Source organism: Cryobacterium sp. GrIS_2_6 (assembly GCF_035984545.1).
Taxonomy (GTDB): domain Bacteria; phylum Actinomycetota; class Actinomycetes; order Actinomycetales; family Microbacteriaceae; genus Cryobacterium.
The window spans coordinates 679,893-793,417 of record NZ_JAXCHP010000001.1 but is presented as its reverse complement, the minus strand read 5'-3'; the positions used below and the strand labels follow the sequence as shown (position 1 = coordinate 793,417).

Here is a 113,525-nt window from a genome sequence, read left to right as displayed (position 1 = left end):
TTCACCCCGGCGAACTGGGCGCTCTCACCCGTGCTATCTGCCACGTTTGCACGATCCGCTGCGGCCCGTTTCGCACCCGGACGGCGATGGGCATTCCTCGGTGATTCGATCACGTACGGCAGCAACGCAGCAGCACTCTACAGCTATGTGGACGTGGCGCTCCGTGGTGCAGGGGCACGAGCTCGAGACATCGCGGACGGGTCGATCAATGCGGGCGTGCCCGGTGATACCAGCAATGGTGCTCTCGGCCGCTTCGATGCGCAGGTGGCCGCATTCGCCCCGCAGGCAGTCCACATTCAGCTTGGGACCAACGACGTAAGTCAGGACGTAACGCTGGCCGTCTACTCCGCCAACATGAAGGCGATCGTTGCGAAGTGCAAGGCCCTCGGCATCCCGGTAACGATCGGGACCGTGCCGCCGCAGGCCGCTGGGACGGCTGGCCTCACGGACGCGCACCGTCTTCTTCGCGACTCGTACAATCTCTGGCTTCGCCTCTGGGCACCGGGCGCAGGGGTGATCCTCGCGGACACTTCTACGGCGGTGACCGACCCCGCGACAGGCGACATGCTCGCCGCCTACAGCAGCGACGGCACCCACCCAACGACGGAAGGGCACCGACTCCTCGGCCTCGCGGTCGCTGCGGCAATGAAGCAGGTTACCGACGTGCAGCCCGCATGGTTCGTATCATCCCCGTCAAAGGGTTGCCTCGTCGCAAACCCGATCATGGCTGGGGCCGGAACCATCCCGACCGGCTGGTCGGACGCGACGTGGCTCGGCGGTTCCGGGACCGTGCCGACATTCAGCCTCGTTGCCGACACGAGCGGAACCCTCACCGCCGGGCAGTGGTCGCAGTTCGCATGGACCGCAGCCGCCGCCGCATCGCAGCGCGTGCTCAGCACGGGCAACTTCCCGGGCAGTCCGTTCGCCGCGGGCACTGTGCTTCTCGTCTGCGGTCGCCTCCAGATCGATGACGTGTCCGGATGGCTCACCGCCCACGTCGTGGGCGGCGGAAATGCCAAGGTGAGCGTGGCGATCATTGATGCCGATTCGGCCGTCAACGTGGCCGTTGCAATGGTGGACGTGGACGCGGCAGGAACGATCAGCTTCGCCAAGCTCGTCACGGTCGCGGCCGCGCACACTAACATGGCCCTGACCCTGCGGGCGAACGTGCCTGTCGGGGTCAGCGTGAACATCCGGATGGGTCAAGTAGGCGTCTACAACCTGACCGCGCTCGGAGTCGGCGCGAACAACTAGGGCGTAGCCGTCAGGCAGGCAACGACGGCGTCCGCCCAGATCGTGTTCCCCTGATCGTTCGGGTGCACGCCGTCGCGGAGCTGAGTGCTCGTATCCGAGAACGCGGCGAACACATCGCAGACAACGTTCGCAGAGGCGAGAGCTTCGCGATCTCCCGCGATGTAGTCGGAGTAGTGCAGGCCGAGGGAATTGCTGCCGAGGTCGGCAATTGGTGAAGGCACGATCCCAACAATGAAGGCGTCGGGAAGTTGTGCGCGGAGATCCGCGATCGTCTGGGCGGTCAGGCTCTTGGAGTCCTTGATGCTGAGCGCCTGACCCATGTTGTTCGGAGTGCCCGGCTCAACGAACACGATGTCAGGATGGTCGGCCTCGACCGCCGCAACGCCGCCGCTTGCGCGGATCGCCTTGATTGTTTGGCCTGGGTAGCCGTGGACGCCGATCGTGAATCGGTCGCCGAGCGTGGTCTTGAGCTTCCAACCCCAGGTCTCCGCGTAGGTGCTCGCGCCGTTACCCGCTGTCAGTGAGCTTCCGAGGCTGGCCATAGCGACCGGTCCGGGCTTCGCCGCAACGAAGGTCTGGAATGCCGTCCTCGCGGCCTCCACTGTGGGCGATGCAGTCTCGGCCGGTCGAGCGTACGAAGACTCGGTGGCGCGTGGACTGAGCGCGACGACGACCAGGGCAAGCGCTGCGACCACCGTCAGGCCGATACCGACCATCGTCAGCATGCGAGTCTGCCTCGACTGGTGGTGGTTCCTCCGGCTGCGTTTCTTCCCCCGTGACATAACTTTGAGCCTACGGGGCTGCTACCCGGCAGGATGCCGAACGAGACCCCCCGAACAAGGGCACACCGCCCTCGCGTAACCCCGTCAATTCGACCCAGTACGTGTGATTCGTCCGCACGCAAATAAGGCCCTCGGCCATCCACTTCGGTGGGTGAGCCGGGGGCCTTTTCGTCGTTAACGCGCGAGCACCGCCGTCAAGCACGACGGGCAGTGACGTCCCCCGCAACTCCCCCATTCCGGGTGACACGGCGTCACATGCCAGTCGCGGCCTCATGGGGTACTGTTTAAAACTCGTTAGGCTAAACGTTAGGCTTACAAACCGTTTCCCGGATGGGGGTCGAACACCCTTGCATCCCTTTGTTTCATTGGTGCCCCCGGTTGGAATCGAACCAACGACAAGCGGATTAGAAGGCCGCTGCTCTATCCACTGAGCTACGGGGGCGCGGAGCGCTTCAACGATACCGCAGACCAAGACCCCGCCGCCGCGGCCATCCGCCGGGGAGCCCCGGCCCCGGCTCGCTGGCAGGCCGGGGACCGCGTCGGACCCCGCCGCTAGACTCGGACCATGACAAAAAGCAGTGACCGGTTGGTCTGGATTGATTGCGAGATGACCGGGTTAGACCTGGAAAACGATGAATTGGTGGAGATTGCCGTGGTCATCACCGACTACGACCTCAACGTGATCGACCCGGGCCTCGACATCATCATCAAGCCGAACGCGTCCGCGCTCGCGAATATGAACGACTTCGTGCGCACCATGCACACGACCTCCGGCCTCATCGAGGAGATCCCGAACGGGGTCAGTGCCGCGGAAGCCGAATTCGAGGTCCTCGAGTACGTGCTCAAGTTCATTCCCGCGGAGCAGAAGGCGCCGCTCGCCGGAAACTCGATCGGAACGGACCGCTCCTTTCTCGCGAAGTACATGCCGCGCCTCGACAACCAGCTGCACTACCGCAACGTCGACGTCTCCTCCATCAAGGAACTCGCCCGTCGCTGGTACCCGCGGGTGTACTTCAACGCCCCGGTGAAGGACGGCGGGCACCGCGCACTCGCAGACATCCTCGAGTCGATTCGCGAACTCGCGTACTACCGCCAGACCGTATTCGTGGCAGACCCCGGACCCACGAGCGACGAGGCAAAAGCGAGCGCGGCCGAAGCCGTGTCAGCATTCACTCCAAACGTGTAATAGAATTCTTGAGTTGCCGCTGCTCCTTCGGGAAAAGCGCAGCACATGGTGGTTGTAGCTCAGTTGGTAGAGCGTCCGGTTGTGGTCCGGAAGGTCGCGGGTTCAAGCCCCGTCAGTCACCCCAAGTAGAGCAGGCAGTCCGTTCAGCACCTCACGATCAGTACTGTGAGATGCTGAACGGATGTCGCAGCTCAGCCCCGATGAATTCAGCCCCGATGAATTCAACTCCAAGGAATTCGGCCACGAGGAATTCGAGAAGGTCGTCGTCGACGAGCTGGATCTCCTGCCCGACGACATGGTCGACGGGCTCGAGAACGTCATCTTCGTGGTCGAGGATCGTCCGGAGGACGGCTCCCTCGACACGCTCGGCCTCTACGACGGGGTCGCCCTGACGCACCGCGACCAGTACGGTTTCGGCGAGATGCCGGACCGCATCATCCTGTACCGGGAGTCCCTGCTCGCGATCGTCGACTCCCTCGAGGAGCTCCGCGATCAGGTGCACATCACCCTCGTGCACGAAATCGGTCATTTCTACGGGATCGATGACGACAGGCTGCACGAGCTCGGCTGGGGATGACCCGCACTTGTTAGCCTCGACTCATGAGTAAATTCCGGCCCGGCCGCGCCCTGGGCATCACGGTCGGTGCCCTTGCGATCCTTCTCATCGGCGTCTACGGGCCCGCGACGCTCCTCGGACCGCTGCCGATGGTAAAGGCGACCGTGGTGTCGGCACCGGCCGCCGCGACAGCCGCCACTCCCCCGGTGCTCCCTGCCGCGGGCACGAGCGCCGTCGTGAGCCTCGTGCCGCCGGCCGCCGGCACGGCAATGACCGCGACAACGGTCGCGACCACCCCGATCGCCGCAGCGGGCAGCACAACCCCGCTGCCGATGGCCGCGGCGGCGAAGATCCTCGCCGCCCTCGTCGTGCTCTCGGCCAAGCCCCTGGACGCCGGCGCCGCAGGGCCCGGGGTGCCGATCACGCCGGCCGACTACCAGGACTACCTCGACTACGTAGCCAACGGTGCGCGCACGGTCATCGTCTTCCCCGGCGAAACCTGGACGCAGCAGGAACTCCTGCAGGCGATGATCCTCGGCTCGAGCAACAACCACGCGGACACCCTCGCCCGGTGGGCCTTCGGCTCCGTCGACGCCTACGTCACGGCCGCCAACGCCTGGCTTGCGAAGGAGGGCCTGGCCGGCATCCACGTCGCAGATGCCACGGGCCTCGCGGATGCGAGCGTCGGGACCGGAACGGACCTGGCGCGGCTCGCGGGCCTCGCCGCGACCAACCCGGTGATCAGCCAGATCCTGGCGAGCCCGGCATCCACCCTGGTCGGCCAGCGTGGCGTCGATAACACGACCGCCTACCTGCCAGAGGAGGGCATCACCGGCCTCTCCCGCAGCTACACGGACGCCGGCGGCGTGTGTTTCCTGTTCACCGCAAGCGTGGGAACCGCGCCGGCGGCCTTCACCTTCGCCGGCGCCCTGATCGGCGAGCCGGACTACGACACGCTGACGGCCGACCTGAAGGCGCTCATGGCAAGTGCGAAGGCCGGAGTCACAGACCTCCCGATCCTCGCGGAGGCCGCGGCGTACGTGCGTTTCGACGCGCCCTGGGACGCGACAGCCTCTGGCGTCGTGAAGACGGGCAAGACCCGCTTCGGCTGGCAGGCCGCTCCGGTAGGAGCAGCGACGCTTGACCTGGACGCGTTCGCGACCGGCCGCTCCGGTACGACGGTCGGCCGGGTCACCGTGGATGCGAGCGGGGAGGCCGTGACCTCACCCCTCGTGCTCGATGCGACAATCAGCGCCCCCGGACCCGGCTGGCGCCTGCTCAACCCGGTGCCGATGATCTCGGCACTCCTGGAGCAGTAAGGCGACTACTCCGGCTGGTCTTCCGGCACGTACGGGTCGCTGTCCGTCGCGTCGAAGCGGTAGCGCACATGGATCCGGCCCTGCACGTCGCGTTCGTCGACCTCGTCGTACCAGAACAGGGTCTCGATGCCCTCGACGAGCGAAACCATGCTGATCCGGCTGTCATGCGCGCCCTGCACGAGGACTCGGGAATCGACCTGTCCCTCGAGGGGGCCATCGATGAATTCGGCGGTGTAGAACACTTCTTCGGGAGCTGGACTAGTCATGTCTTAACGCTAGTCCGATTTCCCCGATCTCCCCGGAGGCCGGGGGTCCCGTCGAGTTCGATCGTCGCCCACCGTCCGGGTTCCTCGCGCACGAGGAATCCCTGCCATTCTGCCTGCCACTGGTCCCAGTGCGACCGGAATGCCTCACCGTCCCGCGCGAGGGCCCGCTGCTTGCGTTCCTCGTCGTCGGCAGTGAGCCAGATCCGTACGTCGCTCAGGCCGGTATTGGCCGCCGAGAGGGTGCCGCAGCCCTCGACGACGAGCGGAACGGCCTGGTCGACCGGGTGCCACTCCGCGGGCGCGTCCGCTCCCCAGTCGTAGCGTCGCCAGGCGCCGGGCAGCCCGGCCCGGAATGGGCGCAACACGTGTTCGGTCAGGTGTGCGCTCGCGGCGGCCAGTCCGTTCCAGCCGGGATAGATGTCGTCGAGACGGATGAGTGTGGGCCGCACTCTCGTCGGCCCGGCGGTCGACGGCCACGCGTCGAGGATGCGGTCGGCGACGGTGCTCTTGCCCGCACCGCTCGGCCCGTCGATCAGGATGACGATGGGCCCGGCATCCGCCCTCTGGAACGCCGCGATCGCCGCCAGCACCGGGGCGAGCAGCACCTGGTCAGGAGAGGACAAAGCGCCACGTCCCTGCCCAGACCGCGACCACGATCGCGATTCCGGCGATGCCCAGGCCGAGGCCGAGCATCACGGCGTCCCCGGCCCCGATCACCGATTCGCGGGCCCAGGTGCGCGGCGCCGTCCCGAAACCGCGGGCCTCCATGGCCGTTGCGAGCTTGCTTCCGCGGCGTACCGAGATGACGAGCAGGGCGAAGGCCGGCCCGAAGAAGCGGCGGAGGGCCCCGATCGGTCCGCCGCCGTCGCCGACACCCCGCGCGCGCCTGGCGAGGATGAGGAAGCGCCAGTCTTCGATGAACATGCCGACGAGGCGCAGGCCGGCGAGTCCACCGAGCACGAATCGGGCCGGCAGGCGCAGCACCTGCGCGAGCCCGTCGGCGAGGTCGGTGGGGTCCGTCGTGGACAGGAGGACGATTCCCGGCAGGCCGATCGCGAGTACGCGGAGCGCGATGGCCAGGCCGAGCTGGACCGAGCCGTCCGTCACCGTCACGAAACCGATCGTCAGAAGCACCGCTCCGGAGTCGCGGCCATACAGCACCGTCGTCAGGCCCGCGAAGGGCGCTGCGATCCACAGCGTCGAGGTGCGCAGCCAGAATTGCCGCGCGCTCAGCCCGCACCAGAACAGCAGCAGGCCCTCGAGGGCGAGGGCGACCAGTGCCGAGACCCAGTCGATCGAGAGCAGCAGCGCCAGGCTCACGACGATCGCAGCGCCGAGCTTTGAGATGGGGTTGAGCCGGGCGACCGCGCTCGGGCGGATGCTCGGCGTCAGGAGGCTCATCGGCGCGCCCCCGCCGCTGACCCGGCCGCCGACCCGGCCCGGCCACCCGCGAGCCGGAATTCGGAGTCGGCGATCGTGTCGACGAGGAGCTCGTCATGGGTGACGAAGACAAGGGCGGTGCCCGCGCTCTGCACCTCAACGAGGAGGGCGACGAGCTCCCGCCAGGTCCGGGAGTCCTGGCCGAATGTGGGCTCGTCGAGCACGAGCACCCGCGGGCGGCTCGCGAGCACCGTCGCTACCGAGAGCCGACGTTTCTCTCCGCCGGAAAGTGTGAAGGGGTTCGCCTCGGCGAGGTGGTCGAGGCGCAGCCTCTCGAGGAGCTCGTCGACCCGGCGGACCTGTTCCTCGGGGGCGAGGCCGAGGGCATGCGGGCCGACGGCGAGTTCACCGCGCACGGAGCCGGAGAGGAACTGGTGTTCCGGGTCCTGGAAGACCGTACCGATCCGGGTCAGCAGGGCGTGGGAACGCCAGCGGACCGGTTCGGAACCGAGGCCGTCCGCGAGGCCGGGACTCGCCGTGAGACGGCCGCCCGCCGGGACGAGCAGCCCGGCAAATGTGAGCGCGAGGGTCGATTTGCCCGCGCCGTTCGGTCCCGTGATCGCGGTCGCTGTGGCCGCCCTGATGGTGAGGTCGATCCCGTCGGCGACCACCTGGGCGCTGCGGCGGGCGAACGGCACCCGCCCGACGGCGAGCCCGCTCGCGGTCAACAGGAGCTCAGGAGCCCTGGCTTCCCCGGCCTGCCGTCCGAGGTCGCCGGGAGGCCGACCGGGGAGCTGCGGCGGGAGGTGCGGCACCCAGACTCCCGCCGCTGCAAGCCGTTCGCCCTCGGACTGCAGCACGGTGCCGGTCGGCCCGTCGGCAAGGATTCCACCGGCGGCATCGAGCACGATGACCCGATCGACGAGGTCCTGCCACACCGCAACCCGGTGTTCGATCACGATCAGGGTCGCCCCGGAGGCGTCGAGGGTGCGGCGCACGGCGTCGCGCACCTCGATGACACCCTCCGGGTCGAGGTTCGCAGTCGGCTCGTCGAGCAGGAGCAGGCCCGGCCGCATCGCGAGGACGCCTGCCAGTGCGAGGCGTTGTTTCTGGCCGCCGCTGAGCGCGGAGGTCGGGTGGTCGAGCGGGAGCCGCAGGCCGACCGCGTCGAGGGCGGCACCGACCCTGCGCCAGATCTCGTCCCGCGGCACGGCGAGATTCTCGCAGCCGAAGGCGACGTCGTCGCCCACCCTCGCGAGCACGACCTGGGAATCCGGGTCCTGCAGCACGAGACCGACCCGGCCGCGGGCATCCGCCGGCCGCCGCCCGTCGACGAGCAGTTCGCCGGTCTCATCGCCCTCGTCCTCAGATCCGAGTACTCCGGCGAGGGCGTGCACGAAAGTGCTCTTGCCCGCGCCGCTCGCGCCGAGCAAAAGCACCCGTTCACCGGGGCGGATGTCGAGATCGAGTCCAGAGACCGCAGGCGCGCTCCGTCCGGCGTGCCGCCAGCCCCAGTCGCGGGCGCGCACGTGCGCGCCCGCGACCGGGCGTACGGAATCGGGATCCAGGGGCATCCGCTACGCGGTGGCGCGTTGAGTCGACCGGCCCGCACTGTCCCGGCCGGCGGCGAAGCGGCTCAGGGCTCCCGAGCGCACGAGGCCACGCAGGACGAGCCAGGAGACAAGCCCGCCGAGGAGCACGCCGGAGATCACGGCAGAGACGAAGTAGGTCACCTTGATCGCGTTGTCGACGGCTGCGTAGCTGTTCAGCACGTCGAGGATTCCGACCGCGACGCCGGCGCCGGCGCCGGCGAGGAGTGCGGTACCCAGCTTCCAGCTCGAGTAGAGGAACAGGGCGAAGACGATCTCCGCGCCGAGGCCCTCGACGATGCCCCAGATCAGGGTCGAAAAACCCCATTGGGTGCCGATGAGCATCGAGACGACGGCTGCGACGACCTCGGTGTAGACGGCGGCGCCGGGCTTCCTCACGACAAGTCCGCCGAGCACGGCTGCGAAGAGCCAGCCGCCGGCGAGGAGTCCCTCGAGGCCGGGCGTGAAAGCCAGGACGGCGCTGAGCGGCGTCCAGGCCAGGCCCCACGCCCAGAAGATGACGCCGCTCGCGACGCCGATCACGCTGGCGACGACGATGTCGACGACCCGCCAGCGGTAGTTGCGAACCCGGGCTGCGGGTGTGGTGGTTGTTGAATGCATGATGTCGCGCCCTTTCAATGGCAATTGAGGGCACGGGTATGAGTGTTTCTGCCTCCCTGCGCTGGCATGATCCAGATCAGGTGTGACGGTCGAAGCTTAGGAAGCTTCCTCTCAGCCCGGTTGACCGGACTCCCGTGTTCGATTCCGAGTATAGACCGCACCGGGACCCTCGCGGCGGGCAGCGGCGCGGCGAGGGGGCCGTGTAGGGTGAAAGCAGGTGTGCCGGGAAGTCTGGTCGGCGTCCGCTCATCGAGCCCGAAACCAGAGGATCCACCCATGACTCCACCCACGAATCCGCCGATGACTCCACCGGGAAGCACCCCATCCCCTCGCAATCCTCGGGGAATCGGCGCGGTCTTCCGGCGCAGCAGCTATCCGGAATACGTGCGGATCAGTCAGATCCTCCGTCGTGAGACGGTCGGTGGGGCACTCCTTCTCGTTGCGGCCATCATCGCCCTGGTACTCGCGAACTCGCCGGCCTCCGGCCTCTACTTCGCCGTTCGCGACTTCCAGTTCGGCTACGAGCCCTGGCACCTCCAGCTCAGCGTCGGGGCCTGGGCGGCCGACGGGCTCCTCGCGATCTTCTTCTTCCTCGCCGGCCTGGAGCTCAAACGCGAATTCGTCGCCGGGGACCTGCGCACCCTGGACCGCGCGGTTGTTCCCGTTGCCGCGGCCGTCGGTGGCGTGCTGACCCCCGCGCTCTTCTTCACGCTCGTGAACCTCGGCGGTGGCGCGGAGGCGCTGCGGGGCTGGGCCGTACCGACCGCGACGGACATCGCCTTCGCCGTCGCCGTGCTCGCCGTGATCGGCTCACACCTGCCGAGCGCCCTCCGGGTGTTCCTGCTGACACTCGCCGTCGTCGACGACCTCCTGGCGATCACGATCATCGCGTTCTTCTACACGAGCGACCTCCAGCCAGTCCTTCTTGTGGCCGCCGCGGTGCCGCTCGCCGTTTTCGCATTCCTCGCGCACCGATACTCGTACCACTTCGGGACGCAACCCTGGCTCGCGTGGCTCGTACTCGTGCCGCTCGGCGTGCTGACCTGGGTTCTGGTTCATGCGTCCGGCATCCACGCTACCGTTGCCGGCGTGCTGCTCGGTTTCGCGGTGCCCGTCCTCCGCAGTCGCCGTGGCGGCGGATCCGACGCGGGAGCGGGGCTCGCCCAGACCCTCGAGCACCGGATCCGGCCGTTGTCTGCGGGATTCGCCGTCCCGGTTTTCGCCTTCTTCTCCGCGGGGGTTGCGATCGGCGGATCCGCCGGTCTCGCGGCGGCTCTGAGCGACCCCGTCGCGATCGGGATCATCGTCGCGCTCGTCCTCGGCAAGCCTGTCGGCATCCTCGGCGCCACCTGGCTGGTGACGCGCACGACGAAGGCATCGCTCGACCCGGACCTTGCCTGGGTCGACGTGATCGGCGTCGCGATGCTCGCGGGAGTGGGCTTCACGGTGTCTTTACTGATCAGCGAGCTCGGCTTCGGACACGGCACGGTCGAGGACGATCACGCCAAGGTAGCCATCCTCACGGCGTCTCTGCTCGCCGCTCTTCTCGCCGCCGTCGTCCTGCGCAGCCGCAACCGGCACTACCGGGAGCTCGACCTCAAGGAGAAGGCGGACGCGGACAACGACGGGGTCCCGGACGCCTTCGAGTAGGGGCTACTTTTTGAGTGCCCGGATCACGTGGCTGAGCGTCTTGCCGACAACCCAGACGAAGGGGATGCCGACGGCGAGCAGCGAGATGACGTTGGGTTCGAAACGAACGGTGCCCTCGGACTTCACATAGGCGCCCACCGGGATGGAGACTCCGCCGCCGCCACCGCCGGCGCCGTGCCCGGGACCGGCGAGTCCACCCGTGCCGGATCCCTCGGTGGACTCGCCTTCGCCCCCGCCGAAACCGTAGTACACGAGCGCGACGGGAACGATCGTGATCCCGTCGACGAGGACGGGGTCACCGTATGCCGACCGTACGCCGGCGGAGCGGGTGATTTCTGCGAGCTTTTCGGGGAGGCTAGTCATGTCCTCACGATACTCCGCCGCGCTCCGCAACGCCCGGCATCAGGGATTCGCGTCCCCGCGTTCTCCCGAACGGGGGTTCGGCTTGGTGGCGTCGAGGCCCACTGGGCGGGCCTGGCTCGGCCCGAGCAATGAGGCAGGCCGCACCGAACCGCGACCGAAGCGCGCGGTGACAGAGTCCACCGCGAGTTCGGCGCCGCGCCAGTCGTCGTCGGGGTCCCAGAGGCCGAGGCCCGCCCCATCGCCGTCGCCCAGCTGCTCCACCCGCACTCCGATCAGTCGCACCCGGATGCCGCGGGCCGCGAGCACGTCGAAGCTCGCCGCGGCTTCCTCGTAGATGCGGCGGCCCACGTTCGTCGCCTCGGCGAGGGTGCGCGAGCGGGTCACGGTGCTGAAATCGGTGTACCGGAGTTTCAGGACCACGCAGCGCCCGACGAGCCCGGCCCGCCGGAGGGAAACCGCCACCGCGTCGGACTGGCGGAGGAGCTCGCTGCGCAACCGGGCGACATCCGTCACGTCGTGTTCGAAGGTGATCTCGTGGCCGACGCTCTTCTCCTCGCGTTCGAGGGTCACTCCCCGCTGGTCTCTCCCCCATGCGAGCTCGTGCAGCTTGCGACCGGAGGCCTCGCCGATGGACTTCTGAAGCACGGGCAGCGGTGTGGCGGCGAGGTCACCGATAGTGCGGAGGCCGAGCCCGAGGAGCGACTTCTCGGTCATGGCGCCGACGCCCCAGAGTGAGCCGACAGGCAGCGGATGCAGGAACGCGAGGGTGTCCTCAGCCGGAACCACGAGCAGGCCATTGGGTTTCGCCCTGCTCGACGCCATCTTGGCGACGAACTTCGTCGACGCGGCACCGACGGAACAGGTGAGCCCGGTCTCGTTCTGGACCCGCTCGCGGATCAGCGCCGCGATCACGGCGGGCGAGCCGTGCAGGCGGCGGGCTCCGGAGACGTCGAGGAAGGCTTCGTCGATGCTGAGCGGCTCGACGAGCGGGGTCATGTCCGTGAAGATGCCCATCACCTGCTCGGAGAAATCCCGGTACCGGCTCATGTGCGGTTCGAGGACGACCGCCGCCGGGCAGCGTCGCAAGGCGAGCGCCATCGGCATGGCCGAGTTCACGCCGTAGCGCCGGGCGACGTAGTTGGCGGCGGTCACGACGGAGCGACCGGAGCGGTGGCCGACGATGACGGGTTTATCGACGAGTTCCGGGTGGTCGAGCAACTCGACGGAGGCGAAGAACGCATCCATGTCGATGTGGAGCAGGGTCGCGGAGGAGTCGTCGACGCTTGCCGCCGAGACCGTGCGGTCGCTTCCGTCCTGCCTGCTCACCCTGAGACCCTAACCCACACCGCCGACCATGCGGGCAGACCCGTTCCACGGGTAGCGTGCGAGGCGGAATGCACCGGCGACCGCAGGGGTTGCATCATGCAACGAAAGGAGCCTTCATGGAATCGAACTGGATCGCACTGCAGCAGCAGGCCCACCAGGAGTTCAGCCCCCGGCTCGCGCACGTCACCATCTGGGACGCGCCGACCCCCGATTCGGAGTGGACCGTCCGCGACCTCGTGCGCCACGTCGTCCGCGGCCAGCAGACCGTACCGCGGCTCCTCGCCGGACGCTCTGTCATCGAGGCTCGCCTCACCCGCGCCCCGCTCGGCTCCGACCTGCAGGCGGAATGGGACACCTACTCCGCCCTCGCGACCGCCGCCTGGTCGGACGCCCCCGCGGATGCTCCCGTCCGGCTGGCGTCCGAAACCGTCACCGCCGCGGAGTACCTGCGAGAACAGGTCGCGGAGGTCACCATCCACACCTGGGATCTCGCCAGGGCCGTCTCGGCCGACGAGTCCCTCGACGACGAGCTCGTCGCCGCGGTGTGGACGGTCTTCGAGCCCCAGCAGGACGCCCTCGAAGCAAGCGGCCTCTTCGCTCCCCCGGTTCCCCTCCCCGACGACGCGCCGCTGCAGTCCCGTCTCCTCGCACTCACCGGGCGCGACGCGCGCTGAACCGAGTGGGCATCAGGGGGTGACTTTCTCAGCCCCCGCGAGGCGCTGTGCCACGTAGATCGGCACGATCGAGACCAGCACGAGGACAACCGCGATGACGTTGACGATCGGGGCCTGATTCGGCCGGAACAGGTTGTCGAGGATCCAGATCGGCAGGGTCTTCACGATCGACCCCGCGGTGAACGTCGTCACGATGATTTCGTCGAAGCTCAGCGCGAAAGCGAGAAGTCCCCCCGCGAAGAGTGAAGACCGCAGCTGCGGGAAGGTCACGAGTCGGAAGGTGGTCCACAGTCCCGCTCCGAGATCGGCGGACGCCTCCTCGAAGTTCATGCCGACGCGGCGGAGACGGGCGATGACATTGTTGAACACCGTGACGATGCAGAAGGTCGCGTGCGCGATGATCACGGTCGCGATCGACAGCTGAATACCCATGATCGTGCGGAACGCATTGTTGAGGGCGATGCCCGTGATGATGCCGGGGAGCGCGATCGGCAGGATCACGAGGAGGCTCACGGCGTCGCGGCCGAAGAACGCGAACCGCTGCAGGGCTAGCGAGATCAGGGTACCGAGCACGAGGGAGACCAGGGTCGCCACGATCGCGATCTGCACGCTCGTCCCGATCGCATTGAGGGCGCCCTCATTGTGGAATGCCTTCACCCACCACTCGAAGGTCAGGCCGGGCGGCGGCCAGGTCAGGTTCGTGCTCGTGCTGAAGGAGTTGATCAGCACGACGATGAGCGGCAGGTAGATCACCGCGAGAATGATCCCGGTGAGGATGGCGAGGACGACCCGTGCCGGTCTGCTGAGGCGCATCTCTCCCCTTACAGGTTGTCCAGGGCGCCGGTGCGGCGCACGGCGGCGAGGTATCCGAAAATGATCACGATCGGGATGAGGGCGATCGCCGCAGCGAGGGGCAGGTTGTTCGCCGCGCCGACGTTCGTGTACACGAGATTCCCGAGCATCTGGTTGGCCCCGCCGACGATGTTGACCGTAATGTAGTCGCCGAGAGTGAGCGAGAAGCTGAGGATCGAACCGGCGATGATCGCCGGCCAGATCATCGGCAGCACGATGAGCCGAAGGGTGGACCCGGTCCGGCCGCCGAGGTCCCCTGAGGCCTCAAGCAGGGAGTCCGGCACGCGTTCCAGGCCGGCGTAGATCGGCAGGATCACGTACGGCAGTCAGAGGTAGGCGAGGGTGATGACCGTTGCCGGCAGCCCATAGCCCGGGGTCTGCCCGCCGAAGGGCGCGACCAGCCAGTCGACGATGCCGTCGCTCGACAGCACGGAGCGCCACGCATAGGCCTTGACCAGGTAACTCGCCCAGAGCGGCATCAGCACGGCGATCACGAGCACCCGCTGCCACCGGGTGCTCGCGACCTTGGCCATGTAGAACGCGATCGGCAGGGCGACCAGGACGTCGACGATGGTCACGACCACGGCGATGCCGAGCGTGCGCAGGGTCACCGTCTGGTACAGCAAGCCGGTCAGAACGGTCACGATGTTGTCGAGCGTCCACGTCTGCGTGATGGTTCCCGTGAACGTGTCAGCCCGCGTCCGGCATGGCCCCCGTTCGCCCCGGTAAGTCGGGCCGGTCAGTCGCGTCTGGGTGGTCCGGTGAGGACCTGGTGGGCGCGGTGTCGGTTTGGTGGCCGCCAGAGCCGGTGCGGGTCGATCAACCCGGGGGCCCGGACCTGCGGTGATCCTTTCACCATGCGGATCTCCCACCCCGAGGTGTCGATGGTGTGGTGGTGGAACCAACACAGGAGCACCCCGTTGTCCACGTTCGTCGGGCCGCCGGTGGCCCACGGCTTCACATGGTGCACCTCGGCCCAGTGCGCCGGGGCCTTGCACCCGGGGATGATGCAGCCGCCGTCCCGGGCGGTGATCGCCCGGCGTTGGGCCCGGTTGAAGTAGCGCCGTTCCGGACCGAGCTTGAGGACTTGGTTGTTCGCCCCGAACAGGACCCCTTGGAAGCCGCCGTCACAGATGCGCTGATGCACCGTCTTGAGCGACACCGGCGCTTCGACCCCGTCGATCCACCCGACCCCGATCCCGGAGGCGAGGTCGGCCGCGTTCACGTGCACCATCACCGTCGGCGCCGACCCGCCCATGCTGGGCGTGTCCGTGTCCCGGGCGGCGTGTTCGAACAACGCCTGCAGGATGTCAGCGCGTTTCTCCCCGCCCGTGCGGGTGTCCGCGCGCCGCTCCCGCAGCTCCGCCTCGATCACGTCAAGATCCGGGCCCGTGTCGGTCTCGCCGTCCGCTGCCTCGGCGCCGGGGACCAACTGCCCCGAATCCATCAGGGCCTGTTCCTCGGCGGTGGGGAACGCCGGGCGGGCGTGGAAGCTCAGGAAAGCGTCGAAGAGGGTGTTCATCACCCCGAACAATTCCGGTGTCACCCCACCCTTCACCGGATACAAGCCGTTCTTGAGTTGTCCGAAGCCGATGTTGGACTTCGCCTCGAACACGTCCTCCTGCGGGAGCACCCCGTCGGGGTCGAGGATGGCCTGCCACTGCGCGACCATGCCCCGGATCAGGTCCGTGGTCACCGGCACTCCTGCCCCGGCCAAATCCTCCGTCTCCGGGGTGATCAGCCCGGCCGCCGTGGCGACCAGGGCACGCTCCGCCGTCAACAAGTCATCCGGCGCCACCCGGTGACTGATCACCTGCAACCCCTCCACGATCAACTCCGCCGTCTCCACACCGATCTCCCCAGCGGTCAGCGCGGCCCCGACCGTCGGGAACAACGGCGGCAACCAGCTACTCCCGCCGCACGGCCGCGGCAACACCGCGTCGCCGAGCTTCGTGCGCCGCTTCACCTCCCGCCCCGAAACCCGCGTCACCCGGGTGAGCACATCCCACGGACCCTTGCAGCCCATCCGCCAGGCCAGACCCTCGCGGCCGAGCACCCGGGCCCGCCGGTCCACATCCGTCGCGGTGTTCACCCGGGCCGCATCCACGGTCCGCCCGATGGCCTCCACTTCCTTCAGAGCAGCGACCGCTTCCGCATCACTGAGCAGCCCGACCGGGATCGCCGCCAGGGCCTCTGTCAGAGCGGCCTGGGCTTCGGCGAGCCGGGCGACAGCATCCGCATGAACCGATGGCACCGACCCGGCCAGACCGTCAGCGCCCTCGAAACCCACGGCAACCGCCACGGGATGGGCCGACTCGACACCCACGGTGGGCTGATCCCCATCGGCCCCGGAACGGGGTGTCTGCGGGGTGTGTGACTGGGGATCCGAAGCTCCTGCCATACCCCGATTCTACCCCGAATCGGACAGAAATACGAGACTTACTCACATAATTTTAGGCTGTCCAGCCCAAGTTTCATACCTGAAAACGAGTGCGCCGGGCCTGTGGTGGCTAACTCAGGAGATCCGCCTGGGCGGGCAGCACCGGCCAGCGCACCAGTGCGGCCGATCCCACCCGACCCCAAGAATCTCCTGAATTCACCACCGAGTGCGGGCCCGAGGCAGCAGACACCAACACCGCGGACGAGCGGTGAGACTCCGTTCGTAGTGGATGGACTGTGCAACGTCCGGCGCCGCGCGGAGCCCGACCCCCGGCCACGGATCGATCTCGAAGGCGCTACCCGAGCGAGGTGCCGAAGAGCAGGCCGAGCACGTACGTGACCCCGGCGGCCGCGAAGCCGATCAGCAGTTGGCGGAGCGCACGCCGAAGCGGCGGCCCGCCGGAGAGCAGGCCGACGATCGCACCCGTCGCGAGGAGGGCGAGACCGACGAGCACGGACGCGACCAGGATCGCCGCAAGCCCCTCCAGGCCGAACAGGTACGGCAACACGGGGAGGATGGCACCAGAGGCGAAGAAGCAGAAGCTCGAGGACGCGGCGCCCCAGCCGGTTCCGATCGCCTCGTTCTCGTCTGTCGCGGGGTCGAGTCCCCCTTGCGCGGTGTCGGCGCCCTGGACCGGGGCGGCAACCGAAACCGGTCCGGTCGCCATGGTCAGGGTGCGCAGCACCTCGTGGGCCTGCGCCTCGGCCTCTTCCGCGGCCACGCCCTGCGCCCGGTATACGAGCGTGAGCTCGTTGGCGGCGAGGTCGAGGTGCGAGAGCACCGTGCGCGCAGTCGCTTGGGGGGTGGATGCCTCGAGCAACTCCCGCTGCGACCGCACCGAGACGTACTCGCCCGCGCCCATCGACAGTGCGCCGGCGAGCAGGCCGGCAATGCCCGTGAACAGGATGGTCGCAGCGGGAACGCCGGTCGCGCCGATACCGAGCACGAGGGCGAGGTTGGAGACGAGCCCGTCGTTGATGCCGAACACGGCTGCTCGGAACGACCCGGCGAGGCGCTGGCGTCCGCGGGCGGCGAGTCCGCGCACGACCTCCTCGTGGATGCGTTCGTCGGCAGCCATCGTCTTCGTCGCGTCGACGTCGGAATCGTATGGCGAGCGCGCTTCCGCCCGCTGGGCGAGCGCGAGCACGAAGACGGAACCGAATCGTCTCGCGAGGAACCCGAGGAACCGGGTGCGCACCGCTCCACGTTTCGGCGGGCCGGCCTGGTCGCCGAGCAGGTCCCGCCAATGCGCCTCGTGGCGGGCTTCCGCCTCGGCGAGGGCGAGCAGGATCTCCTTCTCCTCACCGGTCCGGCGGGAGGCGAGGTCGCGGTAGACCGCGGCCTCCGCGCGTTCATCGGCGAGGTACTGGCGCCAGCGACGAATGTCAGCGGGGGTCGCCGTGGACTCAGCACTCGCGGAATCGAAACGTTCCTGGGCTGCGCTCATCGCGATCACGCTTCCGGGGCCGGTTCGAGGGAGGTCTGGGCGACCCGGGCTGACTCGTGCGGGCCCGAGCCGTCGAGCCCGTAGAAGGGTTCGTCGAACTGCACGGTCCAGATCGCCTCCCGACCGGAGACCGGGGCGTAGAGGGCCGCGCCGTCGGTGTCCCCCGCGCCGACGATGACGCCGATGGGGTCTTCGACCATCGACTCCGGGTAGCGGCTCCGGTCGAGCCGCACCAGGACCTGCATCCCGACGCCGAAAACGGCGCGGCTCGCGGCCCCGTCCGGTGCGGGCTCACGTCGCTTCCAGAGGGCCATTACTCGGCCGTTCCTGCCCTCTCGAGGACGAGTTCCCGTACCCGCGCGGCATCCGCTTGCCCACGCATGGCCTTCATGACGGCACCGATCACGGCGCCGGCCGCCTGGACCTTGCCGTCGCGGATCTTCGCGAGCACGTCGGGCTGGGAGGCGAGAGCGAGATCGATGGCCTCGATGAGCGGGCCGTCGTCGGAAACGACGGCAAGACCGCGGATGTCCACGACCTCGAGCGGGGTGCCTTCGCCGGCGATGACACCCTCGAGCACCTGGCGGGCCAGGCGGTCGGTCAGCGTTCCCGCGGTGACGAGTTCGATCAGCGCGGCGAGCTGCACCGGCTCGACGAGGGAGTCCGCGGAGACGCCGGCGACGTTCGCGAGACGGGCGACCTCGCCGGTCCACCACTTGCGGGAGGACTGGGCGGATGCCCCGGCTGCGACGGTGGCCTCGACCGCGTCGAGCAGGTCGGAGTTGACGACGTCCTGGAACTCCAGGTTGGCGAAGCCCCAGTCGGCCTGGAGGCGCTTGCGGCGTGCCGCGGGCGGCTCCGGCAGGGTGGCGCGAAGTTCTTCGACCCAGGCGCGGGAGGGCGCGACGGGGACGAGGTCGGGCTCCGGGAAGTAGCGGTAGTCGTCGGCGTCGGACTTGGGCCGGCCTGCGGACGTGATGCCGGTGTCCTCGTGCCAGTGCCGGGTCTCCTGCGTGATCGTTCCGCCGGCGGCGAGGAGTGCGGCCTGGCGCTGGATCTCGTAACGGACGGCACGTTCGACGCTGCGGAGCGAGTTGACGTTCTTGGTCTCCGTGCGGGTGCCGAGCTTTCCGGAGCCGCGCGGGCGCAGGGACACGTTGGCGTCGCAGCGCACGTTGCCCTCTTCCATCCGCGCGTTGGACACCCCGAGCGCCTTGACGATCTCGCGGATCGCGGCAACGTAGGTGCGTCCGATCTCGGGAGAGTCGGCCTCGCCGCCCTCGATCATCTGCGTGACGATCTCGACGAGGGGCACGCCGCCGCGGTTGTAGTCGACGAGCGAGTAGTCGGCGCCCTGGATCCGGCCGGTCGCGCCGCCGACATGGGTGAGCTTGCCGGCGTCGTCTTCCATGTGGGCGCGTTCGATGTCGATCGTGACCTGGCGGCCGCTCTCGAGTTCGATCGTGAGCTGCCCGTTGAACGCGATCGGCTCGTCGTACTGCGAGGTCTGGAAGTTCTTCGCTGTGTCGGGGTAGAAGTAGTTCTTGCGGGCGAAGCGCGAGTATTCCGCGATTTCGCAGCCGAGGGCGAGCCCGAGGCGGATGCTCGACTCGATCGCCTTCGCGTTCACCTGTGGGAGCCCGCCGGGGAGACCGAGGCAGGTCGGGCAGGTGTTCGTGTTCGCGCCCTGGCCGAATTCGTTGGCGCAGCCGCAGAACATCTTGGTCTTGGTGTTGAGTTCGACGTGCACCTCGAAGCCGAGCACCGGCTCGAACAGTTCGAGGGCCTTGTCGTAATCCATCAGTTCAGCCTTTTTCATCAGACGGCTCCCCCTTCGCTCGCGAACATTTGTGTGGGTGCCAGTTTCGGCGCAAGGCTGAGCAGGGTGTGTCCCCAGTGCGCTTCGAGCAGCTGCTCGACGGCGGCACCGAAGGTGTACAGGCGGGCGTCCTGCTTGGCGGGCGCCATCACCTGCAGCCCGACGGGCAGGCCGTCCTCCGGCGCGAGGCCCATCGGCAGGCTCATTCCCGGGATGCCGGCGAGGTTCGCCGGGATCGTGGTGACATCGTTGAGGTACATCGCCATCGGGTCGTCCATCTTCTCGCCGAACTTGAACGCCGTCGTCGGCGCGCTCGGGGACAACAACACGTCGACCTTCTCGAATGCGGCGTCGAAGTCGCGCTGGATCAGGGTGCGCACCTTCTGGGCGCTGCCGTAGTACGCGTCGTAGTAGCCTGCGCTCAGGGCGTAGGTGCCGAGGATGATGCGGCGCTTGACCTCGGGTCCGAAACCGGCGTCGCGCGTCGCGGCCATGACCCGTTCGCTCGTGAGCGGTCCCTCTGCGGGGTCCACGCGGATGCCGAAACGCACCGAGTCGAAGCGGGCGAGGTTGCTCGAGGCCTCGGCGGGGAGGATCAGGTAATACGCGGCGACGGCATATTCGAAGCTCGGTGCGCTGACCTCTTCGATCTCGGCGCCGGCTGCGACGAGCATGGCGAGGGTTTCGTTGAAGCGCTGCAGGACTCCGGGCTGGAACCCGGGACCGGACAGCTCCTTGACGACACCGATCCGGACGCCGGTGAGGGCACCGTCGACCCGGCCCGCGATCGCGGCGGCGGCCATCGAGGGCCAGCGGTCGGTCAGCGAGGTGGAGTCGAGCGGGTCGTGGCCGCTGAGAACGTCGTGCAGAAGCGCGGCGTCGTAGACGGTGCGGCTGACCGGTCCGACCTGGTCGAGCGATGAGGCCAGCGCGATCGCACCGTAACGGGAGACGCCGCCGTATGTCGGCTTGACTCCGACAGATCCGGTGACGGCTGCGGGCTGGCGGATCGATCCGCCGGTGTCACTGCCGAGGGCCAGGGGCGCTTCGAACGCACTCACCGCTGCGGCGGATCCTCCGCCGGAGCCGCCGGGAATCCGGTCGAGGTCCCAGGGGTTGTGGGTCGGGCCGTACGCGGAGAACTCGGTGGACGAGCCCATCGCGAATTCGTCCATGTTGGTCTTGCCGAGCGGAATCAGCCCGGCTTCGCGGACGAGCCGCACGACCGTGGCGTCGTAGGGCGGGATCCAGCCCTCGAGGATCTTCGAGCCGGCGGTCGAGGGCATGTCGCGCGTCGCGAGCACGTCCTTGATGGCGATGGGCACGCCCGCGAGCGGACCCAGTACGGCACCGGCGGCGCGCTGGGCGTCCACGACGGCGGCCGCGGCGAGGGCGTTCGCCCCTGCCACGTGCAGGAACGCGTGTACGTCGGTGTCGACGGCCGCGATGTGGTCGAGATGGGCCTGCGTTGCCTCGACGGAGCTGACGGCCCCGCTCGTGAGGAGGATGGACAGGTCGGCGGCGGAGAGGCGGGTGAGATCGGTCATGGTTACTCCTCGTCCAGGATCGCGGGCACGCGGAATTTGTCGCCGTCGCGGTCGGTCGAGCCGGAAAGCGCTTCTTCGACGGACAGAGACGGCACGACGACGTCGGCGCGGAAAACGTTGGTCAACGGCATCGGGTGGCTCGTCGCGGGAACTTCGGGCGTTGCGACTTCGGCGACCTTCGCCACCGAGTCCACGATCTGGCCGAGTTCGGCGGTGAGGCGGGTGATCTCCTCCGGGCTGAGGTCGATCCGGGCGAGGTTTGCCAAGTGCGCAACCTGCTCGGCCGTGATTTCAGACATGTTGCTCCGATTGTGGTTGAGGTGAATACCCAATTCTATTCGGAGCCGTTGGTGACCAAATCCGCGTTGTCCGTTCCGATCAGCGCCATGTTGTGCAGCGACTCGCTCCCTGGCTCGAAATACGCGTTGTGGCCGAGCGAGGCCGTGAGGCTGGCCCCGGTGATCCGGTCGGTCGAACCGCCGACCCCGAGCGGATGCGCCCCGTACGATTCGGCCCCTGGGTCACTCCCGAAGAAGGCACTATTGACGGCCGGATCCCAGTCGGCCTTGCCGACCCAGACGTTCTCGCCGGTCACATGAAGGCTGGCGGCGGACTGGATCTGGCTGCCCGGCGATCCGACGAGCACGAGGGCGTCGACATCGAAGGAGCCGCGGGCGAGGGCGGTGAGCGCGACGGTCGAGCCGTAGGAGTGCGCATAGACGGAGATGAAGGGCTGGTGCGCCCCACGGTCCGAGCGGATGCCGAGCGAGGACTTCTCGAGGAAGTCGGCTCCGACGATGGCCTTGTCGAGGCCGCCGACGCTGAACAGGTCGGGGACCTCGTAGCCGATCCAGGCGACCGTCGCGATGCCGGCATGCACCTGGCCCGCGCCCTGGGCCGCCCCCTGGGCTGCGCGTTCGGCGAGCACCTTCTCCTGTTCCCTGTACAGGGCGTTCGCCGTGTCCGTCCAGTGCACGATCTCGGCCTCGACGGTGTAGTTCATTCCGGGAACGAGGAAGCCGACGTAGTCGGCGGTGTCGGGATTGCCGAGCGCGATGGCCGCGCGACCGCCGCCCGTGCTGTCGAGCAGGATCAGGGAGCGGCGCGGTCCCGCGTCGGCCTGCCTGAGGGCGGTGCGCACCTGGTCGAGGATGACGAGCTCGTGGGTGGCGCTCGTGCGGTCGTCGTCGCTCAGCGTGCCCGCGAGGCGCTGCTGGGTGTCGGTGATGCTCTCGTTGAGGTATCGGGCGTTCGCCCGGCCACGCTCCCGGAACGGGATGCCCTCGAGGTTGCCGACGAGGCGGGGTGCCGCGGCGATGAGCGAGGAGCGTTCGGTGCCGCCGAGTGACGTCCACCAGCCGGTGACCTCTGTCGCGGCCGGCGGAACAGCGAGGAGGGAGTCGAGCTGTTCGGGGAAGTCCAGCACGAAGCTCGAGATGTCTGCGACCGAGAGCCGGGCAAGCCCGGCGAGGAGGCTCGACCCGCGCAGGAAGCGGAGGGAGTTGACGTCTCCATCGATCGACACGACCGGTTCGAGTCCGACGGGTTGCAGTCCCAGGTCGGTGTCGCTCGATACGACCGCGTATTCGTGCACCTGAAAGGCCTCGCTGGCCCCATTGAATACCAGCGAGGATGCAAGAAGAATTGCCGCGCCTAACAGCAAACCTGGGTACGTCCCCTCACGAACACCGAGCGGTGGATCGGCACGGTATCAAGTGCACACCCTGCACTTTTAGAGTATCGAAGAATGCGCCCGTTGGGGATGAACTTTGTCCCCGGTCCGGGTGCAAATATTCGAGCAGTGAAACCGGGTATTGCGCAAGGGCATATATGCGTGATCTTATATAAGCATGTCGCTGACCATTGCTTTGCTCGGGATGCTCGAGCTCTCGCCCCTCTCCGGGTACGACCTCAATAAGAGGATCGAGGCATCCGTCCTTCATTTCTGGTCTGCGGATCAGTCCCAGATCTATCGCACGCTCAGCCGCCTGGTCGCTGACGGACTCGCCGAGGTCACGGTCATCGCCCAGGACGGCAAGCCCGACCGGCGCGAACACCGGATCACCCCGGCGGGTCACGCGGCCCTCGACGCCGCGCTCAGGGCGCCGCTGGAACCTGAGACCCCGCACGAGTCCTTCCTGATGCGCATCTTCTTCGCCGGCGCGCTCGGAATCGACGGCGTCCGCGAACTCCTTCGAGCGCGCAGGGAGGAAGCGGCCCGGCTGCTCGCGCGCCTGACCACGATCGAGGCCCGGGATCCCGGGCGACCGGAAACCATCGGCCAGGCCCTGCGACGGGCGACGCTCCGCAACGGAATCGTCCACGCCGAGGCGGAACTCGCCTGGCTGGACGAGACCGAATCCGTCCTGGTCACGGCCGCACGGTGACCGGGTATCCGCTCGAGCACGGCGCCGAGGCCCCTGGCTCGGAGACGATCGTGTTGCTGCACGGCGGCACCGTGGCCTCCTGGTCCTGGCAGCCGCAAGTCGAGGGCATGCCGGACCGGCACGTCCTCACACCGGACCTGCCGGGGTTCGGCTCCCGGTCGGGGGAAGAGTGGCATTCGCTGGATCGCACCGCTGACGACGTGGCCGAGATCATCCGCTCCCGGGCCAGGGGCGGGAGCGCCCACGTGATCGGGCTCTCACTCGGAGGGCTCGTGGCCGTGCACCTGATGGCCCGGCACCCGGCGCTGATCCGGTCCTGTCTGATCTCGGGCGCACCCGTGACCGGCATCCATGGAGCTGCCCGGTTCCTCAACACCCTCCAGCTGCGACTGTGGGACCGGGCCTGGTACTGGAAGGCGCAGGCGAAGGCGTTCGGGCTGCCTGCCGACGCCGTCGACCTGTTCGTCGACAACGGCCTGGGCATCCGGGCAGACAACGCGGCACGCGTGTTCGCGGACGTCAACCGGGGCGGCTGCCCGGATTCGCTCGGCGACTACCGGGGTCCGCTCCTCGCCGTCGCCGGGGGGAAGGAATCGCGCCTGGTGCGGCGCGGCTTTCCAGAACTGCGCAGCAGGCTCCCGCAGACACTCACCTGGATCGCTCCCGGCATGCACCACGTCTGGAGCATCGAGAACGTCGGACTCTTCAACCGGATGGTCCTCGGCTGGGTCGATCACCGGACGGTTCCCGAACCGGACTGACCGGCGACCGATCCGACCCCGTCAGTCGGTCGGTGACGTGGCCGTACCGTCTGTCCCGTCGGCGCCGGTCTCGTCGGCGACGGTCTCGTCGGCGACGGCGCCATCAGCCGCGTCGAGCGCGGCGGGGCCGCCGGTGACGAGGAGCCGGAATTGCGCTGCGTCGAGGATGCGCAGCCCGAGGGCCCCCGCCTTGGTGAGCTTGGAACCTGCGCCCGGTCCGGCGGCCACGAAGTCGGTATTCTTCGACACGCTCGACGCGCTCTTTCCGCCGGCGGAGATGATCGCCTCCTGGGCTTCTTCTCTGGTGTAGCCCTCGATCGACCCGGTCGCGACGACGGTGAGCCCGGCGAGCACTCCCCCGGCGGCCGCGGCAGCGCCGGGTCCCGGGTGGCCCGGCGTCCGGAACTGAACGCCGGCGGCGGTCCACTGGTCCACGATGTCGCGGTGCCAGTCCACCTCGAACCAGTCGATGATGGCGTCTGCGATGATGCCGCCGACGCCGTCTACCTCGGCGAGCTCGTCGCGCGTCGCGGCTCGGATCGCGTCGAGGCTGCCGAAGTGGCCGGCGACGGCGCGCGCCGCGACCGGGCCGACGTGGCGGATGTTGAGCGACACCAGAAGGCGCCAGAGCGGTTTCGTTTTGGCGAGTTCGATCTCGGCGAGCAGCTTGATCGCACTCGAGGACGGCTGCAGACCGGTGAGGCCTGCCCGCTTCTCTGCAGCCGTCGGGTTCCGCCGGAACGGGGTGCGCAGCCGGTTCGTGCCGTCCGCCTCCTCGCGGGGCAGCCCGGTCTCGGCATCGCGCACGACGACCTCGATCGGGGTCAGGTCGTCGAGGGTGAGGTCGAAGAGGCCGGCTTCCGTGCGCAGCGGCGGCTCGATCGGCACGGTCGGCTGGGTGAGGGCGGCCGCGGCCACCTCGCCGAGCACCTCGATGTCGAGCGCGCCGCGGGACCCGATGTGCTCGACACGCCCGCGCACCTGGGCCGGGCAACTGCGCGCGTTCGGGCAGCGCAGGTCGATGTCGCCCTCCTTGGCCGGCGCGAGCGGGGTACCGCACTCCGGGCAGTTCGCCGGCATCACGAACGCGCGTTCGCTGCCGTCGCGCAGTTCGACGACCGGCCCGAGGATCTCGGGGATCACGTCGCCGGCCTTCCGCAGCACGACGGTGTCGCCGATCAGCACCCCCTTGGCCTTCACGACGTCCTGGTTGTGCAGGGTGGCCTGCCGCACCTCGGAGCCCGCGACCCGCACTTTCTGCATCACGGCGAAGGGGGTGGCGCGCCCGGTGCGGCCGACGCTGACGACGATGTCGAGCAGCTTGGTGTTCACCTGTTCCGGCGGGTACTTGTAGGCGATCGCCCAGCGTGGCGCCCGGCTCGTTGCGCCCAGTTCGGCGTGCAGGGCGAGTTCGTCGACCTTGATCACGATGCCGTCGATCTCGTGGGACACACTCGCCCGGTGCTCGCCGTAGTACGCGATGAAGGCGGATGCCCCGCTCGCGTCCGGCTCGACGCGGAAGTAGCTGCTCGTCGGCAGTCCCCAGCCGGCCAGGAGTCCGTAGACCGCGGACTGGGCGTCGGCCTTCGGATCGGCCCAGGCTCCGACGCCGTGCACGAGCATCCGCAGCCGGCCGAGCCGCGCTCGCATCAGTCGCAGGGCCTCCGGGCTCTTGCCCTCCGCCTTCTGGCGCAGCGAGCCGGCCGCGGCGTTGCGCGGGTTGGCGAAGGGGCGTTCCCCGGCGGCGACCTGCTGGGCGTTGAGGTCCGCGAAGGCGACGACGGGGAAGAAGACCTCGCCGCGCACCTCCATCAGCGGCGGATGCCCGGTGCCTGACAGTCGCTCGGGGATGCCGGGCACCCAGTAGATGTTCTCGGTGACGTCCTCGCCGACGACGCCGTCGCCGCGGGTCGCCGCCGTGACGAGCACGCCGTCCTCGTAGCGGAGGTTGATCGCGAGGCCGTCGATCTTGAGTTCGCACAGGTAGTGAACGGGGCGGCCGGCGTCCCGCTCGACCTTGGCGGCCCAGGCCTCGAATTCCTCGACCGAGAAGACGTTGTCGAGGCTCAGCATCCGCTCGGCGTGCTGCACGGGCGCGAAGAGGCTCGTCTCGGCCCGGCCTCCGACGGTCTGGGTGGGGCTGTCCTGGCTCGCGAGCTCGGGAAACTCACCCTCGAGAACCGCGAGCCGGCGGACGAGCGCGTCATAGTCGGCGTCGGAGATGACGACCTCGTTGCGCTCGTAGTACGCGTCTCTGGCGTCGATGATGCGCGAGGTGAGGTCGGCGACCTCGGCGGCGGCCTGCTGGAGCTCCGGCGGCGTGGAGTCGTCTGGCGCGGCGCTCGCGGCGTCAGGCACGGGCGGCGGGAACGGCGACCGGGGCTGGTTCAACGGCAGCGGACGGCACGGGTACGGCGCTCACGGTGCGGTCGATCGTGCACTGGCCGAGCACCCGGGTGCCGACGTAGAGCACCGCGGTCTGGCCGGGGGCGACGCCTGTCAGGGGCTCGCGCGGCGTGATGACGAGTTCGGTCGCGACTGCGCCGGCCGAGTCTGCGTCGGTTGCTCCTGCACCGGCCGGTTCTGCGCCGGACGGGACCGGAACGCTCACGACCTGCGCGACGGCGGGCACCGGGTCGGCGTGCGCGCGGATCTGCACGTCGCAGTCGAAGGCGTTCCCGGGGTGCTCCGGCGCCAGGCCGGTCCACGTGAACTTCGAGCCGGCGATGAGGCCGATCGCGAGCGCCTCCTTCGGGCCGACGACGACGGTGTTGGTGATCGGGCGTACCTCGAGCACGAAGCGCGGCTTGCCGTCTGCGGCCGGTGTGCCGATCTGGAGGCCCTTGCGCTGGCCGACGGTGAACGCGGCGGCGCCCTCGTGCCTGCCGAGGGTGTTGCCTTCGCGGTCGAGGATGTCGCCTGCGGATGCCGGGACGCGCTCGGCGAGCCAGCCGCGGGTGTCGCCGTCAGGAATGAAGCAGATGTCGTAGGAGTCCGGCTTGGTCGCGACCGAGAAGCCGCGCTCGGCGGCCTCCGCACGCACCTCAGCCTTGGACGGCGTCTCGCCGAGCGGGAACATCGAGTGCGCGAGCTGCTCGGCGGTCAGCACGCCGAGCACGTAGGACTGGTCTTTCGCCCAGGCGCTCGCGCGGTGCAGTTCGCGGTTCCCCGCGGCATCCGTCTGGATACTCGCGTAATGGCCAGTGCAGACGGCGTCGAAGCCGAGGTCGATCGCCTTGTCGAGCAGGGCGGCGAACTTGATGCGCTCGTTGCAGCGCATGCAGGGGTTCGGGGTGCGGCCGGCCGCGTATTCGGCGATGAAGTCGTCGACGACGTCGAGCTTGAACCGCTCGGAGAAGTCCCAGACGTAATAGGGGATGCCGATGATGTTCGCGGCCCGCTGGGCGTCCATCGAGTCCTCGATGGTGCAGCAGCCGCGGCTGCCGGTGCGCAGGGTTCCGGGCATGCGGCTCAGGGCGAGGTGCACGCCGACGACCTCGTGCCCCGCCTCAACCGCGCGCGCCGCCGCCACCGCGGAGTCGACTCCGCCACTCATTGCTGCCAAAACCTTCACCGGGCAAGTGTAATCGGACGGACCGGTTTGGCCAACGCGCGGCCGGCGCGCTTCGTCACGGCCCTGGAGGGGAACTCCGCGATCCGGCGGAGAACCGCGCCCGTTTCCGCAGGCCGCTCCCGAAACGGCGGGCGCGGCCTGCCGAAATCCGCGCGGCCGCGACCCCGGGCGGGCACGGCCCGCGGAAACCCGCGCGGCCGCGACCCGGGGCGGGTCAGCGTTTTGGGTCAGCGGGCAGTCAGCGGGTGGGCACGCGGTCGTTCATGCCGGCGCGGCTGGCCTGGGCGTGCGCTGCAGGCAGCGCGGCGAGGAAGGCATCGACGTCCGCGTCCGTCGAATCGCGGCCGAGGGTGATCCGCAGGGCGCTGCGGGCCTCCGCCTCGCTGCGGCCCATGGCGCGCAGCACGTGGGAGGGCTCCGGGATGCCGGCCTGGCACGCCGATCCGGTCGATACGGAGATTCCGGCGGCGTCGAGCAGGAAGAGGAGCGACTCCCCCTCGCAGCCGGGGAAGGTGAAGTGGGCGTTGCCGGGCAAGCGCTGTTCATCCGGCCCGTCGGGTGCCGCACCATTGAGCACCGCGGTGGGCACGACGGCGAGCACCCCCGCGATCAGCCGGTCGCGGAGCGCCCTCAGGCGCACGTTGCGGGCGGGCAGGTCGCCGAGGGCGGATGCCGCGGCCGCGAACGCGATCGCCGCTGCGACGTCCTGGGTACCGCTCCGAACCTGGCGTTGCTGGCCGCCGCCGTGGATCAGCGGGACGATACTGGCCCGGCGCGACAGCACGAGTGCTCCGATGCCGACCGGCCCGCCGATCTTGTGGGCGGAGAGGCTGAGGGCGACGATGCCGCCCGCAGAGCCTCCGGCGCCGCCAGACCTGCCGGTGCGGCCCGCGCCGCTGAGCGCGCGGAAGTCGATCGGCACCTGGCCGTACGCGGACACGGCGTCGATATGCACCGGGATCCCCTGGATGGCGGCCAGCTCGCCGATCTCGGCGACGGGCTGCAGGGTACCGACTTCGTTGTTCGCGGCAAGCAGGCTGAGCAGTGCGACCTCCTCTGCGCCTGTCGCAAGGGCATCCGCCACCCGGGCCGGGTCAACCCGGCCTGCCCGGTCGAGCGGAAGCCACCCGGGTTCTGCGCCGTCGTGGTTTTCGAGCCACTCGACGGTGTCCATGGTCGCGTGGTGCTCGCCTCCGGGGACGACGATGCGCCTGCGCGGCGCACGCGCCCAGAACAGGCCCTTGAGGGCGAGGTTGATCGCCTCGGTGCCTCCCCCGGTGAATACGACCTCGATCGGGTCGCAGCCCACACTCCGTGCGACGGTCTCGCGGGCTTCCTCGAGCATCCGCTTGGCATTCTGGCCCTGGCTGTGGATGGAGGCGGGGTTTCCGACGACGCTCATAGCGTCGACGTAGGCCTCGATGGCCGTTGGCAGCATCGGCGTCGTCGCGGCGTGGTCGAGATAAATCGACAAAATACCCTCTTCCGCTCGGTTTTCGGCTGGCTGCGCGTGCGCCGGTGGTCACGGCCAGTCTGCGTACTCATTACTCTAGAACGCATGACTCACGCCGATCCCCTGCACAACCTCGGCGTGCGGCTTTCAGCCGGGGTCGGCGAACTCCGTGTCTATTCGCGGAACGCCGAGGCCATGGACCTCTGCATCTTCGACGCCACGGACCCGAACTGGATCGTCAAGACCGTGCCGATGACCCGCGACGCGGACAATGTCTGGTCCGGTCGCAGTCGCACCCTGTCCGCTGGCCGACACTACGGCATCCGTGTCTCGGGGCCTGCCGCGCCCACGAATTCGTTCCACCCCGAGAAGACCATGGTCGAGCCCTATTCGCGAGGCCTCGTCAGGGTCGGCCCTGAGCAGTGGCAGTCCTCCGTCGTCGACGACGCCTTCGATTGGGCCGGTTCGGTGAAGCCGAAGATCGCGCTCGACCACACCGTCGTCTATGAGGCGCACGTGCGGGGCATCAGCAAGCTCAACCCGGCCATTCCCGCCGACCTTCGCGGCACCTACGCAGGCCTGGCGCACGAGTCGACGATCGCCTATCTCAAGGAACTCGGCGTCACCTCGGTCGAGCTCCTCCCCGTGCAGGCGTTCGTTTCCGAACAGCGTCTGCTCAAGCAGGGTCTCACCAACTACTGGGGTTACAACACCTTCAACTTCTTCACCCCGCACGCCGACTATGCGACCATGGCGTCCCAGTCGGCAGGTCCGGAAGCCGTGCTGCGCGAGTTCAAGGGCATGGTCAAGCTCCTGCACGAAGCCGGCCTCGAGGTGATCCTCGACGTCGTCTACAACCACACCGCCGAGGAGGGTCCCGGCGGCCCCGCGAGCAGCCTCCGCGGCATCGACAACGCGACCTACTACCGCCAGAACGATGCGGGCGGCTACATCGACGTGACCGGCTGCGGCAACACCCTCAACGTCTCCAACGAGGTGCCGAGACGGATGGTGCTCGACTCACTCAAGTACTGGGCGAACGACGTGCAGATCGACGGCTTCCGTTTCGACCTCGCCGCGACGCTGAGCCGCGGAGACAACGTGGAGTTCCAGCGCGACCATCCCCTGATCAAGTCCATCCAGTCCGATCCGGAACTCGCCGGCGTCAAGCTCGTCGCCGAACCGTGGGACGTGGGCATGGGCGGCTGGCAGACCGGCAATTTCCCGGACGGCTGGACGGAGTGGAACGACCGTTACCGCGACCGGATGCGCTCCTTCTGGCTCACCGACATCGCGGCGGCCAGGGACGGCCACTCCGGGAGCGGCATCGGCCGCTTCGCGACCCGACTGGCCGGCTCCGCGAACACTTTCTCCCTCGAACGCGGCCCGCTCGCGTCGCTCAACTTCATCACGGCGCACGACGGTTTCACGATGGCCGACCTGACCGCGTACAACGTCAAGCACAACGTCGGAAACGGCGAATCCAATCGCGACGGCACCGACAGCAACAACTCGTTCAACCACGGGGCCGAGGGACCGACGCGCGACCGCGCCATCCTCGCGACCCGGCGCAAGGCGATGCGCAACCTCCTCGGCACGCTGCTGCTCTCCGCGGGCATCCCGATGCTGACGGCCGGCGACGAATTCGGTCGCAGCCAGCGCGGCAACAACAACGCGTACTGCCACGACAGCGAGCTGACCTGGCTGAACTGGGACCTCGACGACTGGCAGATCGACCTGCACCGTGTCACGAAGAAGCTGCTCCAGCTGCGTCGTGAGAACCCGGCCCTCCGCCCGGTGTGGTTCGGCCGCTCCGGCGAAACCACCCTGAGCGCGAGCGAGATGAACTGGTACAACATCGAGGGCAAGTCGATGTCTGAGGACAACTGGCACTCCCCGAAGGAGCGCACCCTGCAGTACCTCGCGGCGTCGACGCCCGAGTTCGAGGAGTTCAACCGTATCCTCCTCATCGTGCAGGGCCGCGAGCGCGACGTGACGGTGACGCTGCCAGAGCACGCCGGCGTCTCCTCGTATTCGATGCTCTGGGATTCGAGTCACGACGACCTGAGCGACGCCGTCATCGAGCACATCCCAGGCACCCGCCTGCTCGTGCCGGGTGCGTCGATGCAGTTGTTCCGGGCGAGCTAGTCCGGCCCGGTCGCAGAGGAGTCGGATCGGTGCGGAAACGTGGAGGCGTCGCTGTCGTGGAGAATCCGCAGTGTTGAAGAAATTGCAGTGGTGAAGAAGCACGACGGCGCCGGTGGGACTCCCGCGACGGTCGCGCTCACACACGCGGGCATCCGTTTCACGCCGCACGCCTATGACCACGACCCGTCGGCGACGGGGTACGGCCTCGAGGCCGCTGCCAAACTCGGGCTTGACCCGGCCAGGGTGTTCAAGACCCTGCTGGCGGATGCCGATGGCACGCTCGTCGTCGCCGTCGTGCCGGTCGCCGGCCAGCTCGACCTCAAGGCCCTGGCACACGCGGCCGGCGCCAAGAAGGCCGTGATGGCCGACCCGAAACTCGCCGAGCGGAAGACCGGCTACGTGCTCGGCGGCATCAGCCCGGTCGGGCAGAAGACCCGGCTCGCGACCGTAGTCGACGAGACCGCCCTGCTGTACGACACCGTGTTCGTGTCCGGCGGGCGTCGCGGGTTCGACATCGAGCTGGCGCCGGCGGACCTCCTCGCCGCCACCGACGCCCTCACCGCCCCCATCGCGCGCTAGCCGGCTACGGCGATCAGGCCCATCTCGGCCGAGCTCACCAGCAGGTCGTTCTTCGGGACGACGCGCACCGTGTACCCGAACGCGCCGCCTCGGTCGAGCGCGACCGTCCCCGTGAAGAGGGTCGCACCGCCCTGCTCGGGCGTGTCGGAGACGTCCGCGGTATCCGGGTCGACGACCGCCTCGAGCGCAAGGGTGTGCACGCCGCTCAGCTCATCGTTGGCCAGGCTCTTCCCGTAGACGACCTCGACGGTCACATCTGCGGGGTCGAGTCCGTTGAGCTGCACATGGGCACGCAGGTGCAGTTCGTCGCCGACCTTGGGAACGGCGGCGACCCCGCCGGATTCGACGTGGGCGACGGAGACGCCCGGCCACTTGGCGACGATGCGCCCCTTCCACACGGCGAGTTCGCGCGCAGCGCGGTAGTTGTTCGCGGACAGGCGCGCCTCGGCGGCCCCGGCAGGACGGTAGAGCTTCTGCACGTACTGGCGCACCATCCGGCCGGCGTTGAGTTCCGGGGAAAGGGTGGCGAGGGTGTGCCGGATGGAGGCGACCCAGCGTTCGGGAACACCGTCGCTGTTGCGGTCGTAGAAGCGGGGAGCGACATGGTGTTCGATGAGCTCGTAGAGCGCGTCGGCTTCGATCCGGTCCCTCTCGGCGGAGTCGCCAGCGGCATCAGCCGACGGGATAGCCCAGCCATTCTTGCCGTCGTAGTACTCAGGCCACCAGCCGTCGAGGATCGAGAGGTTCAGCGCTCCGTTGAGTGCCGCCTTCATTCCCGAGGTGCCACAGGCCTCCAGGGGACGCAGCGGATTGTTCAGCCAGACATCCGTGCCGGGGTACATCAGCTGGGCCATGCCGATGTTGTAATCGGGCAGGAACGCGATGCGGGTGCGCAGCTCCGGGTCGGCCGCGAACTGCACGACCTTCTGGATGAGGCGCTTGCCCTCTTCGTCGGCGGGGTGCGACTTGCCGGCGATCACGATCTGGATCGGGTGCTCCGGGTGCAGCAACAGGGCACGGAGCCGCTCGGGGTCGTGCAGCATCAGGGTCAGCCGCTTGTACGTCGGTACCCGGCGGGCGAACCCGATCGTGAGCACCTTCGGGTCGAAGACCTGGCCGATCCAGCCCGGCACAATGCCGCCCGGGTTCTGCACGAGCCAGGCCGCGGCGATGCGCCGGCGGGCGTCCTCTACGAACTGCAGGCGCATCGTGCCACGCACGGCCCAGAGGTCGTCGTCGGTGATCGCGGGCGACGCCCAGTCGGCCTCAGAGGTATCGCTCGTACCCAGGCGGTCCTCGGCGAGGTGAAGCAGCGAAGGGTCCGTCCAGGTCGGGGCATGCACACCGTTGGTGATCGAATCGATCGGAACGTCCTCGGCGTCGAAGCCCGGCCAGAGTCCCTTGAACATCCGTCGGCTGACCTCGCCGTGCAGCTTGGAGACGCCGTTGGCGCGCTGGCCGAGCCGCAGGCCCATCAGCGCCATGTTGAAGACGTCGGGAGACCCGCCCGGATAGTTCTCCGCGCCGAGAGCGAGGAGCTCGTCGACGCCGACACCGGGGAGGAGGTCGGTCTCGAAGTACCGCTGCACGAGGCTGCGCTCGAACCGGTCGATTCCCGCGGCCACGGGTGTGTGGGTAGTGAACACCGTTCCCGCCCGCGCGACCTGAAGGGCCTCGGCGAAACTCAGTCCGTCACCGATCAGGCTCGAGATGCGTTCGAGGCCGAGGAAGCCGGCATGGCCTTCGTTGGTGTGGAATACCTCGGGTTCCGGCCGGTTGTTGAGGGCACTCCAGACCTTGACGGCGCGGGCGCCGCCGATGCCGAGGAGCAGTTCCTGCAGCAGCCGGTGCTCGCCGCCGCCGCCGTAAAGTCGGTCCGTGACAAGGCGCAGGTCGTCCGCGTTCTCGGGGATGTCCGTATCGAGCATGAGCAGGCGGATGCGGCCGACGTTCGCCTGCCAGACCCGGGCGTGCAGGGTACGGTTGTCGGGGAGGGCGAGCGAGACCTGCACGGCGGAGCCGTCGGCACGGCGCAGCACAGACAGGGGCAGCCCGTCGGGATCGAGCAGGGGGTAGCTCTCGATCTGCCAGCCGTCCGGAGAGATCGCCTGGCTGAAGTAGCCTGCCCGGTAGAACAGGCCGACGCCGATAAGAGGGACGCCCAGGTCTGAGGCGCTCTTCAGGTGGTCACCCGCGAGGATCCCGAGGCCGCCGGAGTACTGCGGGAGCGCAGCGGCGATGCCGAACTCCGGGGAGAAGTAGGCGATCGACGCCGGCTTGTCGCCCTCGAGGCCCTGGTACCAGCGCGGTTCCTGCAGATAGGAACGCAGCCCGTCCCTGATCGAGTTGACCCAGGAGACGTATTCGTGGTCCGCGGCGAGCGCCACGAGCCGGGCCGGATCGACGGCGCCGAGCAGGGCAACGGGATCAGTGCCGATCTCGCGCCACAACTCGGGTGAGATGTGTTCGAAGAGTTGGCGGGTCGGCTCGTGCCAGGACCAGCGCAGGTTACCGGCAAGCTCATCGAGGGCTGCTAGAGCCTCGGGCACGACGGTGCGGACTGTAAATTTACGGATCGCCTTCACCGTCCCAGCCTAGAGGCGCTGGCAGGCCTCTGTCCCGTTCCTCCCCCGGAAACCGCACAATTCGCGCTACGGTCATCTTGTGGCAAAGACAGCTAAACGTGCAAATGTTGTTCCCGAATCCGTGGCAGACGCCGACGCCGACACGGACCTGGCTCCCCCTGCGGGTCAAGGCAGGCGAGGCAAAGAGGAACCGACGCGCATCACCCGTATTCCGATCCTGGACCTCGCACCCCAGCTGGCCGACAACCGGTGGCCGGCGCAGGCCTTCGTCGGGGAGGCCGTGCCCTTCGCGGCCACGGCATTCCGTGAGGGTCACGACCTGATCGGGGTCACCCTGCTCCTGACGGATCCCGAGGGGAACCGGTCCGAGCATCCGATGCACCCGGGGGCCCCGGGCACCGACAGGTGGACAGCCCTCGTCACACTCGGAAGGCAGGGCATCTGGCAGTACCGGGTGCGCGCCTGGGCCGATGGGTGGGCCACGTGGCGCCACACCGCCGAGATCAAGGTCCCCGCCGGGATCGACATCGAGCTGACTTTCCTCGAGGGTTCCGTACTCCTCGCCGCGGCCGGAACGGACAAACGCCGTCCGGCCGCCGAGCGTCGCGTTTTCGCCCACGCCGCAGCGGACCTCGTGAACCCGGGCATCTCGGTCGACGATCGCCTCGCCCTGCTGGACACCCCCTCGCTCAACGCCTTCATCACCGCACGCCCACTCGCCGGACTGTCGTCGACGTCGGCACAGCGCGCCGTACGGGTGGAGCGCACCCGGGCCGGCGTCGGCTCTTGGTACGAGTTCTTCCCCCGCTCAGAGGGCGCCGTGCAGCGCGCGGACCACTCCTGGCAGAGTGGAACCTTCCGCACCGCAGAGGACCGCCTCCCCGGTGTCGCCGCGATGGGCTTCGATGTGCTCTACTTGCCGCCGATCCACCCGATCGGCCGTTCATACCGCAAGGGCCCGAACAACACCCTCAACGCTGGGCCGAACGATCCCGGCTCGCCCTGGGCGATCGGATCGGAAGACGGCGGCCACGACGCCATCCACCCGGACCTCGGCACTGTCGACGACTTCCGGCACTTCCTCGCCGCTGCAGGGGAGAACAACCTCGAGGTCGCCCTCGACCTCGCACTGCAGGCCTCGCCGGACCACCCCTGGGTGACCGAGCACCCTGAATGGTTCACCACCCTCCCGGACGGCAGCATCGCCTACGCCGAGAACCCGCCCAAGAAGTACCAGGACATCTACCCGATCAATTTCGACAACGATCCGGCCGGCATCCGTGCCGAGGTGCTGCGGATCGTGCGGTACTGGATGAGCCTCGGCGTGCGGATCTTCCGCGTCGACAACCCGCACACCAAGCCCCTCGATTTCTGGGAGTGGCTGATCAACCGGGTCACCGAAGAGAACCCCGACGTGATCTTCCTCGCAGAGGCGTTCACCCGCCCTGCGCTCATGCAGGCGCTCGGCAAGGTCGGATTCCAGCAGTCGTACAGCTATTTCACCTGGCGCAACACGAAGACCGAGCTCGAGGAGTTCTTCCACGGCCTCGCTACGACGACGGCGGACTTCTACCGCCCGAACCTCTTCGTGAACACCCCGGACATCCTCTCCGAGTTCCTCCAGGTCGGCGGCCACGCCGCCTTCAAGATCCGGGCGGCCCTCGCAGCGACGGCCGCCCCGACCTGGGGTATGTACGCCGGTTTCGAGCTCTTCGAAAGCGTGCCGCGCCCGGGCGCCGAGGAGAACATCGACAATGAGAAGTACGAGTATCGCCCGCGCGATTTCGCGGCGGCGGAAGCGGCGGGCGAGTCCCTCGCTCCGTACGTGTCGTTGCTCAATGCCATCCGCCGCGCCCATCCCGCACTCGGCCAGCTGCGGAACCTCGACCTGCACACGAGTGACGACGGCGCCGTACTCGTGTACAGCAAATACCTCGACGCCGCACACACCGGCACCGGGACAAGCGACGCGATCATCGTCGTCGTGAATGTCGACCCGCATTCGGTGCGCGAGACCATGGTTCGCCTCGACGTGACCCGTTTCGGGCTCGAGCCCGGCACGGTCTTCGAGGTCGAGGAACTGATCACCGGTGCCATCTGGACCTGGACAGCAGACAACTTCGTGCGACTGGATGCCGCTACCGAACCGGTACACATCCTGCACGTCAGAGGAGCAGTACGATGACGCCGACGACCCCCCGCCCCGCCACCGTGCCCGTGGTTCCCCCGGGCATCCTGCAGGCGATCGCCGAGGCACGCCACTACAACCCCCACGAGATCCTCGGGCAGCACCTGATCGGCGGGACGACGATCGCGGACCCGCTCACCGTCATCCGTGCGCTGCGTCCGCTCGCGAGCGAGGTCTTCGCGATCCTCGAGTCCGGCGCCCACATCGAGCTCGTGCACATCGGCTACGGAGTCTGGCAGGGCGTGAGCACCGTCGGCCTCCAGGCATACGAGCTCGAGGCCCGGTATCCCGACGCCCCCACCTGGATCGTCGACGACCCGTACCGCTTCCTGCCGACACTCGGCGAACTCGACCTGCACCTCATCGGCGAGGGCAGGCACGAGCGACTCTGGGACGTGCTCGGAGCCCACTATCATTCCGGTGCAACCGTGGCTCCTCTCCCGACCGACGAAACGGCCGGTCTGGTCGCCGGCACGTCGTTCTCAGTGTGGGCTCCGCACGCGCAGGCCGTGCGAGTGATCGGTGATTTCAACTCCTGGAGCGGCATCCTGCACGCCATGCGCAACATGGGCAGCACGGGCGTCTGGGAGCTCTTCGTCCCCGGCTTGCACCCCGGATCGAACTACAAATTCGAACTTCTCGCCCAGTCCGGCGAGTGGGTGCGCAAGGCCGACCCGATGGCCAGGTACACCGAGGTGCCCCCCATGACCGCATCGGTCATCGGCGAGACGCACTACCAGTGGGCGGATGCGGAGTGGCTCGCCGAGCGGGCCAGGACCCAGGCCCACAAACGGCCGATGAGCATCTACGAGATGCACGTCGGATCCTGGCGCCCCGGGCTCGGCTACCGGGACCTCGCCGACCAGCTGATCGACTACCTGCACGAGCTCGCGTATACGCATGTCGAGTTCATGCCGCTCGCCGAGCATCCCTTCGGCGGGTCGTGGGGCTACCAGGTCACCGGCTACTACGCCCCGACCAGCAGGTTCGGCCACCCGGACGACCTGCGCTACCTGATCGACCGGCTGCACCAGTCCGGCATCGGCGTGATCATGGACTGGGTGCCCGGGCACTTCCCCAAAGACGACTTCGCCCTCGCCCGTTTCGACGGCCAGGCGCTCTACGAGCACGCGGATCCCCGCCGCGGCGAGCAGATGGACTGGGGAACCTACGTCTTCGACTTCGGCCAGACCCAGGTGCGGAACTTCCTCGTCGCGAACGCGCTCTACTGGCTCGAGGAGTTCCACATCGACGGTCTCCGCGTGGACGCGGTCGCGTCGATGCTGTACCTCGACTACTCCCGCGAGGACGGCCAGTGGGAGCCGAACATCTACGGCGGAAACGAGAACCTCGAGGCGATCAGTCTCCTGCAGGAGGTCACCGCGACGGCATACAAGCGCAACCCTGGCACGGTCATGATCGCCGAGGAATCCACCAACTGGGGCGGCGTCACGGCTCCGACCAGTCGCGGCGGACTGGGTTTCGGCTTCAAATGGAACATGGGCTGGATGCACGACTCTCTCGAGTACACGAGCATCGACCCGATGTACCGCTCGTACCACCACAACGAGATCACCTTCTCATTCGTCTACGCGTTCAGCGAGAATTTCCTCCTGCCGATCAGCCATGATGAGGTCGTGCACGGAAAGGGCTCCCTCGTCACCCGGATGCCGGGAGACGACTGGCAGAAGCTCGCGAACGTGCGGGTGTACCTGTCCTTCATGTGGGCTCACCCGGGCAAGCAGCTCCTGTTCATGGGCCAGGAATTCGGCCAGCTCCAGGAATGGAGCGAATCGCGTGGCCTCGACTGGTGGCTGCTCGACCAGTCCCCCCATCGCGGCCTGTTCACCCTCGTCGGCGAGCTGAACCGGGTCTACCGGGGCAACGCGGCGCTCTGGGAACGCGATACCGACCCTGCCGGGTTCGAGTTGCTCGATGGAGGGGCCGCTGCGCAGAACGTCGTCTCGTTCCTCCGCTGGGACGACTCGGGCACGCCGATCGCGTGCGTGTTCAACTTCGCCGGCCAGCCGCACACCGGTTACCGGGTGGGGCTGCCGTTCGCGGGCGTGTGGGACGAGATCCTGAACACGGACGGGCAGAATTTCGGCGGTTCCGGGATGGGGAACCTCGGCCAGGTCACGGCGACAGAGGAACCATGGACCGGACGACCGGCATCCGCCCTCGTCACGCTCCCTGCCCTCGCCGGCGTCTGGCTGCGCCTGCGCCGCTGACCGCGAAAGCGGGTGAATCGTCGGTCTGGTTGGGCCGGAACGACGATTCACCCGCTTTCGCGAACGGTATGAGCGCTAGTAGAGCAGCATGGTCAGGCGCTTGCGCGTGGGGGCGACCCTGGGGTCGTCCTGGCCGACGACCTCGAACAGGTCGAGGATGCGTTCGCGGATGCGGTTCTTGGCCGCGGCGTCCTGGGCGGGAAAGAGCGTGAGGAGCCGGTCGAAGGCATCCTCGACGTGCCCGCCGGAAAGATCGAGGTCGGCGACGAGGAGCTGCGCCTCGAGGTCATCCGGCGCGGCCGCGGCCGCTGCCCGGATCTCCGCGAGCGTCTTGCCCTGGAGCCGGGCGAGCAGCCCCACCTGGGCGAGGCCGGCGACGGAGAGGTTGTCCCGGGGATCCCTGGCGAGCGCCGTCTTGTAGATCGCGCTCGCGGCGGCGTAGTCGCCCCGTTCGATCGCCTCATAGGCCTCGACGTGGTGCGGCGGGAGTTCGGGTTCCGGAGGGGCGACCGGGGTCGCCGCATCCGCTCCCTCCGGAGCGACCGCCGTCCCGACGACGCCGTGCTCCGCCGCGAGCACGAGTACCCGCTCGAGGACCGCACGGACCTGATCCTCCGCGATCACGCCGTTGAAGAGCGCGACGGGCTGGCCGCCGATGACCGCGGCGACGGTCGGGATAGACTGGGCCTGGAAGGCCTGGACCAGCTGCGGGTTGGTGTCCACGTCGACCGTGGCGAGCACGAACCGGCCGCCGAACTCAAGGATCAGCCTGGTGAGGACGAGGGTCAGCTCGGCGCTCTGCTCGCTGCGCGCCGACCACAGATCGACGATGACCGGAACATTCGCCGACAGATTGAGGATCTCGCCGAAGTTCGCGTCCGTTCCCTGGAACACGAGACTCGGAACCGGAACGGCTCCGGCCTGACCTGCCTGCCCGGGAGCTCCGGTTGAGCCCGCTCCCCCGGCCGCCGGTGCCGGCGGCCGGTTCAGGAGGGAGGACAGATCGACGGCACCGCGCATGCTGGCGGCGGACGGGGGGACAATGCTCATGGAAGCTCCGTAGACGAGATCAGTCCTTGGGCAAAGCCAAGGAGGACAATTTTATCGCTCGAACCGGCGGCGGGAACGTGGAACAGAAGCTGGTCGGCATAGGTGTTCTTGAAGCCCTTCGCGGTGGCGGTGAGGCCGGAGAGCGCCTTGCTCGCGACCGCGCCCTCGCCGGGGCTGACCGTCGCAGCTGCGTCAACGGGTTTGACGGTTTCCGTCTCCTCGAGGCTCACCGCGACGATGCTACCCGAGTCGTTCGTCGCGAGGGCGATCGTGGGGCCTGTGCTCGCCTTGGCACCGAATTCGATCGACGCCGTCGTCGGCAGCTTGGCTTTCTTGTCCGCCTTGTTCGCGTCGATCTGCGTGCGGAAGCTGTCCCCGGTCGCATCGAACAGGGCGAACGACGGGCTCGCCTCGCCATTGCTGAGGATGTCCGCGTATGCGGCCGCAACCTGGTCGGGCGGCAGGAGCATCAGTTTCGAGTCAGGGGCGATGATAGGTGCGCCGATCGTGGCGGGGGCCAGGTCCGGGATCTTCGCTGAGGGCTCGAGCTGCACCGCGTATTCGACGAGGTAGCTCGCCCGTGCCGACTCCTGGCGGAGCACGACGACGGTCGGCGCGACATCCGGGGTGTCCTTGTTCTGCACGACGGTCATCACGACCCGGGGCCAGGTCGCAGACTGTTGCGGAAGCGAGAGCGTGAGCGGGCCGGCCGGGAGAGTGGCGAGTGCGGGGAAGTCGGGGGCGATGGCCCGCACCTTGTAGTTGGCGAGGCGCTGGTCGAAGGCGGGACCGGTGAATCGGGTCGCGAGAATATCTGCGCTCAGGTTCTTGTCGCCGTCCGCTGCGACCGCGGAGATCTTGGTCATGATCCGCTCGAGCTGCGGCACCGTCACGGCGGCCGGAGGCACGTCCTTGGTCACGACGGCCGCCCCGCTCGCGTCAGGCGTCGGGCTGACGGAGGCCGCATCGGTCGGGGTGCTGCCCGGCCAGAATTCCGCAGAGCATCCGGTGAGCACGAGTCCGGACACAAGAAGCATCGGAACGACGGCGATCAGGGACCGCCCGATCGACCGTCGACCGGTGATCTCGCTCGCCTTGATGGACTTGGGACGGGGCGCGCGCGGAAGTCGCGGCATCCGTGGACCTTTGGGCAGGTTGCGGCGCGGGCCGTGCGACCTGCGCAGGTGGAGGAGCGCCCACAGGTACAGGATGAGCCCGACCAGGGCGAGGATGGCCCCGCCCATGATCAGCGGACCGGCCCAGGGGGTCGAGTTGTCCACGGGCCAGGTGATGCTCGCCGACGACGGCGCGGGGTTGGTGCCGTCAGAGGCGACGATCATCGAAATGCCTTCAGGCAGGTTCACTGTCGCCGTGAGTTCCTTCGTGCCGGTGAATTCCTCCAGCCAGAGGTCTGAACCGGCCGGGTTCGTCACGGTCGCTGCGGCGACCGGCGCCGTGCCTGCGGGAACTTCGGTGTCTGCGACGACGGTGTCGCTTCCGAGGCCGGGCCCGTTCTCCTCGGTCGAGTGGATGCTGACGTAGTCGTGTCCGGCCAGCCACGCCTTCACATCCGCCGTGCGGCCATATGCCGCGAACACGGTGTCGGACCCGGAGAGGGTGACGGTCTGAGCACCCGGGTGCTCCGTCAGGGCACTGGAATCGATCACAGCATACGGAGCGTCGGCGGCAATGGTCGCGCTCAGGCTACTCGTCGCGGGTTCGAGGAAAACCGTCCTCTGGGCAATGCCGAGCACGATCATCACACCCGCTAGGACGAGCGCCACGATGGCAAAAAGGAAACGCACTGATACCCTCCTGTGTCGCCAGCCGCTCCGCACACACGGGTGCTTGAACCCGGAGCGGGTCCGGGAAGCAGCGGACAGGACATTCCACGATACTGTCTCGTCCTGAAAGCTGCCTAATAGACCCCTGTAGACGGGACACGCGGCCGCTGCGTCAACCCACTAAAATTGTCGTGGCCCCCTTGGCCGGACTAAATGCGGGGTCAGAGTTTCAATACAAGGAGATAGCGTGGCGATCGACGAAGCTGATTTCACCCAGGTTTTCCGTGGCTATGACAAAGAAGAGGTCGACAAGGCAATCCAGGGTCTGCGTCGTGACCTGATCCAGGCGAATAGCCAGGGTACGGAAGCCAACAAGGAAATCAAGCGCCTCACCGCGCACATCGACGACCTGAACGCCGAGATCGAAGAGGTCGGAAGTCCCACCTTCTCCGGACTCGGCACGAAGCTCGAGAACACCCTTCGGGTCGCTGAGGAACAGTCCACCAGGGTGATCGCCCAGGCCGACATCGACGCCGAGCGCCTCCGCGCCTCCGCTGCGAGTGAAGTCGACACACTGCGCCGCGAGGCGACAGAACGCGCAGAGCGAGCCCTCTCGGATGCGACGGTCAAGGCCAGCCGCCTCCTCGACGACGCCCGCGCCGAAGCCGATGACCTGCTCGCACGTGCTCATGACGACTACACGACGGTAACCGGCGACGCCGTGCAGGAAGCAGCCGCAATCCGCGGTGCCGTCGCTACAGAGGCCGCGGAGCTCCGGGCCACGGTCAAGCGCGAGGTCGCCGCCATCCGCTCAGAGGCGGAGCGTGAGGCAGCCGAGGTGCGCGTCGTCGCGCAACGCGAGGCGACGGACGCCCGTGAAATCGCCGCCGGTCTGACGCGCGAAACCGAACTCACCAGGGCCGAGGTCGCCCTTGAGCTCGACCAGCAGCGCGCGGATCTGGCCAGGGAGACCGAACAGGCCAGGATCGACCTCACCGCGGAGACCGGGCAGGCCCGCTTCAACAGCGCCAGGGAAGCAGAGCAGGCCGCCATCGACCTCGCCCACGAGACCGAGCAGACGCACACGGCTCTCGCTGCGGAGATCGAACAGGCCCGCACGGACCTCGCACGCGAGCTCGACCAGGCCCGCATCGACCTCGGCATCGAACGTGAGCAGGCCGAGACCGAACTCGCGCTCGACCTCGCCCGCCAACGCGCAGCCCTCGCCCAGGAGCTCGAGAAGGCTCGCGCCGCCCAGGCCGCGAGGGCCGAGCAGGTCGCCGCCGACCTCGCCAGGGAGAACGAGCAGGTACGCGCGGACTTCACCGCCGACGGTGAACAGCTCAGGATCGACCTGGACAACCAGCTCACGGCCGAGCGCAAGCGCGGAGAGCACGAACAGGCCCGCCTGCGCCGCGACATCGACCAGACTCGCGCGGACCTCGACGTCGAGCTCAAGGCCCGCCGCGACGAGGCGGAGCAGGGTCATCTGGCCCGGCACCAGGAGGCCGTCGCCCAAACCCAGAAGTTCCTCGACGACGCCTTGAAGCAGCTCGCGGAGACCAACCAGCGCACCCTCGAGTTGCGGGCCCTCAACGAGCAGCTGGACTCCGGCGCCCGCGCAAAGGCGAAGACGGCCCGCCTGGCCGCGGAAGCCCATGCCGAGCAGATCGTCCAGGACGCGGAGGCCCGCGCCACCGCGCTCATCGCCGAGGCCGAGAAGCGGACACGCGCACTCGTCGCTGACGCGGAGGAGCGCCTCTCCCAGATTAGGATTGAGCGCGACTCGGTCGCCGGCTACTTCGAGAGCCTGCGAGGCCTCCTCACGCAGGCGGAAAAGGTCACAGCACTGGACGATTGAACACCACCGCCATCCCGAGGAGATCCGAGTGAAAATCCAGAACGCGTTCCGCCTGGGCCTGGTCGGTACCCTCGGGGTCGGGGTGGGAATCCTGATCCTCAGCTCGATTGTCAGCCTGTCGACGATCATCACCTACATTGGTGCTGCCCTGTTCATCGCGCTCGGACTGGACCCTTCGGTGTCCTGGCTCGAGAAGAAGGGTTTTCCGCGGTGGGCGGCGATACTCGCCGTCCTGATCGCGGTCGTCGGCGTGCTGACGGGGGTCATCTTCGCGATCGTCCCGATTATCGTCGACCAGATCACGAAACTGTCGCAGGCTATTCCCGAGCTGGTCAGGTCCGTTAACTCGTCGACGTTCCTGTCGGACATCCAGAAACAGTTTCCGGCGCTCCCCGTTTCCGGGATCGTGAAGTCGATCACCGACTACGTGAGCACAAACGTAACGACGATCACCACCGCGATCATCCAGTCCGGGCTAGCCGTGGTCAGCGGATTGTTCGGTGCCCTGATCATCGTGATCCTGTCGCTCTACTTCACAGCGTCACTGCACAGCCTGAAGACCGCGACCTACCAGCTCGTACCTGCCTCGAAGCGTGAACGGTTCGCCGACCTCAGCGAGCAGATCACGACGTCCGTCGGTCGCTTCGTCGTTGGGCAGGCCGCCCTCGCCTCATGCAACGGCGTGCTGAGCTTCACGTTCCTGTCGATCATCGGCGCCCCCTTCCCCGCCCTGCTCGCCGTGATCGCCTTCCTGGGGTCCCTGATCCCGCTCGTCGGAACGATCAGCGGTTCGGTCATCATCGTGCTCGCGTGCCTGATCCCTGGGATCGGCAGTTCGACCCTCACGGCCCTGGTCGCGGCGATCTATTACATCGTGTACATGCAGGTCGAGGCCTATGTTCTCAGCCCCAACATCATGCGACGCGCCGTGTCGGTACCCGGCGCCGTCGTCGTCGTCGCGGCCCTCGCGGGCGGGTCACTGCTCGGTATCCTCGGCGCGCTCATCGCGATCCCGGTCGCCGCCGCCGTGCTCATGATCATCAAGCAGGTCGTGATTCCCCGCCAGAACGAGCTCTGACCCGTGCTCGCAGCTCGATCAGCCGAGCCACTCGGTCGGAAGCGGTGCGGCCGCCGGGTTCACGACGGCGACGATCTCGTTGAGGATGCGCTTGGTCTGGGTCTCCCCCACCCACAGGTGCTTGCCTCCGTCGATCGCGATGAACAGGGCCTCCGGGACGCTCCTGAACCGTTCCCTGGCGGCCTCTGGTCGCAGGTAGTCGTCGTGCTCGGGGATGATCGCCACGAGCCTGCGCGAGTTGCCCGCCCAGGCCGCCAGTTCCGCATCCGTCGCACGGTGCAGCGGCGGGGACAACAGGATCGCCCCCAGGATCGGATGCTCGAGGCCGTACTTGATCGCGAGTTCTGTGCCGAAGGACCAGCCGACAAGCCAGGGGTTGGGGAGCTTCCGCTGGGCGACGAACGCCATGGCCGCCGCGACGTCGAGCCGTTCGGCATTGCCGTGGTCGAAACTTCCGCCGCTCGTGCCCCGTGGTGAGGTCGTCCCCCGGGTGTTGAACCGCAGCACGGCGAGGTCGGCGAGGGCAGGCAGGCGCCCTGCCGCCTTGCGGAGGATGTGCGAGTCCATGAATCCGCCGTGAGTCGGCAGCGGATGCAGCGTCACGAGTGTCGCGACCGGCTCGCGGTCGAGCGGCACGGCCAGTTCCCCCACCAGGGTGAGGCCGTCACTCGTGTGCAGCTCGATGTGCTCGCGGCGGGCGGGCAGTTCGATGCCGCCCCGGATCTCGGCCACGGTGGAACTCACGGTGTCTCCCTCGTGCCGGTGTCGCCCGGCATCATCTGATTCTCCAGCAGTGGCCGTGCCAGTGCCGGCGCCCCGCCAGGTCGGCGGCCTCTCCCATGAGCCCGTCCGCGCGCCACGCGACGAGATGAGGAGTCTTCGGTGCGATCTCGAGATTGCATCCGGGACAGACGTAACTCTTCGTCGCCCTGCTCGCCGTCACTGGCTGAACGGTCCAGAGGCCATCGCGCCGTTCCTCGGTTCGACGCCAGCCGGCCCGCAAGCGGTCGAGGCTGTCATCCTCGCCGGCATCGTCCGGACCGGGCCTGCGACCCCTCGGATGATTGCTGCGTGGCATTGGGTCAGTCTACGTCGGGTCGGCGGGCGCGGCGAAGCGCGCCGTGCGGCAGCAGGGACCTCTAGTACCAGCCGGAGTCGACGGAGTGCGCCCAGGCGCCGCAGGGAGTGCCGTAGCGGCCGGTGATGTAGCCGAGGCCCCATTCGATCTGGGTGCCCGCGTTCGTGGCCCAGTCGGCGCCCGCAGACGCCATCTTGGAACCGGGCAGTGCCTGCGGAATGCCGTAGGCGCCGCTGCCGTTTTCCGCGTTGACGCGCCAGCCGGATTCCTTGTTCCAGAGTGCGACGAGGCAGCTGTACTGGTCCTCGCCCCAGCCGCGCGCGGCGACGGCCCCGGCAGCGTATGCCTGAGCAGAGCCGGGGTTCGCCACCGCGGCGGTCGGCGCCGAAGCGCTCGAACTCGACTTGCTCGACGACTTGGCCGCGACCACGACGGGAACCGGGGCCGGCTTGGGCTTCTCGGTGACGGCGTATGACTCGCGCACGATCGTGTTGGAATATGAGCCGTTCACCTGGACGACCTGCGTGGCCTGGCCTGCGAAGCGGCCGCCGGCCGACTGGTAGTACGGCGATGCCGTCGCGCCGGAGTACGGATCGACGACGGTCACGAGCACGAAGGCTGCGGCTGCCGTGAAGGCGAAGAGGAACAGGACACGGGCACGAGGTCGAGGTTTCTTGACCCTCCGAATTGTCGGAGTGGTGGTATTCCCGGACTCAATTACGCTTAGGTGTCTTCCCACGATTTCTCGAGCCTAACCCAGATTTCGGATAACAGCCAGATAACGGTGCGAGATTCACCGAACCGCGAGCATCACGTCGACGACGCTGTCGAGTACGACATCGACCTGGATTTCCCGATATCCGCCGCGCTGCGGGCGGAAAACGGCCGAACGCACATCGTCGGCCGTGATCGGAAAACCGTCTTCGAAGTACTTGGTGAGTTTGTTCGCGAACCGGTCGACATCCGCCCGGTTGTACCCGACACTCAGGAAGCTGACTCGGCCGAAACGGTGCCCCGCCGGGCGTCCGAGTCGGTTCACGAGCTCCTGCGCTCGGTCGCGGGCACTTTCGAGCCAGGCCTGCTTGCCGTGGGCTCCCGCCTCACGTTCGCGATCGCGCACGGCGAATGCGTCCTCGAGGCGTTCGAGGGCGGCATCGACGTGTGCGGACGAGTAGCCGCCCTTCTGCATCGAGAACGCAGTGTGGCGGATGCTTTCGGCCGTCAAGGGCTCGGCGTCGTCGCTTGCGTCGTACGCGCGACGCGCACTCGCCAGGAAATCGTCGACCTGGGTGACGTTATAGCCGAGCGTCTTCTTGCCGGCCCGGGGGAATGTGGTGCTCACTGGATCATTCTGCCCCACGGGGGACGCCGCTGTCGAAAGCGCGCCCCCACCGGGGGTGCTTCCCTGCGTCAGCGGAAGATGAGATACAGCGCGTAGGTTGCGGCCGCCGAGGGAAGAATCGAGTCCATCCGGTCGAGGAAACCGCCGTGGCCGGGAAGCCAGGAACTCATGTCCTTGATGCCGAGGTCGCGCTTGATCAGCGACTCGGCGAGGTCGCCGAAGGTGGCGCTCAGCAGGATGACGAGCCCGAAGACCAGGCCGAACCACCAGGGTTCCCCGATCATGAACAGGGACAGCACCACACCGACGACGAGGCAGGCCAGGCCAGCGCCCGCGAAGCCTTCCCAGGTCTTCTTCGGACTGATCGTCGGCACCATGCGGTGCTTGCCGAAGGACAGCCCGCTGGCATAGGCCGCGGTGTCATTGGATATCACCAGGAGCAGGAAGGCGAGAGTCCACCATTGCCCGTCCGGCTGCGCGACGAGGAGAACGGCGAAGCTACCGAGGAAGACGACGTAGGTCTGGATGAAGAAACCGGCACCGATGTCGCCGAGCACCGACCGCGCGGTCCCACGGCGCTCGGGGCTGAGTAGCAGGCACACCCGCCACAGGCCGATGAAGACGATTCCGGCGAGGGTGACGAGGAACTGGCCGCTCGCTCCCCAGTAGAAGGCCGCAGGGACGACGGAGACCGCGGCGATGACGACCGCGATGCGCGGCACGTTGCGTCCGGACTGTCTGAGGGCCTGCGCGAGCTCGAAGGCCGTGAAGCCGACAAACACGGCCGCGCAGACCATGAAGAGTTGCTTGATGAAGATCAGGCTCACCAGCATGAAGAGACCGAGAGCGAGGCCGATCAGGGTCGCAAGGATCAGGTTGCGACCTGTTCGAGCGGCGATCCGCTCGTTGGTCGCGTCCAGCTGCGCTCGCGTCGCCTGCATCTGGCGTTCGATGTCCGCGCGGGTGGACTGCATCTGCCGTTCGAGGTCGTTGCGGGCGGCGTGGACCTGCGCCCGGAACTCCGAACTGCCGGCCCCATGGGGTCGCTTGGGAGGAACCGGTGCGGTGTCGCCGGTTTCGTCGCGTGGCTCGTGCGTCATGACGCTGGCTCCGCCCTTAAATCTCGAGGAGTTCGGCCTCTTTGTGCTTGAGCGCGGTGTCGATCGCGTCGACGTGGGTCTTCGTGATCTGCTCGAGCTCCTTCTCCGCGCGGGCCACGTCGTCGTCACCGACTTCGCTCTTCAGCGCATCGAGTTCGTCCTTCGCCTTGCGTCGCAGGTTGCGCACGGAGATCTTGGCGTCTTCCGCCTTGGTCCGTACGATCTTGACGTATTCCTTGCGGCGGTCGGCCGTGAGTTCCGGCAGGGTCGCCCGGATGACGTTGCCGTCGTTGCCGAGGTTGGCGTCCAGGTTCGGGGTGTCCCGGATGGCCTGCTCGATGTCGCGCAGGGCACCCTTGTCATACGGTCCGATCAGGAGCGTGCGTGCCTCAGGGTTCTGCAGGGATGCGAGCTGCTCGAGCGGTGTCTGGGATCCGTAGTAGTTCACCAGGATCTTCGCGAACATCTGGGGGTTCGCCCGTCCAGTGCGCACGGTCCCGAAATCGTCTTTGGCGGCTTCGAGGGCCTTGTGCATTCGTGCGCTTGCATCGGACAGAACATCCGCGATCACGGTAACTCCTTCGTTGAGGCTTCGACCTGGTGATTTCGACCTGGTTACTTCGACCTGGGGCCGTTTCGACCGCAGGTGACATCGACAAGTTTAGTTGGAGACGAGGGTTCCCAGATCGGCTCCGAGGATGGCGGCCGTCACATTGCCCTGCGGCGCCATTCCGAAGACCTGCATCGGCATCCCGTTGTCCATGCAGAGGCTGAAGGCGGTTGAGTCGACGACCTTCAGGCCGCGCTGCAGGGCGTCCTGGTAGGTGAGGTGGTGGATCATTTCCGCGTCCGGGTCGGTGCGCGGGTCGGCCGAGTAGACGCCGTCGACGCCGTTCTTGGCGACGAGGACGATGTCGGCACCGATTTCGAGCGCGCGCTGGGCCGCGACCGTGTCCGTGGAGAAGTACGGCAGTCCAGCCCCGGCCCCGAAGATGACGACGCGTCCCTTTTCGAGGTGGCGTTCGGCCCGGCGCGGAATGTACGGCTCGGCGACCTGGGTCATGGCGATCGCGGACTGGACCCGGGTCTCGGCGCCGGCCTGCTCGAGGAAGTCCTGGAGGGCGAGGGCGTTCATCACGGTGCCGAGCATGCCCATGTAGTCAGCCCTACCCCGGTCCATTCCGCGCTGGGACAGTTCGGCACCGCGGAAGAAGTTTCCGCCGCCGACGACGACGGCGACCTCCACGGTCTGTGCGGCCTCCGCGATTTCCCGGGCAAGTGAGCTGATCACATCCGGGTTCACGCCGAGGCTTCCTGCGCCGAACGCTTCGCCGGAGAGTTTGAGAAGGACTCTGCGCTTCTTACCCGAATCTGACATGCCCTGGGGGTCCTTCCGTTGTGCGTGATCTAAAACTACTGCGTGCCGACTCAGTGCGGACACAGCAATGGAGACCGGCCTGCTCGCGCAGGCCGGTCTCCATCATTGGTACTGCGAGCCTATTGCCTAGGCGCCGACCTTGAAGCGGGCGAATCCGGAAACCGTGAGACCGGCATCCTTCAGCACCTGCGCGACGGACTGCTTGTTGTCCTTCGCGTAGTCCTGCTCGAGCAGGGCGACCTGCTTGAAGTAGGCGTGGATGCGGCCTTCGACGATCTTGGGCAGTGCCGCTTCCGGCTTGCCCTCGTTCTTCGAAATCTCGGTGACGATCCGGCGCTCGGCCTCGACGAGGTCGGCGGGGACGTTCTCGCGGTCCAGGTACTCCGGGTTCGCGAAGGAGATGTGCTGGGCGACGCTGCGTGCGGTGTCAGCATCCTCTCCCGAGTAGCCCAGGACGACGCCGACCTGCGGGGGCAGGTCCTTGCTGGTCTTGTGCAGGTAGATCGCGAACTTCTCACCCGTGACGGACGCGACGCGACGCAGCTCGAACTTCTCACCGATGATCGCGGCTTCGCCGTCGATCAGTTCGGCGACGGTCTGGCTGCCGGCGGGGGCGGCCAGGCCTTCGGCGACCGAGGTGGCACCGGCAGCGGCGACCGCGTCCAGGACCTTCTCGGCGAGGGCGCCGAATTTGACACCCTTGGCGACGAAGTCGGTCTCGCAGGCGAGCTCGATCAACGTTGCGGTCGTGCCGATTTCCTTGGCGGCGACGAGGCCCTCAGAGGTGGAACGGTCAGCGCGCTTGGCGTTGCCCTTCGCACCCTTGAGACGCAGGATCTCCACGGCCTTCTCCATGTCGCCGTCGGCTTCGACGAGGGCGTTCTTGGTGTCGACCATGCCCGTACCGAGGCGTTCACGGAGGGCTTTGACGTCTTGCAGGCTGATGCTGGCCATACCGGGTTCCTTACTTGGTTTCTTCGGCGGGAGCTTCGACGGCAACAACGGCTGCCACGTCGGCTGCTTCTTCCACGACCTGCTCGGCGGCGACGGTTGCGTCGGCGACCTCAGCGGTCTCGGCGGAGGACTGCTCGGGGGTGGCGTCGGTAGCGGCGACATCCTCGGTCTTCAGCAGTTCTGCTTCCCAGGCGGCGAGGGGCTCGATTTCGGCCTCCGGCTTGGCGTGGCGCTGGATCAGGCCCTCGGCTGCTGCGTCCGCGATGATGCGGGTCAGCAGGCCGACGGAACGGATGGCGTCGTCGTTGCCCGGGATCGGGTACTGCACGTCGTCGGGGTCGCAGTTGGTGTCGAGGATAGCGATGACGGGGATGCCGAGCTTGCGGGCTTCGTCGATGGCGAGGTGCTCCTTGTTGGTGTCGACAACCCAGAGCGCGGACGGCGTCTTCGTAAGGTTGCGGATACCGCCGAGACTCTTGTGCAGCTTGACGAGCTCGCGCTTCTTGATGAGCATTTCCTTCTTCGTGAACCCGCTCTTGGCGGTGTCCTCGAAGTCGAGCTCTTCGAGCTCTTTCATGCGGGCCAGACGCTTGGAGACGGTCTGGAAGTTGGTGAGGAGGCCACCGAGCCAGCGCTGGTTGACGTACGGCTGGCCAACACGGATGGCCTGCTCGGAGATCGATTCCTGCGCCTGCTTCTTGGTGCCGACGAAGAGGATCGTGCCGCCGTGGGCGACGGTCTCCTTGACGAAGTCATAGGCCTTGTCGACGAAGCCGAGGGACTGCTGCAGGTCGATGATGTAAATGCCCGAGCGCTCCGTGAAGATGAATCGCTTCATCTTCGGGTTCCAACGACGGGTCTGGTGTCCAAAGTGCACGCCGCTGTCGAGCAGCTGGCGGATGGTGACGACGGCCATGAGCCGTACTCCTTGTCCGGCGCACCGCATACGCGGCAAAACGCCAATCGGTTCGTGTCCTGATCGGTCGATCACGACTCCTGGTGCCCGGCGCACCGCCGCCTGGCTTCCGAGGAAGTAAGGACCGAATGGAGGTGTTGGCCGAATGGGCACGCGTAGTCAGCGCACGAAGCGCTGCTGCCATAACTTTAGCACCCGGCGAACCCGGTTCCAGCCAGGTCCGCTGAACAGATGTCCCCCGCCACCCGTCCTCAACAGCCGGCGTCCCCGTCGACCCCTGCACCACCCTGTGCGAGTGGGCGCATCGGACCTGCCCGGCCTCCAGTCTGTGGGCATGTCGATTCACATCCGCACCGTCAGCGCCCTGGTGGCCGTCGTTATGGTCTGCTTCGCCGTCTCACCAGCGGCGACCGGCCAGGGCGGGCCACGCGCGCAGCCGCAACCGTCGCCCGAGCGAAGTCCGACGACCGGATCGGAGGCGTGGGAGTGGCCGCTCGCTATTCCGCATCCCGTGGTGCGGGGGTTCCGGGCGCCTCTCACCGAGTACGCCGACGGGCATCGGGGAATCGACCTTGCTGCTCACCCGGGCGACCCGGTCTATGCCGTTGCCGACGGGACGGTGACCTTCGCGCAGATCGTCGTCGACCGACCCGCGATCTCCCTCAGCCACGCCGGGGGCCTCGTCTCGAGCATGGAACCGGTCACGGCGCTTGTCGAGGCAGGGGACCCCGTGCGCCGCGGCCAGCTCATCGGCCGCGTGACGACCGGTGGCCACTGCGGCGACGGCTGCCTGCACCTCGGCGCGCGGACCTACGGCCGGTACGTGTCGCCGATGCAATACCTCGGCGGCGTCCCACACGCCGTGCTGCTGCCGACAGAGTCGGCCGCCCTGCTCACGGTGCGAGAGGACTCCCGGCGAAGCGCACGCGCACACCTGCTCTGGCGGGCGATTCTCCGGGATGCGTGACCTGGTCAGGCGCGCGGGTGAGCGTTCTGGTAGCTCTGCCGCAAACGTTCCGCGGAGACGTGGGTGTAGATCTGGGTCGTGCCGAGGCTCGCGTGACCGAGCAGTTCCTGCACGGCGCGCAGGTCGGCCCCGCCGTCGAGCAGGTGGGTCGCCGCCGTGTGGCGCAGGGCGTGCGGCCCGGCGGGACCGTTGCCGGGGATCTCGGCGAGGAGCCCTGCGACCAGACGGTACACGGCCCGCACTCCGATGCGGCGTCTGTGGGTCGCGAGGAACAGCGCAGCGGGGCGTCCTGCCGAGCTCGAGACGGGACCCACCGCGGTGCTTCCTGCAGATTCCTCCGCTGCGGCGAGCAGCACCGGGCGGGCACGCTCGAGGTAGGCGATGAGTGCACGCTGGGCGGGAACGCCGAAGGGAACGACTCGTTCCTTGGACCCCTTGCCGGTCACGCGCACGGTGAGCTCGGAGAGATCGATATCCGGGACGTCGAGACCGACGAGCTCGGACACGCGCAACCCGGAGGCATAGAGCAGCTCGACGATCGCCTGGTCGCGCAACTCGTGCGGACCGCCGGCCCTGGATCGCAGCTCGAGGCGATCGAGAAGGGCCTGCATCTGCGCCCGGTTGATCACCCGGGGCAGGGTTCGACCCGGTTTGGGCGAGCGCAGGCGCACGGCCTTGTCGAGCGGGCTCACGCCCGTGCGGGTCAACCAGGCTGTGAAGCTGCGGGCTGAGGCGGACCGTCGCGCGATCGTCGCCTTGGAGAGACCCGCCTGGGTCGCCACCCACAGCCAGTCGCGCAGCAGGTCCAGGGAGAGTCCGTCGACATCGGCGACCCCACGGCCTTCGGCGAAGGCGAGGAGACCGCGAAGGTCCGTCCGGTAGGCACGGACGGTGTTCGGCGAGAAGCCACGCTCCGCCGCCAGGTAGACGGTGAAGTCCTCGAGAAGGGCTGCGAGGCGCATCCGCCCGCCGCCCGCCGACGCACTCACGACTGGCGTGAGAAGGCCTCGGTCCGCTCGTCGGGGCTCATCGCCTCGATGCGGGCCAGGAACTCGGAATCGAAACACGTCGCGGGGTCGAAGTCGCCGAGCACAACATGCGAATGCACGACGCTCTCCGGGTAGACGTGCACGAGATTGATCGACTGGCCGCCACGCACACCCGTGAGTTGCCGGGCAGGCGCACTCGGGTCGATGGTGTAACAGGTGGCCGCGGCGACCGAAACCGGGATGCCGGAGAAGAGCCCGGTCGTGGCGTAGTGCAGGTGCCCGCCGAGGATGCCGCGGATGTCACTTCCGGCGATGACCTCGGCCAGGCCGGCCTGGTCTCGGAGCTCAAGCAGGCTCATGAGGGAAACCATGGTCGGGATCGGGGGGTGATGCAGGGCGAGGAGCGTGCCGTGCGGGGCCGGATCGCGAAGCACCTCGGCGAGCCAGGCCAGCTGCCGCGCGGAGATCGCGCCATGGTGGTAGCCGGGAACGCTCGTGTCGAGAGCGATCAGGCGGAGTCCGTCAAGGTCGTGCACCGCGTCGACGGGTGCGGCAGCGGATGCCCCGTGCCCGGTTTCACGGAGCAGCTCGCTGCGGAAGGGCGCCCGTTTGTCGTGGTTGCCCATCACCCAGATGACCCGGGCCCCGAGCCGGTCGGCCGCGGACTCGACGAGGTCACGGATGCGTCGGTAGGCATCCGATTCGCCGGTGTCGGCGATATCACCGGTGAAGACGAGGGCCTCGATCGGCTGCCCCGAACGTTCCAGCTGGGCGAGGGTCTCGTGCATGGGAGTGTCGGTGTCGACGGTGCCATAGAGGGGTCTACCGCCACCGAGGAAGTGCGTGTCGCTGATGTGCGCGATCACGTGGCTCGCCGGCCCGTACTGGCCCAACTGAACCTGCCCCACTGGAACGCCACTCATGGCTCACCCTTCGTCCGCTCCAGACTAGGGCCTGCCGCCGACACTCCCCCGGCGCCCCGGCCGCCTCGATCAGTCCTGCGGGTCTTCGCCGACGCTGCCGTCGGCGCGTTCGCGCAACAGGTCGAGGTGACCGGTGTGCCGTGCGGTCTCCTCGACCAGGTGAATCAGGATCCAGCGCAGGCTGAAACTGCGGCGCACCGAGACGGCGTCGAGCGAGCCCGCTGCCGCGATGATCGCGTCGCAGCGGCGCGCCTCCTCCGCGTAGTCGACGAGCAGCTCGGCCATGGTCACTTCCGGCGGCACGTCGAACTCCCCGTCGGGATCCGCGTCGGTCCAGTCGAAGCTCAGACCCTCCTCGCCGGCGAAGACATCGCGCAGCCAGGATCGCTCCACGTTCATGAGATGTCGGACGATACCGTGCGCGGTCATGCCGGTCGGAGTGGCGACGGGCCGGAGTGCCGCGTCGGAGGCATCGCCGACCTTCCACGCGACGAGGTCCCGCTGACGCTGCAGGAACCCCGTTATCGTCGTGCGTTCATCGCCGAAGTGCGCGGCTTCGGTGACTCCGGCGCGCACGCCGTTGATGCTGCCGGAGCCGTCGGAGGCCGGGTTCGCGTAGTCAGGCATACCCCTTTGTATCCTGTTTCGCGAGAGTGCGCTTTTGCCCCTTAAACCCGCGGTTTAAGGGCCGAAAGTGCACTCTAGCCGACCAGCGACGGGCGGCATCCGTGGTCGACGAGCTGGCCGTCCTCGCCGAACCCGCGCTGATGGCCATGCCGTGTGGTCTGTTCTTCGGCTGGGCGATCGGCGGTACCCTCCCCGCAGCGCTGGCCGTCGAGTGGCTCGTCAGCGCCTGGGACCAGAATGCCGCCACGCGCTTCGCGACGGGCGCGTGGTGTTGCGCATCTCGGTCAGCAACTGGTCGACGGATGCCGCAGACGTCGCAGACTCCCTCGCGGCCGTTCGGCGGGCGTGCGACGCCGCAGGCCAGGACAGCGAGGAGACCCCGGCGGGCCTGTACCAGGGCTGACCGTTTCGCGGCAGGTCGATCCTGGCTCAGGCATTCCGCACCCAGCCGGTCTGTCGCTCGCGCGCGGCCCCTTCGACCCCGAGGGCGCCGAGGGCGGCACGCACGGACACGGTCGAGAGGCCGGCGCGGCGCGCGATATCGCCGACTTCGCGAGGGGACCGGCCGCTCAGGGCGTCGAAGACCCGCACCTGTTCGCTCGTGCGGCCGGCGCCCTCGAGCCCGAGTTCCGATTCGGGGAAGTCCAGTGTCACCTGGACCAGGTGCTCCGCGACGAGTTCCGCCATTTCGGCGGCCGTCGTCACGCAGACGGCGTCGTACTCGCGGATCAGCCTGTGACACCCGGCCGAGGCCGGTGACGTGACCGGGCCGGGCACGGCGCCGAGTGGCCGCCCGAGGGTGGCCGCGTGCCCGGCGGTGTTGAGCGATCCGGAGCGCCACCCGGCCTCCAGGACGATGGTGGCTAGGCTGGTCGCTGCAATCAGCCGGTTCCGTTGCAGGAACCGCCACTTGGTTGGCGCGGCCCCGCACGGGAGCTCGGAAATGACGGCCCCCTCCCCGGCGATCCGTTCGAGGAGGTCGACATGCCCGCTCGGATATGGCCGGTCCACTCCCCCGGCGAGAAACGCCACGGTTCGGCCACGGCTCGCGAGTGCCGCTTTGTGCGCCATCCCGTCGATCCCGTACGCCGCGCCGCTGACGATCGCGAATCCGCGGTCGACGAGGCCGGCAGAGGCTTCCATCGCGACATGCTCGCCGTATCGGGTGGCAGCCCGGGCGCCGACGAGGGCGATCGACTGGGCGAACGCGCCGAGGGCATCTGCAGGGCCGCGCCACCAGAGGGCGAGGGGGGCGTGTACCCCGAGGTCCTCAAGCCCGGCCGGCCAGTCGGGGTCACCGGGAATCGCCAGCCGTGCCCCCGATCGGGCTGCCTGCCGCAGCGCAATCGTGACGACGATGGGATCGAGCCGCGGACGCCAGCGCTCCAGGGCGCGGTCGAGTCCGGCGGCAGCGATCACACCCTCCGCCACCCCGGCGGTCAGGAGTTCCCCGGCGATGTGGTCCTGGGTCCAGGCCTCGATAATCATCCGCAGGGCGCGAACGGCGCCGAGCGCCGCGACAACGAGGCCCGCAGTTCCGTCGCCGGGTTCGCTGATGCACGACCACGCCGCTCGAGCGTGCAGCTCCGCCGCGAGTTCCCGGGTCAGGGTGGTGGCCCCGGGTGCGCGCACGCCGGACGCGAGGTCGATCATGGTGGTCTCATCGGGTTCGAATGGCATCGTGCGTCGTGTCCTTCCGTCGGTGGATGTCCGGTTTCAGCCGGTGCGCAGGTAGAGCGCCTGCCCGAGCTGCTCGGCACCCGGCCGATCGGCGCCCTCGAGGTCGGCGATCGACCAGGCGACGCGGAGCACCCGGTCATAGCCGCGCATAGTGATGCCGCCGCGCTCCAGCGCTCGATCGAGCGCGGCGGTCGTCGCCCGGTCGAGCCGCAGGTGCCTGCTGCGGAGCCAGGACCCTGGGACCGCTGAATTGAGCGACCAGGGTGTGCCGGCGAGGCGCTCCCGTGCGGCGCTCCGGGCCTGGATCACACGTTCCCGCGCCGCCGTGCTCGTCAGGCGCGGTTCCTCCGCGGCGAGCCGCAGCTGGGCCGCCGTGATCCGGTTCACGTGCAGTTGGATGTCGATCCGGTCCAGCAGCGGTCCGGAGATGCGGGCGAGGTACCGTCGGCGCGCGCTCGGCGGGCACGAGCACTCGAGGCCGGCGACGCCGTACTGACCGCACGGGCACGGATTCGCGGCCATCACGAGCTGGAACCGCGCCGGGAAGTGGGCGACGGCGTTGGCGCGGTGGATGCTGATCATCCCGGATTCGAGGGGCTGCCGGAGGGCGTCGAGCACGGCCGATGTGAACTCGGGAGCCTCATCGAGGAAGAGCACCCCGTGACAGGCGCGGGCGGCGGCACCCGGCCGGATCTGTCCGCTGCCGCCGCCGACCATCGCCGCCGCCGTCGCGGTGTGGTGCGGCGCTTCGAGCGGCGGCCGGGTCACAAGTGACCGGCCGAGTCCGCGCCCGCCGAGGGAGCGCAGCGAACTCGCCTCGAGGGAGGCGGCCGGGTCGAGGTCGGGCAGGAGCCCGGGCAGGCGGGCGGCGAGCATGGTCTTGCCTGAGCCCGGCGGGCCGAGCATAAAGAGATGATGGCCGCCGGCTGCGGCGATCTGCAGGGCAAGGATGGCGTCCTCATTGCCGATGACGTCGGTAAGGTCCATCGAAGAAGTTTCGACGTCGTTCCCGGACGGTCCGGCTTCGGCGGGCCACTCGATCGTTTCGACCGGCACGGGCGTCAGCTCTGCCCCGTGCCAGATCGCCGCCTCGCGGAGGGAGGCGACCCCGATCACGGTGATGCCGGGCACGAGTTCCGCTTCCGCGGCGTTTCCGGCGGGAACCATGACGGTGCGGTGCCCGAGCCGCGACGCCGCGATCACCGCGGGCAGCATGCCGGGGACGGGTCGCAGGCCCCCGTCGAGGGCGAGCTCGCCGATGTGCACGACCGAGCCGACCGACCGGGCAGCGACAACCCCGTCCGCGGCGAGGCACGCGAGCGCGATGGCGAGGTCGAACCCCGAGCCGTGTTTCGGGAGCGCCGCCGGCGACAGGTTGATCGTGAGCTTGTTGTGGGTCAGCGGGCAGCCGGAGTTCTTCGCGGCGGCCCTGACCCGCTCCGTCGCTTCGGAGAGCGCGGCGTCCGGCAGGCCGATGAGCACCATGCCGGGGAGCTGACCCGAGATGTCGGCCTCGACTTCGACGAGTGCGCCCGTCAGCCCGAGCAAGGCGACGGCGTGTGTGCGGGCGAGGCCCATCAGGCTGCACCCATCAGACGGCACGCACTAGAACACGCTCACGAGAACACGCTCACTAGAACACTCCGGGCAGGTGTTCGATCACCGGAACGGCGCCGGGGGCGAGGATCACCGCGATCGCGTCGATCCTGATTCGCTCCGGCCAGGCATCCGCCTGCTCGCACCACGCCGCCGCAAGCCGGCGAAGCCGGGCGAGCTTGACGACGGTGATCGCCTCGAACGGATGCCCGAAACCGATCCCCGAGCGCGTCTTCACCTCGACGAAGGCGACTTCGCCGTCCTGCTCGACAATGACGTCGATTTCGCCCTGCTCGCACCGCCAGTTGCGGGCGAGGAGCGTGTACCCGGCGTTGGTGAGAAACCGCGCCGCGTGCTCCTCACCGAGCCTGCCCAGATCATCTTTGCGTGCCACGAGTGCCTCCCACGGACAGGATGCCGGGGGTGGGCGACCATCCGAGGTGCCGTCGTCGACCGGTGGACAGCCGGCCGACGTCGACGCCTGGTGAGGAGAGTCGGGAATTCGACCTCGGAAAGTAGTGCACCGTCGAGGCGTGACTCCTAGATGCCGAGGCTCCTGAGTGCCTCGTCCATGCGATCGGCGAGCACCCGATACCCCTCATCGTTCGGGTGCAGGCCGTCGCCGGCCTTCCATTCCGGGTGGCCGTCGAGCCAGTGCGAGGCGCCAGGAATATAGTCGGCGTCGATCGCCGCCGCGCCCGCGCTCACCCAGTCGATGACCTGCTGAACCGAGCCGGGTCGATCGTCGGTGTACCAGAACGGCTCGACCACGATGACGCGTGCGACCGGCAGCGCCTCACTGATTCTGGTGAAGTCGGCCGTGATGGCGGAACGGATGCGGTCGGCGCGAGCGGGCATCGAGAAGTTGTCGTTGAGACCCATCGTCACGATCACGATGTCGGGGCGGGCGGCGATGACCTGGTCGACGAGGTCCTCGGACACGTCGGACCGATGGTTCACAAAACCGAGACCGTTCACGCTCGGGTTCACCTCGGTCCAGCCGTGCTCGACGGAGAGGAGCGTCGACCACCGATGTTCAGGGCTCGAAGCCCCGGTCCCGAGCGTGTACGAGTCCCCATAGAACGCCACGACGGGACCACCACCCGGAGACCCCGCCGTAGTCGCCGGAATCGGCTCGGCCGGTACCGCACGTCCGACCGAACCGATCACGGCGACGAGTCCAACGACGACGGCCACGGACCCCACCCAGATGACCATGACAGTTCGGGTCATTCGTCGGGGTGCACTCGCACCAGTCATTCGGAGCGGGATCCGTTCTGGTTTGCCCGGCAGTGCGGGAAAGGACCGATCACGACACCAGCAGCGGCGTGCCGTTCCCCGCTGCCGCGAACGCGGCATCCGTCGCCCGGAGCACGCGCAGTACGTTCGCCCCGGCGAGGGCAGCGAGCTCGACGGCGGTCCAGCCCCTGGCGGCAAGCTCGGTCAGGAGCGCCGGGTAGCCGTCGACGCCCTCGAGACCGACCGGGAATTCGTCGGTGCCGTCGAAGTCGCCGCCGAGCCCGATGTGCCGGATGCCCGCGACCCGGCGGGCGTGCTCGATGTGGGCGATAACCTCGTCGAGGGTCACCGTCGGCGCGGGGCCGTCCCTGGGTCCGTCGAACCAGGCGGCGAAGTCCGGGGAGAGGAACTGCGGCACGAAGGTGAGCATGAGCACGCCGTCGTTGTCACGCAGGCGCTCGAGGACGTCGTCCGATACGTTCCGTGGGTGGTCCGTGACGGCAGCGCACGAACTGTGGCTGAAGATCACCGGTGCGGTCGTGACGGAAAGTGCTGCGTGCGCGGTCGCCGGCGCGACGTGGGACAGGTCGACGAGCATGCCGAGCCGGTTCATTTCCCGCACGTACTCGAAACCGCGCTCGGTGAGGCCGCCGTGCACGGGCTCGTCGGTGCCCGAGTCCGCCCAGGTCGTGTTGTGCACGTGCGTGAGCGTGAGGTAGCGCACCCCGAGCCGCGCGAACATCCGCAGAACGGCCGGGGAATCGTTGAGGCTGTGCGCGCCCTCCGCGCCGAGGAGCGACGCGATCCGGCCGTTCGACCTGGCCGACTCGACGTCGGCGGCACTGCGGGCGATCTGGAAGTCGCCCGGATAGCGGGCCGCGAGGCGGTAGACCCAATCGATCTGCTCGAGGGTGCCCTGAACCGCGTCGGCACCGAGCGATTCGTCGCTCACATAGACCGACCAGAACTGCGCGCCCACCCGGCCGGCGCGGAGGCGTTCGATGTCGGTGTCGGTCGTCAGCCCCCGTTCCAGTCCCTCCACGGAGTATGCGCGGTTCTCCCGGCATTCCCAGGCCCAGTCGTTGTGGCCGTCGACGAGGGGTGCGAGCTCGAGGGCGTTGTCGACGACCGCGCCAACAGGGTTCGTCGTGGCGGTCGTGGCGGCGTCGTTCTCGGCAGCGGATGCGGGGGGCATGGTCCAACGCTAGTGCCGCGATTCCCCGCGCGGGAACCCGGGTTCCCGCCTGCACCGGCACCGGCACCAATGCAGGTTACTAGGCTGGACCCATGGGACTACGCGACAGGTTGGTCGACCTCGGCATGAAGACGATGAGCCTTATGCACCGGGCCGTGCTCAAGGCATCCGGTGGACGCTTGCTCGCCTCGTTCGGGCCGATCCCTGTCGTCGAACTGCACACGATCGGCCGTTCGACGGGCAAGCGCCGCACGACCATGCTCACGGCCCCGATCCACGACCGGAACCGCTTCGTGCTGATCGCCTCGAAGGGCGGCAGCGACCGGCACCCGCAGTGGTACCTCAACCTGGTCGCGAACCCCGACGTCGAACTCACCGTGCACGGCACGACGAAGAAGCTGCGGGCACGCACGGCCGACGCAGCGGAGAAGGCGGAACTCTGGCCGCAGATCGTCGCAGCATACAAGGGGTACGCAGGCTACCAGCAGAAAACCAGTCGGGACATCCCGGTCGTGGTCTGCGAGCCCCGCTAGAACGACCCGCCGGCTACTCGTCGAGCGCGAGTTCCTTGGGCAGTTCAAATTCCTTCGAGGCGAGTTCCTCGACGTTGACGTCCTTGAACGTCAGCACGCGCACGGACTTCACGAAACGGTCGGACCGGTACACGTCCCAGACCCAGACGTCCTTCATGTTCAGTTCGAAGTAGAAGTCGTGCTCGGTGTCCCGGCGCACGAGCTCGACCTCATTGGCAAGGTAGAAGCGCCGTTCCGTCTCGACGACGTACTGGAACTGCCCGACGACATCCCGATATTCGCGGTACAGGGCCAACTCGACCTCGCGGTCGTAGTCTTCGAACTCTTCTTCTTCCATGGTGAGACAATCCTACGCTGAGATGGTCAGCCACGATTTGCGATGGAGCCCTGTCGGCCCGAGGCGCCCGATCGCAGCCATGTGTTCCGCACTGCCGTAGCCCTTGTTGCCCGACCACCCGTAACCGGGAGTGACCGCATCCGCAGCGATCATCAGCTGGTCGCGGTGCACCTTCGCGATCACGGATGCCGCGGACACGGACGCACAGTCCTGGTCCGCCCGCACCCGGGTCACCACGGAGAGCGGCGTCGCGAGGACCTTATTGAGGTAGTCGTCGTTGCCGTCGAGCAGCACGACGCTCCCCCTGACGTCCACGCCGGCGGCGAACAGTTCGGCGAGGGCCCGTTTGCCCGCGAGCCCGAGGGCGGCGATGATGCCGATCTCGTCCACCTCCCGCGCGGAGGCGAGTCCGACCGCGGAGTGCAGCACCCAGGCGACCGCGAGCGGTGCGAGGGCCTCACGGCGAGGCTCGCTGAGCATCTTCGAGTCGCGGAGACCGACCGGCATCGTGCCGTGCGTCCCGTCGATCGCGGCGACGCCGACCCCGACCGGTCCGGCGAGGGCACCACGTCCGACCTCGTCGCAGCCGATCACGCAGCTCGCGCCTTCGGCGAGCAGGCCGAGCTCGACCTCGAGGGTCGGATCGCAGACGGCCATCTACTTCGTCTCCGGGGAGACCCCTCGAAAGACTTCCGGGTAGTCGTCGAGCCACGTCCAGCGAGACAGCGGCCAGCTGATCACGAGGGCGCGGCCGACGACGTTGTCGATCGGCACGAAACCCTTGCCCGGGGTGTCCCCGTTGTACCGGGAGTCCTTGGAGTTGTACCGGTTGTCGCCCATCACCCAGAGCGAGTTCTCCGGTACGACGACGTCGAAGTTGTCCTTGGACACGGCGCTCGCCCCGGCAGGGAGGTTCACATACGGCTCGGAGAGGGGCACGTCGTTGACGCTCAGCTGGCCGAGGGCGTTGCAGCAGCTCACGTGGTCGCCGGGCAGACCGATGACTCGCTTGATCAGGTGGTCGTTGCTGTCCGGCGCGGAGAGGCCGACGACGGAAAGGAGCCAGTCAAGGCCGGCGGCGACGGGGTTCTGCTGCACGGCAGCCTGCGGGAGGAGCCAGCCGCCGGGATCGCGGAACACGACGACGTCACCGCGCTGGATGGGCATGAGCTTCGGTTCCAGCTCGTTCACGATGATGCGGTCGTTGACCAGGAGGGTGTTCTCCATCGACCCCGAGGGGATGTAGAACGACCGGACGAGGAAGGTCTTGATCAGGAACGAGATGAGCAGCGCCACCACAAAAATGATCAAGAGATCGCGAAAGAAGATCACAACGCCACGCTTGCCGCGCTGTGGTGCTTCTGATGCCAGGCGATCCGATCGCGTGGGCAGAGAATTGTCTGTCATTAAACCGCCTGAGCTCCTGACCCAGTGTACGGGTCAGGAGCTCAGGGAGAAACGCAGCCGGGGCTGGGAATCGGGTGTGACGAGTCTTAGTCGCGCTTTTCCTTGATCTTGGCCTTCTTGCCACGCAGGTTGCGCAGGTAGTACAGCTTCGCTCGACGCACGTCTCCGCGGGTGACGACCTCAATGTGGTCGATAACCGGGGAGTGCACCGGGAAGGTACGCTCGACGCCGACCTGGAAGCTGACCTTGCGAACGCAGAACGTTTCGCGGACGCCTTCACCGGAACGGCCGATGACGACACCCTGGAAGACCTGCACGCGCGAGCGTGCGCCTTCAACGATGTTGACGTGAACCTTGACGGTATCGCCGGCGCGGAACGCCGGGATGTCGTTCCGGAGTGATGGGGCATCCACCTGGTCGAGAATATGCATATTTGTTCGCTCTCTGTATCCGCCACAGGACGAAGACGGCTGAGGTCGCCCGCACACACAGGTGCTGGGCGACGACTGATGAGGTTAAGACCGTGCCGAACGGTGCAGCTCCCCTGTGGCAGAGGCATGCTACGGCACAATCGCTGATTATGTCATGATCCGCGCCTCCGGCAAAACCGGACCGGCTAGGTGTCTTTCGGCTTCTCCCGCACGACGATGACCGACGGGTGTGGGGTGGGTTCGAAGCCGATGGGCGACGGATGCTCCCCCGCGGTCGGTCCGGACGGGGCGCCACCTCTTGCGGTCTCTTCGATCAGCACGATCATCGCCTGCATCCGGCTCCTGGCACTCGCGAAGAGCTCCCAGATGGCGAACCAGAAGGCCGCGAGCCCAACGAGCACGACCAGGAACGGCAGCCAGCTCGCACCCGCCGTGAAGCCGGAGGCCACGATCAGGGCGTGCCACAGAGTAAGCACGCCGACGTCACGCCAGGACACAGCCCGCTCCAACCGTACCTCGGTGCGGGCGAAGAAGATCAGGGCGACGGCCAGCAGGCCGAGGCCGAGCACGATGCCGCCGAAGAAGCTGCCGAGCACGGCCCATCCGCTCGACTTGAAGAGGGACGCGCCGATCAGAAGCCACGCCGGAAGCACGAGCACGGCAAGGAATTGCCAGCGATAGAAGACCCTGCGTAGGAACACGAAGCCAGACTACTCGCGGACGCCTGAGGCTGGCTCTGCGTTCGCTGGAGGCAGAAGGTCGGGCCGGACCCGCCTGGTGCGCTCGAGCTGCTGGTCGTGGCGCCACGTCGCGATGGCACCGTGGTTGCCGCTCAGGAGCACCGGGGGTACGTCGAGACCGCGCCAGCTGGACGGCTTGGTGTAGCTCGGATATTCGAGGAGTCCGTCCTCGTGGGACTCCTCGACGAGGCTCTCCGGGTTGCCGACCATGCCGGGGATGAGCCGGCCGACGGCCTCGATCATGGCCATCACCGCGACCTCTCCCCCGTTGAGCACATAGTCGCCGAGGCTGACCAGCCGCACGCGCCCGAGGGAGGCGAAGTGGTCGAAGACGCGTTGGTCGATGCCTTCGTAACGCCCGCAGCCGAAGACGAGTTGGGGTTCGGCGGCCAGTTCGCGGGCCATCTTCTGGGTGAAGAGGTCGCCGGCCGGGGACGGGAAGATCAGGAGCGGCCCTGCGTCGTTCGCCGTGGCATCCGCTGCCGGGTCGCCGCCAGCGTCGGTGGTCTCGTCGTTGGTCTCGTCGGTGGTCTCGTCGGTGGTCTCGTCGAGGATCGCGTCGAGAGCCTCGCCCCAGGGTTCCGGCTTCATCACCATGCCGGCGCCGCCGCCGTACGGGGTGTCGTCGACGGTGTTGTGCCGGTCGTGGGTGTGGTCGCGCAGGTTGTGCACGAGCACCTCGATGAGTCCGGACTGCCGGGCCTTGCCGAGCAGGGAGACGTCGAGGACCGAGAAGAACTCCGGGAAGATGGTGAGGATATCGATGCGCACGAAGAAAGCCTAGGCGTGGACGGGAACGGACTCGTCCGCGGTTTCGGCGTCGGTCGCGGTCGTAGCGCTCGCTTCCAGGTGGGCGGCACGGTTGACCCGGGTACGGTGCGAGAAGTACACCGGCAGGGCGGTGAAGAGGATCGCACCGAGCAGGTTGCCGACGAGAACGGGGATCTGGTTCCAGAGCAGCCACTGGCCGATACTGATCGGGGCGCCGAGCATCATGCCGGCGGGGATGACGAACATGTTCACGATCGCGTGCTCGAGTCCGAGGCTGAAGAAGATCGTGACCGGCAGCCACATCGCGAGGATCTTTCCTGCGGTGGACTTCGAGGTGTAGAACATGATCGTGCCGATCGCGACCATCCAGTTACAGAGCATCGCCTTGATGATCGCGACGACGATTCCGCCAGGGCCGACCGCTTCATACGGCAGAACCTTGTGCTCGGCGAGATGCACGATGGCCTGGACCATCGGGTCTGTGGTCACGGTGCCCATGTACGTGATCGAGACGACGTAGAGGAAGCCGAAGAGCACGGCGCCGAACAGGTGGGCGGCGATGACGACACCGAAATTGGTGAGGCCCTTTTTAATGGTCGTTCGGCCCTCGAGGACCGCGAGGGGGATCAGCGCGAAGCTTCCCGTGACGAGCTCGAGTCCGAGCAGCAGGATAATGGCGAATCCGACCGGGAACAGCACGGCGCCCACGATGGGAAGCCCGGTCTGGGCGGCCGCGGTCAAGGACACCGCCGTTGCCGCGCCCAGGATCGCCCCGGACAGGGTGCCGCGGATGATCATCTGCATAATGGTCAGGTTCGATTTAACGACACCCGAATGGATGATGTCATCGATGAGTTGGTCGGGCTGGACGTACGACACAGGCGGTTCTCCTTGCAAGGGCTGCCGCGTCGTGGGGAGTGGAGGAGCCAGCGGGCGCGGCGCGCCTTCCCCCGGGTTGATCCCGGTCGCGCCTATGCGCCGTTCTGGTCTGGTGTGTGCTCGGCGTCCGGCTCGGCACCGGCGTCGGATTCGTGCGGTGCGGCATCCGCTTCGAGCGGGGCTTCGGGCTCGTCGTCCGGCTCCTCGGGGAGCTCTTCGAGCAGCCCGGGCGGAGGGGTGATCGTGACAATTCCCGTCGCGATGTCGACGGAGGGAACGATTGCCTTCACGAAGGGCACCATGACGTCACCGGTCGCGGTCTTGACGATCAGGAGGTCCTGGGCCGGAAGGTGTTCGAGACGGCCGATGGTACCGATCTGCACCCCGTCTCGCACGACCTTGAGGCCGACGAGCTGGTAGTCGTACCAGGCGTCTTCTTCGTCGGATTCTTCGTCGTCGTCCTGGTCGATCCACAGGATGGCCTTGGCGAGTGCCTCAGCCGCTTCCCGGTCGGGGACGTCCTTGAAGAAGCCGACGGCGTGCTGGTTGTACCAGCGGAGCTCGACGAGCTCGATCTTCTTACCGTGCCACGGGGACCCGGTGGGAACCTGGAGCGTGAACACGGCGCCCGGGACGAAACGTCGCCCCGGGTCATCCGTGAACAGTTCGAGCTTGATGGCGCCCTTGAGGCCGTGGGCCTTTGTCAGGCGACCAACCCGCAGCTGGGCTCGGGGCGACTGGGCTCTGGGTACCAGAGTGTCGTTCACGAGGCTCACCGCCGGCTCAGAAATCGGTGTCGACGACGTCGACCCGCACGCGCTTGCCATCGGCCAGGGCAGCCACAAGGGTGCGCAGGGCCTTTGCGGTACGTCCGGAACGACCGATGACGCGGCCGAGGTCCTCGGGGTTCACGCGAACCTCGAGCACCTCGCCACGCGGTGAGTTCTGGGCAGCAACGTGCACATCGTCCGGGTGGTCAACGATTCCCTTGACGAGGTGCTCAAGCGCGGGTGCGAGCAAAATTACGCCTTGTCCTCTTCTGTTGCGTCAGCGGCTTCGGCGACGGGCGCCTCTTCCTTGACAACGGGCTTCTCAGCCTTGGGCTTGAGAACCGGCTTCTTCTTCTCGTCGGCGACGAAAGCGACCTTGGCCTCTTTGATCTTGACGGTGCTGACGGCGTTCTTGTCACCCTTGAACTTGCCCCAGTCGCCGGTCAGCTTGAGGAGAGCCTCAACCTGCTCGGTGGGCAGGGCGCCGACGCCGAGCCAGTACAGTGCACGCTCGGACTTGATCTCGATGACCGAGGGCTCCTGCGTGGGGTGGTAGATGCCGATTTCTTCAATGACGCGACCGTCGCGCTTGGTGCGCGAGTCGGCCACAACGATGCGGTAGTACGGCGCACGAATCTTGCCCATGCGCTTCAGACGGATTTTGACAGCCACAATTCTCCTGTGTATTTGATTTTTGGCGAACTGAGGGCCGTGAGCGTGGGGGCACACTCGGCACAAGCTCAAGATGGTTTTTTCCTGCGTCAGAGTAGAGGGTCGGGCGCAGGAGAACTCGACTAATCATTCTGTCAGATGTCGGCCCCAATGTGATAATCGACCGGGCACCGAGTGTCCGCCGAAAGCGGATTCCGCGTTCGTGCGGGAGGCCGCCTGCAATCGGTGTCAGGATTATGACCAGCACCCAGCCGGGTGCCACGCGACCAAAGGACCGCACGTGGGAATCGAATTCGCCCGATCCGCGCGATCGACGATCGGCATCGAATGGGAGATCGCGCTCGTCGACCGATCGACCGGTGACCTCGTCTGCATCGCCGACGAGGTGCTCGAGGCCCTGCGCGGCCCCGACGGGTCGCCGCACCCGCACATCACCGGAGAGCTGCTGCTCAACACCGTCGAGCTCGTCTCCGGTGTTCACACGACCGTGGCGGGCGCCGTTGCGGATGTCTACGGCCAGGTCGACGAAGTCAGGGCGATCACTGACCCACGGGGCGTCGACCTCATCTGCAGCGGCTCGCATCCGTTCGGCCAGTGGTTCGACCAGGAGGTCACGAACAAGGAGCGGTACCACAAACTCATCGACCGCACCCAGTGGTGGGGCCGGAACATGATGATCTGGGGCATCCACGTGCACGTCGGCATCGAGGACCGCGAGAAGGTCATCCCGATCCTGAACGGCCTGCTCGGCTATCTCCCGCACCTGCAGGCGCTCTCGGCGTCGAGTCCGTTCTGGGCGGGCGTCGAGACCGGTTATGCGTCGAATCGCGCGCAGATGTTCCAGCAGCTGCCGACTGCTGGTCTGCCGTGGATTCTCGAGGACTGGGCGAGCTGGGAACGGTATGTCGAGGATATGACCCGCACCGGCATCATCGACGACATGACCGAGGTGCGCTGGGACATCCGCCCGTCTGCCCGCTGGGGCACCATCGAGATTCGCGCCTGCGACGGCGTGTCGACGGCCACGGAACTCGGTGCGATCGCCGCGCTCATCCAATGCCTCGTCGAGTGGATGTCCACCGAGCTCGACGCCGGACGCCCGGTTCCGAGCATGCAGCCGTGGTTCGTGCGCGAGAACAAGTGGCGTGCGTCGCGATATGGGCTCGATGCGGAGATCATCCTCGACTCGAGCGGCGCCGAACGACTCGTGACCGACGACGTGCGCCGGCTGATCGGCGTGCTCTCCCCCACCGCGGAACGCCTCGGTTGCCTCACCGAACTGCTGCAGCTGAACGGCATCCTGGATGCCGGCGCGAGCTACCAGCGCCAGCTGCGCGTCGCCGCGGCGAACGGCGGCAGCCTGCCCGCCGTCGTGGCAGCGCTCAGCGCGGAACTCCGCGGCGGCGCCCTGCCCGTTTAGTCGGCGTTCTTATCGTCGCGCCAGGCCAGCCAGTCCGTCAGCGGGGCGAGGTCATACGCCGGGCCGGAGAGCCCGATCGTGAACAGGCGGGCCCCGAGCGCATAGAGCTCGTCGGCCTCGTCGACCGTGCGGCCGCGCAGCTCCGTGGACACCTCGATCTCGGCCGGGTCGCGCCCGACCGTCGCGCACCAGTCGGTGAGGACGCCGAGCTTGTGCTCGAGTACCTCGGGGCTCGAGAAGGAGTGCCAGATGTCGGCGTGCTTGGCGACGATGCGCAGGGTCTTCTTCTCCCCACCTCCGCCGATCAGCACCGGGATCTTCCGGGTGGGCGGCGGGTTGAGCTTGTTCCAGCGCGCCTCGATGCGTGGGAGGTTCTCCGCGAGGGCGTCGAGCCGGGTACCGACGGTGCCGAACTCGTAGCCGTACTCGTCGTAGTCGCGCTCGAACCAGCCGGAGCCGGTGCCGAAGATGAAGCGGCCGCCGCTGATGTGGTCGATCGTGCGGGCCATGTCGGCCTGCAGGTCGGGGTTGCGGTAGCTGTTGCAGTTGACGAGGGCGCCGATCTCGATCCGGGAGGTCTGCTCAGCCCACGCGGCGAGGATGGTCCAGGATTCGAAGTGCAGCCCGTCCGGGTCACCGGAAAGCGGGAAGAAGTGGTCCCAGTTGAAGGCCACGTCGGTGCCGAGCGCTTCAACCTCTGCGACCGTGTCGCGGATCTTCGTGTACTCGGCATGCTGGGGCGCCACCTGCGCACCGATGCGGACGGGACCGGGCTTCGTGAGTGTCATGCGCCCAGCCTAAACGTGCGCGGTGCGCACCGACTGCGCCGCTCCGCGCCAGTTGTCCCCGGTCGCGCGCCAACTGCGCCGATCCGCGCCCGGCATGCCTGGCGCGGATCGGCGCAAAGGGTGCGCGGAAGCCGTCTGTTCGCCCACCGGCAACCGTGGTGGGTCCTACCGGCCGAGCATCTTCTGCAGAGCGGCCATTTCCGCGTCGGTGGGACCGCCGGGCTTGCCGGCGACTGCCGGTGTGCGGCCGCCGAGGCCGAAGCCGGTGCCGCCGCCGATCGGTGCCGCAGCGCCGGCGCCCGCCGGCTTCTCACCGGATGCGATCGCGAGGTTCTCCGCGGCACGCTTGGCCGGGTTGCCCGACTTCGAGCCCTTCTTCTTCGCCTGCTGCGGCTTGCCGCGCCCACCGCCCAGTCCGGGCATCGGCCCCATGCCGGGGATGTTCGGCATTCCGCCGCGGGCGACGGTCTTCATCATCTTCGCGGCCTGCTCGAAGCGCTGCACGAGCTGGTTCACCTCGGTCACGCTCGAGCCGGACCCGCGCGCGATCCGCAGCCGACGCGATCCGTTCAGGAGTTTCGGGGTGGTGCGCTCAGCCTTGGTCATCGACTGGATGATGGCCTCTGTGCGCACGATCTCGCGCTCGTCGAAGTTCTCGAGCTGCTGCTTCATGGCCCCCGCGCCCGGGAGCATGCTCATCATCTTCTTGATCGAGCCCATGTTGCGCAGCTGCTGCATCTGGCCGAGGAAGTCGTCAAGGGTGAAGGTGTCGGTCTGGAACTTCTCGGCGAGCTTGCGCGCCTCGTCCTCGTCAAAGGCGCCCTGGGCCTGTTCGATCAGGGTGAGGATGTCACCGAGGTCGAGGATCCGGCTCGCCATCCGGTCGGGGTGGAAGGGCTCGAAGTCGTCGAGGCTCTCACCCGTCGACGCGAACATGATCGCGCGTCCCGTCATCGAGGCGACCGAGAGGGCAGCGCCACCACGGGCGTCACCATCGAGCTTGGTCAGCACGACGCCGGTGAAGTCGACGCCGTCCTGGAACGCCTTCGCGGTTGCGACGGCGTCCTGGCCGATCATCGCGTCGATCACGAAGAGGACTTCGTCGGGGTCGATGGCCCTGCGGATGTCCGCGGCCTGCTTCATCATCTCGGCGTCGACGCCGAGCCGGCCGGCCGTGTCGACGATGACGACGTCGTGGAGCTTCTGCTGTGCGAACTTCACGCCGTCGCGGGCGACCGTGACGGGATTGCCGACGCCATTGCCCGGTTCTGGTGCATACACGGGCACGCCGGCCTGCTGCCCGACGACCTGGAGCTGGGTGACGGCATTCGGACGCTGGAGGTCGGCGGCGACGAGGATCGGGGTGTGCCCGTCCTTGGCGAGCCACTTCGCCAGCTTGCCGGCGAGGGTCGTCTTGCCCGCGCCCTGGAGGCCGGCGAGCATGATGATGGTCGGCGGCTTCTTCGCGAACTCGAGGCGGCGCTGCTGGCCGCCGAGGATGCGGATGAGTTCCTCGTTGACGATCTGCACGACCTGCTGGGCCGGGTTGAGCGCCTTGCTGACCTCGTCGCCGAGGGCGCGCTCGCGCACCTGCGCGGTGAAGTCCTTGACGACGTCGAGGGCGACGTCGGCGTCGAGGAGGGCGCGACGGATCTCGCGCACGGTGCCGTCGACATCCGCCGCACTGAGCTTGCCCTTGGTGCGGAGATTCTTGAACGTCTCGGCCAGGCGATCTGAGAGGTTTCCAAAAGTAGCCATTGTGGTTCTACTTTAACCGGCTCCGGGGGCGAACGATGCGCCCCGGGCCGATTGCCGACCGGCGAGCGTACGGTGGAGACTTCGCTGCAACCCCTCGCCACCTCAAGGAGCACCCGTGTCCGTAGTCGTCGTCGCCACCATCACCCCGCTGGACGGGCACCTTGAAGACGTGGTGAATGCCTTCGCGCTCATCTCACCGAAGGTGCACGCCGAACCGGGCAACGAGCTCTACGCCCTGCACCGTGACGCCGACACGGTCATCATGATCGAGCGCTGGACCAGCCCGGAAGACCTCGCGGCCCACGCGCAGGGCGCAGCGATCACCGAGCTGAACGCCGCCGTCGCCGCCCACGTCGCGGGCCCGTCCGACGTGCGCGTGCTTCGGAACGTTCCCCTCGGAGACCCGGACAAGGGCACGATCCAGTAGCGACGACGCGCTCCGCCGGAACGGATCGCCGGAGAACTCAGCTGTCGAGAGAGATCACGATCGTGTCGCCGTGCACGTCGAGCGTCACGACGATCAGGGCGTCGGTCTCGGTGGGGCTGATCGAATAGTCGAGCACCGCGAAGTGCTCGTCGTTCTTGATGTGGTGCGGGTGGAAGCCGATCCGCTGCAGCTGGATGGAGCGGAGGAAGTCGATCTGTTTGTCGCCGGAGTCCCAGATCAGGGCGTCGTCGATGACCTCCTCATCGAGTTCCTCGAGGCACTGGTTGATGTAGAGCGCGGTGACGGACCCCTCGGCGCTCAGTTCGGCGACGAGCGATTCGCGGGCCTGCGAGTCGAGGTCTTCGAGGGAATTGATCATGAACGCTGCGATGTCGAGCGCCTCGACGGAAACCGAGGACTCATCGGGCGAGCTGAGGTCGATCTCGATGTCCTGGTCGCCCAGTTCCGCCGAATCCGACCAGTAGATCTCGCCTTCGTCGTCGCTGCCGAGGATTCCGAAGAAATCGTGTTCGATGGTCATGGTCGTCCTATCCGACGAGTTTTTGCGCGAAGACGTGCGGGGTGAATCCGGTGAGGTCGTTGATGCCCTCGCCCTGGCCGACGAGCTTGATCGGAATACCGGTCTTCTCCTGCACCGCGAGCACGAACCCGCCCTTGGCGGACCCGTCCAGCTTCGTGAGCACAAGCCCGGTGACCCCGGCGTGCTCGATGAAAGCCTCGGCCTGGGCCAGCCCGTTCTGCCCGGTCGTCGCATCGAGCACGAGCAGCACCTCGGAGATCGGCGTCTGCTTCTCGATGACGCGACGGATCTTGGTCAGCTCGTCCATCAGGCCGCCCTTGGTCTGCAGGCGGCCGGCGGTGTCGATGATCACGATCTCGGTGCCGGTCGCGATCGCGCGCTCCACGGTCTGAAACGCGACGGATGCCGGGTCCTGGCCCTGGGCCTGCGGCTTCACGATCTCGGCGCCCGCCCGTTCGGCCCAGGTGGCGAGCTGCTCGACAGCGGCGGCCCGGAACGTGTCCGCCGCCCCGATCAGCACGCTGCGGTCATAGACGCGCAGGAATTTGGCGAACTTGCCGATCGTGGTCGTTTTGCCGACGCCGTTCACCCCGACGACGAGCACGACGGCGGGGCGCGCGCTGAGGTTGAGGGTCGAGTCGAGCCGGGAGAGGCGTTCCTCGAGGCCTTCGCGCAGCATCCGATGCAGGTCAGCCGGATCGGTCGTGTGGTACCTGGCGACCTTGGCGCGCAGGTCCGCGACGATGTCCTCGGTGATCTGAGGGCCGAAGTCGGCCTGGATGAGTGCGTCCTCGAGGTCGTCCCAGGTGTCGGCGTCGATCGTCTTCTTCGCGAACATGCCGCGCAATGCGCCGGAGAGTGACCACGGGGTGCGTTCTGCCATGTCTCTACCCTAAGCGCGGGACCCCGCCTCCGGGCGCGAGCGTGCCATCGACACCGGGTCGGCCGCGGGTTCAGTCGCGGGGCTGGCTGCGAGGCGGGATAGGCCGAGACTCGGCCGTGTACGCGTTTCCGACTCGTTGTGGAGGAATGATGACACCCGATTCTCCGTCAGACCGCGCGCTCACCGACCTCGCGGAGGCCATGGACGGCAGGCTCGTCCGTGCATTCGACGATGACTGGGACAGTGCCCGCGCTCCGTGGAACCTCGCGACCGACCAACGGCCCGTCGCCGTCGCATACCCGGCCGGGCCGGAGGACCTGCGGCGGATCCTCGCCGCCGCCCGCGCCGACGGGCACCGGGTGGTGGTGCAGCCGCGCGGACACGGCCCGAGCGGCGACCTCGCCGGATGCATCCTCATCCGCACGAGCGCATTCGACGAGATCGTGATCGACCAGCGACGACGCGTGGCCAGGGTCGGCTCCGGCGTGTCCTGGGGTGCCCTGCTGAGCCGCCTCGATGGTTCCGGGCTCGTGGCGCTCGCCGGGTCGAATCCCGATGTGAGCGTCGCAGGTCACGTCCTCGGGGGCGGCCACTCCTGGTTCAGCCGCTGGCTCGGGATCGCGGCCCGCAGCATCCGTGCGGTCGAACTCGTCGATGCAGGCGGCGAGCCGCGCCGGATCACCGCGGACAGCGATCCGGAGCTCCTGTGGGCGCTGCGCGGCGGCGGCGGGCTGTTCGGCATCGTCACCACGCTCGAGATCGACCTGTATGCGGCTCCCGACCTCTTCGGCGGAACGATCGTCTTCCCGCGTCCGCCGCAGGGACCGTCTTCGGGAGCATCGCGGCGATCATGGCGGATGCCCCGCCCGAGTTGAGTGTCTTCTTCGGCCTGGCCAACCTGCCCGACATCGAACAGGTGCCCCAGCCGCTCCGCGGGCAGACGATCGCGAGCGCCGAGGTGGTCTTCGTGGGAACCGCTGAGGACGCCGCGCCCCTTCTCGCGCCGCTGCTCGAAAGCGCACCGGTACTCGCCGACGAGACCCGGCCGTTCACGATCGGTCACCTCGCCGAGGTCGCGGCCGAACCGACCGAACCGGCCGCCACAATCAAGTGGACGGCCGCGATCACGTCCTTCGCCGGTGGAGACGAAGCGGGCCTCGGCGCTCTCGCGCGGGCCTTCCAGGAGGCCACTCCGGCGGGCCTGACCGTTCTCGCCCTCCGTGCCCTCGGCGTTGCCATCGCCGAGCAGGGGGCGGATGCGGCGGCGGTCGCCGGCCGCCTCGACGCACGTTTCCTGGCCTTCGCCGGTTCGTTCCTCGGATCAACGGCCCGCCGACCCGGAGGCCGTGTTCGGGCCGCTCCACCCGGCGCTCGAGGGGAGGACCCTCGGCCTGACGCTCCCGACCTTCCTCACCGCCGGCCAGGATCTGACATTCAGTTTCCCGCCGGATTCGCTCGAGCGCCTCATGGAGGTCAAGGACCGGCTCGATCCCGACGGGATCTTCACGAGCAACCGGCCACTCGGCCGCGTGAACACCGCGGGTTCCGACACGGACTGAGTCGCCGGAGTTCCGTGCCGGCGATGCCAAAGGAATAAGGAATACCGTTCAGTTGAGCAGCTTGCTCAGGCGGCGTCGGGCGCGGCTCTGGGACCGGCAGGAGGAGTGAACCGGGCGCTCAAGGGGAACCGAATCTGGCGGACACTCCTCAGCAGATACCTGATCAACGAGAGTTTCCACAGACCTGAGCCATGCTCAAAGAATGTCGGTGGTCGGTCGTAATGTGGGGGCATGACCAACCTCCCAGAGTCGCCCGTTTCACTCGATCAGCCGCCTGGCGGTGCGTCTCCCAGCGCGTCCGTCACCGTTCTGGTGCCGGATGCTGTCGCGGCCTTAGGAAGGTCATCAGCTGACTACGACGCGCTCAGCGACGGGCAGGTTCTCGCCGGGCAAGCGTTGATCGCGGATTCCCGGCGGGCGCTGGAGACGTGTGCAGCGTGGATGGCGGCGACCCTCGCCCGCCGTTCCCGGCCCGAACTCGGCGGGAAGGGGCTGGCGGCCCGGAAGGGGTTCCGCACCCCGGAAGACCTGATGCAGAGCGTGTCCGGGTCGAGCAAGGGCGATGCTGTCAAGCTCCTCGGGGTGGGCCGGCTGCTGGCCGAGACCGACGCCGCCGAGAAGGCCGCCCGGGAAGCTGCCGAGGCGCAGAAGCTGCTCGACGCGACTCCGCACCTTGACGGGCAGGGCGGGCAGGGCAGAAACGACGGGCGGGCGGGACCCGATGGGCGCGACGGGACCTGCGGGCAGCCGCCCCTCGACGGGACAGCCCCGCACCTGCGGCTGGTGCCGCCGGCTGCGGTGCCGCCGTGGCACGCACCGATCGGCCTGGCCCTCCGGGAGGGCTGGCTCAGTGTCGAGAAGGCGGACTCACTCCGCAAAGGCCTCGGCGACCTGGACCGGGCGATCACCGCGGAGAAACTCGCGTCCACCCTCCCCCGGCTCCTGACGGAGGCGCGAACCGTGAACGCTGACCAGTTGTTCAAGCGGGCCCGCCGGGTGCGGGACGTGCTCGATGAGGCCGGCATCGCCGCCCGGGAGAAAGCCGTCTACGACGACCGGTCCCTCTGGCTCTACCGGCTCTCCACCGGGCAGGTCCGCATGGTCGGCCTGTTCGCCCCGGAAGACGGCGAGTACCTGATCAGCACCTACGACGCCATCACAAGTCCGAGGCTGGGCGGGGTCCGCTTCGTGGACAAGGTCCAGGCGGCATGGGCGAAGCGGGTGCAGGACGACCCGCGCAGCACCGAGCAGCTCACCGCCGACGGATTCCTTGCCTTGATCAAACTCGGCGTGAAGGCCGACCCGAAACGCAGCGCCGGCGGCCGAAGCCCCGCCGTCCGCATGGTCACGATCCGCCCCACCGGTACGGCACCCACCGCCCCGGCTCCCACCGCCCCGGCACCCACCGCTACTGCACCCAGCGACGCCCCGCCGGCCGATGACGAGGCAGGCCTCGACGCCGAGGCGGGCCCCGGAACGGAGGCGCACACTCTCCTGCCGGGCGTGATCGAAGGGACCGCGGTCACCGTCTCCACCGAAACCCTCGAACGCACCCTCTGCAACGCCGGGCTCCTCGACGTCACCTTCGACGACCACGGCAGTGGTGTCGACCTCGGCCGGGAACAACGCACTTTCAGCCCCGCCCAACGCATCGCCCTCGCTCTCCGCGACGGCGGCGGTATGTGGCCCGGCTGCGACCGACCGCCCTCCTGGACCGAAACCCACCACATCCAACACTGGAAAGACCCGCTTCTGCGGGACACTGACTGACCCGAGCACAGGGTCGGAGGACCGTCGGTGGCCCCTACCGCCCGAATACCGTCCAATCATCAACAGGACGGTGCTCGCAACTGAACACCTTCGGATCTAATCAGGCAGGCGCGCTCGCACGCGCCCGTGCAGAATAGAGGGGTGACGCCCTCTACCACTCCCGCCCTCGTCGGCATCGCCCACGGCACCTCGTCCGCGGCCGGGCAGGCGGCCGTCGCCGGGCTCATGGCCGCCGTGACCGTGGCGGAACCCGAGCTGCTGACCGCCCTCGGCTACGTCGACGTCCAGCAGCCAGACGCCCCCTCAACTCTGGCCGCACTCCCCGCCGGTGTGCCGGCCGTCGTGGTCCCGCTGCTGCTCTCTGCCGGGTACCACGTGTACGTCGATCTGACCGATGCCGTTGCCGGCGAGACCGGGGCATCCGGGCGTTCGGTCACCCTGACCGAGGCGCTCGGACCCGACGACCGGCTCATCGAACTCCTCCGCGAGCGACTCGACGAGGTCGCACTCGACGCCCGCGATTCCCTCGTGATCGCGGTCGCGGGCTCAAGCGACGCCCGCGCGGTCGCCGCGTGCCGCGTCGTCGCCGAGCGGCTGTCCCTCGCCGCAGGACGCCACGTCGCCCTCGGCTTCCTGTCCGCCGCGCGCCCACGCCTCGCGTGCGCCATCACGATCGAGCGGATCCTGCGGCCCGGCAGTCGGGTCGTGGTGAGCAGTTACCTGCTGGCCCCTGGCTTCTTCCAACGGCTGGTCGAGAAGGCAGGAGCGGATGTCGTCACGGCGCCCCTGCTCCTGCCCACAGAACCGGCGAGCCCGCTTCTCGTCTCCCTCGTCACCGACCGCTATCGCAACGCACTCACCACCACCACCGCCGCCGCCGCCGACTGACCGTCTGCACTGAAGGGGACGCACTGGGTCGGCGAGCGCGCGGGATGGAGACCCCGCGCCGGGGACAGTCGTTCGCCGCCGCGCCGGGTTCTGCAGGCGGCGCCCGCCGTTTAGGGTGCGGCCTGCGGAAACAGGCGCGGCGGTCAGCGGCGCGGAACAGCAGCGGCGCCGGCGAGACGCGGCTAACGGCGCAAGCGATAGGTGAGGGTCGCGAACTGGCCCTGGGCCGTCGCACTCACGAGCTCGAGGCGGTCGGACTCCACCCTCCTGGGCAGCAGCGGGGCCCCACCGGGCAGGGCGACCGGCGCCACCGAGAGGATGATCGTGTCGAGGGCGTCGGCATCGAGGAACTGGCCGGCAAGGTCGCCCCCACCGACCACCCACACGTCTTTCTCCCCCGCAGCGGCGAGAATCGCCGGCAGGGCCGCAGCGACGTTCCCGCGCACAAAACGCACGTCGGCCCCGTCCGGCGTCGGCAGGTCGCGCGAGGTGAAGACGAACGTCGGCCGGTCGCCGTAGAACTCCCGCCACTTGTGCGGATTGGCGAGCAGCTCCTCCTCACGCAGCACCCATTCGTACGTCGTGGAGCCCTCCACGACAACGCCGATGCCGGCGAGAAAAAGGTCCTGGTCTTCGAGTCCCGCCGTGTCGACCGCGAAGAGCCAGCTCAGCGAATTCGACTCGTCCGTGATGAAGCCCGTGAACGAGGTCGCCGTGTTGTAGATCACCTGGGTCATGGGGCGAGACTATGCCAAACCTCCGACAGCGGACAGGGACCAGAACAGGACAGGGGCCGTCACGGCAACGACCGACACTATAGGAGCGGATACCGCCCGACGCATCCGTGTGACGCTCTGCTACGGTGCGTGACTGGTCGTTACGACACACACGAGTGATACCACCTCATTCTCGATAGATTCTTCCAACGCACCCCGGCTCACGCTGCACTATTGTTCACGCTTCGCCGGCGCCGAAGGAGGATCCCGTGTCACCGAACCAGACCGAAGCGGCCACGCCGGCCAGACCCCACCGCCAGGCCGCCCGTCCCAACGGCCAGTGGAAGGTGGACGGAACCGCCCCCCTCAATGGCAACGAAGTCTGGAAGCAGGAGGACGGCGGCCTGAGCGTCCGCGAGCGGGTCGAGAACATCTACTCGAAGCAGGGATTCGATTCGATCGAGGGGACCGACCTGCACGGCCGGATGCGCTGGTGGGGACTCTACACGCAGCGGAAGCCCGGTATCGATGGCGGCAAGACCGCGACCCTCGAGCCGCACGAGCTCGAAGACAAGTACTTCATGTTGCGGGTGCGCATCGACGGCGGCCAGCTCACGACCACCCAGCTCCGGGTCATCGGCGAGATCTCCCATGAATTCGGCCGCGACTCCGCCGACCTCACCGACCGGCAGAACATCCAGCTGCACTGGATCCGGATCGAGGACGTCCCCGAGATCTGGAGCCGCCTCGAAGCGGTCGGGCTGCAGACCACGGAGGCCTGCGGCGACGTGCCGCGCGTCATCCTGGGCTCCCCCGTCGCCGGCATCGCCGCGGACGAACTGATCGACCCGAGCGGGCTGATCACCGACATCACCGCACGCTATATCGGCGACGAGAGCCTCGCGAACCTGCCGCGGAAGTTCAAGACGGCCATCACCGGAAGTCCCAGCCAGGACGTCGTGCACGAGATCAACGACATCTCCTACGTCGCGGTCGAGCACCCCGAACTCGGCGTCGGCTTCGACCTCTGGGTCGGCGGGGGCCTCTCCACCGCCCCACGCCTCGCCGAACGGCTCGGCGTCTTCATCACTCCCGACCGCGTCGCCGAGGTCTGGCACGGCGTCGCGAGCCTGTTCCGCGACTACGGCTACCGGCGCCTGCGCAACAAGGCCCGCCTCAAGTTCCTGCTCGCCGATTGGGGACCCGAGAAGTTCCGCCGGATCCTCGAGGACGAGTTCCTCGATTCATCGCTGCCCGACGGCCCGGCCGCCCCGCCGCCCACCCGCGCAGGCGACCACGTCGGCGTGCACAAGCAGACTGACGGCCGCTACTACATCGGTGTCACCCCGTTCGTCGGCCGCGTCTCCGGCCCGACCCTGCTGAGCCTCGCCGACCTGCTCGAGGCGAACGGCTCGACCAGGTTGCGCACGACCCCGCACCAGAAGCTCGTGCTCCTCGACATCCCGGAGGAGAACGTCGAATCCCTGATCGTGGCCCTCGACGAGATCGGCCTCGCAGCGCGCCCGAGCCTGTTCCGCCGGTCGACGATCGCCTGCACGGGCATCGAGTATTGCAAGCTCGCTATCGTCGAGACCAAGAAGTCGGCGACGGATGCCGTGCTCGAGCTCGAGAAGCGGCTCGCGTCCATCGACGTCCCCCAGCCGATCAGCCTGCACGTCAATGGCTGCCCGAACTCCTGTGCCCGAATCCAAACGGCGGACATCGGGCTCAAGGGCCAGCTCCTCCCCGATGGGAACGGCGGCCAGGTCCCCGGCTTCCAGGTGCACCTCGGCGGCGGCCTCGCGTCGTACGACCGCGAGGAGGCCGGCCTCGGCCGCACAGTCCGCGGCCTCAAGGTGACCGCTGACGACATCGCCGACTACGTCGAACGCATTGTGCTCCGCTTCCTCGCCGACCGCGCCGAGACCGAGACCTTTGCCGTCTGGGCACACCGAGCCGACGAAGAGGCCCTGCAGTGAGTGACATCTGCACCGGAACCGCAGCACCCGACGCACCTGCGATCACCATCCCACCCCGCCGCAATGCTGAGGAGTTGAAAGCGATCGCCGCCCGCGGTGCTGCAGAACTCGGCGAGGCCGGCTACGCCGAGGTCGTCGCCTGGGTCGCGGCGAACTTCCCCATCGCCCACGTCGCCGTCGCGTGCTCGATGGCCGACGCCGTGCTTCCGCACGTCGTCGCCGCGCAGCTGCCCGGCGTGGACGTGCTCTTCCTCGACACCGGGTACCACTTCGCGGAGACCTACGAGACCCGCGACACCGTCGCCCGGCTCCTCCCGGTGCGGATCGTCGACGTGCTCCCCGCGAAGACCGTCCCGGAGCAGGACGCCGAGCACGGCGCGGAACTCTTCAGCCGCGACCCGAACCTCTGCTGCGCGATGCGCAAGGTCGAACCCCTGCAGCGCTCGCTCACCGGCTACGAACTCTGGTTCACCGGCGTGCGCCGCGACGAGGCACCGACCCGGGCGAACACCCCGCTCGTGACCTGGGACGAGCGCAACGGCCTCGTCAAGGTCAACCCGCTCGCGGCATGGAGCTTCGACGACATCCTCGACTACGCCGGCTACCACCAGGTTCCGGTGAACCCGCTGCTCGAGCAGGGGTACCCCTCCATCGGCTGCGCGCCGTGCACGAAGCCCGTCGCCGCGGGCGACGATCCCCGATCCGGACGCTGGGCGAACCTGGCTAAGACAGAATGCGGGCTCCACGAGTGAACGCCGTCACAACCGCCACGACCGCCACGACCGCCACGACAACCGTGCGGGCGGCCGGGAGCCACCGGCTCTCCCAGCTCGACGTGCTCGAGAGCGAGGCGATCCACATCATCCGTGAAGTCGTCGCCGAATTCGAGCGTCCCGTCCTGCTGTTCTCCGGCGGCAAGGACTCCGTCGTCGTGCTGCACCTCGCCGCGAAGGCCTTCTGGCCTGGCAAGGTGCCGTTCGGGCTGTTGCACGTGGACACCGGCCACAACTTCCCTGAGGTCCTCGCGTTCCGGGACGCGACGGTCGCCCGCCTCGGCCTCCGCCTTACCGCCTGGAAGGTTCAGGACTACATCGACGACGGCCGCCTGCAGGAGCGCGCCGACGGCACCCGCAACCCGCTTCAGACCCTCCCGCTCCTCGACGGGATCGCGGCAGGCCGCCACGACGCGGTCTTCGGCGGCGCCCGCCGCGACGAGGACAAGGCCCGCGCGAAGGAGCGCATCCTCTCGCTCCGCGACGAATTCGGCCAGTGGGATCCCCGCAACCAGCGCCCCGAACTCTGGAACCTCTACAACGGCCGTCACACGGTCGGCCAGCACGTGCGCGCATTTCCGATCAGCAACTGGACGGAGTACAATATCTGGCGCTACATCGAACGCGAGGGCATCGAACTGCCGCCGCTGTACTACGCCCACGAGCGCGAGGTCTTCCGCCGCGACGGCATGTGGCGGGCGATCGGCCCCGTCTCCGAGCCCCGCCCCGGCGAAGCAGTCGAGACCCGCACCGTCCGCTACCGCACGGTCGGCGACATGAGCTGCACCGGCGCCGTCGAATCGGACGCCGCATCCGTCGCCGCCGTCGTGCGCGAGATCGCCCTCTCCACCATCACCGAACGCGGCGCGACGCGCGCCGACGACCGCATCTCCGAAGCGGCCATGGAAGACCGCAAGAAGGACGGGTACTTCTGATGACTCAGGCACTCCTCACCCCGGCGGATGCCGGCACCCACGACGGCGCAGACGCCCCGGGAACCCTGTTCCGGTTCGCGACCGCCGGCTCCGTCGACGACGGCAAGTCGACCCTCGTCGGGCGTCTCCTGCACGACTCGAAGGCGATCCTCGCCGACCAGCTCGAGTCCGTCACCCGAACGTCCACGGAGCGCGGCTTCGGCGGCGACGACGGCGGCATCGACTTCGCGCTTCTCACCGACGGCCTCCGCGCCGAACGCGAGCAGGGCATCACGATCGACGTCGCGTACCGCTACTTCGCGACAGCGCGCCGCTCCTTCATCCTCGCCGACTGCCCCGGGCACGTGCAGTACACGCGCAACATGGTCACCGGCGCCACGACGGCCGACGCCGTGATCATGCTCATCGACGCGCGCAAGGGCGTGCTTGAGCAGACCAGGCGGCACCTCTCCGTGGTGTCCCTGCTGCGCGTGCCGCATGTGATCATCGCGGTCAACAAGATCGACCTCCAGGGCTACGACGAATCCGCGTTCGCAGCGGTCGCAGCATCGGTGCGCGCCGTCACGGCCGACCTCGGCCTCGGCGCCGTGCACGTGCTGCCCGTCTCCGCGCTCGTCGGCGACAACGTCGTCGACCGTTCGCCGCGGACCCCCTGGTACGACGGGCCGAGCCTGCTCGAACTACTTGAAAGCCTCCCGGTCGTCGACGAGGTCGAGACCGCGATCGAGGCGTTCCGGCTGCCCGTTCAGCTCGTGCTCCGGCCCCAGGGCGCCGTCGCCGTCGCACCGGAGGATGCCGACTCCTTCCGCGACTACCGGGCGTACGCCGGGCAGGTCGCTTCGGGCACCGTCCGGGTCGGCGACAGCGTGAGCGTCGCCCCGGGCGGGGCGACGACCGTCGTGACCGGCATCGACTTCGCCGGAGTCGAACTCACCGAGGCGTTCGCACCGATGTCGATCGCCGTGCGCCTCGCCGACGACCTCGACATCGCCCGCGGTGCGGTCATCGGCGCAGCGGGCACCCTGCCCGAATCGACCAAGGAACTCACCGCCGCGTTGTTCTGGCTGGACCCGCGGGCCCTCAGGCCGGGCGACCGCACCCTGGTCAAGTTCGGCACGAACACCGTCCAGGCTCTCGTTGCCGCTATCACCGGGCGCCTCAACCTTGACACGCTCGAACTCGAACCGGCCGGCAGCCTCGAGGTCAACGACATCGGCGAGGTCGGCCTGCGGCTCGCGGCTCCGCTGCCGATCGAGACCTTCACCGAGAACCGCCGGTCCGGCGCGTTCCTCGTGATCAACGCGCAGGACGGTGCCACCCTCGCCGCAGGGATCGTCACCGGCTCGGGAGCACGGTGAGCGCGGTGTCCGTGACAGAGCGCGACCGTACCGACGGTTCAGGGAACCGGCCGCAGGGCATCAGCGTCAGCACGAACACCGCGCCTGCCGCGGTCGTCGCAGCGGACGTCGAGACCGCGATCCGGGTCGAGGGACTGTCCAAGCGGTTCGGCAAGGCCGGACCCGTGGTGCTCGACAACATCAACCTCACGATCAAGCCGGGCGAATTCGTCTGCCTGCTCGGCGCATCCGGGTGCGGCAAGTCGACCCTGCTCAACATCATCGCCGGCCTCGAACACCCGTCGGAGGGCACCGTCACGGTCGCGAGCGGGAAGAGCGCCGTCATGTTCCAGGAGTCTGCCCTGTTCCCGTGGCTCACCGCGAGCCGCAACGTCGAACTCGCCCTCAAGCTGCGCGGGGTCCCGCACGGCCGGCGTCGTGGCGAGGCCCTCGAGCTCCTCGACCTGGTCAACCTCGCGGATGCCGCGAACAAGCGCCCGCACGAGCTCTCCGGGGGCATGCGGCAGCGTGTCGCCCTCGCCAGATCACTCGCGCAAGACCGCAAGGTGCTGCTGATGGACGAGCCCTTCGCCGCCCTCGACGCGATCACCCGCGATCTGCTCCACGAGGAACTCGAACGGGTCTGGCACGAAACCGGCCGCACGATCGTGTTCGTCACGCACAACGTGCGCGAGGCCGCCCGCCTCGGGCAGCGGGTGCTGCTGATGTCGAGCCGCCCCGGTCGGATCAGGAACGAGTGGCGCATCGAGGACAACGGTCCGCGCCGGATCGAGTCCCCGGAGGTTTCCCGCCTCTCCATCGAGATCACCAACCACCTCCGAGAGGAGATCCGCCGCAATGCCGCCTGAGACCCGTTCCGAGACCATCGCCCCCGGCACCCTGGAGCCCGACACCGCGTCCGGCTCCTCGGCGGGCACCCGCGCGGACTTCCGTACGCTCGAAGCCGGGCTCGACGCCCTGCAGACCTCCCCCCTCGTCGAGAAGGGCCCCTGGCGCCGGTTCGCCGACGGCGTCCTGCCGCGTGTCGTGCTCCTGCTCGCCCTCATCGCGGCGTGGCAGTTCTATATCGTGATCGCCAAGCCGCGCCCCGACCTCACTCCCGGTCCGCTCGACGTGCTCACCTCGATCACCGACCTCTGGTCGACCGGTCACCTGCAGACGGCCGTGGTCACGAGCCTCTCCCGCGGCGGGATCGGATTCCTGATCGCCGTCGCTATCGGAACCCCGCTCGGCCTTCTCCTTGCGGAGTGGCGGCTGCTCCGCCGCGCGCTCGGACCGCTGCTCTCCGGGCTGCAGGTGCTTCCTTCCGTCGCCTGGGTGCCCGCTGCGATCCTCTGGTTCGGCCTGAGCGATGCGACCGTGTACTTCGTCGTGCTGATGGGCGCCGTCCCCTCGATCGCCAACGGCCTGGTCGCCGGCGTCGACCAGATCCCGCCGCAGCTGCGCCGCGTGGGCACCGTGCTCGGCGCGAACCGCTTCGAGATGGCCACCCTCGTCGTGCTGCCCGCCGCGATGCCCGGCTACCTCGCGGGCCTCAAACAGGGCTGGGCCTTCTCCTGGCGGTCCCTGATGGCAGCGGAGATCATCGCCGTCGGCGGCTCGATCGGTTTCGGCCTCGGTTCGATGCTGCAGCAGAGCCGCGAACTCGCTGACCTGCCCGGGGTACTCGCGACGATCCTGGTGATCCTGTTCGTCGGAATCCTGGTCGAGCTCGTGCTCTTCTCCCCGGCAGAACGCCGGCTGCTCCGCCGCCGCGGCCTCTACCTGACGGCCGGCCGGTGAGCCCCGGCGCCGCACGCCCCGGCACCGTGCACCTCGTCGGTGGCGGACCCGGCGATCCCGGCCTGATCACCGTGCTCGGCCGCCGACTGCTCGACGAAGCGGATGTCATCATCGCCGACCGGCTCGGCCCGCGCTCCCTGCTCGGCGATCTCGATCCCGGCGTTCTCGTGATCGACGTCGGCAAGCTGCCCGGCCACCACCCGGTGCCCCAGGACGAGATCAACGCACTCCTCGTCGAGCACGCCCGTGCGGGCCGCCGGGTCGTGCGCCTCAAGGGCGGAGACCCGTACGTGCTCGGTCGCGGCGGCGAGGAAGCGGCGTACTGCCGCAGCAACGGCATCCCCGTCGAGGTCATCCCCGGCGTCACGAGCGCCATCTCGGTGCCTGCTGCGGCCGGCATCCCGGTCACCCATCGCGGGGTGGCGAACGGGTTCACCGTCGTGACGGGCCACGAGCTGCTTCCGTCCCTGCCAGGGGGCAGCGACCACACCGTCCTTCTCCTGATGGGCATCTCCGGCCTCGCCGCCTCCGCAGCGATGCTCGCGGACGGACCCCGCGGCGGAGACTGCCCGGTCGCCATCATCGAGGACGGCTACGGCCCGAACCAGCGGGTCACTTTCGGAAGTCTCGCAACCATCGCCGGCCTCGCCGCCGAACGCGGCGTCCGCTCCCCCGCCGTCGTCGTGGTGGGGGACGTCGTCACCCTGAGCCCGCTCCACCCCCGGTACAGCGACCAGCTCGCGTCCGGCGAACCCCGTTCCGGCCGGCTCATCCCAGAACCATCCCGAAAGGCTCTTTCATGACCCCCCATACTCTCCGAGTCGCCATCATCGGCGCCGGTCCCGCGGGAATCTACGCCGGCAACATCCTCGGCAAGGCCGTGCGCGACGCCGGCGGCACGATCGGCATCGACCTCTTCGACACCCTCCCCGCTCCATACGGCCTGATTCGATACGGCGTCGCCCCCGACCACCCGCGGATCAAGGGCATCGTCACGAGCCTGCACGAGATGCTCGATGCCGGCACCATCCGGTTCCTCGGCAACGTCGGCTACGGGACCGATCTGAGCCTGGACGACCTGCGCGCCCACTACCACGCAGTCATCTTCGCGACCGGGGCGATCCGCGACGCGGTGCTGCCGATCCCCGGTACCGAGCTGGTCGGCTGCTTCGGCGCCGCCGACTTCGTCTCCTGGTTCGACGGACACCCGGACGCCCCGCGGGAATGGCCGCTCGACGCCCGCGAGGTCGCCGTGATCGGCAACGGCAACGTCGCCCTCGACGTGGCCAGGATGCTCGCGAAGCATGCGGAAGACCTGCTGCCCACCGACATCCCAGGGAACGTCTACGCGGGCCTGGCCACCTCGGCAGTCACCGACGTGCACATCTTCGGTCGACGCGGGCCCGCCCAGGTTAAGTTCACCCCGATCGAGCTCCGGGAGCTCGGCGCGGTGCCGGACGTAGACGTGATCGTCTACGAGGAGGACTTCCCGAGGGACGAGGCCTCCGAGCAGTTCCTCGCCGCGTCCAACAACCAGGTCAAAGTGATGAGCCGCACCCTGAACGGATGGCTCACGAAGGAACCGCGCGGGGCCTCGCGCCGCCTGCACCTGCATTTCCTGCATTCTCCCCTCGAGGTCTACGGCACCGACAGTGTCGAGGGCATGCGCTTCGAGCGCACCGCGCCCGATCCCGCCAACGCCGGCGGCGTCACCGGGACAGGGGAGATCCTCGACTACCCGCTCCAGGCGGTCTACCGCGCCGTCGGTTACCGCGGCAGCCCCCTCGCCGAGGTGCCTTTCGACGAGACGCGCGGCGTGATCCCGAACGACGGCGGTCGGGTCCTCGACCCGGCAGCGCGGCCCATTCCCGGCCTGTATGCCACCGGCTGGATCAAGCGTGGCCCCGTCGGCCTGATCGGCCATACCAAGAGCGACGCGCTCGAGACCGTCACGCGGCTCGTCGAAGACCTCGGCAAGGGCCTCCTGCCGGAACCGGTCGAAGACGACGCGGACGCGATCCTGTCCGTGCTCTCCGCCCGCGGCATCCGCTTCACCGAATGGGACGGCTGGCTCGTGCTCGATGCCTACGAACGTGCCCTCGGAGCCGCGGACGGCTCGCCGGTCGAGCGTGAGCGGGTCAAGGTCGTTCCGCGGGACGAGCTGGTCGACATCGCTCGCGCCGTGGAACTCGTCGCCTCGTGACGTACGTCATCGCGCTGCCGTGCGTGGATGTCAAGGACCGTGCCTGCGTCGACGAGTGCCCGGTCGACTGCATCTATGAGGGCGACCGGTCGTTGTACATTCACCCCGACGAATGTGTCGACTGCGGGGCCTGCGAGCCGGTCTGCCCGGTCGAGGCGATCTACTATGAAGACGACCTTCCCGAGCAGTGGGCCGGCTATTACCGCGCCAACGTGGACTTCTTCGAGGAGATCGGGTCGCCGGGCGGCGCGGCCAAGACCGGTGTGCTGGCGTTCGACCACCCGCTGATCGCGGCTCTGGCCCCGCAGGCCTGACCGGACCCCACCGACCGGGCTACAGTGGTCGCATGTCCGGTGGCGGGTTCGGTGGGAGCGAGTTCAACGCGCTCTCCGCACGGACCGCGGCGTGCGTCGCCGCCTGTGACGCGCTCATCGCCGCGAGCGAGGACTGCGCTGACGCCTGCCTGACCCAGTCCGGCAACGGCGATGTCACCGCGTGCTTCCTCGCCGACCTCGACTGCATCGAAATCTGCACCACGACGAGCCGGGTGCTGTCCTGGCACACCCGGACCGACGGGACGACCGCCGCGTCCATGCTCGACACCTGCATGGAGGCGTGCCGCTCCTCGTCAATCGCGTGCGAGCGGATGCTGCAGCACCGGCCGGATTGGACGAGTTGCGCCCCCGAGTGCCGCAGGGTCACCGACGCCTGCGCGGAGGTACTCGCCCTGCTGTGACGCGGCTGTGACGCGGGCGTCACTGTCCCGCCCTGTCCGCGGTTCAGGACGCCTGTTCCTCCTGGCGCACGATCCGTTGGCCGACGACCGCCGATACCCCGTCCTGGCGCATCGAGACTCCGTAGAGGGCGTCGGCGATTTCCATCGTGCGTTTCTGATGCGTGATGATGATGAGCTGGCTGGCCTCACGGAGGTCCTGGAAAATCGTGAGCAGCCGACCGAGGTTGGCGTCGTCGAGGGCCGCCTCGACCTCGTCCATGATGTAGAACGGGCTCGGGCGGGCCTTGAAGATCGCGATCAGCAGCGCGACTGCGGCGAGGGAACGCTCCCCGCCGGACAGCAGTGAGAGCCGCTCGATCTTCTTTCCTGCCGGCTTGACGCTGATCTCGATGCCGGTGGTGAGCAGGTCGTCGGGGTCGGTCAGGCGGATGCTGCCGGACCCGCCAGGGAACAGGACGGGGAAGACCTCGGCGAAGGCCAGCCGGGTGTCCTCGAAGGCGCTTCCGAAGATGGCGCCCATCGTGACGTCGAGGTCGTCGATGATCGTCAGCAGGTCGGCCCGGGTGTTGGTCAGGTCGGTGAGCTGCTCGGTGAGGAATTTGTGCCGCTGCTCAAGCGCGGCGAATTCCTCGAGCGCGAGCGGATTGATCCTGCCGAGCTGGGCGAACCGGCGCTCGGCGGAGGCGTGGCGGCGCTGCTGCTGCTCGCGGTCGTAGGCCACCGGCTCGCCATCCGGGTCGTCGTCGGGCGGCACCGGCTGGTCCGGACCGTATTCCGAAACGAGGATATCTTCGACGAGGCCCAGTTCGCTGCCGGCGCGTTCGAGGAGGCCGGAGAGGTGCAGCTTCTTCTCGTAGATCTGCAGTTCGAGGCCGTGCACGCTCTCGGTCACGGCCTGCAGTCGGCTGCGGAGGGCACCGTCCTCGCGGCGCAGGGTCGCGAGTTCCTCGTTCTGGCTCTGGCGCTCGGCCTCGGCCGTGGCGAGGCGGAGCCGTGCCTCGCTGACGGAGACGTCGACCGCGGCGAGCACCGCGGGAAGCGCTTCGGCGACCCTGGTCGCGGCATCCACCTGGCGACGGCGGATGACCGCACGCCGGGCGGCGGCCTCGGCTGCGGCCTGGTCGCGCTCGAGCTGCCTCGCGAGGCCGGCGGCGCGGGCCTCACCGGAACGCACGCGCTCGCGCGCGGTCTCGACGCGGAGCCGCGCCTCGACCTCGTGCTCGCGCGCAGCCTCGAGTTCGGCGTGCAGCGCGTCGCGAACCGAAACGTCGAGGATCGGACGGGTGCGGGACAGCAGGGTGAGGAGACCGGCCTTGGTGCGCTCGGCCTCTGCTTCCGCACCGGCGACGGTCTGTTCGGCGACAAGGACGCCGGCGGCGATGCGCTCGAGCTCCGCCGTGGCGGCCTCGAGCCGCACCGTTGCGCGGTTCGTCTTCTCGGCCTGTGCGGCGAGGCGGGCATCGAAGGCGCGAAGCGCGGCGAGGGCCGCGACGGACTGGTCCTTGCCGAGGCGGAGCAGGCTGCGCTGCTCGGTGAGGTCGCCGCTGACCTGCTCGATGCGGGAGCGGACCTCGCCGAGACGGTCTGCCGCGGTTTGGCGGTCCGCGACGAGTTCGAGCTTGCTGCGGCGGGCCCCGGATCCGCCGCGGAGCACGAACTCGCTCAGCACGTCGCCGGCCCGGGTGATGATCGTCAGCGGAATGCCCGCGGCGCCGGGGCCGGTGGCAGCCGTCCCTGTTGTCGAATGGCCGGACGTGAGCAGGTCTGCCGCGGCCAGGGCGGAGTCGAGGTCTTCGGCGATGACGGTGTTCCCGAGGAGTCCGAGGACACCGGCCGGGGCGTCGAGGACCGAGCCGGCCCAGACGAGGCCTGCCCGCTTGGCGAGGCTCAGGCGTGCGGGCGCGCCCGACGCGCGCCGGTCGGGGGTGCCGCCGGCGGCATCAGCTGGGGCGCCGTCAGCGTCGGGGGTCGCTGGCGTGGCGAGGATGAGCTCGACCCGGCCGAGGTCGTCTGCCCTGACCCGGTCGAGTGCTGCGAAGCCGGCAGCACTGTCGTCCGCGAGCACGGCGTCGGCGAGGGAGCCGAGCGCTGCGGCGATCGCCGCCTCGTAACCGGGATGCACCCGCACGTGTTCTGCGACGAGCCCGCGGATGCCGTCCAGCCGTGCGCCGAGGAGGGCTGAGGAGCCGTCCTTCTGGTCGAGGGCCAGGGACAGGGCGCTCGCACGCGCGGCGAGGGCGTCACGTTCGCGTTCGAGGAGGTGGAGTTCTTCGCGGAGTCGTTCGACTTCGCCCTCCGCGGCGGACACGACGGATTGGGCGGACTCGAAGTCTTCGGACAACCGGGTGTTCCCTGCTGCCTCGCCGGTGACGCCGGTGTCGGCGGGATCGCTGTTCACCGTGCCGGTCCCTGCGTTCTCCGCGTTCGCCTGCTCGGTCTCCGCTTCCAGGGCGGCGAGGAGGGCCTCTGCTTCCTGCACGCGTCCCGCCGCGGCGTTCCGGGCGTTCTGTTGGCGGAGCACGTCGCTGCGGACGGAGGCGAGGCGGGAGGCCGCGGTTTCTGCCTGGCCGCGCAGCGTGGACGCTTCAAGGTCGTGGCGGGAGATGAGCGCGGTCTGTGCGGCGATGTCCTCGTCGACGGCGGCGAGCTCGCGGCGCGCGGTCGATGTGGCCGCGCGCGCAGCGGCCCAGGCGGACTCGGCGACGGCGATGCGTTCGGTGAGCCGCACGATCTCCGCTGCGGCGTCCGTGAGCATCGCCGGGGTCACACTCGGGCCGGCGTCGACCGATTCGGACTGGGAACCGAGAAGGGCGAGGCGCTGGTTCGCGAGCGTGTACAGCCCGCGGAGGCGTTCCTGCACGGATTCGAGGCCGAAGCTCGTGCGCCGGGCGACGTCGACGGCGTCGCCGATCTGGGCCTCCTCGAGGCGGTGCAGGCGCAGCTGCTTCTGGTCGAGCTGTTCCTGGAGCACGATGCGTTCGGAGTGCCGTTCGCTCTCGCTGCGGCCATGGGCGTCGAGGGTTCCGCGCAGGCCGACGACGTCGTCGGCGAGCAGGCGGGCGCGGGCATCACGCACGACGGCGGCGATGGTCTGGGCCTCGCGGGCGATCTCGGCCTGGCGCCCGAGGGGCTTGAGCTGGCGGCGGATCTCCCCGGCGAGGTCGCTCAGCCGTGTCAGGTTGGCCTGCATCGCGTCGAGCTTGCGCAGGGTCTTCTCCTTGCGGCGGCGGTGCTTGAGGATTCCGGCGGCCTCCTCGATGAAACCACGCCGGTCCTCGGGGCTTGCGCGCAGGACCGCGTCAAGCTGGCCCTGGCCGACGATCACGTGCATCTCCCGCCCGAGGCCGGAGTCGCTCAGGAGCTCCTGCACGTCGAGCAGCCGGCAGCCCTGGCCGTTGATCGCGTACTCGCTTCCGCCGTTGCGGAAAAGGGTGCGCGAGATGGTGACCTCGGTGTAATCGATCGGCAACGCACCATCCGTGTTGTCGATCGTGAGCGTCACCTCGGCGCGGCCGAGCGGGCCCTTCGTCGAGGTGCCGGCGAAGATGACGTCTTCCATCTTGCCGCCGCGGAGCGTCTTGACGCCCTGCTCCCCCATCACCCAGGCGAGAGCGTCGACGACGTTGGACTTGCCGGAGCCGTTCGGGCCGACGACGCAGGTGACGCCGGGTTCGAAGGCGAAGGTCGTGGGCTGCGCGAACGATTTGAACCCCTTGAGGGTGAGGCTCTTCAAGTACACCGGTGCGCCCTTCCCGTGAGTAGATATCGGCTCTCCCACGGTACCGGACGCATCCGCCCGGGCCCGGGAGGCGCGGCGCTGTCCGCGGGGGTTTCGGCAGTGCCGACTGGACGCTACTCTGCCTGCATGGACGACCTCGTGCCCGGGATCGAGGAGCTCTCGATCCCGGAGGAACCGGGTGCCGAGGGCTGGGACGACTTCGTCGCCGCGGCCGGGGTGCACAACACGGTCGAAGCGGAGGCCTATGGAACCCACGAGCTGTCCGTGACGGCGGAGGAGGCGCTCCCGGATTGGCTCGACCAGGATTGGGAGCCGAGGCGGCTGTTCGCGGTGCGGACTGCGGACGGTTCAACTCCTGACGGCGGGAGCGACCCGTCCTCGGCTGACGCCCAGGCGGACGCCGCCGCCGAGGCCGACGTGCCCCCCATCGTCGCGCGCGGTGTGTGCGAGTTTCAGGGCGCCGGCTCGCAGACTGCGTGGCTTCGGGCCGATGTCCTGCCTGCATACCGTAACCGCGGCATCGGTACCGCCCTGTTCACGCTGCTCGAGTCGGTCGCCGAGGCCGACGGGTGCGTGAATCAGATCGTCTACGCGGCCTCGCCGGACTCACCGGGCGAACGCCTGGTCGCCCCGACCGGTTTCGGCTCCCTGCCGTTGCGGAACCCCGAGGTGCACTTCCTGCTCCGGCGCGGCTACCGTCTCGAGCAGGTCGAGCGAGGCAACCGCCTCGCACTTCCCTACGACCGCGAGCGGCTTGACCGGCTGCTGCGCGCGGCAGAGAAGCGCGCGGGAAAGGAATACGAGATCATTCAGTGGGACGGCTTCACGCCGATCCTGTGGCAGCCGGACATGGCGATGCTCTACGAAAGAATGAGCACGGATGCTCCCACCGCCGGCCTCGAGGAACCCGCCGAGTCCTGGCCCCTCGATCGGTTCCTCGACAGGCAGGCCCGGCTCGCGGACGGAGCACGGACCGTCTACACCACAGCCGTCGTGCACCGCCCGTCCCGCGCACTGGTCGGATTCACCGAACTCTCCGTTCCCGCTGAGACCGACAGGCCGGTCAATCAGGAGGACACCCTCGTGGTTCGGGAACATCGCGGGCACCGGCTGGGCCTGCTGCTCAAGGCCTGGAACCTGGAGAGCGTCCGCCGGAACGAGCCAGGACATCCGTCGGTGATCACCTTCAACGCGGAGGAGAACCGGCACATGCTCGCCATCAACGAGGAGCTCGGCTTCCTGCCGATCGGCTACGAAGGCGGCTGGCGGCGCCGCACACCCCTGACCGACGCGTGAACCCTGATTGATTCGGTCAGCGGAGGCGCTGGCAGACCGGGCAGAGATGAGAGGACCTGTTCATGAACTGCTCGCGCACGAGGAGGGTTCCGCACCGCGGGCACGCGGTGCCCTGCTTGCCGTAGACGGCGAGGCTGTGCGAGAAGTAACCGGACTGGCCGTTGACGTTCACATAGTGCGCATCGAAGCTCGTGCCGCCCTCGGCGAGGGCGCGCAGCAGCACGGTGCGCACGGCGTCGAGCAACCGGATGCCTTCGGCTCGTGACAGGGACGACGCCGGCTGCTCGTAGTGCAGTCCGGCCGCGAACAGGGCTTCGTCCGCGTAGATGTTCCCGATGCCGCTGACCCAGGTCTGGTCGAGCAGCACCCGCTTGATCCCTGAACCGCGCCGGGCCAGGGCGGCGAGGGCGGCATCCGTTCCGAAGTCCGGGTCGATGAGGTCGCGGGCGATGTGGGCGACCTGGTCGGGGATCAGCCCGCTCCACGCACCCGTGCCCGCCCCGGCGTACCCTCCGGGCAGTCCGTCGCCGGTGGGCTGCATCCGGTCTATCGCCATGCTGCCGAAGATCCGCTGGTCGGCGAAGTTGAGCCACAGTTCCCCGTGGTCGGGGTGTTCGAGGTGCAGGCGGATGCGCAACTGACGGTCTGCCTCCGAGCCCGGATCCCGGAGCAGGACCTGGCCGCTCATGCCGAGGTGGATCACGAGGGCGCGTCCGGTGTCGATCGGCAGCCAGAGGAATTTGCCGCGGCGGACGGCGCCGAGCAGGCAGTGCCCCTCGAGCTGCGGGGCGAACGGGCCGGTCAGGGGGTCGTGCCTGCGGAGGGAGCGTGGCTCGAACACCTCGACGGCGGTGACGCGAGCACCGGTCACGGCGGGTTCGACGCCCGCGCGCACCACCTCGACCTCAGGAAGTTCTGGCAAGGAACCGTCCAGACGATGGTGGTGGTGCGGTCGGATGCGCGGGAATCAGTCGAGCGGACATCGGCCCGGTCAGCGCGGGACGAGCCGGTTCCACGCCTCGAGGGCGGCGGCCATCTCGGCGTGCTTCTTGCTGGTGCCTTCTCCCGTTGCGACGACGATGCCGACGGTCACGGTCGCGATGAACACCTTGGAGTGGTCGGGGCCGCTCTCGGCGATCGCGTAGACGGGGACGCCGGCGTCGAGCCGGGCTGCCGCTTCCTGCAGGCTCGTCTTCGGATCCATCGAGACTCCGAAGTGACCAGGGTCGTTGAGCATCGGCGCTATCAGCCGCAGCACGAAAGCCGTGGCGGCGTCTGGACCCGTGTCGAGGTAGACGGCGCCGATGAGCGCCTCGACGGTATCGGCGAGGATCGACGACTTGTCGCGACCACCCGTGAGGATCTCGCCACGCCCGAGCCGCACATAGGCACCGAGGCCGAGACCCCTGGCGATTTCAGCGAGGGCGACACTCGAGACCAGGCTGGCCCGGCGCTTGGCCAGGTCGCCCTCGTCGAGCAGCGGATACGTGCGGTAGAGCATGACCGTGACGGCCTGGCCCAGGATCGAGTCGCCGAGGAATTCCAGTCGCTCGTTCGTGGGCGCTCCGCCGTTTTCGTACGCGAAGGACCGATGGGTGAGCGCCAGCCGAAGCAGGCTCTCGTCGATCTGCACGCCGAGCGCGGAAACGAGGACCGAGGGGTCGGCCTCCGCGCCGGTCATCGGGTGACCGGCTGCAGCGTGCCCGGTCATACGGCGACCGCCCCGACGGTACCGCGACGCGACGAGCGGATGTTCCGGGTCAGAAGACGCGGCATCCGTCGGAGGAGCGGTACCTGGGGCGTGTGCATCGCCGAATTAAATGTCGGCGACCTTGCGGCCCTTGTATTCCATGAACATCGCGGTTCCGGCGGTGTCGGTGACGACCTTGGCGCGGTGCGGGAGGCTGTAGACGACTTTGCCGTTTTCCATGGTCTTGACCAGGGTGGGGGCTTCGGCCTTCCAGCAGGAACGACGTGAGCGGGTGTTGGAGCGTGATTGCTTGCGCTTCGGGACTGCCATGACTACTTCTCTTCTCTTCTATCCGTTTCAGCGCGGATGTCTTCATCCGTGCCGATGCTTTCGGAAGCCTGGAAATTCACAAGCGCTGCCCACCGGGGATCGCGCATCTGTTCTGGTTCGAATTCAGGGGAAACGGCAAGCCGCTGCCCGGTCTCGGGGTCGAGACCCGGGCAATCCTGCCGGCAGACCGGCTGGAAAGGCAGTGACAGAACCACTGCATCCCTGATGAGCGGTTCAAGATCCACATGGTCCTCGACAACCGCACACTCATAAGCTTCATCAAGAGAGTACGCGAAAACCTCGTGAAACTCGACTCGGACAGGCAAGTCGATGTCAATCAGGCATCTTCCGCACTCGCCGGACGCGATTCCGGAGATCTGCGCGGACACCAGAAGGCTCTCGTGCAGGGTCTCCAGGCGGATGTTGACGTCGAGCGTCGACCCGGCCTTGACGGCAACGAGTCCCTCGCCGAGGTCGTCGGGAACGGTGAGGTCGATGTGGCGCTCACGCATGGTGCCGGGGCGATTGATGAGGTCACGCACGTCGACCTTGTACGGGGTCTTCTGCAACTTGGTCACGGGGGGAGATTCTACGCGTCCGTGACGGGTGCGCGCCCCCGTTCGCCGAGGAAGAGCCACAGGGACGCGGGAAGGAGGCGCGCACGCCAGCGCCCAGCCGTGCTCGCACCCACGCTGATCCTCGTCGAGACCGTGTCGAGGTCGCCGAGGAGCGCCGGTTGCGGCGCCCCTGCGGCCGGGCGGCCGTACCGGTGTCGCTCGGCCGCGGCGAGCAACCGGGCAAGTGCTGCACCGGCTGCCGCCCCACCGGTGCCGGTGAGGCCCGGCAGGGCGCCGATCCGCGCCGCGAATTCCCGGGGCGTCTCCGTGGCGCGCACGCCGACCCCGAAGTCGACGGCCGTGTCGACGAGCTCCCGCCACGCTTCGGCGCCCCCGGCCGCGCCCCTGGCGAGGTCCCTGCGCCGTCGCCTGCTCCGAAGCAGGCGAATACCACCCGGAGCGGCGAGTATGACGACGAGCGCTCCGAGGATGAGCGCAACGCGTCCGGGCGTGCCGGCATCGTTCCCGGGCGTCTTCGCGGCTCCGCTTCCCGTCGACAGGGCCTGGCCGGGGTCGTCGAACGGGCGCGGCGCGGACGACGGCGCACCGCCCACCGTGCCACTGAGTGGGGTGGACTGACCGGCCGGCTGCGTGTAGCTCGGAACGGTCCCGCGCCCGGGGGTGGGTTCGAACGGCAACCAGCCGATGCCGGTGAAGTACAGCTCCGGCCACGAGTGCAGGTCGTGGGCGTCGACGTTGAAACGGTCCCTGCCCTCGATGAAGTCCGAGGAGCGGGAACCGGGAAGATAGCCGATCGCGATGCGCGCCGGGATGCCGAGCGAGCGGGCCATCACCGCCATCGCGGAGGCGAAATGCACGCAGTAACCGCGCTTGACCTCAAGGAAGGTACCGACCACGTCGACCCCGCCGCCGTCATAGCCGTCCTCGACCGGTGCGGTCGTGTCGTAGGTGAACTCGCTCCCCCTCAGGTACTCCTGCAGGGCGACGGCAGCGTCATACGGCGTCGTCGTTCCCGATGTCACCGCGCGAGCGGTCTGCTCGATGATCAGGGGGCTGTTCCGTGGCAGGCGAAGGCTCGACTCGACGCTGACCGGGTATCGGCCCGTCGCTGCGCGAAGCTGCTCCGGAGTGGGCTCGAGGGCGAGGGAGGTGACGGTGTACTCCTGGCCCCGGGTACTGCTGTTCGTGCTCGAAATCGTCCCGGTGGGCCCGTTCCAGTACCAGTCGCCGACGAGCCCGGATACCTTCGTGGCCGCGCCAGGGGTGGGCAGCCAGGCCGAGGCAACCCCGTCGATGACGACCTGGGTGGACTCCTCCGTCGTGGCGACCTGGGCGGAGAGCCCCGGCGGCCGGTCGATTGCGTCGACGGTGTTCCCGGTGTTGGTCGGCTCGAGGCGAGCGGTCCAGCTCGGCCCGACGAACCGATCCAGGGTGAGCAGCTTGAGGTAGGGCGGCTGAGCGGCACTCGTCCGGTAGTGCAGTGCGGCGCCGGCCTGCGAACTCCGGAGATCCTGCCCGAGGTTGACCATGGCGCTCACGCCGTCGCCGAAGAGAAGCGGACCGGTGGCCCGGCCGCCGACGCGCCCGTCGCCGGGCAGGTTGGGAACCGCGATGCTGAGCACGAGCGCCGTGACGATGCCGAGCCCGCCGACCAGGAAGGCCCCGGTGACGGGCCAGCCCCGCCCGGCAGGCCCACGAGAGCCGGCGGTCCCGATGCTCTCGCCCGTTCCCGCTGTGACCCCGCCGCGCCGGCCGAGGACGTCGATCCGCAGCAGCAGCAGGAATGCCGTGGCCGTGAGCACGAGGGTCAGTTTCTCCGCACCGTTGTCGAGGATGAATCCTGGCACGCCGACAGGCACCAGTACGGGCAGCCCAGCGAGCGCCGGCGCCCGCAGGGTGATCGCGAGGGCGTCCATGAGCACCGCGATCACACCGGCCCCGATGCAGAGCAGGAACAGGATGCCGGTCACGGGATCAGCCGGGGTGCCCTGGGACTGCACCGAGGCGATCCCCGATTCGACGAGGGTGCGGAACCGGTCGATCGTATCGCCGGTCGGCACGAGCCAGAGCAGCCCTGTTCCGCCGCCGAAGAGCAGGGTGACGCTCCCGACGATCACGGCGGCACCGGCGAGTGGGACGACCCAGGGCCTGGGGCCGAGCAAGCGGATGCCCGCGGAGACGACGAAGACGGCTCCCGCTTCGACCGCCATCAGCCACCACCAGCCGGTGCCCTGCAGGAGAGGACCCAGCGCGGTCATCCCGACGAGAAGGAGCAGCGCGAGCGCACCGGTCACGGGCCAGCGGGAGCCGGAGAAGCGCTTCTCTGTTCTCCGGCGGCCAGGCGTTTCCGGTCGCGGCGACGGCCTGGCCGGCATCGTTCGCTCTGGCAGGATCCGTTCACGCAGGCTCATGCAGCGCCCCCCTCCCGCCGACGGCGTCGAGCCATACTTCGGGCAGTGCGATAGCCGAACGCACCGGTACGCACCGCCAGCCGGCCTCCCTGAGCCGCTCAGCGGCATCCGTCGGCACGGGTTCGAGCACGAACGCGATCGCCGGCCGGGCACGTGCCGCGAGCGCGGCGAGAACGGCCAGGTCGAGGCCGGCCCCGGCGCCGAGTACAGCGAAGGTCGGGAGCGCCCCGCGGGCGACGCGCGCGCGCGTAAGGAGCCCATTGGGTTCGCCGGTGCCGGCGTCCCTGGCTTCAGCAGGGACCTGGACGATGCCCGCGAGGTCCTCGAGCAGGTGTGAAATGCCGCCGGATCCGCGATAGGAGATCGGATCTCCCGACCCGACCGCACCTCCCGCACCGTTCCCGGCCACGGGAGAGCCGCCGAGCCCGGTCGCGCTGAGTGGTGCGGCATCGGTTGCGGCCATGGCACCGTTCGAGGTACGGCCGAGCCGGGCAGTTCCGAGTTGGGCAGGGCCGAGCTCGAGGACATCGACCCGGTATCCGGCTGCGAGCAGGTGCGTGCAGACGGATGCCGCCACTTCCACCCCGAGCTCGAACGCACTCGCTCGCCGCGCCCGGTCGACCTCGCGATCGCCCGATTCGGTGGGCGCGAGCGTGTCGAGCACGAACCGCACCCCCGAGTCACTCCGGTGTTCCTCCTGCCGCACCATGATCTCGCCGTGGCGTGCGGTGGCCGGCCAATTCACCCGGCGCAGCGAGTCCCCTGGCCGGTACTCGCGAGCGATCAGCTCGTCCGAATTCTGGTTGAGCAGTCGCTGCCGTTCGAGGGCTTCTCCCCCACCGAGCATGCTCGCGAGCCCCCGGCCGGGAAGGGGTGTCACCCGGGGAGTCACGACCAGTTCATGCCGGCCGCCGACCGCCCAGCGCGCCATCACGAGTCCGAACGGGTCGGACCGGGCGAGCACGACCGGCCCATACTCGTACCGTCCCCGCGCGTGCGGCGGGAGCGGGCACTCGAGGCGCACGGTTCGGGCGGCCGCGTCGGGGCCCTCGCCGAAACCGTCCCAGCCGCCACTGCGGCCCCACCCGCCTCCGAGCCCGGAGAGCGGCGGCAACGGGAGATCCCTGGGCATCGGCGTCGTCCCCATCGGGCCGGTCTCGCGCCAGCGCACCCCGGAAAGCGGCTGCACCCCGACGTTTTCGACAGTGAGCAGCCCAGTCGTCTGCCCGCCCGCGGAGACGAGGTTGGGGCGGAAGTCACGGCCGACGCGCACCCGGACGGGCCGGAGGGCCACCGACAGCCCGGCGACGATCGGCACCGAGACCAGCAGGAGGGCGATGAACAGCAGGTCCCGCCGGTTCTCCGAGAATGACACCACCGTCAGCACCGCTCCCCCGCTGAGGAAGGCGCCGCCCCGGAGGGTGAGCCGGGGAAACCGAACCGGCCGCGAGGGAGGTCGCCGCGCAGACATGGCGGCTACGGTCGACCGGAGGCGCCGAGCGGCACCGGGGTCGCCGCGAGGATCCGGCGCACGATGTCCTCGAGCAGCGGGCTCGAGTCCTGATGCTGGTGCCCGAGCACCCGGCTGCTCGCCACCAGCCGGTGGCCGAGGACGGCGACGGCAAGCGCATCGATGTCGTCGGGGAGCACGAAGTCACGGCCCTGCAGAGCGGATTGCGCCTTGGCGGCACGGATGAGCTGCAGGGTTGCCCGCGGGCTCGCGCCGAGGCGGAGGTCCTTGTCCGAACGGGTGGCCCGCACGATGTCGACGGCGTACTGCTTGACGGCGCTGGAGGCGAAGACACCGCGGGCCGCCGTCATCATGGCCCGCAACTGGGCGCCGGTGACGACGGCGTCGATTCCGGCGAGCGGGCTCGAGGTGTCGCGGGAGTCGAGCATCGCGAGCTCGGAGGTCGTGTCGGGATAGCCCATCGAGATCCGGGCCATGAAACGGTCCCGCTGGGCCTCGGGGAGGGCGTATGTGCCCTCCATCTCGATCGGATTCTGGGTCGCGACGACCGTGAACGGGAGCGGAAGGAGGTAGGTCGCGCCGTCGACGGTGACCTGGCGTTCCTCCATGCACTCGAGGAGAGCCGACTGGGTCTTCGGGCTCGCCCGGTTGATCTCGTCGCCGATCACGATGTTCGCGAAGATGGCCCCCGGCTTGAACTCGAACCTGCGGTCGACCTGGTTGAAGACGCTCACGCCCGTGACGTCGGAAGGGAGCAGGTCCGGTGTGAACTGGATGCGGCTGACTGAGCAGTCGACTGAGCGGGCGAGGGCCTTGGCCAGCATGGTCTTGCCGACGCCGGGCACGTCCTCGATGAGGAGATGGCCCTCGGCGAGGAGCACGGTCAGGGCGGTGACGACGGCTGAGTGCTTGCCTGCGATGACCGTTTCGACGTTGCGGACGATGGCCCGGCCGGCCTCGGCCACGAGGTCGAGGTCGAGGTCTGCGTCGGGTGCGGGGTCCGCCCCCGGCACGGTCGCCGGTGCCGGTCGGATGCCCGGGGCGCGTTGCGTCGGGACGCCCGCGGGGACATCCGTTGTCGCGCCGGCGGGCGGGGCGGTCACACGGGTGCCTTTTGCAGGTATTGCGCGACGACGCGGGGCACGTATGGCGCGATGTCGCCGCCGAGCGCGGCGACCTGTCGCACGAGGGAGCTGGAGACGTGCGCATTCGCCGGGTCAGGCAGCATGAAGATGGTCTCGACGCCCGCGAGGTTGCGGTTCACGATCGCCATCGGTGTCTCGTATGCGACGTCGACCTGGGAACGGATGCCCTTGATGAGCACGCTCGCCCCGACCTCGAGGCAATAGTCGACGAGGAGGCCCATGCTCCAGGAAGCGACGATGATGGTGTCCGGGAGCCCGGCGTCTGCGATCGCCCGCTGCAGAAGGGAGACGCGCTGGCTGATCGGCAGGAGGGCCGTCTTGTCGGGGTTGTGCACGACGAGCACGTGCACTTCATCGAAGAGGCCCGCCGCCCGTTCGATCACGTCGAGGTGACCCAGCGTGACGGGGTCGAATGAACCAGGGACAACGGCGATCCTGCGCATACGCAATACCCTAACCCGCGAGCACGTCTCGCGCCTCCCCGGGCGGCACACTCTCGGCATTCGCCCTGCTGGGAGGCCAAATTCGCCGGCCGGTGAGCGCGCGCGAAAGGCCAGGCGGAGTCTCCCGCCTGGCCTTCGTGCGCGATCTAGCCGACCAGGGCCAGCGACTGGGCCATGACCGCGTCGGACACCGCGAGGTTTCCGCCGAGAATCACGATCCGGGCCGGCTTCAACCGGGCGAGCTCAGCCGCGATGACGGCGGGAATGCCGTTGGGCTGGACGAGGAGCACCGGTCCCTGGTTGACGCCGGCGGCACCGGCACCAGACAATGCATCCTGGTAGGTCTCGCCCGTGGCCAGGTAGACCACCGGCACACCCGGCGTCGGGAACGTGCCAGCGGAGATCGCGGCCGACGTGCCATAGGCATCCTGACCCCACAACCGCGTCGTCGGCGCGACCCCGGAGAGGCTCGCGAAGACACCATCCGAGACAGCCAGATTACCGCCGAGCACCACGATCCGAGCCGGCTTCAACCGGGCAAGCTCCGCCGCGATGACACCCGGGATCCCATTCTGCTGGACGAGCAGTACCGGACCCTTGTTCACCCCGGCAGCACCGGCACCGGACAATGCATCCTGGTAGGTCTCGCCCGTCGCAACGTACGCGACCGGCACACCCGGCGTCGGGAACGTGCCAGCGGAGATCGCGGCCGACGTGCCATAGGCATCCTGACCCCACAACCGCGTCGTCGGCGCGACCCCGGAGAGGCTCGCGAAGACACCATCCGAGACAGCCAGATTACCGCCGAGCACCACGATCCGAGCCGGCTTCAACCGGGCAAGCTCCGCCGCGATGACACCCGGGATCCCATTCTGCTGGACGAGCAGTACCGGACCCTTGTTCACCCCGGCAGCACCGGCACCGGACAATGCATCCTGGTAGGTCTCGCCCGTCGCAACGTACGCGACCGGCACACCCGGCGTCGGGAACGTGCCAGCCGAGATCGCGGCCGACGTGCCATAAGCATCCTGACCCCACAACCGCGTGGCCGTCGCCGCGGCGGGCGCAGCCACTGCGGCGCTCGCGACGCTTGTCGCGGAAACCGCGGGAAGGCCGGTCGCCGTGCCGGTGACTGTCACGGTGACGGTCTTCCCCTGGTCGGCGAGGACGGGTGTATACGTCACGGCGGTTGCACCGGGAACGATGACCCCTCCAACCGACCACTGGTAGGTGAAGGCGATCGGAACCGGGGTCCAGGCTCCTGGAACGGCGGTGAGGACCTGTCGGACCGCGGCAACACCTGTGATGGTCGGGACGGCCGGCGTCACCACGGTCGCAGGGGCCCCGACGGTGTCATACAGGGCGTAGTCATCGGTCACCAGCGTGCCGTTGCTGATCAAATTGAGTCCGAAGCTGATCCCGGTGACGCCGGCAGGCACGACCGGCGTCGTCCAGGCCGCCTGCGTATACGCGGTGGCCGCAGCGAACAGCGGGCTCGATGTCTGGTAGGTCCAGCCTCCGACTGCGTTGCGGTAGAACAGGTCGAACTGGGTGGTCACTGTCGACTTGTACCAAGCTCGCAATGAGTAGGTGTGACCGGGGGTCGCGGTCGGTGCACAGGTGCCGAGGTCCTGCATCAGGGCGAGCTTCGCGTCACCGCTGACCAAGCCCGTCACCACGAGTTGTTCGGCCTTTGTCCCGCTATGCGCCTCGGCGGCCGTGCCCAGCGTCGTGAGGGTAGCCGTGCTGATACCGAAGCCGCCGGACTGCCAGCACTGGGGGGGCTGTGCGGGAACCGTGACAATACTGCTCGCCGTCTCGAGGCTCGGGTTGATCACGCCGTTCACGCCTGCGGCAGGTGCCGCCCTGAAAGTGTTCGTGGACGCGACCAAGGGCTTCACAGCCCCGCCGATCACCTGCTGTACTGTCTTCACCGTCGTGTTGGTGGTGGATCCCGATGCAGTGGGTGCCCGGGCGGCGAGCCAGCTGACGAATTGTTGAAGCAGGGTCGGGGTGATCGTCAGGTTCAGCGGGTCGCACACGCCCGGTGCCGTGTCGCAGACGTGGTGAAATGTCAGTTGGACCCAACCGCCGCCGCTTGTCTCGGCGTCGGTCACGGTCTTCTGCAGATCGGCGAGGGTCCACGTCGAGTCAACTTCGTCGGGCGCCCGAGTCTGGAAGGCATCGGCGGGCGGGATCGTCTCGGCGAACAGACCGGGGGTACCCCCGAACCGCGTGAAAGTGTCGCCCAGATTGCGGGCACTGTTGAAGCCGCACGCGCTGACCGCGGCTTCGATAGCCGGCGTCACACTCGCGTATGGGTATGCGAAGTCAGTAGTCGGGAAGCCCCAGGAATCCAGGGTGTTACGGCCCTGACAGATTTGCTTGGTGACCTCAACAGCTGGGAGGGTCGCCAGATCCGGGTGGCTAACCGTGTGGCCACCGATCTCATGCCCGCTGTTCTTGAGTGCCGTCAACTGGGCCAAATTGAGATAACCCGAGGCGCCGACCCATCCGGTTGGGACATAGAAGGTGCCTCGCATGTTGGCAGCTTCGAGGATCGGCAGAGCCGCAACCTGATCGGCGTTGCCGTCGTCGAAAGTAAAGCTGACGACGGTCGGCGGGTCAGAGATCGCCGCTTGGGCCGGGACTGACAGTCCGAGAACCGATCCCAGGGACAGCATCATCACGGACACGGTTCCGAAGGCGCGCCACCTTGGCCGCCGCCGGAGGGGACTACGCAAGGTCACTCGTGGCGCATCGCTTGCGTTCCGCAGATAGGACTGGATCATGTCAACTTCCGTTCGGGCGTCGGGAATCGAAAAGGTGGGCGGGTGCGTGGGCCGGGTGTGTTCCATCGCGGTGTGGTCGACGATTCCCGGCGGACGGCACCCGGGTCGATTAAGCTCTTCACCGAGCCCGGATAGACTCCCAAATCGTCCCCGATCGTGCTGGTGCGCAAGCCAGGGGAAGGACCTGTTTGATTGTTGAGGCACCGTAGCACCGCGCTCGCGGGACGGGATAGGCCGGGAATCACCCCCACTTCGCGGGTAGCTGGGTGCCCGAAACAACCCCGACCGGTGACGATTGCGCTGGTCGGGTCTCATTCGGCGGTCCGGCGTTCAGCCCTTGGTGAGCGAGGCGCGTTCCGCGTCGTCGAGTCGCCGGCGCACCGCATCGCGCAGGGCCGGCACGCTCGCGAGCTCGGGGTCATCCGCCGCGAGCTCCTGCGCGTGGGTACGCGCCTCGAGGATGAGTTCGCCGTCGGTCGCGACCCGGAGCAGGCGCAGCGAGGAACGCCCGCCGGACTGCGTGCTGCCGAGCACGTCGCCCTCCCTGCGCAGCTCGAGGTCGATCTCGGCGAGCTCGAAGCCGTCGAGGGTCGCGGCGACGGCCTCGACCCTCGACCGGGCGAGAGAGTCGGCTTCCGCACGGGTGACGAGCAGGCAGAGCCCCGGCACCCCACCGCGGCCGACCCGCCCGCGCAACTGGTGGAGCTGCGAGACGCCGAACCTGTCGGCGTCGAGCACCACCATCACCGAAGCGTTCGGCACGTCGACGCCGACCTCGATCACCGTGGTCGCCACGAGCACATCGATCTGGCCCGCGGCGAAGGCGAGCATGATCTGGTCCTTCTGGTCCGCGGTCATCCGGCCGTGCAGTGGTTCGATCCTGGCCGCGGCGAGCTCTGGCCGGGCGCGCAGCCTCTCGAGCACGACCTCGACGGATTCCGGGGGTACGGCCGGCGCGGCGTCGGCGGCGCCCTTCTCTGTCGCCGGCTGTTCGAATTCCTGACCCTCCTCGAGTTCCTTCGGCGCGATCGCAGGACACACGACGAAACCCTGCCGCCCGAGGGCGACCTCCTCGGCCAGCCGGGTCCAGACGCGCGAGAAGGTCTGCGGCTTTTCGGCGAGCGCCACGACATAGGTCTGGATGCCCTGCCGGCCGGCCGGGAGCATCGCGATCGTCGACACGTCAAGGTCGCCGAAGACCGTCATGGCCACCGTGCGCGGGATCGGTGTCGCCGTCAGCACGAGGAGGTGTGGTGGCACAGCACCCTTGAGGCGGAGTGCCTCGCGCTGATCGACGCCGAAGCGGTGCTGTTCGTCGATGACCACGAGTCCGAGGTCGAAGAACGATACCGATTCGGCCAGGAGGGCGTGCGTGCCGATCACGATCCTGGCCTGGCCGGAGACCGCGCGCAGCAACGCCTTGCGCCGAAGGGCGACGGGCAGTTTGCCGGTGAGCAGCACGGGCACAAGTTCTGCGGCCAGGTCGGGGCCGAGTATCTGCACTATCGACCGCAGATGCTGGGCCGCGAGCACCTCCGTCGGCGCGAGCAGGGCGGCCTGTCCCCCGGTGTCGGCGACGGCGAGCATCGCCCGGAGCGCGACGAGCGTCTTGCCGGAGCCAACCTCGCCCTGCAGGAGCCGGTTCATCGGTGCGGTGTCGGCGAGGTCCCTCGCGATCTCGGCGCCAACGGTCTGCTGGTCGCCGGTGAGGGTGAACGGAAGGCGGGCGTCGAAGCGTTCGAGGTACCCGCCGGGGACGGGCACCCGTGCGGTCGACTTCGTCGCCCTGGCGGCGTTTCGCTGCTGCACGAGCGCGCTCTGCAGCACGAATGCCTCGGTGAACCGGAGGGTGTCGCGGGCCCTGATCCAGTCGGCGTCGACGGCGGGTTGGTGGATGAGCTCGAGGGCCTTCCGGTGCGGCAGCAGGCCGCGTTCGGCGCGGAGCGCGGGCGGGAGCGGGTCCTCGACGGGGCCGAGGTGCTTGAGTATCTTTCCGACGATCGTCTGGAAGTCCCAGCTCGCGACCGCGGCGGTCGCCGGGTAGACCGGGACGGGCTCGACGAGCCAGGCCTCGCCTTCCGTGGGAATCTCGTGTTCCTGTTCCTCGTCGCTCCCGGCGACGAAGAGCTTGTAGTGCGGATGTGCGAGCTGCAGCTGGTTCTTGAACGAGGTGACCTTGCCGGTGAACATGCCGCGGGTGCCCGGTGCGAGCAGCTTCTCGCGCCAGGCCTGGTTGAAGAACGTGAGGGTGAGGATGCCGCGGCCGTCGGAGATCTTGACGGTCGTGATCGAGCCCTTGCGGGTCTTCATGTCGTGGGTGGAGACCGAACGCACCTCGGCGAAGATCGTGACCTGTTCGTCGAGCGGCAGTTCGCTGATCGCGCTGAGCTCGCCGCGCCTGGCGTAGCGGCGAGGGTAATGACTGAGCAGGTCGCCGACGGTGCGCATGTCGAACGCCTTGGCGAGCGATTTCGCGTCGGCGGCCGTTATCGTTCCGCGTGCCGTGAGCGGGGTATCCAGGGTCAGGGCGCCGGTGAGCTTCTCGCCGTCCGCCGCGGTCGCATCCGTCATCCTTCGATCGTAGGCGCGGCCGCCGACACTGCGGTCCGGCTAGGCTCGAACGGACATGACGCGCATCATCTCCGGGTTCGCCGGTTCCCTGCCCCTCGCTGTTCCCAAGTCGGGCACACGCCCCACGAGCGACCGGGTGCGCGAGGCGATCTTCTCCGCCCTCGACGCCCGTGACATCATCCGGGGCGCCCGGGTGCTCGACCTCTATGCGGGCTCCGGTTCCCTCGGGCTCGAGGCCGCGAGCAGGGGTGCCCGCATCGTGACCCTCGTCGAGAACAGCTACGGGGCCGCTCAGATGTGCCGGAAGAACACCGACGCGGTGCTCAAGGCCGCCCCGAAGAAGGACGCCCCGTCGATCCGCGTCTCCGCGCAGGCCGTACAGTCATTTCTCGCGGCGACGGGCGACGGGTTCGAACTCGTCTTCCTCGACCCGCCGTATGAGCTCTCCGACGTGGAACTCGGGCACAACCTGCTCGCCCTGACCCCCCTGCTCGACCCGGACGCCCTCGTCGTCGTCGAGCGCAGCTCCCGCTCCCCTGAGCCGTCCTGGGGTCCTGGCCTCGCTTCCGAGCGCCGCAAGGACTACGGCGACACGACCGTCTGGTACGCCGCCCCGGTGCTCGCCGGCTCGTAGCCGCCGCAGGCGCGGTCAGCCGAGGGCGCCGTCCCAGCCGCGGTACGGGTCCCAGCCGCCCTGCTCGTGCGCGCAGCCGTCGACGAGGACCGTGCCGGCGGCATCCGTAGTCCTGCCGATCACACGGAAGCCCTCGGGCAGCACGGCGCCGGCAGGGAAGGTCGCGAGCAGGCCGTGGTCCTCGCCGCCGCCGAGCGCGAGTCCGACGCTGTCGCCGAGGGAATCCGCCGCGAAGTCGATGCCGACCCCGCTCGCCTTGGCAAGGCGCCCGGCGTCGATGAAGAGGCCGTCGGAGAGGTCCATCATCGCGGTCGCGCCCGCGAGGGACGCGGCAGGGCCGCGGTCGATCGGCGGCGTCGGGGCGAGCTGGGCGCCCACCTCGACCGGGTAGCGCTCCCGCACGGCCGCGGCCAGCGCGGCATCCGGAACACCGTTCGTGTCGACTCCGTGCCGGAAGAGCAGCGCGAGGCCGGCCCCGGCCTCGCCGAGCCCCCCGGCGAGGGCCACGACATCGCCTGCGCGCGCTCCGGAGCGCAGGACCGGCTCCCGTCCCTCGAGGTCTCCGAAGGCCGTGACGGCCAACGTGAGGGCGTCAGAGGCGGACAGGTCGCCACCGACGACGCCGCATCCCGGTGCGAGCACTGCGCAGCAGTCCCGGAGGCCGTCCGCGATGCCCTCGATCACGGAGATGGGGGTCGACGGCGGCGCCGCGATCGCAACGACGAGCGCCGTCGGGCGGGCGCCCATCGCGGCGACGTCTGACAGGTTGGTGGCCGCGGCCTTCCAGCCGAGGTCGTGCGGCGTGGACCACGCCATCCGGAAGTCGGGCCCCTGGATCATCATGTCGGTCGTGACGACGTATCGCCCGTCGGGGGCGCGGAGCACGGCCGCATCGTCGCCGGGTCCGAGCAGCTGAGTCGCAGCATCCGGCAGCCGCGGAAAGATGCGGGCGAGCACCTCGCCCTCGCTGAGCTCGGCGAGGGTCTGGTTCGCCGGCCCCGCGTTCGTCGCAGCCGCACCGGTGTCTCGCGCAGCCCGAGATTCCGACGCAGCCGCCGAGGATGCGTTCGCGGCAGGGGTTCTCGCAGCAGTGGTCATCTTCAAACGGTAGCCTGAATGGAATGTCTCTCCGTTCCCGTACCCGCCGCAGCCTCGCCACGTCGACGCTCGCCCTGGCCGGCGTCGTGCTCCTGAGCGGATGCACGGCGAGCGTCGCCCTCGAACCCGCGGCGGACGCGGTGAACCCCGGTTGTGCAGACGTCGTCGTGCACCTGCCGACGCTCGTCGCCGACCAGGCCGAACGCGAAACGAACGCCCAGGCGACGGGCGCGTGGGGCAGCCCGGCCGCCGTGCTGCTGCACTGCGGCGTCGCGGTGCCTGCTCCCACGACGCTGCCGTGCCTCAACGTCAACGGCATCGACTGGATCGAAGACGACTCCGCCGCACCGCTCTACCGGTACACGACGTACGGGCGCACCCCGGCGAGCGAGGTCGTCATCGACTCGGGCAAGGTCAGCGGCTCGACGGTGCTCGTCGACCTGGCCGCCGTGATGGCGGTCATCCCCGCGACGGCCAAGTGCCTCGGGGCCGCCGACGTGACCCTGCCCACCGACGGCGGAACCCTCGCGCCCTGAACGACGCCTGCCGCACCTGTTCAGGCAGGAAGCGGGTCCCGCTCCCGGACACCGCGGCGGGCGAGCGCGACAGAGATTAATTCGTCGATGAGCGCGGGATACGTATAGCCGCTCTGCAGCCAGCACGTCGGGAACATCGAGATCGGCGTGAAGCCGGGCATGGTGTTGATCTCGTTGATGACCCAGCCGGTGTCCGTCAGGAAGAAGTCGACCCGCGCCAGCCCGGCACCGTCGATGGCCTCGAACGCCCGGATCGCCATCCGCTGCATCTCGGCGAGCTCGGCCGGGGTCAGGGCGGCCGGGCATACCAGTTGGATGCCCGCTGCCCCCAGGTACTTGGCGTCGAAGTCGTAGAAGTCACGCCCGGTGACGAGTACCTCTCCGGCGACGGATGCCCGCGACGGCTCCCCCGGAGGGCCCTGCAGCACGGCCACCTCGAGTTCGCGGCCCACGAGACCGGCCTCGATCAGGACCTTGTCGTCCTCCGCGAGGGCGGTCTCCATGGCACGGACCAGCTCGGCGGGGTCTGTGACCCGGCTCACGCCGACGCTCGAGCCGGCGCGGGCCGGCTTGACGAAGGCGGGCAGCCCGAGTTCGGCGAGGGCCGCGTAGGCCATTCCGGGCGCTTCGGCCCAGTCGGCCGCAGTGATCGTGCGCCACGGTGCGACCGGAAGCGAGGCCTGCTGGAAAACGGTCTTGGTGAAGTGCTTGTCCATCCCGAGCGCCGAGGCGAGCACGCCGGATCCGACGAACGGCAGGCCGAGCAGTTCGAGGAGCCCCTGGATGGTGCCGTCCTCACCGTACGGGCCGTGCAGGATCGGGAAGACGAGGTCAACGCTGCCGAGCACGCGGGCTGCGGCACCGGGGGCGTCGACGACGCGGAGCGTGCGGTCGAGGGACGATTCCGGCCAGTGCACCCGGCTACCGTTGTCGGTGACGACGGGAAGCTCCGCTGCGGAGGATCCGAGTGCGAAGTGCGCCGGGTCATCCGCTTCGAGCACGAACGCACCGTCGCGGGTGATCCCGATCGGGATCACGTCGTAGCGCGACCGGTCAATTGCCGCCAGGACTCCGCCGGCCGTGGCGCAGCTGATCGAGTGTTCGCTTGACCGACCCCCAAAGAGCAGCGCTACCGTGAGCTTGTCCGTCATCAATTGTCCTTTCGCCCTGCGGCTCCGCCGAATCCGTGGTGAGGTGAGGGGCGATGTCCCGCGGTTTCAGCGTACCGGCCAGTACCTGCCGCACCTGTTCGACGATGGGCATGTCGACACCCTTGGCCCTGGCGAGATCGAGGATCGGTCCGACGGAGGCGAGGCCTTCCGTGGTCTGCTGCATTTGCTTGACGACGTCCGCGATGCTGTAGCCCTGGCCGAGGAGCCGCCCGGCCGTGTTGTTGCGGGAGAGCGGGGACTGGCAGGTGGCGATGAGGTCGCCGAGGCCGGCGAGGCCGGCGAGGGTCTCCGGCTGGGCGCCGTATGCGACGGCGAAGTCGGTCATCTCGACGAGGCCGCGGGTGATGATCGAGGCCTTGGTGTTCTCGCCGTAGCCGACACCGTCGACGATGCCGATCGCGACGGCGATGAGGTTCTTCAGCACGCCGCCGAATTCGGTGCCGATCACGTCGGTGTTGACGTAGGAGCGGAAGTAGCCATTGGTCGCGAGCATCGCGACGGCCTGGGCGGTCTCGAGGCTCGTTGAGGACACCACGGCGGCCGTCGGCTGCTCCCTGGCGATTTCGAGGGCGAGGTTGGGTCCGGAGATCGCGGCGATGTGGTGCGGGTCGATGGGCAGCATCTCTTCGATGATCTGGCTCATCCGCTGGCCGGAGCCGCGTTCGACGCCCTTCATGAGAGACACCAGGATCGCGTCCGGCTCGAGGAACGGCTCCATCAGGAGCAGGTTCTCCCGCAGCGACTGGCTCGGGACCGAGATGAAGACCTGCTCTGCTCCGGCGAGGGCCTGGTCGAGGTGCGGGGTCGCGCGCAGCCCGATCGGGAGGTTGATACCGGGAAGGTAGTCGCTGTTCCTCCGGCCCTCCGTGATCTCGCGGGCGAGTTCCGGCCGCCGGGCCCAGAGCACGACGTCGGCGCCGCCGTCGCTCAGGATCTTGGCGAAGGTCGTGCCCCAGCTTCCGGCTCCGAGCACGGCGACGCGCGTACCGACAGGGCCACCCTGCCGCTGTTTAGCCTTCAAAACGGCCGGTCTCCTTCTGGTCGTGCTCGGAGGGGTTCCAGCGCTTCGCCGGGGCTTTCTCGCCGCGGAGGTCCTCGAGGAGCCCGGTGATGGCATCCATCAGGATGGCCGTCGCCTCGTTCAGGGTCGCCGTGTCGAGGCTGCGTCCCTTGAACTCGTCGAAGGACAGCGGATCGCCGATCTTCACGTGGATGGTCTTGCGGGGAAACGGGCTGATCCGTTTCGAATACCGCGGCATCAAGTCCTGGGTGCCCCAGTGGGCGATCGGCACGATCGGGATGCCCTGCTCGAGCGCGATCCGCACGGCACCGGTCTTACCGCGCATCGGCCAGAGCTCGGGGTCGCGAGTGAGCGATCCTTCCGGGTACACGATGACCATCTGGCCGCGCTCGACGAGCCGCCTGGCGGCCTTGACGGGTTCGTTGCCGCGCGCGACCCCGCCGCGTTCGACGGGGATCTGGCCCGACTTGCGCAGCAGCCAGCCGAGTACGGGGATTGTGAAGACGGATGCCTTCGCCATGAACCGGGGAGCACGCCCGAGCTTCCACGCGAGTGCGCCGACGACGATCGGGTCGATTTCACTGAAGTGATTCGGCGACAGCACAAACGCCCCGGTCTGCGGGAACTTCCGGACGTCGGTCACCCGGTACCGCACCGCAAGGTTGACCGCAGGGAGCACGATCGTCGCGAGGATCCAGAACACCGACGGCTGTGTGGTTTCCTTGCGCACCCTCACCGGTTTCGCGGATGGATCAGGTTCGACGGACGGTTCGGATGACGGACTTGCTCCATTGACTGGCACAGGGCCATTATCCTTCGAGATCGAAGTCCGCCCCCAACAGCCGCAGCTTCGTGATGAAGTTTTCGTAGCCACGGCTGATGATTCCCACATTGCTGACCGTCGAGGTGCCCTCGGCGGTGAGCGCCGCGATCAGGTGACTGAAGCCGCCGCGCAGGTCGGGAACCTCGATGTCGGCGCCGTGCAGCTTCGTCGGCCCCGCGATGACGGCGGAGTGGTTGAAGTTGCGCTGCCCGAAGCGGCACGGGTGGCCGCCGAGGCATTCGCGGTGGATCTGGATCGTCGCACCCATCTCGACGAGTGCGTCGACGAAGCCGAAGCGTTGCTCGTAGACGGTTTCGTGCACGATCGACACGCCGTGGGCGTGGGTGAGTGCGATCACGAGCGGCTGCTGCCAGTCGGTCATGAAGCCGGGGTGCACATCCGTTTCGATGACGACGGGCTTGAGGTCGCCGCCCGGGTGATAGAAGCGGATGCCGTCGTCGTGGATCTCGAAGGCGCCTCCGACCTTACGGAACACGTTGAGGAAAGTCAGCATCTCGGACTGGCGCGCGCCGCCGACGAAGATGTCGCCGTCGGTCGCGAGCGCGGCTGCCGCCCAGCTCGCGGCTTCGTTCCGGTCGAAGAGCGCCCGGTGATTGTAGCCCTCGAGTCGTTCGACACCCTCGATGCGGATGACCCGGTCCGTATCGACCGTGATGATCGCACCCATCTTCTGCAGGATGTTGATCAGGTCCATGATCTCGGGCTCGATCGCCGCGCCCTTGAGCTCGGTGATGCCCTCAGCGCGTACGGCGGTGAGCAGGACCTGCTCCGTCGCACCGACGCTCGGGTACGGGAGGGAGACCTTGGCCCCGTGCAGGCCGTTCGGGGCCGACATGCGGATGCCGTTGGGCTGCTTGTCGACGACGGCGCCGAACTTGCGCAGCACCTCGAGGTGGAAGTCGATCGGCCGGTCGCCGATGCGGCAGCCGCCGAGGTCGGGGATGAACGCCTCGCCGAGGCGGTGCAGCAGCGGTCCGCAGAACAGGATCGGGATGCGGGAGGACCCCGCGTGCGCGTCGATCGCGGCGAAGTGCGCGCTCTCGACGTCGACGGGGTCGAGCAGGAGTTCTCCAGGCTCGGGCCCGTCGGTCACTTTGACGCCGTGCACCGCGAGCAGCTCGCGCACGATGCGCACGTCGCTGATGTTGGGCACGTTCTTCAAGATGCTCGGGCTCTCGCCGAGCAGGGACGCGACCATGGCCTTGGTGACCAGGTTCTTCGCGCCCTTGAGTTCGATCCGGCCGATCAGCGGGATGCCGCCGCGAATCGTGATCTTGTCGCCTTTCAGCCCCACAGCGGCCCCCCAGCTCTGTGCGTTCTCACGGTTTTGTTCGTCTTCGAGGAGCTGCGCCTTAACGGCTGCGTCTTCACGGTTCTGGGCGATCTCGCTGATGGTGCTCACAAATTTACCTGCCTTGCGGGGAGAGTACGGGGCCGCCACGGCTCCCGATGGGATTCGAATTCTGCGATCCGCGCTTCATCACGCAGGGTCAGGCCAATGTCGTCAAGGCCTTCGAGCAGGCGCCAACGGGTGTAGTCGTCCACCTGGAATGGCACTGTGAAATCGCCGACGCGTGCTGTACGCGCAACCAGATCGACAGTGAGTTCTATTCCCGGGTCGGCCTCGATGATGCTCCAGAGCTTCTGAGCGTCATCCTCGGTGATCTGCGCGGCAAGGAGGCCCTGTTTGCCGGCATTGCCGCGGAAGATATCGCCGAACCGGGGGCAGAGCACCACGTCGAAGCCGTAGTCGCGCAGCGCCCAGACGGCGTGTTCACGAGACGATCCCGTGCCGAAGTCCGCGCCGGCGACGAGGATGCGCGCGCCGGCGTACTCCGGCCGGTTCAGCACGAATTCGGGGTCCGTTCGCCAGGCGGCGAAGAGCGCGTCCTCGAAACCGGTCTTGGTGACGCGTTTGAGGTAGACGGCGGGGATGATCTGGTCGGTGTCGACGTTGGAGCGGC

Annotated in this window: 108 protein-coding genes, 2 tRNA genes, 2 pseudogenes and 1 riboswitch (2 of these 113 cut by a window edge); of the genes and pseudogenes, 38 read left to right on the top strand and 74 right to left on the bottom strand. The window is 68.4% G+C overall.

Going from position 1 to position 113,525, the window contains the following annotated elements:
• Positions 1 to 1,254 carry the 3' portion of a GDSL-type esterase/lipase family protein gene (locus RCH22_RS03830; RefSeq protein WP_327012915.1) on the top strand. Its footprint begins 333 nt before the window's first position, so only the last 1,254 of its 1,587 coding nucleotides appear in the window; its start codon lies beyond the left edge, outside the window; its stop codon occupies positions 1,252 to 1,254.
• On the opposite strand, the gene RCH22_RS03825 is transcribed toward RCH22_RS03830, so the two are convergent.
• Positions 1,251 to 1,979 carry an SGNH/GDSL hydrolase family protein gene (locus RCH22_RS03825; protein ID WP_327012914.1) on the bottom strand — a complete coding sequence of 243 codons (729 nt, stop codon included), beginning with the start codon at positions 1,977 to 1,979 and terminating at the stop codon, positions 1,251 to 1,253. The two genes, RCH22_RS03830 and RCH22_RS03825, sit on opposite strands and share 4 nt — an antisense overlap.
• 423 nt (positions 1,980 to 2,402) lie before the next feature.
• Positions 2,403 to 2,478: transfer RNA gene (locus RCH22_RS03820), tRNA-Arg, on the bottom strand.
• Positions 2,479 to 2,601: 123 nt separating this feature from the next.
• Here RCH22_RS03820 and orn point away from each other — a divergent pair.
• The 4 genes from orn (at position 2,602) to RCH22_RS03800 (ending at position 5,097) form a co-directional block, all read left to right on the top strand.
• On the top strand, positions 2,602 to 3,222 hold the full coding sequence (orn, locus tag RCH22_RS03815) for an oligoribonuclease (RefSeq protein ID WP_327012913.1): 621 nt from the start codon (positions 2,602 to 2,604) through the stop codon (positions 3,220 to 3,222).
• A 48-nt stretch (positions 3,223 to 3,270) separates the two neighbouring features.
• Positions 3,271 to 3,346 (top strand) — tRNA-His (locus tag RCH22_RS03810).
• Between the two features lie 171 nt (positions 3,347 to 3,517).
• Positions 3,518 to 3,799, top strand: a complete 282-nt coding sequence (locus RCH22_RS03805; RefSeq protein WP_327015454.1) for a metallopeptidase family protein — start codon at positions 3,518 to 3,520, stop codon at positions 3,797 to 3,799.
• Between the two features lie 23 nt (positions 3,800 to 3,822).
• Positions 3,823 to 5,097, top strand: coding sequence for a hypothetical protein (locus RCH22_RS03800; RefSeq protein ID WP_327012912.1), 1,275 nt, complete (start codon positions 3,823 to 3,825; stop codon positions 5,095 to 5,097).
• Positions 5,098 to 5,102: 5 nt separating this feature from the next.
• On the opposite strand, the gene RCH22_RS03795 is transcribed toward RCH22_RS03800, so the two are convergent.
• The 5 genes from RCH22_RS03795 to RCH22_RS03775 are packed head-to-tail and all read right to left on the bottom strand — an operon-like array spanning position 5,103 to position 8,953.
• Positions 5,103 to 5,363 (bottom strand): hypothetical protein, encoded by a 261-nt coding sequence (locus RCH22_RS03795; protein WP_281535216.1) that lies wholly within the window; start codon positions 5,361 to 5,363, stop codon positions 5,103 to 5,105.
• Positions 5,360 to 5,986 (bottom strand): ATP-binding protein, encoded by a 627-nt coding sequence (locus RCH22_RS03790; protein ID WP_327012911.1) that lies wholly within the window; start codon positions 5,984 to 5,986, stop codon positions 5,360 to 5,362. Before RCH22_RS03790 ends, RCH22_RS03795 begins: the two co-directional genes overlap by 4 nt.
• Positions 5,973 to 6,764, bottom strand: a complete 792-nt coding sequence (locus RCH22_RS03785) for an energy-coupling factor transporter transmembrane component T (protein WP_327012910.1) — start codon at positions 6,762 to 6,764, stop codon at positions 5,973 to 5,975. Before RCH22_RS03785 ends, RCH22_RS03790 begins: the two co-directional genes overlap by 14 nt.
• Positions 6,761 to 8,317 carry an ATP-binding cassette domain-containing protein gene (locus RCH22_RS03780; protein WP_327012909.1) on the bottom strand — a complete coding sequence of 519 codons (1,557 nt, stop codon included), beginning with the start codon at positions 8,315 to 8,317 and terminating at the stop codon, positions 6,761 to 6,763. The genes RCH22_RS03785 and RCH22_RS03780 overlap by 4 nt, the downstream gene beginning before the upstream one ends.
• A 3-nt stretch (positions 8,318 to 8,320) precedes the next feature.
• Positions 8,321 to 8,953 (bottom strand): ECF transporter S component, encoded by a 633-nt coding sequence (locus tag RCH22_RS03775; RefSeq protein WP_327012908.1) that lies wholly within the window; start codon positions 8,951 to 8,953, stop codon positions 8,321 to 8,323.
• A gap of 36 nt (positions 8,954 to 8,989) precedes the next feature.
• Positions 8,990 to 9,099, bottom strand: a riboswitch (TPP riboswitch).
• A 154-nt stretch (positions 9,100 to 9,253) separates the two neighbouring features.
• Here RCH22_RS03775 and nhaA point away from each other — a divergent pair.
• Positions 9,254 to 10,603 carry a Na+/H+ antiporter NhaA gene (gene nhaA, locus RCH22_RS03770; protein WP_327015453.1) on the top strand — a complete coding sequence of 450 codons (1,350 nt, stop codon included), beginning with the start codon at positions 9,254 to 9,256 and terminating at the stop codon, positions 10,601 to 10,603.
• Positions 10,604 to 10,606: 3 nt separating this feature from the next.
• Here nhaA and RCH22_RS03765 read toward each other — a convergent pair whose 3' ends face one another.
• Together RCH22_RS03765 and RCH22_RS03760 are read right to left on the bottom strand one after the other, a co-directional pair.
• On the bottom strand, positions 10,607 to 10,966 hold the full coding sequence (locus tag RCH22_RS03765) for a spore germination protein GerW family protein (RefSeq protein ID WP_327012907.1): 360 nt from the start codon (positions 10,964 to 10,966) through the stop codon (positions 10,607 to 10,609).
• A 39-nt stretch (positions 10,967 to 11,005) separates the two neighbouring features.
• Positions 11,006 to 12,292 (bottom strand): DNA polymerase IV, encoded by a 1,287-nt coding sequence (locus tag RCH22_RS03760; RefSeq protein ID WP_327012906.1) that lies wholly within the window; start codon positions 12,290 to 12,292, stop codon positions 11,006 to 11,008.
• A 116-nt stretch (positions 12,293 to 12,408) separates the two neighbouring features.
• On the opposite strand from RCH22_RS03760, the gene RCH22_RS03755 reads away from it, so the two are divergent.
• Positions 12,409 to 12,966, top strand: a complete 558-nt coding sequence (locus RCH22_RS03755) for a TIGR03086 family metal-binding protein (protein ID WP_327012905.1) — start codon at positions 12,409 to 12,411, stop codon at positions 12,964 to 12,966.
• A 12-nt stretch (positions 12,967 to 12,978) separates the two neighbouring features.
• Here the strand turns inward: RCH22_RS03755 and RCH22_RS03750 are convergent, their stop codons facing one another.
• From RCH22_RS03750 to RCH22_RS03705, 10 genes are all read right to left on the bottom strand, one after another.
• Positions 12,979 to 13,779 (bottom strand): ABC transporter permease, encoded by an 801-nt coding sequence (locus RCH22_RS03750; RefSeq protein ID WP_327012904.1) that lies wholly within the window; start codon positions 13,777 to 13,779, stop codon positions 12,979 to 12,981.
• 8 nt (positions 13,780 to 13,787) lie between these two features.
• Positions 13,788 to 14,135, bottom strand: a complete 348-nt coding sequence (locus RCH22_RS03745; RefSeq protein ID WP_327012903.1) for an ABC transporter permease subunit — start codon at positions 14,133 to 14,135, stop codon at positions 13,788 to 13,790.
• A 9-nt stretch (positions 14,136 to 14,144) separates the two neighbouring features.
• Positions 14,145 to 14,462, bottom strand: coding sequence for a hypothetical protein (locus RCH22_RS03740; RefSeq protein ID WP_327012902.1), 318 nt, complete (start codon positions 14,460 to 14,462; stop codon positions 14,145 to 14,147).
• A gap of 95 nt (positions 14,463 to 14,557) precedes the next feature.
• Positions 14,558 to 16,219, bottom strand: a complete 1,662-nt coding sequence (locus RCH22_RS03735) for a DUF222 domain-containing protein (RefSeq protein ID WP_327012901.1) — start codon at positions 16,217 to 16,219, stop codon at positions 14,558 to 14,560.
• Positions 16,220 to 16,553: 334 nt separating this feature from the next.
• Positions 16,554 to 17,705: a VIT1/CCC1 family protein gene (locus tag RCH22_RS03730; protein WP_327012900.1), complete on the bottom strand. Its 1,152-nt coding sequence runs from the start codon at positions 17,703 to 17,705 to the stop codon at positions 16,554 to 16,556.
• A 5-nt stretch (positions 17,706 to 17,710) separates the two neighbouring features.
• Positions 17,711 to 18,019: a hypothetical protein gene (locus RCH22_RS03725; protein WP_327012899.1), complete on the bottom strand. Its 309-nt coding sequence runs from the start codon at positions 18,017 to 18,019 to the stop codon at positions 17,711 to 17,713.
• Positions 18,019 to 19,524: an Asp-tRNA(Asn)/Glu-tRNA(Gln) amidotransferase subunit GatB gene (gatB, locus tag RCH22_RS03720; RefSeq protein ID WP_327012898.1), complete on the bottom strand. Its 1,506-nt coding sequence runs from the start codon at positions 19,522 to 19,524 to the stop codon at positions 18,019 to 18,021. The genes RCH22_RS03725 and gatB overlap by 1 nt, the downstream gene beginning before the upstream one ends.
• Entirely contained in the window at positions 19,524 to 21,071 is a 1,548-nt protein-coding gene (gene gatA / locus RCH22_RS03715) for an Asp-tRNA(Asn)/Glu-tRNA(Gln) amidotransferase subunit GatA (RefSeq protein ID WP_134447664.1), read from the bottom strand. Before gatA ends, gatB begins: the two co-directional genes overlap by 1 nt.
• A 2-nt stretch (positions 21,072 to 21,073) precedes the next feature.
• The gene (gene gatC / locus RCH22_RS03710; RefSeq protein ID WP_134447662.1) at positions 21,074 to 21,370 is read right to left on the bottom strand and encodes an Asp-tRNA(Asn)/Glu-tRNA(Gln) amidotransferase subunit GatC; all 297 of its coding nucleotides are present in this window, start codon (positions 21,368 to 21,370) and stop codon (positions 21,074 to 21,076) included.
• 35 nt (positions 21,371 to 21,405) lie between these two features.
• A complete protein-coding gene (locus tag RCH22_RS03705) occupies positions 21,406 to 22,665 on the bottom strand; it encodes an alpha/beta hydrolase (protein WP_327012897.1) in 1,260 nt (419 codons plus the stop codon).
• A gap of 256 nt (positions 22,666 to 22,921) precedes the next feature.
• On the opposite strand from RCH22_RS03705, the gene RCH22_RS03700 reads away from it, so the two are divergent.
• Together RCH22_RS03700 and RCH22_RS03695 are read left to right on the top strand one after the other, a co-directional pair.
• Positions 22,922 to 23,458 carry a PadR family transcriptional regulator gene (locus RCH22_RS03700; RefSeq protein WP_327012896.1) on the top strand — a complete coding sequence of 179 codons (537 nt, stop codon included), beginning with the start codon at positions 22,922 to 22,924 and terminating at the stop codon, positions 23,456 to 23,458.
• Positions 23,455 to 24,219 carry an alpha/beta hydrolase gene (locus RCH22_RS03695; protein WP_327012895.1) on the top strand — a complete coding sequence of 255 codons (765 nt, stop codon included), beginning with the start codon at positions 23,455 to 23,457 and terminating at the stop codon, positions 24,217 to 24,219. Before RCH22_RS03700 ends, RCH22_RS03695 begins: the two co-directional genes overlap by 4 nt.
• Before the next feature lie 21 nt (positions 24,220 to 24,240).
• On the opposite strand, the gene ligA is transcribed toward RCH22_RS03695, so the two are convergent.
• From ligA to RCH22_RS03680, 3 genes are all read right to left on the bottom strand, one after another.
• On the bottom strand, positions 24,241 to 26,577 hold the full coding sequence (gene ligA, locus RCH22_RS03690) for an NAD-dependent DNA ligase LigA (protein ID WP_327012894.1): 2,337 nt from the start codon (positions 26,575 to 26,577) through the stop codon (positions 24,241 to 24,243).
• Entirely contained in the window at positions 26,570 to 27,793 is a 1,224-nt protein-coding gene (gene mnmA, locus RCH22_RS03685; RefSeq protein WP_327012893.1) for a tRNA 2-thiouridine(34) synthase MnmA, read from the bottom strand. Before mnmA ends, ligA begins: the two co-directional genes overlap by 8 nt.
• A gap of 238 nt (positions 27,794 to 28,031) precedes the next feature.
• The gene (locus tag RCH22_RS03680) at positions 28,032 to 29,267 is read right to left on the bottom strand and encodes a cysteine desulfurase family protein (RefSeq protein ID WP_327012892.1); all 1,236 of its coding nucleotides are present in this window, start codon (positions 29,265 to 29,267) and stop codon (positions 28,032 to 28,034) included.
• Between the two features lie 84 nt (positions 29,268 to 29,351).
• Between RCH22_RS03680 and glgX the strand changes: the two genes are divergently transcribed.
• Both glgX and ybaK read left to right on the top strand, forming a co-directional pair.
• Positions 29,352 to 31,394, top strand: coding sequence for a glycogen debranching protein GlgX (glgX, locus tag RCH22_RS03675; RefSeq protein WP_327012891.1), 2,043 nt, complete (start codon positions 29,352 to 29,354; stop codon positions 31,392 to 31,394).
• Between the two features lie 87 nt (positions 31,395 to 31,481).
• Positions 31,482 to 31,973: a Cys-tRNA(Pro) deacylase gene (ybaK, locus tag RCH22_RS03670; protein ID WP_134532286.1), complete on the top strand. Its 492-nt coding sequence runs from the start codon at positions 31,482 to 31,484 to the stop codon at positions 31,971 to 31,973.
• Here the strand turns inward: ybaK and glgP are convergent.
• Complete coding sequence (gene glgP, locus RCH22_RS03665; protein ID WP_327012890.1) at positions 31,970 to 34,558, bottom strand: alpha-glucan family phosphorylase; 2,589 nt, start codon at positions 34,556 to 34,558, stop codon at positions 31,970 to 31,972. The genes ybaK and glgP overlap by 4 nt on opposite strands.
• A 79-nt stretch (positions 34,559 to 34,637) precedes the next feature.
• Here glgP and RCH22_RS03660 point away from each other — a divergent pair, with 79 nt between their 5' ends.
• A complete protein-coding gene (locus tag RCH22_RS03660) occupies positions 34,638 to 36,743 on the top strand; it encodes an alpha-1,4-glucan--maltose-1-phosphate maltosyltransferase (protein WP_327012889.1) in 2,106 nt (701 codons plus the stop codon).
• Entirely contained in the window at positions 36,740 to 38,977 is a 2,238-nt protein-coding gene (gene glgB / locus RCH22_RS03655) for a 1,4-alpha-glucan branching protein GlgB (RefSeq protein WP_327012888.1), read from the top strand. The genes RCH22_RS03660 and glgB overlap by 4 nt, the downstream gene beginning before the upstream one ends.
• A gap of 75 nt (positions 38,978 to 39,052) precedes the next feature.
• On the opposite strand, the gene RCH22_RS03650 is transcribed toward glgB, so the two are convergent.
• Complete coding sequence (locus RCH22_RS03650) at positions 39,053 to 40,027, bottom strand: tetratricopeptide repeat protein (RefSeq protein WP_327012887.1); 975 nt, start codon at positions 40,025 to 40,027, stop codon at positions 39,053 to 39,055.
• A complete protein-coding gene (locus tag RCH22_RS03645; RefSeq protein WP_327012886.1) occupies positions 40,024 to 41,832 on the bottom strand; it encodes a hypothetical protein in 1,809 nt (602 codons plus the stop codon). Before RCH22_RS03645 ends, RCH22_RS03650 begins: the two co-directional genes overlap by 4 nt.
• Positions 41,833 to 42,058: 226 nt before the next feature.
• Between RCH22_RS03645 and RCH22_RS03640 the strand changes: the two genes are divergently transcribed.
• Together RCH22_RS03640 and RCH22_RS03635 are read left to right on the top strand one after the other, a co-directional pair.
• Complete coding sequence (locus RCH22_RS03640; protein ID WP_327012885.1) at positions 42,059 to 43,672, top strand: DivIVA domain-containing protein; 1,614 nt, start codon at positions 42,059 to 42,061, stop codon at positions 43,670 to 43,672.
• 28 nt (positions 43,673 to 43,700) lie between these two features.
• Positions 43,701 to 44,750: an AI-2E family transporter gene (locus RCH22_RS03635; RefSeq protein ID WP_327012884.1), complete on the top strand. Its 1,050-nt coding sequence runs from the start codon at positions 43,701 to 43,703 to the stop codon at positions 44,748 to 44,750.
• A gap of 18 nt (positions 44,751 to 44,768) precedes the next feature.
• Here the strand turns inward: RCH22_RS03635 and RCH22_RS03630 are convergent, their stop codons facing one another.
• From RCH22_RS03630 to rpsB, 9 genes are all read right to left on the bottom strand, one after another.
• Entirely contained in the window at positions 44,769 to 45,494 is a 726-nt protein-coding gene (locus RCH22_RS03630; protein ID WP_327012883.1) for an alpha/beta fold hydrolase, read from the bottom strand.
• 31 nt (positions 45,495 to 45,525) lie between these two features.
• Positions 45,526 to 45,828: a hypothetical protein gene (locus RCH22_RS03625; protein WP_327012882.1), complete on the bottom strand. Its 303-nt coding sequence runs from the start codon at positions 45,826 to 45,828 to the stop codon at positions 45,526 to 45,528.
• Between the two features lie 61 nt (positions 45,829 to 45,889).
• Positions 45,890 to 46,435 carry a lytic transglycosylase domain-containing protein gene (locus RCH22_RS03620; RefSeq protein ID WP_327012881.1) on the bottom strand — a complete coding sequence of 182 codons (546 nt, stop codon included), beginning with the start codon at positions 46,433 to 46,435 and terminating at the stop codon, positions 45,890 to 45,892.
• Positions 46,436 to 46,621: 186 nt separating this feature from the next.
• A complete protein-coding gene (locus RCH22_RS03615) occupies positions 46,622 to 47,170 on the bottom strand; it encodes a DivIVA domain-containing protein (protein ID WP_327012880.1) in 549 nt (182 codons plus the stop codon).
• A 68-nt stretch (positions 47,171 to 47,238) separates the two neighbouring features.
• A complete protein-coding gene (locus RCH22_RS03610) occupies positions 47,239 to 48,144 on the bottom strand; it encodes a phosphatidate cytidylyltransferase (RefSeq protein WP_327015452.1) in 906 nt (301 codons plus the stop codon).
• A 142-nt stretch (positions 48,145 to 48,286) separates the two neighbouring features.
• The gene (gene frr / locus RCH22_RS03605; RefSeq protein WP_134532305.1) at positions 48,287 to 48,841 is read right to left on the bottom strand and encodes a ribosome recycling factor; all 555 of its coding nucleotides are present in this window, start codon (positions 48,839 to 48,841) and stop codon (positions 48,287 to 48,289) included.
• A 90-nt stretch (positions 48,842 to 48,931) separates the two neighbouring features.
• The gene (gene pyrH / locus RCH22_RS03600; RefSeq protein ID WP_327012879.1) at positions 48,932 to 49,648 is read right to left on the bottom strand and encodes a UMP kinase; all 717 of its coding nucleotides are present in this window, start codon (positions 49,646 to 49,648) and stop codon (positions 48,932 to 48,934) included.
• Positions 49,649 to 49,774: 126 nt separating this feature from the next.
• Complete coding sequence (gene tsf, locus RCH22_RS03595) at positions 49,775 to 50,602, bottom strand: translation elongation factor Ts (protein WP_134447626.1); 828 nt, start codon at positions 50,600 to 50,602, stop codon at positions 49,775 to 49,777.
• A 10-nt stretch (positions 50,603 to 50,612) separates the two neighbouring features.
• On the bottom strand, positions 50,613 to 51,518 hold the full coding sequence (gene rpsB / locus RCH22_RS03590) for a 30S ribosomal protein S2 (protein ID WP_327012878.1): 906 nt from the start codon (positions 51,516 to 51,518) through the stop codon (positions 50,613 to 50,615).
• A gap of 334 nt (positions 51,519 to 51,852) precedes the next feature.
• Between rpsB and RCH22_RS03585 the strand changes: the two genes are divergently transcribed.
• Entirely contained in the window at positions 51,853 to 52,485 is a 633-nt protein-coding gene (locus RCH22_RS03585; RefSeq protein ID WP_327012877.1) for a M23 family metallopeptidase, read from the top strand.
• Between the two features lie 5 nt (positions 52,486 to 52,490).
• Here the strand turns inward: RCH22_RS03585 and RCH22_RS03580 are convergent, their stop codons facing one another.
• The 3 genes from RCH22_RS03580 to RCH22_RS03570 all read right to left on the bottom strand — a co-directional run bounded on the left by RCH22_RS03580 (position 52,491) and on the right by RCH22_RS03570 (position 55,024).
• Entirely contained in the window at positions 52,491 to 53,447 is a 957-nt protein-coding gene (locus RCH22_RS03580) for a tyrosine recombinase XerC (RefSeq protein WP_327015451.1), read from the bottom strand.
• A gap of 23 nt (positions 53,448 to 53,470) precedes the next feature.
• Complete coding sequence (locus tag RCH22_RS03575) at positions 53,471 to 54,397, bottom strand: phosphodiesterase (protein ID WP_327012876.1); 927 nt, start codon at positions 54,395 to 54,397, stop codon at positions 53,471 to 53,473.
• Between the two features lie 69 nt (positions 54,398 to 54,466).
• Complete coding sequence (locus tag RCH22_RS03570) at positions 54,467 to 55,024, bottom strand: DinB family protein (protein WP_327012875.1); 558 nt, start codon at positions 55,022 to 55,024, stop codon at positions 54,467 to 54,469.
• A gap of 92 nt (positions 55,025 to 55,116) precedes the next feature.
• Between RCH22_RS03570 and RCH22_RS03565 the strand changes: the two are divergent.
• Positions 55,117 to 55,290 (top strand): annotated as a pseudogene (locus RCH22_RS03565) (aspartate aminotransferase family protein); the annotation flags it as partial.
• The gene (locus RCH22_RS03560) at positions 55,290 to 55,427 is read left to right on the top strand and encodes a hypothetical protein (protein WP_327012874.1); all 138 of its coding nucleotides are present in this window, start codon (positions 55,290 to 55,292) and stop codon (positions 55,425 to 55,427) included. The pseudogene RCH22_RS03565 and the gene RCH22_RS03560, both read left to right, overlap by 1 nt.
• A gap of 26 nt (positions 55,428 to 55,453) precedes the next feature.
• On the opposite strand, the gene dprA is transcribed toward RCH22_RS03560, so the two are convergent.
• The 5 genes from dprA to RCH22_RS03535 form a co-directional block, all read right to left on the bottom strand.
• Complete coding sequence (dprA, locus tag RCH22_RS03555; protein ID WP_327012873.1) at positions 55,454 to 56,704, bottom strand: DNA-processing protein DprA; 1,251 nt, start codon at positions 56,702 to 56,704, stop codon at positions 55,454 to 55,456.
• 36 nt (positions 56,705 to 56,740) lie between these two features.
• Positions 56,741 to 58,282 carry a YifB family Mg chelatase-like AAA ATPase gene (locus RCH22_RS03550; protein WP_327012872.1) on the bottom strand — a complete coding sequence of 514 codons (1,542 nt, stop codon included), beginning with the start codon at positions 58,280 to 58,282 and terminating at the stop codon, positions 56,741 to 56,743.
• A gap of 55 nt (positions 58,283 to 58,337) precedes the next feature.
• Positions 58,338 to 58,694, bottom strand: a complete 357-nt coding sequence (locus RCH22_RS03545; RefSeq protein ID WP_327012871.1) for a YraN family protein — start codon at positions 58,692 to 58,694, stop codon at positions 58,338 to 58,340.
• 146 nt (positions 58,695 to 58,840) lie between these two features.
• Entirely contained in the window at positions 58,841 to 59,533 is a 693-nt protein-coding gene (locus RCH22_RS03540) for an SGNH/GDSL hydrolase family protein (RefSeq protein WP_327012870.1), read from the bottom strand.
• Between the two features lie 76 nt (positions 59,534 to 59,609).
• Positions 59,610 to 60,734 (bottom strand): dipeptidase, encoded by a 1,125-nt coding sequence (locus tag RCH22_RS03535; RefSeq protein WP_327012869.1) that lies wholly within the window; start codon positions 60,732 to 60,734, stop codon positions 59,610 to 59,612.
• A gap of 92 nt (positions 60,735 to 60,826) precedes the next feature.
• On the opposite strand from RCH22_RS03535, the gene RCH22_RS03530 reads away from it, so the two are divergent.
• Entirely contained in the window at positions 60,827 to 61,267 is a 441-nt protein-coding gene (locus RCH22_RS03530; protein WP_327012868.1) for a nitroreductase family deazaflavin-dependent oxidoreductase, read from the top strand.
• A gap of 13 nt (positions 61,268 to 61,280) precedes the next feature.
• On the opposite strand, the gene RCH22_RS03525 is transcribed toward RCH22_RS03530, so the two are convergent.
• From RCH22_RS03525 to rpsP, 10 genes are all read right to left on the bottom strand, one after another.
• On the bottom strand, positions 61,281 to 61,604 hold the full coding sequence (locus tag RCH22_RS03525) for a DUF2469 family protein (protein ID WP_134447605.1): 324 nt from the start codon (positions 61,602 to 61,604) through the stop codon (positions 61,281 to 61,283).
• Positions 61,605 to 61,616: 12 nt separating this feature from the next.
• Positions 61,617 to 62,261, bottom strand: a complete 645-nt coding sequence (locus tag RCH22_RS03520; protein WP_327012867.1) for a ribonuclease HII — start codon at positions 62,259 to 62,261, stop codon at positions 61,617 to 61,619.
• Positions 62,262 to 63,011, bottom strand: coding sequence for a signal peptidase I (gene lepB / locus RCH22_RS03515; protein WP_327012866.1), 750 nt, complete (start codon positions 63,009 to 63,011; stop codon positions 62,262 to 62,264).
• Between the two features lie 86 nt (positions 63,012 to 63,097).
• Positions 63,098 to 63,442, bottom strand: coding sequence for a 50S ribosomal protein L19 (gene rplS / locus RCH22_RS03510; protein ID WP_327012865.1), 345 nt, complete (start codon positions 63,440 to 63,442; stop codon positions 63,098 to 63,100).
• A gap of 185 nt (positions 63,443 to 63,627) precedes the next feature.
• Positions 63,628 to 64,143 carry an MFS transporter gene (locus tag RCH22_RS03505; RefSeq protein WP_327012864.1) on the bottom strand — a complete coding sequence of 172 codons (516 nt, stop codon included), beginning with the start codon at positions 64,141 to 64,143 and terminating at the stop codon, positions 63,628 to 63,630.
• Between the two features lie 9 nt (positions 64,144 to 64,152).
• On the bottom strand, positions 64,153 to 64,953 hold the full coding sequence (gene trmD / locus RCH22_RS03500; RefSeq protein ID WP_327012863.1) for a tRNA (guanosine(37)-N1)-methyltransferase TrmD: 801 nt from the start codon (positions 64,951 to 64,953) through the stop codon (positions 64,153 to 64,155).
• A 9-nt stretch (positions 64,954 to 64,962) separates the two neighbouring features.
• Positions 64,963 to 65,832: a formate/nitrite transporter family protein gene (locus RCH22_RS03495; protein ID WP_327012862.1), complete on the bottom strand. Its 870-nt coding sequence runs from the start codon at positions 65,830 to 65,832 to the stop codon at positions 64,963 to 64,965.
• Between the two features lie 92 nt (positions 65,833 to 65,924).
• Positions 65,925 to 66,599, bottom strand: a complete 675-nt coding sequence (gene rimM, locus RCH22_RS03490) for a ribosome maturation factor RimM (RefSeq protein ID WP_327012861.1) — start codon at positions 66,597 to 66,599, stop codon at positions 65,925 to 65,927.
• A 16-nt stretch (positions 66,600 to 66,615) separates the two neighbouring features.
• Entirely contained in the window at positions 66,616 to 66,852 is a 237-nt protein-coding gene (locus tag RCH22_RS03485; protein ID WP_134447589.1) for an RNA-binding protein, read from the bottom strand.
• Positions 66,853 to 66,854: 2 nt separating this feature from the next.
• Positions 66,855 to 67,274 carry a 30S ribosomal protein S16 gene (gene rpsP / locus RCH22_RS03480; protein WP_134447587.1) on the bottom strand — a complete coding sequence of 140 codons (420 nt, stop codon included), beginning with the start codon at positions 67,272 to 67,274 and terminating at the stop codon, positions 66,855 to 66,857.
• Positions 67,275 to 67,554: 280 nt separating this feature from the next.
• On the opposite strand from rpsP, the gene RCH22_RS03475 reads away from it, so the two are divergent.
• Positions 67,555 to 68,694 carry a glutamate--cysteine ligase gene (locus RCH22_RS03475; protein WP_327012860.1) on the top strand — a complete coding sequence of 380 codons (1,140 nt, stop codon included), beginning with the start codon at positions 67,555 to 67,557 and terminating at the stop codon, positions 68,692 to 68,694.
• Here the strand turns inward: RCH22_RS03475 and RCH22_RS03470 are convergent.
• Both RCH22_RS03470 and ffh read right to left on the bottom strand, forming a co-directional pair.
• Positions 68,691 to 69,482 carry an LLM class F420-dependent oxidoreductase gene (locus tag RCH22_RS03470; RefSeq protein WP_327012859.1) on the bottom strand — a complete coding sequence of 264 codons (792 nt, stop codon included), beginning with the start codon at positions 69,480 to 69,482 and terminating at the stop codon, positions 68,691 to 68,693. The genes RCH22_RS03475 and RCH22_RS03470 overlap by 4 nt on opposite strands.
• 165 nt (positions 69,483 to 69,647) lie before the next feature.
• Positions 69,648 to 71,240 carry a signal recognition particle protein gene (gene ffh, locus RCH22_RS03465; RefSeq protein WP_327012858.1) on the bottom strand — a complete coding sequence of 531 codons (1,593 nt, stop codon included), beginning with the start codon at positions 71,238 to 71,240 and terminating at the stop codon, positions 69,648 to 69,650.
• A 115-nt stretch (positions 71,241 to 71,355) separates the two neighbouring features.
• Here ffh and RCH22_RS03460 point away from each other — a divergent pair, with 115 nt between their 5' ends.
• Positions 71,356 to 71,667, top strand: a complete 312-nt coding sequence (locus RCH22_RS03460; RefSeq protein ID WP_327012857.1) for a putative quinol monooxygenase — start codon at positions 71,356 to 71,358, stop codon at positions 71,665 to 71,667.
• A 37-nt stretch (positions 71,668 to 71,704) separates the two neighbouring features.
• Here RCH22_RS03460 and RCH22_RS03455 read toward each other — a convergent pair whose 3' ends face one another.
• Both RCH22_RS03455 and ftsY read right to left on the bottom strand, forming a co-directional pair.
• The gene (locus RCH22_RS03455) at positions 71,705 to 72,208 is read right to left on the bottom strand and encodes a DUF2004 domain-containing protein (protein ID WP_134447581.1); all 504 of its coding nucleotides are present in this window, start codon (positions 72,206 to 72,208) and stop codon (positions 71,705 to 71,707) included.
• Between the two features lie 7 nt (positions 72,209 to 72,215).
• Positions 72,216 to 73,091 carry a signal recognition particle-docking protein FtsY gene (ftsY, locus tag RCH22_RS03450; RefSeq protein ID WP_327012856.1) on the bottom strand — a complete coding sequence of 292 codons (876 nt, stop codon included), beginning with the start codon at positions 73,089 to 73,091 and terminating at the stop codon, positions 72,216 to 72,218.
• A gap of 146 nt (positions 73,092 to 73,237) precedes the next feature.
• Here ftsY and RCH22_RS03445 point away from each other — a divergent pair, with 146 nt between their 5' ends.
• From RCH22_RS03445 to RCH22_RS03430, 4 genes are all read left to right on the top strand, one after another.
• Complete coding sequence (locus tag RCH22_RS03445; protein WP_327012855.1) at positions 73,238 to 73,966, top strand: FAD-dependent oxidoreductase; 729 nt, start codon at positions 73,238 to 73,240, stop codon at positions 73,964 to 73,966.
• Positions 73,942 to 74,688: a hypothetical protein gene (locus RCH22_RS03440; protein ID WP_327012854.1), complete on the top strand. Its 747-nt coding sequence runs from the start codon at positions 73,942 to 73,944 to the stop codon at positions 74,686 to 74,688. Before RCH22_RS03445 ends, RCH22_RS03440 begins: the two co-directional genes overlap by 25 nt.
• 193 nt (positions 74,689 to 74,881) lie before the next feature.
• Positions 74,882 to 76,420 carry a DUF222 domain-containing protein gene (locus RCH22_RS03435; RefSeq protein ID WP_327012853.1) on the top strand — a complete coding sequence of 513 codons (1,539 nt, stop codon included), beginning with the start codon at positions 74,882 to 74,884 and terminating at the stop codon, positions 76,418 to 76,420.
• A 141-nt stretch (positions 76,421 to 76,561) separates the two neighbouring features.
• Positions 76,562 to 77,308: a CbiX/SirB N-terminal domain-containing protein gene (locus RCH22_RS03430; protein WP_327012852.1), complete on the top strand. Its 747-nt coding sequence runs from the start codon at positions 76,562 to 76,564 to the stop codon at positions 77,306 to 77,308.
• Positions 77,309 to 77,490: 182 nt separating this feature from the next.
• On the opposite strand, the gene RCH22_RS03425 is transcribed toward RCH22_RS03430, so the two are convergent.
• Positions 77,491 to 78,045: a dihydrofolate reductase family protein gene (locus RCH22_RS03425; protein WP_327012851.1), complete on the bottom strand. Its 555-nt coding sequence runs from the start codon at positions 78,043 to 78,045 to the stop codon at positions 77,491 to 77,493.
• Between the two features lie 248 nt (positions 78,046 to 78,293).
• Here RCH22_RS03425 and RCH22_RS03420 point away from each other — a divergent pair, with 248 nt between their 5' ends.
• From RCH22_RS03420 to RCH22_RS03375, 10 genes and pseudogenes are all read left to right on the top strand, one after another.
• Positions 78,294 to 80,003 carry a nitrite/sulfite reductase gene (locus RCH22_RS03420; protein ID WP_327012850.1) on the top strand — a complete coding sequence of 570 codons (1,710 nt, stop codon included), beginning with the start codon at positions 78,294 to 78,296 and terminating at the stop codon, positions 80,001 to 80,003.
• Between the two features lie 41 nt (positions 80,004 to 80,044).
• A complete protein-coding gene (locus RCH22_RS03415; protein WP_327015450.1) occupies positions 80,045 to 80,755 on the top strand; it encodes a phosphoadenylyl-sulfate reductase in 711 nt (236 codons plus the stop codon).
• Between the two features lie 44 nt (positions 80,756 to 80,799).
• Entirely contained in the window at positions 80,800 to 81,711 is a 912-nt protein-coding gene (gene cysD / locus RCH22_RS03410) for a sulfate adenylyltransferase subunit CysD (protein ID WP_327015449.1), read from the top strand.
• Entirely contained in the window at positions 81,711 to 83,069 is a 1,359-nt protein-coding gene (locus tag RCH22_RS03405; RefSeq protein WP_327012849.1) for a GTP-binding protein, read from the top strand. Before cysD ends, RCH22_RS03405 begins: the two co-directional genes overlap by 1 nt.
• Before the next feature lie 119 nt (positions 83,070 to 83,188).
• Complete coding sequence (locus RCH22_RS03400) at positions 83,189 to 83,917, top strand: ABC transporter ATP-binding protein (RefSeq protein WP_327015448.1); 729 nt, start codon at positions 83,189 to 83,191, stop codon at positions 83,915 to 83,917.
• Complete coding sequence (locus tag RCH22_RS03395; RefSeq protein ID WP_327012848.1) at positions 83,907 to 84,851, top strand: ABC transporter permease; 945 nt, start codon at positions 83,907 to 83,909, stop codon at positions 84,849 to 84,851. Before RCH22_RS03400 ends, RCH22_RS03395 begins: the two co-directional genes overlap by 11 nt.
• An 11-nt stretch (positions 84,852 to 84,862) precedes the next feature.
• Positions 84,863 to 85,654 (top strand): annotated as a pseudogene (cobA, locus tag RCH22_RS03390) (uroporphyrinogen-III C-methyltransferase); the annotation flags it as partial.
• Positions 85,651 to 87,054 (top strand): FAD-dependent oxidoreductase, encoded by a 1,404-nt coding sequence (locus RCH22_RS03385; protein WP_327012847.1) that lies wholly within the window; start codon positions 85,651 to 85,653, stop codon positions 87,052 to 87,054. The pseudogene cobA and the gene RCH22_RS03385, both read left to right, overlap by 4 nt.
• Positions 87,051 to 87,368, top strand: a complete 318-nt coding sequence (fdxA, locus tag RCH22_RS03380; RefSeq protein ID WP_327012846.1) for a ferredoxin — start codon at positions 87,051 to 87,053, stop codon at positions 87,366 to 87,368. Before RCH22_RS03385 ends, fdxA begins: the two co-directional genes overlap by 4 nt.
• A gap of 32 nt (positions 87,369 to 87,400) precedes the next feature.
• Positions 87,401 to 87,790: a four-helix bundle copper-binding protein gene (locus RCH22_RS03375; RefSeq protein ID WP_327012845.1), complete on the top strand. Its 390-nt coding sequence runs from the start codon at positions 87,401 to 87,403 to the stop codon at positions 87,788 to 87,790.
• A gap of 43 nt (positions 87,791 to 87,833) precedes the next feature.
• Here the strand turns inward: RCH22_RS03375 and smc are convergent, their stop codons facing one another.
• Positions 87,834 to 91,529, bottom strand: a complete 3,696-nt coding sequence (gene smc / locus RCH22_RS03370) for a chromosome segregation protein SMC (protein WP_327012844.1) — start codon at positions 91,527 to 91,529, stop codon at positions 87,834 to 87,836.
• 126 nt (positions 91,530 to 91,655) lie between these two features.
• On the opposite strand from smc, the gene RCH22_RS03365 reads away from it, so the two are divergent.
• A complete protein-coding gene (locus tag RCH22_RS03365; protein WP_327012843.1) occupies positions 91,656 to 92,825 on the top strand; it encodes a GNAT family N-acetyltransferase in 1,170 nt (389 codons plus the stop codon).
• A 16-nt stretch (positions 92,826 to 92,841) separates the two neighbouring features.
• Here RCH22_RS03365 and mutM read toward each other — a convergent pair whose 3' ends face one another.
• From mutM to RCH22_RS03315, 10 genes are all read right to left on the bottom strand, one after another.
• Positions 92,842 to 93,747, bottom strand: coding sequence for a bifunctional DNA-formamidopyrimidine glycosylase/DNA-(apurinic or apyrimidinic site) lyase (gene mutM, locus RCH22_RS03360; protein WP_327012842.1), 906 nt, complete (start codon positions 93,745 to 93,747; stop codon positions 92,842 to 92,844).
• 69 nt (positions 93,748 to 93,816) lie between these two features.
• Entirely contained in the window at positions 93,817 to 94,506 is a 690-nt protein-coding gene (rnc, locus tag RCH22_RS03355; protein WP_327015447.1) for a ribonuclease III, read from the bottom strand.
• Between the two features lie 135 nt (positions 94,507 to 94,641).
• Positions 94,642 to 94,845 (bottom strand): 50S ribosomal protein L32, encoded by a 204-nt coding sequence (gene rpmF, locus RCH22_RS03350; protein WP_134447547.1) that lies wholly within the window; start codon positions 94,843 to 94,845, stop codon positions 94,642 to 94,644.
• A 2-nt stretch (positions 94,846 to 94,847) separates the two neighbouring features.
• The gene (locus RCH22_RS03345) at positions 94,848 to 95,423 is read right to left on the bottom strand and encodes a YceD family protein (RefSeq protein WP_327012841.1); all 576 of its coding nucleotides are present in this window, start codon (positions 95,421 to 95,423) and stop codon (positions 94,848 to 94,850) included.
• A gap of 11 nt (positions 95,424 to 95,434) precedes the next feature.
• Complete coding sequence (locus RCH22_RS03340) at positions 95,435 to 97,834, bottom strand: DUF3488 and transglutaminase-like domain-containing protein (protein ID WP_327012840.1); 2,400 nt, start codon at positions 97,832 to 97,834, stop codon at positions 95,435 to 95,437.
• Positions 97,821 to 99,212, bottom strand: coding sequence for a DUF58 domain-containing protein (locus RCH22_RS03335; protein ID WP_327012839.1), 1,392 nt, complete (start codon positions 99,210 to 99,212; stop codon positions 97,821 to 97,823). The genes RCH22_RS03340 and RCH22_RS03335 overlap by 14 nt, the downstream gene beginning before the upstream one ends.
• A gap of 98 nt (positions 99,213 to 99,310) precedes the next feature.
• Positions 99,311 to 100,270 carry an AAA family ATPase gene (locus RCH22_RS03330; RefSeq protein ID WP_327015446.1) on the bottom strand — a complete coding sequence of 320 codons (960 nt, stop codon included), beginning with the start codon at positions 100,268 to 100,270 and terminating at the stop codon, positions 99,311 to 99,313.
• A 134-nt stretch (positions 100,271 to 100,404) separates the two neighbouring features.
• A complete protein-coding gene (gene coaD, locus RCH22_RS03325) occupies positions 100,405 to 100,893 on the bottom strand; it encodes a pantetheine-phosphate adenylyltransferase (RefSeq protein WP_327012838.1) in 489 nt (162 codons plus the stop codon).
• Positions 100,894 to 101,039: 146 nt separating this feature from the next.
• A complete protein-coding gene (locus RCH22_RS03320) occupies positions 101,040 to 103,580 on the bottom strand; it encodes a cell wall-binding repeat-containing protein (protein ID WP_327012837.1) in 2,541 nt (846 codons plus the stop codon).
• A gap of 435 nt (positions 103,581 to 104,015) precedes the next feature.
• A complete protein-coding gene (locus RCH22_RS03315) occupies positions 104,016 to 106,256 on the bottom strand; it encodes an ATP-dependent DNA helicase RecG (protein ID WP_327012836.1) in 2,241 nt (746 codons plus the stop codon).
• A 55-nt stretch (positions 106,257 to 106,311) separates the two neighbouring features.
• Here RCH22_RS03315 and rsmD point away from each other — a divergent pair, with 55 nt between their 5' ends.
• Positions 106,312 to 106,890, top strand: coding sequence for a 16S rRNA (guanine(966)-N(2))-methyltransferase RsmD (gene rsmD / locus RCH22_RS03310; protein WP_327012835.1), 579 nt, complete (start codon positions 106,312 to 106,314; stop codon positions 106,888 to 106,890).
• A 15-nt stretch (positions 106,891 to 106,905) separates the two neighbouring features.
• Here rsmD and thiL read toward each other — a convergent pair whose 3' ends face one another.
• On the bottom strand, positions 106,906 to 107,988 hold the full coding sequence (gene thiL, locus RCH22_RS03305) for a thiamine-phosphate kinase (RefSeq protein WP_327012834.1): 1,083 nt from the start codon (positions 107,986 to 107,988) through the stop codon (positions 106,906 to 106,908).
• A 23-nt stretch (positions 107,989 to 108,011) separates the two neighbouring features.
• Between thiL and RCH22_RS03300 the strand changes: the two genes are divergently transcribed.
• Entirely contained in the window at positions 108,012 to 108,524 is a 513-nt protein-coding gene (locus RCH22_RS03300) for a DUF3515 family protein (RefSeq protein ID WP_134447532.1), read from the top strand.
• Positions 108,525 to 108,544: 20 nt separating this feature from the next.
• On the opposite strand, the gene RCH22_RS03295 is transcribed toward RCH22_RS03300, so the two are convergent.
• From RCH22_RS03295 to leuD, 5 genes are all read right to left on the bottom strand, one after another.
• Positions 108,545 to 109,675, bottom strand: a complete 1,131-nt coding sequence (locus RCH22_RS03295; protein ID WP_327012833.1) for a D-alanine--D-alanine ligase family protein — start codon at positions 109,673 to 109,675, stop codon at positions 108,545 to 108,547.
• Positions 109,578 to 110,717 (bottom strand): NAD(P)H-dependent glycerol-3-phosphate dehydrogenase, encoded by a 1,140-nt coding sequence (locus tag RCH22_RS03290; RefSeq protein WP_327012832.1) that lies wholly within the window; start codon positions 110,715 to 110,717, stop codon positions 109,578 to 109,580. The genes RCH22_RS03295 and RCH22_RS03290 overlap by 98 nt, the downstream gene beginning before the upstream one ends.
• Positions 110,707 to 111,447, bottom strand: coding sequence for a lysophospholipid acyltransferase family protein (locus tag RCH22_RS03285; protein WP_327012831.1), 741 nt, complete (start codon positions 111,445 to 111,447; stop codon positions 110,707 to 110,709). The genes RCH22_RS03290 and RCH22_RS03285 overlap by 11 nt, the downstream gene beginning before the upstream one ends.
• Before the next feature lie 79 nt (positions 111,448 to 111,526).
• Entirely contained in the window at positions 111,527 to 112,855 is a 1,329-nt protein-coding gene (murA, locus tag RCH22_RS03280) for a UDP-N-acetylglucosamine 1-carboxyvinyltransferase (RefSeq protein WP_327015445.1), read from the bottom strand.
• A 104-nt stretch (positions 112,856 to 112,959) separates the two neighbouring features.
• A protein-coding gene (gene leuD, locus RCH22_RS03275) for a 3-isopropylmalate dehydratase small subunit (RefSeq protein ID WP_134560776.1) crosses the window boundary here: on the bottom strand, positions 112,960 to 113,525 show its 3' portion. 43 nt of this gene lie beyond the right edge of the window; the window shows 566 of its 609 coding nt (coding positions 44–609); the start codon falls outside the window, past its right edge — the gene reads right to left on this strand; the stop codon is at positions 112,960 to 112,962.

Excerpts from the sequence above, each read along its gene's own strand:
- rsmD (WP_327012835.1), top strand. The coding sequence starts at position 106,312 with ATGACGCGCATCATCTCCGGGTTCGCCGGTTCCCTGCCCCTCGCTGTT.
- RCH22_RS03580 (WP_327015451.1), bottom strand. The coding sequence starts at position 53,447 with ATGCGCCTCGCAGCCCTTCTCGAGGACTTCACCGTCTACCTGGCGGCG.
- RCH22_RS03650 (WP_327012887.1), bottom strand. The coding sequence starts at position 40,027 with ATGAGCATTGTCCCCCCGTCCGCCGCCAGCATGCGCGGTGCCGTCGAT.
- lepB (WP_327012866.1), bottom strand. The coding sequence starts at position 63,011 with ATGACAGACAATTCTCTGCCCACGCGATCGGATCGCCTGGCATCAGAA.
- RCH22_RS03525 (WP_134447605.1), bottom strand. The coding sequence starts at position 61,604 with ATGGAAGAAGAAGAGTTCGAAGACTACGACCGCGAGGTCGAGTTGGCC.
- ffh (WP_327012858.1), bottom strand. The coding sequence starts at position 71,240 with ATGGCTACTTTTGGAAACCTCTCAGATCGCCTGGCCGAGACGTTCAAG.
- gatA (WP_134447664.1), bottom strand. The coding sequence starts at position 21,071 with ATGACCGATCTCACCCGCCTCTCCGCCGCCGACCTGTCCATCCTCCTC.
- rnc (WP_327015447.1), bottom strand. The coding sequence starts at position 94,506 with ATGACCGGCGCGGAGGCCGACCCCTCGGTCCTCGTTTCCGCGCTCGGC.
- coaD (WP_327012838.1), bottom strand. The coding sequence starts at position 100,893 with ATGCGCAGGATCGCCGTTGTCCCTGGTTCATTCGACCCCGTCACGCTG.
- RCH22_RS03375 (WP_327012845.1), top strand. The coding sequence starts at position 87,401 with ATGTCCGGTGGCGGGTTCGGTGGGAGCGAGTTCAACGCGCTCTCCGCA.
- RCH22_RS03340 (WP_327012840.1), bottom strand. The coding sequence starts at position 97,834 with ATGAGCCTGCGTGAACGGATCCTGCCAGAGCGAACGATGCCGGCCAGG.
- RCH22_RS03530 (WP_327012868.1), top strand. The coding sequence starts at position 60,827 with ATGGGACTACGCGACAGGTTGGTCGACCTCGGCATGAAGACGATGAGC.
- RCH22_RS03470 (WP_327012859.1), bottom strand. The coding sequence starts at position 69,482 with ATGACACTCACGAAGCCCGGTCCCGTCCGCATCGGTGCGCAGGTGGCG.
- ftsY (WP_327012856.1), bottom strand. The coding sequence starts at position 73,091 with ATGGCAGAACGCACCCCGTGGTCACTCTCCGGCGCATTGCGCGGCATG.
- rpsB (WP_327012878.1), bottom strand. The coding sequence starts at position 51,518 with ATGGCCGTCGTCACCATCCGCCAGCTGCTCGACAGCGGCGTGCACTTT.
- RCH22_RS03765 (WP_327012907.1), bottom strand. The coding sequence starts at position 10,966 with ATGACTAGCCTCCCCGAAAAGCTCGCAGAAATCACCCGCTCCGCCGGC.
- RCH22_RS03405 (WP_327012849.1), top strand. The coding sequence starts at position 81,711 with ATGACTCAGGCACTCCTCACCCCGGCGGATGCCGGCACCCACGACGGC.
- RCH22_RS03725 (WP_327012899.1), bottom strand. The coding sequence starts at position 18,019 with ATGGCCCTCTGGAAGCGACGTGAGCCCGCACCGGACGGGGCCGCGAGC.
- gatC (WP_134447662.1), bottom strand. The coding sequence starts at position 21,370 with ATGTCTGAAATCACGGCCGAGCAGGTTGCGCACTTGGCAAACCTCGCC.
- glgB (WP_327012888.1), top strand. The coding sequence starts at position 36,740 with ATGACGCCGACGACCCCCCGCCCCGCCACCGTGCCCGTGGTTCCCCCG.
- RCH22_RS03805 (WP_327015454.1), top strand. The coding sequence starts at position 3,518 with ATGGTCGACGGGCTCGAGAACGTCATCTTCGTGGTCGAGGATCGTCCG.
- RCH22_RS03780 (WP_327012909.1), bottom strand. The coding sequence starts at position 8,317 with ATGCCCCTGGATCCCGATTCCGTACGCCCGGTCGCGGGCGCGCACGTG.
- RCH22_RS03540 (WP_327012870.1), bottom strand. The coding sequence starts at position 59,533 with ATGACCCGAACTGTCATGGTCATCTGGGTGGGGTCCGTGGCCGTCGTC.
- RCH22_RS03825 (WP_327012914.1), bottom strand. The coding sequence starts at position 1,979 with ATGCTGACGATGGTCGGTATCGGCCTGACGGTGGTCGCAGCGCTTGCC.
- RCH22_RS03585 (WP_327012877.1), top strand. The coding sequence starts at position 51,853 with ATGTCGATTCACATCCGCACCGTCAGCGCCCTGGTGGCCGTCGTTATG.
- RCH22_RS03385 (WP_327012847.1), top strand. The coding sequence starts at position 85,651 with ATGACCCCCCATACTCTCCGAGTCGCCATCATCGGCGCCGGTCCCGCG.
- RCH22_RS03320 (WP_327012837.1), bottom strand. The coding sequence starts at position 103,580 with ATGATGCTGTCCCTGGGATCGGTTCTCGGACTGTCAGTCCCGGCCCAA.
- RCH22_RS03435 (WP_327012853.1), top strand. The coding sequence starts at position 74,882 with ATGACCAACCTCCCAGAGTCGCCCGTTTCACTCGATCAGCCGCCTGGC.
- RCH22_RS03455 (WP_134447581.1), bottom strand. The coding sequence starts at position 72,208 with ATGACCATCGAACACGATTTCTTCGGAATCCTCGGCAGCGACGACGAA.
- RCH22_RS03550 (WP_327012872.1), bottom strand. The coding sequence starts at position 58,282 with ATGGGCCTCGCCCGCACACACGCCGTCGCCTTGCTCGGGCTGACGGGC.
- RCH22_RS03295 (WP_327012833.1), bottom strand. The coding sequence starts at position 109,675 with ATGACGGACAAGCTCACGGTAGCGCTGCTCTTTGGGGGTCGGTCAAGC.
- RCH22_RS03535 (WP_327012869.1), bottom strand. The coding sequence starts at position 60,734 with ATGCCCCCCGCATCCGCTGCCGAGAACGACGCCGCCACGACCGCCACG.
- RCH22_RS03700 (WP_327012896.1), top strand. The coding sequence starts at position 22,922 with ATGTCGCTGACCATTGCTTTGCTCGGGATGCTCGAGCTCTCGCCCCTC.
- RCH22_RS03425 (WP_327012851.1), bottom strand. The coding sequence starts at position 78,045 with ATGACCCAGGTGATCTACAACACGGCGACCTCGTTCACGGGCTTCATC.
- RCH22_RS03570 (WP_327012875.1), bottom strand. The coding sequence starts at position 55,024 with ATGCCTGACTACGCGAACCCGGCCTCCGACGGCTCCGGCAGCATCAAC.
- RCH22_RS03610 (WP_327015452.1), bottom strand. The coding sequence starts at position 48,144 with ATGCAGTCCACCCGCGCGGACATCGAACGCCAGATGCAGGCGACGCGA.
- pyrH (WP_327012879.1), bottom strand. The coding sequence starts at position 49,648 with ATGTCAGATTCGGGTAAGAAGCGCAGAGTCCTTCTCAAACTCTCCGGC.
- RCH22_RS03800 (WP_327012912.1), top strand. The coding sequence starts at position 3,823 with ATGAGTAAATTCCGGCCCGGCCGCGCCCTGGGCATCACGGTCGGTGCC.
- RCH22_RS03395 (WP_327012848.1), top strand. The coding sequence starts at position 83,907 with ATGCCGCCTGAGACCCGTTCCGAGACCATCGCCCCCGGCACCCTGGAG.
- orn (WP_327012913.1), top strand. The coding sequence starts at position 2,602 with ATGACAAAAAGCAGTGACCGGTTGGTCTGGATTGATTGCGAGATGACC.
- RCH22_RS03300 (WP_134447532.1), top strand. The coding sequence starts at position 108,012 with ATGTCTCTCCGTTCCCGTACCCGCCGCAGCCTCGCCACGTCGACGCTC.
- rpmF (WP_134447547.1), bottom strand. The coding sequence starts at position 94,845 with ATGGCAGTCCCGAAGCGCAAGCAATCACGCTCCAACACCCGCTCACGT.
- rplS (WP_327012865.1), bottom strand. The coding sequence starts at position 63,442 with ATGCATATTCTCGACCAGGTGGATGCCCCATCACTCCGGAACGACATC.
- RCH22_RS03440 (WP_327012854.1), top strand. The coding sequence starts at position 73,942 with ATGGCGGATGCCCCGCCCGAGTTGAGTGTCTTCTTCGGCCTGGCCAAC.
- RCH22_RS03785 (WP_327012910.1), bottom strand. The coding sequence starts at position 6,764 with ATGAGCCTCCTGACGCCGAGCATCCGCCCGAGCGCGGTCGCCCGGCTC.
- RCH22_RS03575 (WP_327012876.1), bottom strand. The coding sequence starts at position 54,397 with ATGAGTGGCGTTCCAGTGGGGCAGGTTCAGTTGGGCCAGTACGGGCCG.
- RCH22_RS03755 (WP_327012905.1), top strand. The coding sequence starts at position 12,409 with ATGGAATCGAACTGGATCGCACTGCAGCAGCAGGCCCACCAGGAGTTC.
- RCH22_RS03735 (WP_327012901.1), bottom strand. The coding sequence starts at position 16,219 with ATGGCAGGAGCTTCGGATCCCCAGTCACACACCCCGCAGACACCCCGT.
- tsf (WP_134447626.1), bottom strand. The coding sequence starts at position 50,602 with ATGGCCAGCATCAGCCTGCAAGACGTCAAAGCCCTCCGTGAACGCCTC.
- RCH22_RS03750 (WP_327012904.1), bottom strand. The coding sequence starts at position 13,779 with ATGCGCCTCAGCAGACCGGCACGGGTCGTCCTCGCCATCCTCACCGGG.
- glgX (WP_327012891.1), top strand. The coding sequence starts at position 29,352 with ATGACTCACGCCGATCCCCTGCACAACCTCGGCGTGCGGCTTTCAGCC.
- RCH22_RS03520 (WP_327012867.1), bottom strand. The coding sequence starts at position 62,261 with ATGGCCGTCTGCGATCCGACCCTCGAGGTCGAGCTCGGCCTGCTCGCC.
- RCH22_RS03795 (WP_281535216.1), bottom strand. The coding sequence starts at position 5,363 with ATGACTAGTCCAGCTCCCGAAGAAGTGTTCTACACCGCCGAATTCATC.
- thiL (WP_327012834.1), bottom strand. The coding sequence starts at position 107,988 with ATGACCACTGCTGCGAGAACCCCTGCCGCGAACGCATCCTCGGCGGCT.
- RCH22_RS03365 (WP_327012843.1), top strand. The coding sequence starts at position 91,656 with ATGGACGACCTCGTGCCCGGGATCGAGGAGCTCTCGATCCCGGAGGAA.
- RCH22_RS03775 (WP_327012908.1), bottom strand. The coding sequence starts at position 8,953 with ATGCATTCAACAACCACCACACCCGCAGCCCGGGTTCGCAACTACCGC.
- RCH22_RS03625 (WP_327012882.1), bottom strand. The coding sequence starts at position 45,828 with ATGCCACGCAGCAATCATCCGAGGGGTCGCAGGCCCGGTCCGGACGAT.
- RCH22_RS03315 (WP_327012836.1), bottom strand. The coding sequence starts at position 106,256 with ATGACGGATGCGACCGCGGCGGACGGCGAGAAGCTCACCGGCGCCCTG.
- nhaA (WP_327015453.1), top strand. The coding sequence starts at position 9,254 with ATGACTCCACCGGGAAGCACCCCATCCCCTCGCAATCCTCGGGGAATC.
- gatB (WP_327012898.1), bottom strand. The coding sequence starts at position 19,524 with ATGAAAAAGGCTGAACTGATGGATTACGACAAGGCCCTCGAACTGTTC.
- RCH22_RS03445 (WP_327012855.1), top strand. The coding sequence starts at position 73,238 with ATGATGACACCCGATTCTCCGTCAGACCGCGCGCTCACCGACCTCGCG.
- dprA (WP_327012873.1), bottom strand. The coding sequence starts at position 56,704 with ATGCCATTCGAACCCGATGAGACCACCATGATCGACCTCGCGTCCGGC.
- RCH22_RS03730 (WP_327012900.1), bottom strand. The coding sequence starts at position 17,705 with ATGAGCGCAGCCCAGGAACGTTTCGATTCCGCGAGTGCTGAGTCCACG.